Here is a 115,343-nt window from a genome sequence, read left to right on the forward strand (position 1 = left end):
GGCGGTGCAGAGCGGCAGCAGCACACCGGCGAGCATCGCGCCCGCGACCGGCTTCGGGATGGCCGCCACCGCCCGGCCGAGCGGCGCGACCAGCCCGGCCGCCACGACGAGCAGACCCGAGACGAGAAACGCCCCGACCGCCACCGGCCAGCCGCCGGGCAGCGGCCCGGTGGCGACCAGCAGCGCCGCGCCCGGGGTGGACCAGGCGACGCTCATCGGCAGCCGGTGGCGCAGGCCCAGCCAGGCGGCGGCGAGCCCGGACGCCACGCAGAGCGCCAACAGCCCGGAGGCGGCCTGCCCCGCATCGGCCCCGGCGGCCCGGAGCCCGGCCAGGACGACGGTGAACGAACTCGCGAAGCCGACCAGCGCGGTCACCACGCCGGCCAGCACCGGTTGGATCCGCCCGGTCACGTCCACCTCCATCTGTTCCGTTTACGGAACGCAGACGTGTAGCACCATAGCGAGGTGCCCCAGTCACCACCAGACCGTCGTGCGCTCGACGCCGATCCGACCGTGATCGGTGGGCGCGTACGCGGCCTGCGCGAGGAGCGGGGCATCTCGCTCTCGGCCCTGGCCCGACGGGCCGGCATCGGGAAGGCGACCCTCTCCGGCCTGGAGAACGGCACCCGCAACCCGACGCTCGAGACGCTCTACGCCGTCACGGCCCAACTCGGCGTGCCGCTCGCCGCGGTGCTCGCCGAGCCGGCCGCCACCCCGTCCGTGCACGGCGCGGCGGTGCACGCCACCCTGCTCGAGGTGTTCGCCGACGCCGACGCGACCTACGAGCTGTACCGGATGCGGGTCGCTCCGGGCGCCGGGCAGCTCTCTCCGGCGCACCAGCCCGGCGTCACCGAGCACGTCACGGTGTTCTCCGGGGTGCTGCGGGCGGGGCCGGTCGACGCCCCGTCGACGGCCGCGGCCGGTGGGTACCTGCGCTGGACCTCGGATGTGCCGCACAGCTACGCGGCGATCGGTGACGAGGAGGTTGCCGCCAGCCTGCTGCTGCGCTACCCGCGCCGCTGACGTCCGGCTCAGCCCTCGACGGGCGCGGGCGCCGGGAGTCGGTGCTGCACGGCCCAGAGCGCGACCTCGGTGCGGGACGCCGACCCGGTCTTGCGCAGGAGGTTCGACACGTGCACGGTGACCGTCCGCACCGAGATGCCGAGCGCCTTCGCGGCCTGCTTGTTCGACATGCCGGCGACCAGGCAGCCGAGCACCTCGATCTCCCGGCCGGTCAGCTCGGCCTCCTCCGGCCCGGTCGGCCGGACGACCGCCGCCGGACCGGAGGAGCCCGCCGGGCCGGAGGAACCCGCCGGGCCGGAGGAACCCGCCGGGCCGGAGGAACCCGGGGACGATGCCGGCCGGGGCACCGACGGCGGCCGGAGCAGGGCCTCGGGTTCCTGACCGGCGTGCGCCGCGAGAAGCTCGGTCAACGCGAACGGGTTCCCGCCGGTACGCCGCCAGACAGCGCTCACCACCCGGGCGGGCGGGGGCGGGCCGGCGTACACCTGGGCCAGCACCTCGGCGACGTCGGCCGGACGCAGCGGCCCGAGGTGCTGGCGCACCGCGCCGCGTACGCCGCAGAGTCGCGACAGCGCGCGGACCGCGAGGTCCGGAGCCAGCGCCTCCGCGGCGGGCCGGGTGGCCACCACCAGCAGCACGGGCAGCTCGGCCGCGGTGGCCAGTTCGCCGATCAGGTTCAGGCTCGCCGGGTCGAGCGCGTGCAGGTCCTCGACCACCAGCACGGCCGGGCCGACGCCGACCAGCAGGCGGACGGTCCGTACGGCGAGACGCAGCAGGGCGCCCGGCGCGTACCGTTCACGGGGCGAGGTCGGATGCTGGGCCAACCACGCGAGCGCGTCCGGCGGCAGGTCGAGCCGGGCGGTGTCCCGCCCGCTGAGCACGGCCGCGAGCCAGTCGTAGGGGGCGGGGCTGTGCACCCGGGCCGCGCCGGAGAGCACCACGGCCGGGCGCGGGGCGAAGGCGTCCAGGGCGGCGGCCACCAGCAGACTCTTGCCCACGCCGGCAGCGCCGGTAATCACCGCGACGCTCGGCGCCGACCGGCGGCCGGCCACCACCGTGGACCACGCCCGGTCGAGCTCAGCCAGCTCACGGGCGCGCCCGACCATGGACACCGGCATCATTCCCCAACCCTACGTAGTAGTGCGTAGAGACGCGGGTGGGGTGTTCTTGGCAAGCTAGGCGCATGACGTTGATCCTCCGCTCGGCAATCCTCAACGACATCGGTCTGGTGCGGACCAACAACGAGGACTCCGCCCTCGCCGGCGACCGGCTGGTCGCCGTCGCCGACGGCATGGGCGGCCTGCCCGCGGGAGAGGTGGCCAGCGAGATCGCCATCCGGATCCTCGACGAGCTGACCCCGCCCACCGACCCGGAGGCCGCCGCCGACGCGCTGCGCGCCGTCGTGAGCGCCGCCAACCAGCGCATCCACGCCGCCATCGCCGTCGACCCGGCCCGCGAAGGCATGGGTACGACGCTGACGGCCGCCCTGCTCGCTGGCGAGACGCTGGTGCTCGCCCAGGTGGGCGACTCGCGCTGCTACCTGCTGCGGGACACCAAGCTGACCCAGCTGACCCGGGACGACACGTTCGTGCAGGCGCTCGTCGACCAGGGCGCGCTCACCCCCGAGCAGGCGCGCCACCATCCGCAGCGCTCTCTCGTGACCCGCGCCGTGCAGGGGTCGGACAGCCCGCCCACGATCGGCACGCTCACCGTCCAGGCCGGTGACCGGCTGCTCCTGTGCAGCGACGGTCTCTCCGACTACGTGGAGAACGAGGCGATCGCCGTGACGCTCGGCGCGTACGGCGACCGGCAGCTCTGCGGCGAACAGCTCGTCAAGCTCGCCCACCAGGCCGGCGCGCCGGACAACGTGACCGTGGTGGTCTCCGACGTCACGCTGGTGGCGTGACGGTGGCCGTCCGCCGGATCAGCTCGGAGGAACGCCTCACCACGAGCTTCGTGCTCGGGGCGTACGCCTTCGAGCCGTCGCCGCGCAGCGCCCGCCGCGCGGAGGAGTTCCGGGCGTACCTGCCCTACAACGAGGGCAACCGGACGCTCATCGTCGAGGAGGACGGCGCCACGCTGGCCGCGGCGTCGGCGATCCCGATGCGGCAGAACCTGCGCGGCGCCGTGCTGCCCATGGCCGGTGTGGCCGGTGTGGCCAGTCATCCGCTGGCCCGCCGGCGGGGGCACGTCCGGACGGTGCTGCACCAGCTCCTCGACGAGATGCGCGACGAGGGGCACTCGCTCACCGCGCTCTACCCGTTCCGGCCCAGCTTCTACGCCCGGTTCGGTTACGTCGGGCTGCCCAAGCCGCGTACGGTGACCTTCTCCCCGGCCGACCTGCATCCGCTGCTCGGCGCCGACCTTCCCGGCGAGGTGGGCTGGGAGCGGATCGGCGGCGGCTACCCCGCCTGGCGCGAGTTCACCGAGCGCTGCCTGCGCGACCGGCACGGCTTCGCGCTCTTCCCCGACTATCGGGACGTCCAGCTACGCGACCTGGACGAACGCTGGCTGCTCACGGCGCGCGTCGACGGTGTGGTGACCGGCGCGCTCACGTACCGGATCGACGACCACGGCGGCGAGCTGGTCGGCGACGATCTGCTCGCCGTCGATCCGTACGCCCGGTCGCTGCTCTTGCAGTTCCTCGCCCGGCACGTCGACCAGGTGGAGCGGATCAGCGTCCGGGTGGCCGCCGACGAACTGCCCGAGCTGTGGCTCACCGACCTGGCCGTGCACGTCGAGGCGCGGGTGGCCCGGCCCGGCTCGTCGGCGCCCATGGCGCGGCTGCTCGCGCTGGACGCGTTGACCGGGCTGCCCGCCGGCCCCGGCCGGGTACGCGTCGAGCTGACCGGCGACCGCTGGCTGGCCGGCGCGCACCTGCTGGACGGCACCACCGGCTCGCTGGAGCTGCGTGCCGCGACGGCGGGCACCGCCACGCCGGGCGCAACGCTCACGGCCGCCGGGCTGTCCGCCCTGGCGTACGGGGTGCTCGACCCGGTCGAGGTGCACCTGCGTGGGCTCGGTGACGTGCCGGCGGACGCCGCCGCCGAGCTGCGCCGGATCTTCCCGCGCCGGGTCCCGTACCTCTTCGCCGATTTCTGAGGCCGGCGCCACTGCCGGTTTGCGGTGGAGCGAGGGAGGGGTAGGTCGTCGGGGTGCCGGAATGGTTGCAGGCGGGGGGCTGGGGGCTGCTGGCCGGGTCGGCCCTGCTGCTCGGGGCGGTGGTCGGGTGGTACGCCCGGGTGCCGCAGCAGATTAACGCGTCCATCATGGCGTTCGGGGCCGGCGTGCTGCTCTCCGCCGTCTCGTTCGAGTTGATCGCCGAGGCGCACGAGCGGGGCGGGATCCTGCCGACGGCCCTCGGGGCGGCCGGCGGCGCGATCGCGTACACGCTCGCCAACCTGGCTCTGGCCCGGCGCGGCGCGCGGCACCGGAAGCGCTCCGGCGCGCGGCAGCCGTCCGAGAAGGAGCTGCCGGGGTCGGGGTCGGCCATCGCGGTGGGCGCGGTGCTCGACGGCGTACCCGAGTCGGTGGTCATCGGCGCGAGCCTGCTGACCGGCGGCGGCGTCAGCCTGGTGACGGTGGTCGCCGTCTTCCTCAGCAACGTGCCGGAGGGGCTGTCCAGCGCGGCGGGCATGCGGAAGGCGGGCCGCAGCGGGCAGTTCGTCTTCCTGCTCTGGACCGGGATCGCGCTGGTCAGCGCCGTGTCGGCGCTGGTCGGCCGGGCCGCGCTCGGCGACGCGCCACCCGCGGTGCTGGCCGCGATCACCGCGCTCGCCGCCGGCGCGATCCTCGCGATGATCACCGACACGATGGTTCCCGAGGCGTTCGAGGACGCCCACCTGCTCGTCGGTCTCATCACGGTGGCCGGGTTCCTGCTGGCGTACGGCCTCTCGCACGCCTGAGCCCGTCATCCGTTCGGCATCGATCCGGCCGCATTCGGCTTAGTTGCGGGTTAAGCCGGCCCGGCGTGCCGCTCCGGCGGCGGGTCCGCTCCTAGCATCGGGGCGTGCGTGCGAAGCCCGTCCTCGTCCTGCTGGCCCTCGGCGTCGTCGCCGCCACCCTGCCCGCCTGCGGCTCGGGCGACGAAGGCGGCGGCGGTCCCGCCCCGGCCCCGTCCGGTGCGCCCTCGGCCACCGCCGGTCTGCCCACGGGCGACCAACCGGCGGCCCCGGCCGCCCGTGCCGGTCTCGGCGGCCCGGGCGCGAGCCCGTCGCCGTCGCGCCGACCGTCGACCACGTTCCGGGTGGGCAATCCGGCGGGGCGCGCGTCGGTGCCGGCCGACGCGCGGGCGGTGGACACCTCCCGGCCGACGCGGACCGTCGGCACGGGCACCCCGGCGAGCTGCACCTCGGCGGCCGTGGTGAAGGCGGTGGCGGCCGGCGGCGTCATCACGTTCGACTGCGGGCCGGACCCGGTGACGATCCGGATGACGGCCACGGCCAAGGTACGCAACGCGAACGGACCGAAGGTCGTGCTGGACGGCGGCGGCAAGGTCACCCTGAGCGGGCAGGGGAAGCGCCGGATCCTCTACATGAACACGTGCGACGAGGCGCAGGGCTGGACCACCTCGCACTGCCAAAACCAGGACCACCCGCTGCTCACCGTCCAGAACATCACGTTCGCCGACGGCAACTCGACGGGTGACGAGGCGGAGGGTGGCGGCGGTGGGGCGATCTTCGTCCGGGGCGGCCGGGTCAAGGTGGTCAACACCCGCTTCGTCCGCAACCGCTGCGACCGGACGGGGCCGGACCTGGGCGGCGCGGCGCTGCGGGTGCTGAGCCAGTACGAGAACAAGCCGGTGTACGTCGTGAACAGCACCTTCGAGACGGGCTCCTGCTCCAACGGCGGGGCGCTGAGCAGCATCGGCGTGTCGTGGATCGTGCTGAACAGCCTGTTCACCGGCAACGAGGCGATCGGCAGCGGCGCCAACCCGGCGAAGGCCGGCACGCCGGGCGGCGGCAGCGGCGGCGCGATCTACTGCGACGGCAACCTGTTCACCGTCAAGATTGCGGGCACGGTGATCGAGAACAACCGGGCCAACGAGGGCGGCGGTGCGATCTTCTTCGTGAGCAACGACCGCACCGGCACCATGACGATCGAGAACTCCACGCTGCGGCGCAACCGCAGCGGCCAGTTCGAGACGCGCGGCTACCCCGGAATCTTCTTCCTCGGCGCCCGCAACCCCTCGACACCGGGCTCCCGCCTGAGCTGACCGCGGTCCGTGCGGCCTGCGCGGGGGTGGGCGGCCCGGTTGATCATGAAGTTATTGCCCGCCGCCTCGGCGTGTCGCGGCAATAACTTCATGATCACCGGTCGCGGGCCGGGGTGAGTGGGGGTCCGGCGGTGGGGTTCGGGGCGTGGGTGGTCAGTAGGGGTTCTTGTGGCCGGCGGGGTGGCCTTTCAGGAGGGCACCGGGGCGGCCGGGCAGGGTGGGCGCGCCGGACATGGGCGGGCTCGGTGTGTGCGCACGGTCGGCCATGCCCGCGAAGAGTTCCTTCAGGGCGCTGAGGGCATCGACGCGCGGCCGCCAGCCCAGCTCGGTCTCGGCCCGCTCGCTGGACAGCAGCGGCACGTTCAACGCCAGCTCCACCCAGCCCCCGTCGACCGGCTGCAACCGGGCGCGCCAGGTGAGCGCCGCCGCGGCGCGCAGCAGCGGCGCGGCGACCGGCACGGTCCAGCCGTGGAAGTGCCGGGCCACCAGCTCCGGGGTCAGCACCGGGTCCGCGGCCAGGTTGAACGCGCCGCGCGCGTCCCCGAGAACCGCCCGGGCGTACGCCTCCGCCACGTCGTCGGTGTGCACGGCCTGCATCCGCAGCCGGCGGTGGGTGGGCACCAGCGGAATCCGGCCGTACCGGAGCAGGCGGACCGGTGCGAACGGCCCCAGGAAGTAGCGGCTGATCTCGGTGGCGGCGTCGCGCTGGAAGTTGAGGCCGGGCCGCATCCGCACCACACGAAGCTCGGGGTGCTCCCGCTCCGCCCGGTCGAGCAGCGTCTCCACCTCGGCCTTGTCCCGGCTGTACGACGACGCGGACACCCCGGTCGCCGGCCAGCGCTCGCTGACCGGGTGGTCCTTGGGGCCGGCCGCGTAGGTGCCGACCGACGAGGCGTACACCAGGGCCGGGACCTTGGCCCGGACCACCGCGTCGATCACCGCGTGGCTGCCCCCGACGTTGGTCCGGTGCAGCACGCGCTGGTCGTGGCTGGGCTGGATCTGCCAGGCCAGGTGCACCACGGCTTCGGCACCCGCGAAGACCTCGGCCAACTGGTCGGCCGCGCCCGGCAGGCCGACGTCGCACGAGTGCCACTCCACCTGGTCGTACGGCTCACCGGCCTCCACGCCGGGAATCCGGCGGACCACCCCGGCCAGCTCGACGCCCCGCTCCCGCCGCAGCCGGCGCAGCAGGGCCGTACCGGCGTTGCCGCTCGCCCCGACCACCACGATCCGCATGCTCGCCCCGTACCCACCCAGAACGCCCCTATACGTGCGCGGGCCGCGTCACGCGCACCAGCGCTCGTGCGCTGGTCAGGGGCGCGGCGCGTGGCGCACCCAGCGGTGCTTCTCGTCCCGGCGGCGACCCTCGGTGGCCGCGAGGCAGCGCGGGCAGATCCAGCCCACCGCGTCGGCCGAGGTGAGCACGTCGGTCGAGGAGTAGTCGAACCGTACGTGCGGGAAACGCCGCAGCCGGGTACGGCTCAGCGGCAGGCCGCAGACGGTCTGGTTCTGACCCGGCAGCCAGGCGTGCACCTCGCCGCCGGGCGCCCGCGACCCGTCGGGGCCGGTCTCCTCACTCGACGCCGCCACAGCCGGAGTGCTGGTCAACCGCATGCCGAACCAGTTCCCCGCCCCGCCGGGGTCCATGCCTGGCCGTACCGGGGACGGTGGCCGGTGTCGCCTACCCGCGCGGGCGGGCCCACCCGGTGAACCGCTCGGCCAGGTCGGGCACACTGCCGGGCGCCTCGGCGAGCTGCTGCCGGCCTCGGCCGCGAAGACGCCGGCCGGGGCTTGAAGACCGGCGGCCTGTTCGAACGACTCGTTGCCACGGGGGGAGCGCCGTCGCGGTTCCTGCCCTGGCTCGACGCGGAATGCTCAGCGAGCCAACTCCGGTACTTCGAACCGGTTCTGGTTCCGGGCCTGCTTTAGATCGAGAACTACGTCCGCGCCGTCCTGCGCACGATCGACACGCTCACCGACGACGAGGTGGAGAAACGGGTCGCCGCACGGATGGAGCGGCAGAAGATCCTCGGCGGAGACCAGGCGCCCCTGTTCGTGCCGTGCTCGACGAGGCAGCTCTCCGGAGGAGCGGCGACGACTTCGGCGGGCTCATGAAGGAGCAGGTGGCCGCCTGATCGCCTCCGCGGAGTCGCCACCGCTTCAGGCCAGGTGGGAGAGCGAGCGTAACGAGGCCCTGCCTCGTCGGCAGTCCATCGATCTGTTGAAGGAAGTGGAGAGCCGTACCTCAGTATCGCCCGGTGGCGGAAGTCCACCCGAAGCGGCGCGAGTGGCGGCAACTGCGTCGAGGTTGCTGACAACCCGCCCGGCATCGTGGCCGTACGCGACTCGAAGGACCCGTCCAGGCCGGCCCTCACGTTCGTGCCCGCAGCCTGACGCGCGTTCCTCGCCCAGGTCGCCGACGATGATTGTGGGCCGCCTGGGACTCGAACCCAGAACCTAAGGATTAAAAGTCCTCAGCTCTGCCATTGAGCTAACGGCCCTCTGCGCTGTCAGGCTACCCGACCACCTAGGTCCCGGTTGATGTCCGCCCCCGGTCTACATGAGCGATGCTGATCTACCCCCGGCAGGCAACTAACGGCCCGCCAGGGCAGGGCTCCCGGCTCGGCGCACAGGTGGGGCTGGTTGCCTTACCGCTGAGAATTCAGTCAGCGCCGGGTTGCGAGAGGTAGGCGACTTCTGGCCCAGTCTGGTCTGCTGCACCCGTAGCGGCCGGCTGGTATGACCAATGGAGCCGCAGGGCGTTCGCCTGTACGGCCTGGTAGGTGGGTGTGCGGACGGATACCCACCGGTCCAGACCCTTGACATGTGGAAGCATCGCGCTCGGCACGTGCTGAACTGGAGCTGGACCTGCCGGCTACGGCCGAAGAGGGCTTGATCTAGCCGGCTTCGCCCTCGAGCTCCCTGCGGCGCTTCTCTGCCCAGACGCGGATGTCGGCCGTCGCCCACACCCGTCCCACGGTCAGGTGCGCGATCGGCTCAGGAAAGTCGGGTCGGTCAGCGAGCGTGTTCGCTCGCTGCCTGGACACACCGAGGAAGGCCGCTATCTCGGCCATGGCCATAACGTCCCCGGTCATCGGTGCCGACCATCCGACCGGGGGCATTTACGACACGTCACCCTACCCCCTTGACGAGTCGTCAACACATCGGCGAGAGTCGGCGCATGCCCATGCGCCGAGCACCTAAACCAGTACCGCTCGCACCCATCCATCGGCCCGTGCGGCGGCGCTGGTTCCGCCGAGATTGCTCCTGCGGACTGAGGTGGAAGACATGCCCCGACAAGCGGCTGGCCGTACCCGTTGAGCCTCGGCGGGTCGAGCCGCCCAGGCGGACCGAGCCACCCCACTGGAACCAGCAGACCGAAATCGTGTGGGTCGGAAACCTACTCACGAGAGGCCAGGCGTACCGCGCGAACGGCGGCAGGCATGCGTGAGCACCTACCCATCCGCCCCATATGGTTGTGTCGAGTCTGCGGGCAACCCTGGCCGTGCGGGGAGGCTCGGCTGAGACTTTCTCGGGAGTACGTGAACGATCAAGTAGCGCTGAGCGTGTACTTGGCGTCAATGCTCGGCGAGGCGGCCGACGACCTACGCAAGCTCAATCCCGAGCCTGGGCCAGATCACGTTCTCCTGTTCGGAAGGTTCCTTCGCTGGACGAGGCAGGGCAAGAATCGGGGCCAGGCGGGCGAATAGGAGTCCGTCATCGGCTACACGCCCCTTCGAACCGTCCTGCGCCTCGCGCACCCTGCCTCCCGTCACCAATGGCGCTGCATCTGCTTCGCCGACTGGACCGGCGCCTACGTGAACCTGTCCACGTTGCGGTCGAGCCGCAAGACCTTCACCCGCTTCTGGTTCAGCGAGGCCACCATCGAGGCGATGAGGCGCAGCTGTGTCATCCAAACCACCTTCAGAGTCACCAGTGGGAATTGGACCGTAACGATTCGGTCGAGGGCAGCATCACAATGCGGCTCCCGCCGACCGGGTGTGGTTCGGCGATCGGAAGGGTGCCTCGGCGCGTACGAGTTCTAGGACGGACACGGTGCCGGGCGTCGGCACATAAGGAGGTCGCAGTCGAGCGGGTACGAGCTGTGCTGTTCGTCCGAGGAAATGCGCGATAAGTTCCGTGCGCCAGGCTGGCCAGCAGTAGGTGAGCCGCTATACGCCTGGCGACTGCGGGTGTTCGTCGTTGCGCTGGTTGTCTCCACCAGGCACGGTTATCTGATGCAGCGCTGGGACCGGCTCAACGGTCGCCAAATGGACTTCTTGCGTCGGATCGCCGACGGCGATGACCTCAGTACGCCAGAGGGCGTCGCTCACCGAACCTCCGCCCGTGCGCTGCAGACCCGCCGTTTGCTGCACATCACCCGCATGGACGGGACGTGGCGGGCGACTGTCACGGAGGCGGGCCGCTTCTACCTTCAGCACGGGTTCCACCCCGAGGACCCTGCCCACGTGGCCAACCCACCGACGACCCGGCCGAAAAGCGAGCCGGCAAGCGTCCCCGGACAGCGATCGGCGGCGGCGAGCACCGGTGGCACAGCGTCGGCGACCATTGCCCTGGCGCAGCAACTGCTCGACCAGCTGGCACAAGGCGACGGGGTCGTACGTATTGAGGAGCCGGATGAGCAGACGCGGGCGCGTTACCGGCGGGCCATCCATGCGGCGAAGCAGCACAAGCTGATTCCGGACGGACACGAGCTTCGGCGGCAGCTCGTAACCGCGGGCACCGCCTGGTCGTCAACACCAAGGGCGCGCGGCCCACACTGTCGCTGCGGTTGGAGAAGTCCCAGCGCGCGGTGAGGATCAGCGAGGAGCACGACAAGGTGCCACACGTCCTCACCGATGACGAGGAGCGGCGCAGGAAGCGGAAACCGTGGGCCCCGGTGCCTGAGTTCGACCGTGTACCCAGCGGCCGTCTTGTCCTTGAGGGGGTGGCTGGCGGAGCCGCGCGGCGTACCGCCGACGTGGTTGAGACCTGCGGGGTGGGCCCCCAACCGCTGGCTGGCGGCCTCGACGCTTGGGCGCAGCTAATCGGTCTCAGCGGCGAGCACGGACCTGCCCCGCCTCTGTGGGGCGGTAGTAGCGGCGCAGTCGTCCCTCGACAATCTCCTCGTGGTCTGGCTCGACCAGTCCCTCGTCGGTGAGCCGGTCGAGTGCGCGCCGTAGAGGGTGCCGGGACGCCATGCTCGCCGCCCGCCGGACAGCGCGGCGACGTCGCTGATGCCGCCGTAGCCATGCGTGGCGTGGGCACTCGGCCGTTGATCGTCTTGTCATCTCGGTCTATGCGGCCGCAGCCTTCAGAGAGGCGGGCCGGGGTGACCGCCGCCAGAGTGGGGATGCCGGGGGCCGCGCGGGTGAGGTGGTGAACCAGCCGCGAAACGCCGACGACCGGGGTGCGACCACAGCGGCGTGTCCATGCGCTTGCCGGGTCGTGGCTGGGGTGACGGCTGGCCGCGCCCGCCTGGCTAGGTCCATGGCTCGGTGGGCGGTGCGGGCGGCGTCGCACATGCCGCGTTGGCCGGCGCACTGTAGGTTGCGGCAGTTGCCGCGGTTGTCGGGCTGGTGCGCGCCGATGACGTCGAGGGCGAGCCGCCACAGGAGTGGGTCGGTCACATCGTCGGGGATCACGGCGAGCTTGCTGAGGCGTTCACCAGGCATGGCGGGAGCCCTTCGTCGATGGGTCATGTCCTCCGCCGAGGAGGGTGGATGGACAACGGACACGATCGACGCTCACCTTTGGCGGAAGGTCAAGTCGTCTCGCCTGGCGGCTGTCCGGGGCTGGCGGCGTGGAGACACGCGTGGCCGAGAATCCGCTGTTCGTTGGTGTGCGGAGGGGCGTGGCGGCGGTTCGAGCAGTCCCTCGATCGCCGACGGCAAGATTCGGTGACGCTGGTCGACGAGACGCTGCGCGGGCTGATACGGCGCGGAGCTTGTCAGGCTGGCGGCGCCCACCACGACGCGGTCGCTCCCGCCGTTGGTGACGCCTGTGAGTGCCGCAGCGTGATCTCGCTTCGGCCTGTCGTTGGCGCCGCCGATCATGGCCCCTCAAGGGCACGCTGATGAAATGTCCGCCGACCAATCAGGCCCGACCGGCGAGGGCACGGCCGAGGCCAGCGCGCCGGTGACGTTTCGTAGTGTTCAGGCGGTGGTGGCGACGGTTCTCGGTGGGAGGGTGAGCGGTGACGCGTACCTGGCTGTCCGTACGGGTCGAGTTGGTCTCCGGTCGCGGCGTCGACCTGTGGCCTCGGCCGGGCAGGGTCTTCGCGGCGAGCCGGTCGCATACGTTCGCCCAGCTCGCTGACGCGATCGACTTGGCGTTCGCCCGTTGGGACCTGGCCCACATGCACATGTTCACGCTGGCCGACCAGACCCAGATCACGCCGCTTGAGCTGTGGGACGGCGAGGCCCCCGAGGGCAGCGTCGACAGCGACCGGACCAAGCTGAGTCGCCTGGGTGGCGGTGAGCAGTTCGCGTACGTGTTCGACTTCGGCGACGACTGGGCGCACCTGTGCAGGGTCGCCGAGTCCCGCATCGACCCGCTGGAGACGCTCGGCGGTCTGCCCGCCGAGCCGATGCCGTACTTCGGGTGGGGTGACCTGCCCGATCAGTACGGACGGCGTTGGGACGGCGACGACGGCGAGACGCTCCCGCCGAAACCGCCGCGGCGACCGCTTGCCGAGCTTCCGCCGCTGCTGCCGTGGTGGGGACCTCGCCAACGCGGACAGTAGCGGTCCCGGACGGCGCCGGACGGCGCGCGCTCTGGCGTGCTGACCTGCCTCTGGATGAGCGAGGTCGTGCTACGGGCTTGTGATCGACGAGATGACCGGCCGGAAGAGGGAAAGGGCAGCCTGTTCGCCGGCAGGCTCTGATCGTGTGCCCCGGCCTGGGGCGCTCGGCGACAAGCTACCTCTCGCTGGGCCGGGTGAGGACCGCGATGCTGCCTTCCCGTGCCTCAGCTGGGCTCGGGCGCACGGGGCCGGCGGCAGGGCAGGACCGCCAATGGCGGGGCGGGGCCGTTCGACGTGCGCTGGACAACCGCAGGCCGGCAGGGTGACGGGAACCCTCGCTCAGGGGCGTGAAGCGGTGCCACAGCGTGCCGGTAGGTCGAGGCTGACCGCCGTTCCGGCGGCGGCACCACTTCGCCCGGCGCGGCGCTGCGGCCGTCAGTGTTGGGCAGTTGGCGGGTTCCAGTCGTGTTCCGTGACGTTGCTGCCCGCGCCCCAGGCCAGGCGGGTACGTCGCTTCTTGGGCATCGTCTACGTCACGGGGCACGGGCCTGGGCCGCATCCGACGGCGGCGTTCGACATCCGGCGGGCCGTCGCACCGGCAGAGGTTGATGTGCTCATCATTTCGTCGTGGCCGGCTAGGATCACCAGGTCCACGTTCGGGGCTCCAGGGCCGGCCGAGCAGCGTGGTGGCGAGGGGCGGCAACCGGCCGACCGGCCGCGAGGGCGGGTGGGCGTGGTGACGCGGGCGACGCCGAGCTGCCGGCGGGCGGGGAGTTGTTGCTGATCACCTGAGAGTGGGTGGTTTTCGACGATCGCTCTGGTCCGACGGAAAGTCAACGGCTTGCGCCGGTCACCTTCACGGTGGTGTCTGGCGAACGTCGTTGTCGTCCTGGCGGCCACGCCCGTTGCGGCTGACCAGATCCGGCCCGGTCCACGGGGCGGCAGCCTGATCATTGGTCACCACGTGGGACCTTCTCGACCCTGCCGTGGCGGGATGTCAGCGGCCTCCTGGGGAGGAAGCGGAAGGAGACTCCCTCCTTTGGGAGGGAGTCTGGAACTGCCACCGCCGGCGACGAGGGCCGGTCACCGGCGGTGTGCTGCGCTGACAGCCGCATCCGGCCGTTGCGCGGGGTGCGGTGGTCGTATGCGGGTGGTGAAAGCACGGTGAAGCCCCAGACGAAGGGGTCACCGAAGCCCCAGAACGAGTCGCGAAATGGCCGCTCGTTGACGATCTCTCCGCACCCCTCACCTGCCCCAGCCGTAGAGCGCTGCCGTTGTGTAGACGGTCATCGCCCAGCCCGACGCCGACCTCCCGGGCTCAGTCGACCCGCGTGGGTCCGATTCCGGCGTTGCGGACACCGCGTGGAAACTCCTACGCCCTCAAACCGGCTCCTGTCAGCTCTAGCGAACGCCCTGGGCGTCTAACAACGATCTGACACGGCTCGACAAGGCAGCGCCGGGTCTGACAGAGCAGCTCAGCCGCCATACGAACGTCAAGCAGCTTGGGCGAGGCGGCACCGGCGTTCAGGCGTTTCCGTCACGCTCGGTGTCCGGCGGTGGCGTCAGGGGCCAACCGCGATGCCCTGACATCCGGCGCGCCCCGCCCACCGAACCGGTGAAACCGGCGCGCGAGGCGACGGCCTCCTACCAGGGCTGTCAGGTCAGCCCCTCCGCTGTTAGGGGTCTGTCAGATCAGGGGAGCGTTCGCCAGAGCTGACAGAGCCCGTTTTGGAGGGTGTCAGGGCATAAACGGCGCGGAGCAGCACATCCGGCAGAGCCGGGGTTGGGTGAACTCCAGTGGCGGGAACAGGGCGTGGGCGATCTACGGCGCGGTCAGCATGCCGTGGTCGGCAGCCAGCCGAGCGACGTGGTCGCGGACGGCCAGTGTGGATTGGGTGCGAAGCAGATGGTTGGACCTGGTCTGGGTCTCCCGCTTGGGTAAGGGAGAGACCGGAGAGTCTTTGTCGGTTGGGACGGATTCGATCACCGGCGGCGTGTACTGCGATGACAGCGGCACACAGGGGTCCGTTCCGGGGGCAGTTGCAAGGGCGACCCAGACATGGGGGCCGACATCGACGCCAACACGGACCCCGGGCACAGGTCGCCGGGCCGCTCGACCTCACTCCAGGCAAGCGAGGAACGCCTCATGGGACGGCGTGACGGCCAAGCGCAGTGAGGTAGGCGGACACCGGGTGTCAGCCGACGCGCTGGCGCGACGCCGCTGCCCAGGCGGCGACGGCGCCAAGGGCGATCCTCACGGGCGGTCAAACGCCATCAGGCACCCCTACCGGGCTCCCATTCATGAACCGTCGTTTGTGTGCTCTGGCGAACGCCTGCCGAACTCACAGCCACTCACAGCGGCCTGCCGCGCCGCGCCAGCGGCGGCCAGTGGGATCTCCCGTCGCCGCCCTGAGCAGGGCTATGAGTGCGAGCGGACGCGGAACCCCGTCACCCAGGGAGGCATCCCCGACGCAAGCATGGCCTCAATGACACGGGCCCCTCGCGGCGCTCACAGCCGCCCACAGCGGCTCACAGGAACTCACAGCGGCTCACACGCCCACCAGCCTGGTCGGCGGCAGCGACAACGACATGCGCAGTGGCGCCGCCGGTAAGGTGCTGGATGTCGCCACGCTCGCCAACGCACCCGCGGCACGAGCCGTGGCGCCTACGTCTGCCTCCGGCTGCTGTGGCACGGCGGCGGACGTGCCGTCGTCAGCGCCTTCCCGTGCAGTGGAGCACCGAGCGCCACCGCCGCGGGCGTGACCGGACACGTGGTACCGCCGCACAGATGCCCATCGATTTGACGCGGGCGTGATGACACGACAACGCCGGCCATGCCGCCGCCGTCCCAGCTCGCCGGCCGCATGTCCGGACACGCACCCCCAATGTCAACGAAGAACGCCGACTGACACCGTGGCCGTGACACGGCAACGGCGGTCGCGCGAAGGTGTCCGCGGCACGGGTTGCCAGCGATCGTGACACGCGCCGGCGCGCCCTGACCTCGTGTCCGAAACACCAGCCACGTCATCGACGCCGGTCGTTGACATTTTGCCCGGCAGGACCGTTGAACAGGGCGGTGACATGCTCGCGGACACCTGCCACGAGTGCCGGACGCAGTGCCAGTGCCACGCTGGACACGTCCTTCGCCGACGCGGCCATCGCGGTCGTGACACTCGACTTGGCCATGCGGCGCGGACACCCTGCGCCATTGACACCGGCGGCCACGGTGCCGTGGTCACGGCACCGTGGCCGCATCCGGCGTTACTGGCATTTTGTCCATCCACCGGGGTGAGTCTCACGCACGGGGCTGCCGCCGACGCGAGCGGAGTGCCAATGTCCGTCGATGACATGTTCGGTGTCCACCGCTGGCCATGTCATCGACGGATACCTCTGTCACTGCGTGCCGGCGACGGTGCCCCGTCGGCGGGAACGGTCGTGGGCTGGCACGGGAGGGACCCAGCGCGAGACCCGAATCATGTCGGTGCAGGAACGCAAGAGCGCGAACGGGCGGACCGCGAACGCCTCATCTTGGCGACGGCCCGCGAACTCGCCGAGCAGCAGGGCTGGGACGCGGTCACCACGCGCCGGCTCGCCGAGCGCATTGAATACAGCCGACCCGTCCTCTACAGCCACTTCCGCGGTAAGCGCGAGATTATCGGCGCCGTCGCCCTCGAAGGTGCCGCCGAGATGGCCGCGGCGGTGCGGGCCGCGGCCTCCGCCGCAGACGGCCCGCGCGCCCGGGTCACTGCCCTCGCCCGCGCCTACCTCGACTTCGCCGCACGCAACCCGGCGGTCTACGACGCCATGTTCCAGCTCGACGGTGGCCTGGCGTTCGCGAAGGCGGACACCCCAGAACCTCTGAAGGACGCCTTCGCCGCCCTGCTGGAGAGCCTCGGAGAGGTCACCGGCGACGGCGTCCACCCGGGGCTGTTCACCGAGGTGTTCTGGGCGGCCCTGCACGGTCTGGCGACGCTGACCCGGGCGGGACGGCTGCCGCCGGAGGACACCGAGCGGAGGACGGAGCTGCTGGTGGACCGGCTCGCCGTGCTCTGACGCATCGTCGCGGTGGGCACACAACCGACCCGATACGCGCCTAAAGGGCGGCAGGCTGGGCGCCGACGAGACGTCCTGTCATGCGACGTCCGGGGGCCGGCATCCCGGCCGGACACAGGGTCGAGCAGGATCTGATCATGACCTCCGGCGTTCACCGGTTCCAGCGCGCCTTCGACGAGGCCGAGTTGCGCGCCGACGTCGACGCCTTGAACGCGTTGCTGACGGAGGACTCAGGTCCATGGGCGAGCAGGGCTACGTGCTCGACAAAGCACAATGGCTCGGCAAGTTTGCCGAGTTCTCTTACCTGAGCTTGGAAAGCAACGACGTCAAAATATGCTGCTACCGTCACGCGGCCATCGTGCGGTGCGTCCAGCGTAGCCACTCGACCTGGCGCGGTCAGGAGATGGCGCTGACAGTGCGGGTCAGCCAGACCTGGGTTGAGCTGCCTGAGGGCTGGCGACTGGCCGGGATCCAGTTCCAGCTCTCTCGGCGATGCCTGAAGAGTTGTCCGGTCGGGCGACCACGCCGACCGCCTTGACGACCGGCCGACGCCGCGCCCCCGAGGCGGACGTTGCCGGACGGCTTTCGCAGCTCGTGCGACTCATCCTGACAGGACTTCGAGCTCGTGGGTTCCTCCACCGAAGCGGTCAACGGTCCGGTTGCACCGTTTCCTGAGGTCTGCCCGTTGCCAGCACTTGTCTGCTCCGGCGAAACCACTCGTAGCCGACCAGGGCGACGAGAAATGCGGTGAGGAGCCCGAGCGCGGCCAGAGCGGGCAGGATCCGGGCGACGGGTAGCAGCAGCAGCGCCACGCCGAGGGCGACGATCTGCACTCGTGGAATGGACCGGACGGTGAGTCGGAGGAACATCGCTCGGCCGGCGAGGAAGAGGATGATCCCGCCGTACAGCGCAACGATGGAGGCCCAGTTCAACGGTGGCGTGACGTGCGGGGGTCGGCCGTTGGCGAGGCGAGCGAGGACTTGTTCGTTACCCAGCGCGGTGTAGATGACGCCGGCGATCAGGGGAAAGTGCGTGAAGCTGTACGCGTTGCTGGCCACTCGCCCGCGCTTTGCGACAGGCACCGTTCCGAGTGCCTGGGCGGCGGCCATCGCGGTGTTCTTGAAGTAGAGCCACCACAGGCAGATCGCCGTGGTGAACACGAGCAGTGCCGCCACCAGCACCGGCCCGCGCGCCGCCCCCAGTCCGGCCCCGGATCCGACCGAGATCAGCGACTCGCCGATCGCAATGATCAACACCAGGCCGTGCCGTTCGGTGAAGTGGGTGGGGCTGCGCAATCGCCACCCGCTGAGAGCCGAGGCGATGAAGCCGCCGCTGAAGTCGATGACGAACGCGCCCGACCAGAGCAGGGTCTGCGCGGTGCCATGAACGATGGCACCGATGACGAGCGGTATCGAGGCGAGGATCGTCGTTGTCGTGAAGAGGCGCAGCGTGGTGTGCATCTGCCGGTCACCGGCCGCGACGTGGAAGTAGAGAGCAAGGTCGACTCCCCGAAGCACGAGGTAGGCCATGACCAGGATCAGTGGTGCGTCCAGGATCTCGTTGCCGTGCTGCCAGGCATTCGGTATCACGAGGGCGGTCACGACGATGGCCGCCATCGCCACGATCTGGCCGGCGGGGATCAGGCCGCTGTCGGCACGGACCTGGTTGCTCAGCCAGGTGTACGTCGTCCAGGCCATCCAGAGCAGCAGCAGAAGGATGAGCCCCTGCGCCATGGTGAGGGGCGTGGGCGGCTGCCCCATGAACGAGATGATCCGGGTGAGGGCGAGGATGAACACGAGGTCGAAGAAGATCTCGAACGCGGTCGCCCGGTGGGTCTCGTCGGTCACCGTGGGCCGGGACCTGAAGATCCGTCTCATGACCTAATCTTCTTCGCCGAGCACGCGGCCTGGAGCGGGATCGATGTTCCTCGGCGACAGAGCGGTGGTGAGCCGCAGATGACAGGTGGGTGGGCGACCAGCCGGCAGGCCCGGACGATCACCGTGCGGTTCCTGGATCGTGTGCGGTGACCACCCACGGCCCCGTCATGCCGATCTGGAGCTGCGGAGGCTGCGACCTGCCCTGGCCCTGCCCCACTCGAAAGCGGACGGAGTATGCCGACGCCCCGGTCTTCCTCGCCCTCTACCTCGGCTCCTACCTCGTCCAAGCCACCGAGGACATGCCGTGGACGCCGGCCGGCGTGTTGCACCGCCGGTTCCTCGGCGGGGCCAGGGAGGCCGCTCGGCCGACGCCACCAGTACAGCAGCGAAGTACAGCAGCCGTGCCACCCGAACCGAGCCGGCAACGACAAAGACAAGCTGGTGACCTCGCACCCCCACCCGATCCGGCTGGCTCGTCGGCAATCATCAGTTCAGGGTTCGAGTCCCTCGCGGCCCACTCACTCGCCCCAATCCAGTTGGCGCTCCGGGACACCCACCGTCCTGCCGTATTTGTTCGCCTCGGCTCGTCCGGCTCGATCGCCGTGCCGGTAGCGGAACACCCGGTGAGCGAAGACCACGACGCGGTCATCGCCGACGGTGAAGTCGGCGTACCAGCCACCGTCGGGAGCCACTGCCTCGGCGAGCGCATGTCCGATCTCGTCGGCTGCCTCGTCCGCCGCCTCGAAGTCGAGGAGGGCCCACACCTTCGGCTGGTCATCCGCGGCCGAGTCCGACACGTCCTGCCGCCGGAGCCGGACGATGCTGAACCCCACAACCCGCAGGTCAGTGGACGGACGAAGGCTTTCGGCAATCAACGTCCCTCGAATCATGTGCTCAGCCTGCCAGCCACCTACGACGCGTTCGGGCGCAGCAGCGCCCAACGGGCGAGGCGCGTGTCAGGCTGTGGGGGCCGGCTCGGTGGGCCGCGGCGTGAAGAAGCGGACGAGGTCGTCGGCCGCGGTGGGGGACAGCATCATCGCCTGGACCCGTGCGGACATCTCGGCGATCGCGCGGGTCCTGGTGAACATCTCCTCCTCGTACGCCCGGATCGCCGCGTCGGATTCGGCGGGGTTGGCGGCGAGCGCGGCGGCGAGTTCGGCGCCGTCGAGCATGGCCTGGTTGGCGCCCTCGCCGACCGGCGGCATGAGGTGCGCGGCGTCACCGATGAGGGTGATGCCGGGCTGGTGGGCCCAGCGTGTGCCGGTCGGCATCGTCTCGATCCTTCGTACGGTCGGCGGGCTGTCCCCGGCTTCGATGAGTGCGGTGAGGCGGGGGTTCCAGCCGTCGAAGATGTCCAGCAGAGCGCGCTTGGTGTCCAGGGGGCGATCGCCCGGGGGCAGGGAGATCCCGACTCGGATGCTGCCGTCGCCGAGGCGTTGTGCCGCCAGGATCTGGCTCGCGCCGACGCACCAGAGGTTTCCGGGGCCGACCAGCTCGGCGAGATCGGGGTGGCGCCGGTCCGCGTCGCCGATGCTGAGTTCGACCAGGGTGGCCACGGAGGTCAGTGTCGCGTCGGTCAGCAGCGGCCGGACGACCGAGCGTGCGCCGTCCGCGCCGATGAGGACGTCGCAGTCGGCGCGGTGGCCGCCGTCGAACGTCAGCTCGAAGCTTCCGTCGGGTCGTGGCGTCGCCGCGACGAGCCGGTGCCCCCACCGGACAGTGTCGGCGGGAAGGGAGTCGAGCAGAAGATTGCGCAGTACGCGGCGGTCGATCTCGGGGCGTCCGGAGAACGAGCTCGGTTGTGGCGTGTGGTGCACGAGGGTGCGTCCGGCCGGGTCGAGGATGCGATGTTCCTCGCCCTCCGGCCGCGCCTCGGACCGGAACCGGCCGGCCAGGCCCGCCGCGGCCAGGGCTCGCTGCCCCGACTCCGGGTGCAGGTCGAGCGACCCGCCCTGCGATCGCGCGGATCGGCTCGCCTCGCGCTCATACACCACCGCGCCGATGCCGTGCCGGTGCAGGATTCGGGCCAGCGTCAGGCCGCCGAGGCCACCGCCGGCGATCGCGATTCGCATCGTCATCCCCCGTTACCGTACGATGTATCTTGTGGATACGCCGTACGGTAGCGCACCGCTGCCCGTCTGGGAACGGCCCGAGCCTAAGCCGCGGGCGGCGCCAGTGCCGCTGAGCCGCGCGAAGATCGCCGCCACGGCGATCCGGATCGCCGACACGCACGGCCTCGATGGGCTGTCGGTACGCAAGATCGCCAAAGAGCTCGGCGTCGGCCCGATGCGGCTCTACGACTACGTGACCAACAGATCCGAACTGCTCGATCTGATGGTCGACGCCGTGTACGCCCAGATCGCCGAGGCCGCCCAGGTCGCCGACGCCGCTCAGGTTGCCGAGGCCGGGCAGCACCCCGAGTGGCGCGCCACGGTGCTGGCCATCTTCCGCCGGACTCGCGAGGCCGCTCTCGAGCACGAATGGTTCGCCGACCTGCTCGGCGCAAGACCACACCTGGGGCCCCACGCGCTCGCCGTGGGCGAATCGACCGCGGCTGCGCTCAGCCAGGCCCCGGGCGTACGCGACATCGACGATCTCCAGCGGGCCCTGGGCGCGCTCAACGCGTTCATCGTCGGAGCGCTCCGCAGGGAGATCACCGAGCGACGCACCGCCCGTTCGACGGGCACCGACGAGTCCGCCTGGCAGGCCGCCCTCGGGCCCTACCTGACGCGCATGCTCGACACGGGCCGCTACCCCACCGTGGCCCGGCTCGTCGTCGACGGCGCCCACCTCGACGCCGAGGAGGCCTTCCACCACAACCTGGTCACCATCCTGGACGGCATCACCAACCACGATTCGCAGGCATGACGACCGTCATGGGTCACGCCACGGCGATCGACACTTACCCTTCGGCCGCACGGCCCCTAGCGTTACGGACATGACGAACACGCACTCCTCCTCCCGGGCCACCCACGCGGCCGGTGCGGCGGTGACCGTACGCGCGGCGACGGCAGAGGACGCTCCGGCGTTGGGTGGCCTGCGGTGGCGGCGGCTGACCGAGGAACGCGGCTACACGGGCACGGACCGCGACGACTTCATCGCGCTGTTCACCACCTGGACCGCCGACCACCTGTCGACGCACCTGCCCTTCCTCGCCGAGGTCGACGGGGAGGTGGTCGGGATGGCCTGGCTGATGGTCGCCGACCGGGTGCCGAGCCCCACGGGGCGACGCCGGCGGTTCGGCGACGTCCAGTCGGTGTACGTGGTGCCCGAGCTGCGCGGCGGCGGGATCGGCGCCGTCCTGCTGGAGGCCGTGCTGGCCACGGCACGCCAGCTCGACCTGGAACACGTGACCGTCCACTCCACCGAGGAGGCGGTGCGCTTCTACGAGCGGCGGGGCTTTGCGCACGACGAGCGTTGGCTCCGCTGGCGGCCGGAGGCGTGAAAAGAGTCTCGCCGAGCGGTGTAACGCGGGATTGCGGCTCGCCGCCAATACGTCCGGAGCATCGGTGATCTTCGGTCGCTCGGGCTCCCCGTGCCCGACCGGGTACGGCCCTTTCGGACAGGAGTTGCATGCGCATCTCGTCACCACGGTCCGGCGCGGTCCTCGCGCTGGCCGTCCTCGGCACCACCCTCGGCACCGCCTCCCCCGCGCTGGCCGCACCGGCCCGCGCCGACCTCACGGCCGACGTCACCGTCGACCGGTCGCGGATCCCCGTAGCGGGAGAACTGGTCGAGACCCGGGTCTCCGTCGCGAACGCGGGGGTCGCGACCGCAGACGGATTCACCGTCACCGTCACACTGCCCGCCAGCGCCTACATCGGCGGTGAGGGCCCCGTGGCGGACTCCTGGCAGTGCACGGCGGTGAGCCCGGCGCTCGTCTGCAACCACCCGGCACTGGCCGCCGGGCAGAGCGCCGCGCCGTTGGAGTTCGGCATCCAGTTCCGCGAGGGTACGGACGGCCAGAGCGGTGCCATCACCGCGTCCGTCAGCTCCACCAGCCGGGAAGCCTCCACCAGGAACAACTCGGCGACCCAGACGGTGACCTACGACGCGAGCGTCACCTACCCGAACCTGCGCATCACCGACGTCGGCTACATTCCCGGCTCCGAGGTCATCGAGGGCGACTGGGTCAAGCAGCCCCTGCACGTGACGAACCTCGGCACGGCTGCCGCCGAGGACGTCCGGGTCCATGTCGTGGCCCCGACCGGGATCTTCGGCGGCGTCGGCGACCAGTCGGACCCGTCCTGGCAGTGCACCACGGTCGTGGCCGGCCAGGAGTGGGAGTGTGTGAACGGGCCGCTGGCGCCCGGCGCGCAGACGCCCGTGCTCTCCTTCAGCGGGTCGGTTCCGGCCGGTGGGCAGCCGGGCGACCGCATCCCGGTGACCTACACCGTCTCGACCAGCACCCCCGACGAGGACCCGCGCGGCAACGTCTTCGAGGGCGGCTTCCTCTATGGCACGCCGGCGTACGTCAGCGGACGCGTGTGGCTCGACGCGGACGCGGACGGGCAGCGCGACGCGGACGAGGGCGCGGCGCCGACCGGGGAGCTCAGCCTCGCGCTCCAGCCGCTCGGCAGCTTTCAGCGCAACGTCACGGTGAACGCCGACGGCACCTTCCGGGCGGCGGTGCACGACGGCGACTACCAACTGCTCGCCGGCCTCTACTCGACCACGCACCGGTTCACGTCGGCGAACGCGGGTGACGACGCCACCGACTCCGACGTGACTGTCACGTACGACTCGCCCGACTTCCAGGAGTCCCAGAGCGAGCCGTTCTTCCTCGCCCAGGGCGACGAGGTCGTCCTCGACATCGGGCTCGTCGCCGTCGGCTGACCCGCACCCCGTCGCCCTTGAGCGACCGCGGCCGAAACGGAGGGGCCCCGACCGGACGCCGGTCGGGGCCCCTTCCTCATGGCGGGGAACGCGAGTACGCCCGAGGTATATACGCGAGGTATACCCTCGGGGTATGGTTCCGGCATGAGCGTTCCCATGACCCTCCTCGGCCTGCTCGAACGCGAGCCCAGCCACGGCTACGACCTCAAGCGCGACTACGACACCTTCTTCAGCAGGGGCAAGCCGCTGCCGTTCGGCCAGGTCTACGCGACCCTCGGCCGCCTCGTCCGCGACGGGAAGATCGTGGTCGGCGAGGTGGAGCCGGGTGAGGGCCCCGAGCGCAAGCGTTACGTCATCACCGACCAGGGCGCCACCGAGTTCGAGTCGTGGCTTGCCGAGCCGGTCGATGCGGAACCGCACCTCCAGACGGTGCTGTTCAGCAAGGTCGTGCTGGCACTGATGCTCGGCCGCCCCGCGGAGGAGTACCTCGACGCGCAGCGCGCCGCGCACCTGCGGCGGATGACCCAACTCACCGAGGTCAAGCGCGGCGGCAACCTCGTCGACACCATGCTCGCCGACCACGGCCTGTTCCACCTGGAGGCCGATCTCCACTGGATCGACACCACCGTGGCTCGGTTGGGCGCCCTCCGGAAGGAGGTGGCGGGGAGATGAAGGCGATCGAGGCTCGCGAGGTCGCACTGAACTTCGGCGAGACGCCGGCGCTGCGGGGGGCCAGCGTCGCGGTGGCCCCGGGCGAGATCGTCGCCATCATGGGTCCGAGCGGCTCGGGCAAGTCCACGCTGCTGCACTGCCTCGCGGGCATCCTGGTACCGGACTCCGGCGAGATCCACTTCGACGGCCACCGGATCGACACGCTGAGCGAGAGCCAGCGCAGCGCCCTGCGGCGGGACCAGTTCGGGTTCGTGTTCCAGTTCGGCCAGCTCGTGCCCGAGTTGACGGCGGAGGAGAACGTGGCGCTGCCGCTGCTGCTCAACGGGGTCAAGCGGGCCGCCGCGCTCAAGGAGGCGCGGCCCTGGTTCGAGCGGCTCGGCCTGGCCGGCCTGGAAGGCCGCCGCTCCGGTGAGCTGTCGGGCGGGCAGGCGCAGCGGGTCGCGCTGGCCCGTGGGCTGGTGGCCCGCCCCGGCGCGCTGTTCGCCGACGAGCCGACCGGGGCGCTCGACTCGCTGACCGGCGAGCAGGTCATGGACCTCCTGGTCTCGTGGGCGCGCGAGCAGGGCACGACCGTCGTTCTCGTGACCCACGAGGCCCGCGTCGCGGCGTACGCGGACCGGCAGGTCATCGTGCGCGACGGCAAGGTCAACGCGCTGGTGCACTCATGATCCGCTTCGCGTTGCGCCTGTCCCTGGCGGGCAGCCGGGAGGCCGCCACCCGGCTCGTCATCATCGCCACGGCGGTGGCGCTGGGTGTCGGCATGCTCCTGGCGACGCTCGCCGGCATGAACGCGGTCGGCGAGCAGAACCAGCGGTACGCCTGGCTCAACACCGCCGTCGCACCCGCCTCGACCGACCCGTCCGTCGACCCGATGTGGTGGCTGATCCGCGAGGACTACTACCGCGGCTCGTCCATCGGCCGGGTCGAGGTCGCGGCGAGCGGCCCGGACGCGCCCGTCCCGCCGGGCATCCCGAAGCTGCCCGCACCGGGCGAGTTCTACGTCTCGCCGGCCCTCGGCGAGCTGCTGCGCACCACCCCGGCCGCGGAACTCGGTGACCGCTTCCCCGGCCACGAGGTGGGCACGATCGGGGAGGTGGCGCTCCCCTCGCCCGACTCTCTGCTGATCGTCATCGGCCGCACGCCCGCGGAGCTGGAGCCCCTGGGCGCCCGGCAGGTCACCCAGATCATGGCCACCTCACCGGACGGCTGCCCCCGCGGCTGCTACGTCGGCATCAACCACGACGGCATGGCGCTCGTGCTGTCGGTGGTCGCGACGGCGCTGCTCTTCCCGGTGCTCATGTTCATCGGCACCGCGACCCGGCTGGCGGCCGCCCGCCGGGAGCAGCGGTTCGCCGCGATGCGACTGGTCGGCGCCACGCCGCAGCAGGTCTCACTGATCTCCGCGGTCGAGTCCACGCTCGCCGCCGTCGCCGGGACCGCCGTCGGGTTCGGCCTGTTCCTCGCGGTCCGGCCCGGCCTCGCGGCGATCCCGTTCACCGGGGAACCGTTCTTCACGGCCGACCTGTCGCTCACCCTGGTCAACGTCCTGCTGGTCGCGGTCGGCATCCCGGTCGGGGCCGTCGTGGCGTCCTGGCTGGCCCTGCGACGCGTGCAGATCTCACCGCTGGGCGTGAGCCGGCGGGTGACGCCGAAACCGCCACGCGCCTGGCGGGTCATTCCCCTGGTGGCCGGTCTGGTCGAGCTGGCGTACTTCATCGGCCGGCGTCCACCTACGACGAACGGCCAGATCAGCGCGTACCTCTCGGGGTTCCTGCTGATCCTGGTCGGGCTCGTGCTGGCCGGGCCCTGGCTCACGATGATCGCCGCCCGGCTGCTCGCCGGGCGGGCGAGCCGCCCCGCGACGCTGATCGCCGCGCGGAGGTTGTCAGACAACCCGCAGGCGGGGTTCCGGTCGGTGAGCGGCCTGATCGTGGCGCTGTTCATCACGAGCGTGGCGACCGGCATCATCACCACCTACGTGGCCAACCGCGGCGAGCCACGCACCGACTCGGTGGCCGCCACCTCCCTGTCGACGTGGTTCCCGAAGGAGGAGGGACCGGCCCCCACCGCGGACCAGATTCCGGCCGGGCTCGCGACGATCCCCGGGGTACGCAGCGTGACCCTGGTCCGCGCCAACCCGGTCGAGGAGCCACCTCCGATTCGGGTGGGGTCGGAGCCGACACCGTCCGCGGCGTACCAGCAGTGGTGGCCCGGCGTCATCACCTGCGCCGAGCTGGACCGTCTGGCCGTGTACGGAAGCTGCCCGGCCGGGGCGCAGGTCGCGGCCGTGGCCGACGACCTCATCGGCGAGCGCGCGTGGGACCTGACCAACGACAGCTACGTCTGGCCCGCCGCCGACATGGACCCCGCGCAGGTCGACCGGCGGCCGATCCGGTCGGTGGTGGTCGACACCACCAGCCGCTCGGCGTTCGAGCAGGCCCGCACGATGCTGATCAACGCGTTTCCGGCGGAGCGGTTTCCGGCCAGCACCGCCGAGTGGGAGTCGGACTCGGCACGGCTCATGAACCAGTTCCAGCAACTGGCCAACGTGGTCATGCTGGCCAGCCTGCCGATCGCGGGGTGCAGCCTGGCGGTGAGCGTGGCCGGGGGGCTGAGTGACCGGAAGCGGCCGTTCAGCATGCTGCGGCTCACCGGGGTGCGGCTACGCACCCTGCGCCGGGTGGTCGCGCTGGAGACCGTCGTGCCACTGCTGCTCGTCGCGGCGGTGGCGACCGGCATGGGGTTCCTGGCGGCGCACCTGTTCCTGCGGGCACAGCTCGACTACACGTTGCTGGCGCCGCACACGTCGTTCTACCTCATGGTCGCCGGCGGGCTCGCGGTGTCGCTGGGGATCATCGCCTCGACTCTGCCGCTGCTGCGCCGGATCACCGGCCCCGAAATGGCCCGCAACGAGTGAACCGGCCGGCGGGCCCGGCGCCTCGGCATCCACCGACAGCGCCGGGCCCGCCGGTTCACGCGCGCCGCACCGCGCCCTTACCGGCTTCCGGGGCGGGTGCTCGACACCGATCCCGGCGCGGTCCTCGCCGGCTGGCGGGGGCGGCTCACCGGCGTCCTCTGACCGGCGGCGCGATCCGGTCGCCGATCGCCCACCTGGCCGCCACCAGCGTCATGTGGAGTGACCACATTGACGTCTGTCTCCATCTGTTCTTGGCTGGTCCCGAACGGTGGATCGCCGCCGGACAGGAGGGGTGAGCAGTGACCAGTGGATGGAAGCGCGCGGCCCGACGGGCGACCGCGGCGGCAGCGAGCGGTGTCCTGGCCGCTGCGGGGCTCACGCTCGCCGCCGCCGGCCCGGCCCAGGCGGCGGGCGTACGCGCGCAGGTCGTGAGCGCCGCGAAGGCGTACCTCGGCACGCCCTACCGGCTGGCCTACGGCTGGACGTGCGGTACGGCGGCGGTCGACTGCGAGTGCCTCAACCGGCACGCCATCTGGGACGGCACCTACGCGGCCACCGGTCGGGGCCTCCAGCTCAACTACTGGTTGCAGGGGCAGATCAACCAGGGCCGTCGGACCACCACTCCCCGCCCCGGGGACCTCATCTTCTGGGACACCGACCCCAACGACGGCATCCGCTACGGCGGCGACCTCGACCACACCGGCGTCTACATCGGCAACAACCAGGTGATCGACGCCAACGCCTACTACGGCTACGTCAAGTACGACTCGATCACCCTCGGCGGCACGGAACCGGACCCGATCTTCGTCGACGTGCTGACGCCGAACGGATACTGACGCGACCGCCGGCCTCTCGGGTCCCGGAGGCCGCTAGTGCTGGTCGAGCCAGATCACGATGCCGGTCAGGTCGGAGAGCACGGCCGCGACCCCCGCCCGGACGGCCGCCGCGCAGCGCTCGGCCGTGAACGAGGCGGCGTCGTACGTCGAGGACATGCCGAGCCCTTCGCCGCGGAACGACGCGCCCGACCAGTCCGCCGCCGTGACGTTGTGCGTGGGCTCGGCCAGTTCGGCGCCCACCACGAGGAACTGCTGCGACAGGTGGTTCGGGGTGACCATCGCGAGCGGGTCGATCAGGTCGTTGCCCGCGCTGACGATCAGGTCGGGGCGCATCCGGATGGCCCGGTCGATGCTCGGCACGAAGTCCTGCGGGTCCTTCGGCACCATCGTGCGGAGGTCGACGTCCTCGGCCTCGGCCCAGTCCTTCACCGCCGCCACGAGCGCCCGCGTCGGGGCGTCGTCGCCCGTGGTGAGCAACAGCACCCGGTAGTCCTCCGGCGGGTGGACCGGGTCCCAGGAGCCGGGTCGCGGGGTGATCGTCGCCTCCGGCGCGGGAGGGCGCGCGGGGTCGACGAACCCCTGCCCGAGGGCGCCGACGGGGACGGGCTTGGGATGCGGCCGCGACCAGTCGTCGCCGGAGCTGCATCCGGTGACCAGCGCGGCGACCGTGGCCAGCGTGGCAACGGCCCGAAGCGGGGGGCGCACGGTGATGGTCCTCTCAGGGTGTGTCGGGTAGTGCTGCTCCTTCCTATCCCAGTCCGCGGCGCATCCGGGTCGCTCGGCCCTGACCTGGCGTTTTGTTCGTCAGCGGTTCGCCGGCCGACCGGTTCCCGTTCACCAGCGCCATGCACGGTGCACTGGCCAACGGGAGGAACCTGCATGTCGCACCACCGCGTCCGCACCACCATCGCCGCCGCCGTCGTCGCCGTCGCCGCGGCGGTGCTGGCCGCGCTGACCGCCACGCCCGCGTTCGCCCACGGGTTCACCTCGACCGTGTACGCCGACGTCAGCGCCGGCGACGCCGGGCACGTGCGGACGAAACTGGAACTCGAGTACGACCTGTTCGTCGTGTCCGCCGCCGACAACGAGGACGACGACCCCCTCTTCCAGCAGGGCCAGCCCGCCTTCGAGGACCGTGACACCGAGGGCATGGCCGCGGCCCTGAACGCCCACCGGACGTCGACGGTCGGGTACGTGGCGAAGCGCCTCTCCGTCACCTCCGACGGTGCGAGCTGTACGCCGACGCAGGTCGGCGCGTACACGATGGGCGAGCGCGAGGGCGTGCCGTACGCCAATCTGCTGCTGGACTGGGCGTGCCCCGAGCGAGGGGCCGCGCACGCGGTGCGGGGGGACCTCTTCCCGGACGCCGAGGGTTACGTGAAGGGCACCAAGACGATCGTGACGTACGAGCTCGACGGCCGCTCGGGCAGCGCCGCGCTCGACGCCGCGCGCCCCTCGTTCTCGACGGCGCAGTCGTGGTACGAGCGGTTCTGGGAGTTCTTCCGCCTGGGCGCCGAGCACCTGCTGAGCGGCATCGACCACATCCTGTTCCTGCTGGCGCTCATCGCCGGGTCCCGGCGTCTGCGGGAGATCGTGCTCGCGGCCACCAGCTTCACCCTGGCGCACTCGGTGACGTTCATGCTGGCCGCGCTGGGTGTGGTCGACGTGCCCGCGGCCGTCGTGGAGCCGGTCATCGCCCTGTCGATCGCCGTGGTCGCCGGCTGGCACCTGTGGCGGCTCTGGCGGCGCGGCGACCACGCCGGCGACCTCGAGACGGCGGGGCATGGTCACTTCAGTCTGGACCGTGCCGGCTGGATCCGACTCGGGGTCGTGTTCTGCTTCGGTCTCGTGCACGGCCTGGGCTTCGCGGGAGCGCTGGGGATCGACGAGGCGTGGTCGTGGACGCTGCTGTGGTCCCTGCTGGTGTTCAACGTCGGCATCGAGGTCGTCCAGCTGGCGATCATCGCCCTCGTCTTCCCGCTGCTCATGCTGCTGCGGCACCGCGCGCCGACGGTCGGCCGCTGGGCGACCGGCCTCATTTCGGCAGCCGTATCCGTTATGGGTCTCATCTGGTTCGTCCAGCGCGTGTCCGGATCCTGAGGTTGGCTCAGGTCTTCCGGCACAAGCAACGAACCTGCCTGGTCAGCTTCATGATCGGTTCACCCGGTGGCGACACGTTGAGGTCGCTCTCGCACCACCTCTCATCCGAAAAGGACGGACATTGATGAGATTGAGCACCTCAGCGCGGGCCACCGGGCTTGCGCGCCGCCGCGCGGCCGCTGGGGCCACCGCGGCGCTCCTGGGCCTCGGCCTGGCGCTCGGCAGCGGTCTGGGGACCGCCGCCAGCGCCGCCGACGCCTCCACCTACAACGGCATCATCCTCGGGGTGGGTGCCAACGAGACCCAGCGGATCGTCACCTGGTACTCCTCCGCCGACACGGCGCAGAAGGTCCAGGTCGCCCGGACCGCCGCGATCGTCAACGGCGAGTTCCCCGCCGACGCCGTCACCTTCGACGCGGTCGGTGGCGCGAACATCGCGACCAGCGGCGGCTTCAACCGCCACGCCACGATCACCAACCTGAAGGAGAACACGGGGTACTCGTACCGCGTCGGCTCCGAGGGCAACTGGTCCCCGGCGTACGCGTTCAAGACGCAGGACTTCGAGGGCGACTACGACTTCCTGTTCTTCGGCGACCCGCAGATCGGCTCCTCCGGCGACACGCTGAAGGACCAGGCCGGCTGGGAGGAGACCCTCAAGGTCGCCACCGGGGCCAACCCGAACGCCGAGCTGCTGGTGTCGGGCGGTGACCACGTCGAGAGCGCCAACAACGAGTCGATGTGGACGTCGTTCCTGGCGCCCGACCAGCTGCGCCAGTACCCGATCGTGGCCACCATCGGCAACCACGACGTCGGCGGCAAGGCGTACGAGCAGCACCACTTCACCCCGAACACGGACCGTACGGCCCCGTACTACGACAACGGGAACCCGGCGGGCAGCAAGTCCGGCGGTGACTACTGGTTCATCCACAAGGACACGCTGTTCATCGACATCAACAGCAACAGCTACTCGACCGCGCAGGGTGGCGGCGGCGACGAGGCGCACATCGCGTACGTCACCGACGTCATCAACAAGCACGGCGCCGAGGCCAAGTGGAAGGTGCTGGTCTACCACCACGCCATCTACTCGCCGGCCAGCCACGCCAAGGACGGCGACAACAAGATCCGCCGCGTCGACTTCTCGAACGCGTTCTCGAAGCTCGGCGTCGACCTGGTGCTCCAGGGCCACGATCACAGCTACTCCCGTAGCTACGCCATCAAGAACGGCGCGAAGGCCAACCCGGACGAGAAGCCGGGTGCCGCCGACGTGTACCCCGGTCCGGGCGGCGTCATCTACGTGACGGCGAACTCGGCCTCCGGCTCGAAGTACTACGACATCACCAAGCCGGACAGCAGCGGCACGAGCGGCGCCGGCAACGGTGCCGACCCGCTGAACCCGAACAGCTACTGGTACAACTCGGTGCAGAACCAGGAGCACGTCCGCACCTACGTCAAGGTGCAGGTGAAGGCCGACAAGCTCGTCGTCGAGAACGTCCGCAGCGGCACCTGCGCCGCCCCGAACGCGGCGGTCGAGAAGGGCCTGTCCTGCACCAACACGGCCGACGGGCAGCCGATCGGCTCGCTCGTCGACAACGTGACGGTGCACCCGTACCACGGCGACGGCCAGGACATCCAGGTCAACGTGCCGAGCGCCGGCCCGGGTGAGTTCGGCTGGACCATCGACGGCTACAACGGCCTCGTGGACCTGGGCACCGCCCAGGAGCACAACGGCCAGTACTTCGAGGCCACCGGCAAGATCAACCCGATCCTCGTGTCGGACAGCCGCCGGACGCTCGCCCCGTGGTCGATCTCGGCCAACGTGAGCGACTTCAAGGACGGCGACAAGACCATCGCCGGCTCGTACCTCGGCTGGACGCCGCAGGTCGTCCAGGCGGGTGCCGGCGCCAAGGCCGGCTCGCCGGTCCTCTCCGCGTACGACGACCAGGGCCAGGGCCTTGCCGTCTCGCGCGGCCTCGGTGCGGCCGACCAGGGCCACCCGAAGGGCACGGCCAAGCTCGGCGCCGACCTCGATCTCAAGTTCCCCAACGAGATCGAGAAGGGCAGCTACCGCGCCACCCTCACGATCACTGCTCTGAGCAGCTGACCGGAGCCGTTCCAGGCGGGGTAGGCACCTTCGGGCGCCTACCCCGCCACTGCTTCCGACCCGACCAAGATCACCACCAAGGATCCGAGATGCACGCGCCCGCACCGCGCTGGAAGACCAGAACCGCCACCCTCCTCCGTACCGCCGCCGCCTCCCTGCTCGCCGCCGTCGTGGCCGCCGGCGTCGGCGCCGGCCCCGCCCTGGCCGCCGGCGGCGACGTCGCCTGGACGGTCCGGACGGCCTCGAACAGCTACGGCGCCGCGCGGTCCAGCTACAGCTACTCCGTGAACGCCGGCGGCACCGTGGCCGACGCCATGGTCGTGGCCAACCGCGGCCCGGTCCCGCTCACCCTCTCCGTGTACGCAGCCGACGGCTTCACGACCGACGCCGGCCAGCTCGACCTGCTCACCAGGGACGGCAAGTCCGTGGGCATCGGCGCCTGGGTCCACGCCGACCGCGCCACCGTGGCGATCCAGCCGGGCAAGACCGCCCAGGTCCCCTTCCGCGTGAACGTCCCCGACAACGCCACGCCCGGCGACTACGTCGGCGGCATCCTCACCTCGCTCACGCAACCCGACCAGGCGCAGGGCATCAACGTGGACCGCCGCCTCGGTATCCGGATCAAGCTGCGCGTGGGCGGCGAGCTGAAGCCCACCCTCGCCATCGAGGACCTGCACGTGGCGTACGACGGCACCGCCAACCCGTTCGGCAAGGGCGACGCCACCGTCACGTACACGATCCACAACACCGGCAACGCCGCCCTGTCGGCCAACCAGAAGCTGTCGGTCTCCGGCCCGTTCGGGTCGCTGCGGACCTCGGCGCGCGGGATCCCCGCGTCACCGGAGCTGCTTCCCGGCGAGAGCTGGAAGGTGACGGTGCCCGTGCAGCACGTGGCCCCCACGTTCCGGCTGGCCGCCACCGCGACGCTCACGCCCCTGCTCACCGACGCGTCGGGCTCCGTCACGCCGCTCGACCGGGTCGAGACCACGGCGCACGGCTGGGCCGTCCCGTGGACGCTGACGGTGCTGGTCCTCGTGCTCGTCGCGGTCGTCGTCGGGGCGGTCCTCCTCTCCCGCCGCAACCGCGCACGACGCACGCAGCGCGAGGAGGCCCGGGTGCAGGAGGCCGTCGAGCAGGCGCTGCGCGGCCAGCGGGCGTAGGCGCCGACGGTCAGCCCGGGGCGAAGGTTCGGGTCCGGTCCAGCGTGGCCACCACGAGGAGGATCCCGGTGCTGGCGGCGGTGACCACGATCAGCGGGCGGTTCATGGTGGCCAGCCCCATGACGACCACCGCCGACAGCCCGGCCAACCGGACCCAGGAGAACCTGCGGTTGATGGCGGTGGAGAGCAGCAGCCGCCCCACCAGAAACACCACCGGCCCGGCCGCGATGACGAACGCGGCACCCGCCTCGTCCGGATGGGCGATGACCAGCTCCGCTCCCGCGGCCGTCGTCATCACCCCGCCGATCATCACGAGGTGCAGGTACGCCGAGTCCGCGCCCAGCCTCGTCGGGTCGGCCTGGTCGAGCGCGGGCGCCAGGGCGCGGCCCGCCGGCGTCACGTAGAGCAGACCGAGCAGCACCGCCGTCGCGAAGACGAGCAGGAAGGCGGCGGTGTGCGCCGCGCCGGTCCCGCTGTCGGTGAAGGCGAGACCGGCGGTCAGGACCAGCTCGCCGAGCGAGATGATGAAGACCTGCTGCAGTCGCTCGGACAGGTGCCCACCGGTGAGCCGCAGCTCCTCCGGCCGGGCCCGGCCGAGCCCCGGCACCGTCCATCCCACGGTCGGCGCGGTGTACTCCACGACGAGGGCGAGCACCCAGAGCGGCACGCGGGCCGCCGGCACGAACAGCCCGGCCAGCCACAGCGGGGCGCTCACCGCGTACCAGGTGATGATCCGCGTGCTGCGTTGCCGACGCGGATGGCCGCGCAGCAGGATCATGCTGAACAGGCTCCGACCGAGGTTGATCGCGAGGTACGGGCCCACGAAGAGCCCGGCGCGCTCACCCAGCGCCGCCGGCACGGCGACCCCCATGAGCAGACCGCCCAGGGTCGAGGCGACCAGCAGCCCCCGTACGACGGGCGCCTCGGGGGCGTACCAGTCGGTCGTCCAGGTCGTCGTGACCCACAACCACCAGATCGGGGCGAGCAGCAGCGCGGTCCGCAGCGCCCCCGCGACGGTGAGGTCCGCCAGCAGGACGGTGGCCAACTGGTTGAGCGCGAGCACGAACGCCAGGTCGAAGAAGAGTTCCAGGAAGCTGGCGCTCACCGGGTCCTCGCGGCGCCGCAGCAGCCGTTCCGGCCTGCTCGCCATGCACCGCTCCTCCGCCGCCTCTCTGACGTCGTACCACGCGACGACCGGCGGCAGCGGCGAAAGACGGCGGATGGATGCGCCGGGGACAGGACGACCCGGCGGGCGGCCCTGTCGTTGATCCGGCTGCACCCCGCGCCCCGCCCGGCCCACGGTGGGGGCCACCGACCGTCGAGGAGGACGCCGAATGACCCGTCAGCGGGAGACCGTGCCGGTCGAACCGGAGCTGTTCCGCGCCGTCTACGACTCTCCGGCGGCGCTGCCGGGCCGGCACCGGTGGACCACACCGGAGTCCGACGTGCGGCGGTTGGAGAAGCTGCTCGGCATCCCGCCGCGCAGCATCGGCGCCCCGCTCTGGGTGTCCGGCGACGATCCCGACTGCCCGAAGTGCGGCCGGCGGCTGACCTGGTACGACATCGTCTCCTCCGCGCTCGACGGGGTGCACGACCGCACGATGATCGCCATGGTGATCCTCGGCGACCGCAAGTACGTCAACACCGAGGTGCCCGACGCGATCCCCGGCGTCCGCTGCGCCGACTGCCACACCGCCATCGACGGGCTGCGTAGCTTCAAGTGCCACAACTGGGCGTACGCCTTCGAGGACCTGGAAAAGGTCCGCGAACGGATGTCCGGCGGGCTCGTCGCGGAGTGACCGCCAGCCGGCGGACCGGCGGAGTGACCGTCAGCCGGCGGACCGGCGGAGTGACCGTCAGCCGGCGGACCGGCGGGGTGGCCGGCGGCCGGGCGGGCAGGGCGGCTCGGGGCCCGGGTCGGGCACCGGAGGCATCGGCCGGCGGACCGCTGTCGTGCCCACGGAGAGCCGCTCGCCGTGGTGCCACAGCTCGACGACGTCCTCCGGCCCGGCGTCGGGCAGCTCGTAGCACGCCTCGTCGCGGGTGAGCGTGACCCGCAGCCGGTGGCCGTGCCAGCGCAGGTGGAACGCGAGCCGGTCGAGCCGGCGCGGCAGCCGCGGGTCGAACGAGAGCACACCCCGGTCGTCGCGCATCCCGCCGAAGCCCTGCACCAGCGCCAGCCACGCGCCCGCGAGCGAGGCGAGGTGCAGCCCGTCGGCGGTCTTGTCACCGAGGTCGGCCAGATCCTGGAGAGCCGACTCGGCGAACAGGTCGTACGCCAGATCGAGGTGGCCGACCTCGGCGGCCAGCACCGCCTGCGGCGCGGCCGACAGGGACGAGTCGCGGACCGTGCGGGGCTGGTAGTAGGCGACGTTGCGCGCCTTCTCGTCCGCCGTGAACTCGCCCGGGCAGCGCAGCATCGCCAGCACGAGGTCGGCCTGCTTCACCACCTGGCGGCGGTACAGCTCGAGATACGGGTGGTGCAGCAGCAGGGGGTAGTCGTCCTCGTCGGTGTCCGCGAAGTCCCACTCGGGCCGCGTCGTGAACCCGGCCGACTGCTGGTGCACGCCGCGCTCGTCGTCGTACGGGACGGCCATCGCGTCGGCCGCGGCCCGCCAGGCGGCCACCTCGGCGGGCCGTACGCCGAGCCGCTCGGCACGATCCGGGTGGCGTTCCGCGGCGTCCGCCGCTCCGCGCAGGTTGCGCCGGGCCATGAGGTTGGTGAAGACGTTGTCGTCGACCAGGGCGCTGTACTCGTCCGGGCCGGTCACCCCGTACAGGTGGAAGCCGCCGTCCGCCGTGCGGTGGCCGAAGCCGTGCCAGAGCCGCGCGGTCTCCACCAGCAGCTCGACTCCCGCCTCGGCGAGGAACTCGTCGTCGCCGGTGGCCGCCACGTACCGCAGCACGGCGTCCGCGATGTCGGCGTTCACGTGCAACCCGGCGGTGCCGGCGGGCCAGTAGCCGGAGCACTCCCGGCCGCCGATCGTCCGCCAGGGGAAGGTCGCACCGGAAAGCCCCAGCTCCGCCGCGCGCTCCCGCGCCTCGGGCAGGTGGGCGGAGCGCCAGCGCAGCGCGGACCGCGCGATCTCCGGGGCCAGGTACGTGAGCACCGGCAGCACGTAGCCCTCGGTGTCCCAGAGCACGTGGCCGTCGTAGCCGTTGCCGGTCAGCCCCTTCGCCGGGATGGTGTGGTCGCGGTCGGGCCGGCCGGCCTGGAGCAGGTGGAAGAGCGCGAACCGGACGGCCTGCTGGAGTTCGGGGTCGCCGTCCAGTTCCAGGTCGGCGGCCCGCCAGGCGGCGTCCAGGGCCGCCCGCTGGTCGGCCAGCAGGGCGTCGAAGCCGTCCGCGCGGGCGCCCGCCGCCTCGGCGACGGCCAGGTCGGCCAGCTCGTCCGGAGGGGTGCCGTCGACCGGGGCGCACTCGTACGCCGCGAACTTGGTGAGCCGCAGCCGCTCGCCCGGCGCAAGCCGGCCGGTGAGGGTGAGCCGCAGCCGGTCCGGTGTGCAGTCACCGGCGGTGGCGACCGTCGGTGGCGCGTCGACCAGGTGGGCGACGGCCACCGCGACGCGCTGCGCGCTGCGGTCGGTGCGGTGCACGAGCACCCCGTCGAGCCCCGACGAGCGGCGGGTCTCGGCGGTCAGCGGATCCTGGACCACCGACGCGGCGCGCGGGTCGTCGGAGCGTTCGGGGACGTGCTCGTTGGCCAGCAGGTCCGAGCAGATCCGCAGCTCGACGGCCGCGTCCAGCGGCTCCACCTCGTACCGCACGGCCGCCACCGGGCGCCGGGGCAGCGACACGAGCCGCGTGCTGCGGATCCGTACGCCGTGCGCGCCCGGCGAGATCCACTCGGTCTCGCGGCGCAGCACGCCGGCCCGCAGGTCGAGCACCCGGTCATGGACGCGCAGCGTGCCGGTGCGGATGTCCAGGGGTTCACCGTCGACCCAGAGCCGGATCAGCGCGGCGTTCGGCGCGCTCACCACGCTGTCGCTCTGCTGCGGGAACCCGTACCCGTCCTCGGGGTAGGCGACGTCGCGCCGCTCGTGGAAGCCGTTGAGGTAGGTGCCCGGCATCCCGTACGGCTCCCCCTCGTCGAGGGTGCCCCGCCAGCCGACCCAGCCGTTGCCCAACGCGAAGATCGATTCCGTCTCGGCGAGGCGGTCCCGGTCCCCCGCCGTACGCCGGATCCGCCAGGTCTCGTCGCGGTCCGACTCCGTCGCGGCCGGCTCGTCGGCCGTGGCGGTGCTCTGCACGCAGCCTCCCATGGTCGCGATGTCCGGTCCCGTCCCACCAGGAGTGCCGTCGGCCGGGACGAAAGTCAGGGAAATCTCCTGGCTTTCGTCCACCGTGTTGATTCCCGGCGAACCGTACCTTTACCCCGGATGAACGGAGTATGAACGAGAGGCGAGGTGAGCCATGGTGGGGATCGGCACGACCGGCGTTCCCGGGATCAGCGCGGACTGGTACGAGGACATCGTCGAGGTCGCCGGCGACACCCCGCAACCGGTGCAGTGGTTCGCCGCGCACTTCACCGAGGGGGCGATCCTGCTGCTCGGTGCGCTCCTGCTGGTCGCGGCCGTCACCCGCCTCGGCGGTGGCCCCCGGGACCGGGCGCTCGCGCTGGTCTCGCCGGTCCCGGTGGTTCTCGCGTACGGGTGCAGCGAGTGGCTCAAGACGGTGGTGGACGAGGACCGGCCGTGCCGGGCCGCCACCCGGGCGATCATCGCGGGCACCTGCCCGCCGCCGGGCGACTGGTCCTTCCCGAGCAACCACGCCACGATCGCCGGGGCGCTCGCGGTCGCCACCCTGCTGCTGTCCCGACGGGTCGGCCTCGTCGCGCTTCCGCTGGCCGCGCTCGCCGCGTTCTCCCGCACGTTCGTCGGGGTGCACTATCCGCACGACGTGGCCGCCGGAGCGCTGCTCGGGGCGCTCGTGGTCCTGCTGCTGCTTCCGCTGCTCACGCGACCGGCCGCGGAGCTGCTGCGGCGGCGGTCGCAGACCGACCAGCCCGAGCCGGACGCGCTGGCCGGCCCCACCCGCCGCTGAGACGAGCGCCGCCCCTACCTCCCGGTGAGCAGCAGGGCGGCGACCGTGCCGAGCACCAGGAACGGGCCGAACGGGACGTGGCTCGACCACCGCGCCCGGCGGGCGAGCAGCAGCCCGAGCCCCGCCACCGCCGAGAGCGCGAGGGCGAGCAGCAGCCCGGCCACGAGGACCGCCCAGCCGTGCCAGGCGAGCAGGGCACCGACGCCGAGCGCCAGCTTGGCATCGCCCAGGCCGAAGCCCCGCGCGCCGAGCAGCAGGGTGGTGGCCGCGAAGAACAGCGCCAACCCGAGCGCACCGAGCCCGGCCCGCAACCACGGACCCGTACCGGCCCCGGCCAGCGCGGCCAGCCCGAGCAGTGCCCCGACCCCGGCTGCCGCCGGCCAGGTGAGCCGGTCCGGCAGGCGGTGCACGGCCACGTCGACGAAGCAGAGCGGCACCGCCCAGCCCAGCCACCAGGCCGTCGCGCCCAGCTCGGCCAGGGGTGCCCCGGTCAGCACGAGCACGGCCAGCGCCGCGAGCACGGCCAGCTCGATCGTGGCCGGCGGTGGGCCGACCCGGCTCCCGCACCCGCCGCACCGGGCCATCGGCCCGAGCGCCGGCCAGGGCCGCCGCAGCCCGAGGGCGGCGCCGCAGGTGGGGCATGCGGTCCGCGGCGACGCCCCCACCGGTACGGCGTGCCGCAGCACCGCCGCCCGGAGCAGCGGAGTGATCGTGAGCACCGCAGCCAGCCGCGCCGCACGACCCGCGTCCCGTCGAGAGCCTCGGGCGAACGGGCCCGGGGCGGCGCCGGGCGGGGTGGAGTCCCGCGCCGTCAACGCCATGGCCGCCGTCCCGCACCGCCGGAAGCGAACACACTGCGTAATTTGACGATCGCTCGGGTGTAGCGGATGGTGCGGAAAGGAATGGGGCACACTGGCGCCTCGGCGCCGATCCCACAGCACACGGCCGCCGCACCCGGCGCTGCCGCACGGCGACCCCGACCGGGGGACGGATCGGGCCACATGCCGCGAGCGGGTCGAGTCGCCTCGGTCGTCCGGCCAGCACGGCGTCCGCTCCGCCCCGACCGGGACCGTCCACACGGACCCGCCGTCGTCCCGCGGCACCGCCCCGGCCCGGATCTCGTCGCGGCCACCCGCCACCACCACCCGTCATCGCACAGAGTATTCACATGAATTGCCTCTGTTGCATCGGCGGACGTCAGCCTATGCTCGCCCCTTGGGTGTGACGCAAGCCTCACCGAGAAGATGGGACGACAGCGAACTTCGCTTTTGTACGCGCGCGACGTCGACGCGCCCGGGGCGCGGGACGCCGACCCGCCGGCGGACGGCGAGGGGCCGCCGGTTTCGGTCGGTGCGGCCCGGGTCACCGAGCCGGACGGGGTGAACCGGCCGCTCGCGGTCTCCGCCGTACTCGCCGTGGCCAGCATCGTCGGCGCGCAGATCGGCGCGGTGCTCGGACTGCGCCGCCGCACGGCCCCGGCAGGCACGCGCAGGGCTGGGCAGTGGCCCCGATCGTGCCCGCGAGCCGCCGGGCATGATCCACACCAGATCAGCGATATCGCGGTATCCGCACGGTGGGGATACCGCGATATCGGCGAAACGGAGTCGATCAAGGCCCGGCCACAGCGCGACCACAGCGCCGCCACGGCGCCGCCACGGCGGAGCCACGGGCCCCGCCCGTCAGGGGAGGCGGGCCTCCAGGACACCGTTGCGGATCCGCGTGAGCAGCACCTGCTGGTCGTTGCCGGACGGCCCGTGCACGACCTCGCCGCCGTTGAGGCGGAACGTGCTGCCGTGCCACGGACACACCACGCAGTCGTGCCCGTCGATCTCCTGCACCTCGCCCTGGCCCAGCGGGCCGCTCTGGTGCGGGCAGCGCTCCAGCATCACGGTGACGTCGTCGCCGTGCCGGTAGAGGATGACCGACACGTCGTCGATCTCCTTGGTGATGAGCTGGCGTTGCGGAAGGGTCGACATCGCGCCCAGCTCGTGCCATCCCCCGCTGATGAGGTGCATCTCGGAGATGCTCTGGTTGACCTGCGCGCCCTGCTTGTACGCGAGGTGCCCGCCGATGTAGGCGCCCATGCTGGCGGCGCTGAGCCCCGCCATGCCGAGCGTCCGGCCGAGGCTGTGCCGCCCGCTGAAGCGCGCGGCCAGCGAACCGACGTAGAGGCTCAGAGCCAAGCTGTTGGCGGCGGCGTGCACCAGGCCGACCCGTCGCTGGTCGGGCGCCAACGCCGCCCAGTCGTTGAGCCCCGCCACAGCGGCCGGCACGGCGCTCACCGTGCCGACCGCGGTGAGCGTGGTCGCGGCGCGGCGCTGCCCGGGCATCAGGTCGAGGACCGCCGCGCTGATCCAGGACCCCACCGGAACCTGCACCATCGCGGGGTGCAGCGGGTGGCCCAGCGGGACGCCGTGCAGCAGGTCCCGGAGCCACTGCGGTCGCAAAGTCGCCTGGACGGCGCGCTGCAACCGGTCACCCACCCGGTCCAGCCGGGAGGTCTGCTCGATCTTCGTCAACAGTGCTCGCACGGGTACCGACTTCCCGTCAGGAGCGACGGCAAACCGGGCGGACGGTGGATAACCCGCTCGGGTGACCCACACCGGCCGGCGAGGGGCGAAGCGACAGCCGGGCCCCGACCGGGCGGCACGCGCCAGGCCTGGCATCCGGCCGGCACGGCGGGCATGCTGTGCCGATGGGCGTACGGGTCGAGCGTGACGGACCGGTGACCACCGTGATCCTGGACCGGCCGGCGGCCCGCAACGCCGTCGACGGGCCGACGGCCCGGGCGCTGGCCGACGCGTTCCGCGCCTTCGAGGCCGATCCCGACGCGGCGGTGGCCGTGCTCTGGGGCGCCGGGGGCACGTTCTGCGCGGGCGCGGACCTGAAGGCCATCGGCACGCCGAGCGGCAACCGGGTCGAGCCGGACGGGGACGGCCCCATGGGTCCCACCCGGATGGCGCTGTCCAAGCCGGTGATCGCGGCGGTCTCCGGGTACGCGGTGGCCGGCGGTCTGGAGCTGGCGCTCTGGTGCGACCTGCGGGTCGCCGAGTCCGACGCCGTGTTCGGGGTGTTCTGCCGGCGCTGGGGTGTGCCCCTGATCGACGGGGGCACCGTACGGCTGCCCCGGTTGATCGGCGAGAGCCGGGCCATGGACCTGATCCTCACGGGCCGGCCGGTGCCGGCCGAGGAGGCGTACGCCATGGGGCTGGCCAACCGGTTGGTCCCGCCGGGCACGGCCCGGACGGCGGCCGAGGAGCTGGCCGCGGAGATCGCCCGGCACCCGCGGACCTGCCTGCGCAACGACCGGGCGGCGGTGCTGGCCGGCGCCGGGCTGCCCGAGGCGGAGGCGATGGCCACCGAACTGGCGTACGGGATGGAGTCGCTGGCGGCGGACGCGGCGGCCGGCGCGGCGCGGTTCGCCGCGGGCGCGGGCCGGCACGGCGCACCGGTGCGCTGACCGCGACCGGCCGACGGGCTTCCGTCACCGCGTCGGTGACCTGGCTGACCAGCAATCGGAATCGAGCCGGGACCGACGGGTTTTCCGCAGCCGCGGGCGGGGACGCGAGAGTTTCCCACGCGAGTACAGGGAGGCGACATGAGCTTCGAAAGGGCGAGCGAGAACGCCGAGAAGCTGGCCGGCCCGGCCCGGGCCCGGATGGGCGACATGACCCGTGCCGAGCGGGCACAGGCGGAACAGGTTGCACAGCGGGACGAGATCCGGGGCAAACGGCCCGGGGAGCACGTCCAGGAGGACGCGCGGGACGCGAAGGACACCTTCACGAGCTGACCCGCCCGTGCGGCGATGCCCCGGTCCCGAGGCCGGGGCGCCGCCGTAGGAGCACGACGCGGCGGACGCCGCCGGGAGGGTGGGACCTCCCGACGGCGTCCGGGTGCGGAACGGTCAGTTGCGGACGATGGTGAAGGTCGAGGTCGTGTTCCGGATGTCCTGGTCGTTGTTGCTGAGCCGCAGGTTGGTGAACGTGGCCGACCCCACGGCCGGGCCCTGACCGGGCTCCGGCATCTCGTTGACCCAGATGCCGATGCCGGACTTGGCGTCGAAGGCGTCACCGCTGCGCCGCGCCCCGGAGATCGAGACGTTGGTGAAGACGGTGTCGGTCACCGGGTTCTCCGGCTGACCCCCGGTGTACTTGGTCTGGAACATGATCCCGGAGTACGTGGGGTCCACGATGTCCACGTCCGAGACGCGGATGCCGCGGAACTCCTTCGACGCCGAGAAGAGCCAGATCGCCGGGAACGTCTGCGCGCCCCAGAAGTGGCCGCCGGACCGGATCAGTGAGATGTTCTCGAACCGGGTCGGCGGGCTGGCCCCGAACCCGATGAACGGGTAGCCGAAGTCCAGCGAGCTGATCGTGATGCCGGAGTACGTCAACTGGTCCGCGATGTAGAGGTTGCGGAACACGTTGTCGTAGCCGCCGTACACCGCGATGCCCGCCGCCCGCCAGGTGAGCGTGGCGGTGAGGTTCTCGAACACGTTGCCGTGGTTGCCGGTCGCGGCGCCCTGGTCGGTCGCGGAGAACAACGCGAACGCGTCGTCACCGTTGGACCGGCCCTCGGAGTTGGCGACCCGGTTGTTCGTGCTGCCGTTGGTCATGTTCACGGCGTCGGCGAACGTGTTCCGGAACCGGCTGTTCGTGATGGTGAGCCCGCTGACGCTGACCCCCCAGTACGCGCAGACGGTGTGCTCGACCCAGACGTTGTCGAGGGTCATGTTGTCGACGTCCTTCAGCTCGCCCCACACCTTCCCCGGCCCGTCGATGCGGTTGGTGTAGTTGCCGAAGAAGGCGAGGTGCTCGAAGGACGAGCCGCTGGCCGAGGACTCGACCCGGAAGCCGGCGTCGGTGTTCTGCTGCGACGGCGGCGTCTGGAAGCGGGTGTACCACATGCCCGCGCCCACCACCTTGACCGCCTTGCCGTAGACCTGGAACTTCTGGGCGGTCTCGTACGTGCCGGCCGGCAGGTACACCCCGACGAGGGTGCCCGTGGTGTCCATCCGGACGGCGTCCAGGGCGTTCTGCACGTCCTGGTGACTGAATCCGTTCGGCACCCGGTACCGGGCCGGGTCCGGGTTGGCCCGCGGCGCTACCTGCTCCAGGTTGACGAAGTCGATGGCGTAGGTGGTGCTGTTGGCCGGGTCCTTCTGGAGCCGGATGCGGCTGCCCGCCGGGATGGTGCTGTCCAGCAGGACGTTCGCCTCGTCGTAGATGTGCCGCGGCGGGCCGGCGCTCGGCGAGTCGCTCGGGCCGGCCTCCGCGCCGTACAGCCAGATGTGCTTCGAGGTGAGGCTGATCGGCTTGTGCAGCACCCCGTTGACGTAGATGTTCAGCGTCGAGGTGATCCCGCCGCCGCCCGGCGCGTCGGGGATGGAGAAGCGGGTCACGAGGGCGTTGGCCGGCGCCCGGGTGGTCCACTCGACGTACGCCCCGGTGGTGTTGAGGGTGACCGCCCGCCGGCCGGACGCCTCACCGGCCAGGTCACCGATGGTCCGGTTGGCAGCGAGCACCTGCGCGCCGCCGCCGACCGCGCCGTCCTCGGCCTCGTACATGTCGTACGGCAGGTTCGCGCCGCGGCCCACGAAGAGCGCGCGGTCGCTGGTGTTGTTCTGCCGCTTCACGGGCAGCTCGTTGGCGTCGTCGGCGAGCACCACCCGGACGGTGTACCGGCCGTTGGCCGCCGTCCAGGTGCCCAGGTTGACCGGGCCGGCGCTCGCCCCGGCGGCGATCGTGCCGGTGTAGGAGCCGTTCAGCGTACGGACCACGCCACCCGTGTCGTTGAGCACGGTGAGCGTGATGCCGTGCGCCCCGCTCGCCGAGGCGACCGTGCCCTGGTTGCGGATGGTCACCGCGAAGCTGACCGTGGCGCCCGCGCTCGGCGTCCCGGGCGACCACGTGACGGCCGAGGCGACCAGGTCGGAGCTGGCCACCGGGCTCACGGTGAGCGCCGTCGGGCTCGTGTAGGTGTTGTTCGCCTCGTTCTGCTCGATCACCGTGTTGGCCTCGTCGACCTTGGCGACGAGCTGGTAGCTGCCCGCGTTACGCGGCCCGATGTTCGCCGAGACGGTGGCCTGCGCGCCGGCGGCCAGGGCGCCGACGTTGGCCGTGCCGACCTTGGTCGTACCCAGGTAGAGGCCGACGGCGGTGGCCGCGGAGGCCGCCGTGCCCGCGTTGCGCACGGTCGCCGACAGGGTGATGGCGTCGGTCTCCACGGGCGCGGCGGGCGAGGCCGTGATGCCGGTGACCGTGAGGTCCGGGTTCGGCGCCGGCACGCCGATCACCTGGAACTCGGCGACCTGCCCGTTGGACGAGCCGGAGTTAGCGGTGAACTGGAGCCGGACGTCGGCGGCGGTCGCCGAGACCGGGATGGTCACGGTGTTGCCGCCGGCCGGGCTGAACGAGTACGTGGCCGAGCCGACCAGCGTCGTGAACCCGGACGCGGACTGCTCGCGGCCGAGCACCTGGAACGTCTGGGTACGCGGGCCCCACGCCGGGTCGGGGTTGAGCTTGACCACCAGCGAGCTGATGCTCGCGTTCGCGCCCAGGGCGACGGTCAGCGTGCTCGGGTAGGCGCCGGGCGCGCCCTCCCAGTAGGTCGTCACGTCGTCGTCGTTGGCGTTGACCGCGTTGAAGACGTGCACCACCGACGAGGCCGTGATCGGCTTGCCGACCGCGAGGTTGGTGCCCCCGGTCGTGCTGCCGGGGCGGGTGACCGTGTTGCTGTTGGCCGACACGTTGCCCGCCGCGTCCCGCGCCCGCACCACGTACGAGACGGTGGCCGACGCCGGCTGCGTGTCGGTGTACGCCAGCGTCGAGCCGCCGACGCTGGTGCGGAGCACGCCGTTGGCGTACACGTCGTAGCCGGCCACCCCGACGTTGTCGGTGGACGCGTTCCAGGTCAGCCGGATCTGGTCGGGCGCCGGCTGGGTGAGGGCCAGGTTCCCCGGCGCCGAGGGCGGCGCGGTGTCACCGGTGGCCGGGCCGTACACCTCGAGTTCGGAGAGCTGCCCGGCGGGCCAACCGGTGTTCGCGGTGACCAGCAGCCGGACGTACCGGGTGGCCGTCGTGGGCACGGTGACGGTCACCGTGTTGCCGGTGCCCGGGTTGAAGGCGTACGACGCCGAGGCGACCAGGGTCGAGAACGTCGACCCGTTCGTGCCGCCCTGCACGGTGATCGTCTGGCTGCGCGCGCCCCAGCCGGAGGGCAGCTTGAGCACGAGCCGGTCGACGTTCACCGTGGCGGCCAGGTCGACCTGGACCCACTGCGGGAACGCGTTGTTCGCGCTCTCCCAGTAGGTGGCCGCGTTGCCGTCGTTGGCGTTGCCCGCCCCGTAGACGTCGGAGTGGCTGCTCTCCGCCATGGTCTTGCCGAGCGCCAGGTTGGTCGACGAGGTGGCGGCGCCGTACACCTCCAGCTCGGCGAGCTGCGCGGCGGACCAGCCGGTGTTCGCGGTGATGGCGACCCGGACGAACCGGGTGCTGGTGGCCGGGAAGGTGATGGTCACGGTGTTGCCGCTGGCCGGGCTGAACGAGCGGCCGGCCGAGGAGACGATCGTGCTGAAGCCGCTGCCGTCGGCGCTGCCCTGCACCGAGAGCGTCTGGGTGCGGGCCTCCCAGGCGCCGGGCAGCTTGAGCGTCACCTGGTCGACGGACCGGCTGGCGCCGAGGTCGACCTGGGCCCACTGCGGGAGGGCGCCGCCGCTCTCCCAGTAGCTGCCCTGGTTGCCGTCGGTCAGGTTGGCGGCGGCGAACGCCCCGTTGGTGCTGCTGGCCGAGGCGCTGCGCCCGGCGGCCAGGTTGGGGCCGCCCGCGGCGGGGGCGAGGTTCGCGGCGGCGGCCGGCGGCGCCGGGGCCGCGGTGACGGCCAGGCCGATCGCGGCGAGCACCGCGACGGCTCGGGTACGGAGTCTGGACATGGTGGAGGACACCTTCTTTCCCGGGGGAGGTGGAAAGGCGTGTGCGGGGATGGTGGTCGGGTACGCCGGTGGGGCCCCGATCGGCGTGCGGAGCCCCACCGGCGCACGTCAGGTGGCGTAGACCTCGAACTCGGCGAGCTGGCCGGCGGGCCAGCCGGTGTTGGCGGTGACGGTCAGCCGGACGAACCTGCGGTCGCCGGCCGGAACGGGGATCGTCACGGTGTTGCCGGACGCCGGGTTGAAGGTGTAGCCGGTGGCGCCCTTCAGCGTGCTGAACGAGGCGCCGTCGGTCGAGCCGAGGACGGCCACCGTCTGCGTACGCGTCTGCCAGGCCGAGGCGGGCGGCAGCTTCAGCACGAGCCGGGACACCGGGCGGGGGCTGCCCAGGTCGACGGTCACCGACTGGGGGAAGGCGTTGTTGGCGCTCTCCCAGTAGGTGTTCGCGTTGCCGTCGACCGCGTTGCCGGCCACGTAGACGTCCGAGTGGCTGGTCTCGGCGATCGGCCGGCCGGCCGCCAGGTTCCCGCTCGGCGGCGGGTCGGTGGGGGGCGGGGTCGTACCGCCGTACACCTCGAGCTCGGCGATCTGCGCCGCCGGCCAGCCGGTGTTGCCGGTGACCGTCACCCGGACGAACCGGCGGTCACCCGCCGGCAGCCCGATCGACACCGTGTTGCCGCTGGCCGGGTCGAACACCCGGCCCGCGGACCCGGCGAGCGTGGCCCAGGACGAGCCGTCGGTCGAGCCGAGCACCGACAGCGTCTCGGTACGCCGCTCCCAGCCGGCCGGCAGCTTGAGCACGACCCGGTCGACGGCGCGCGCGGCGCCGAGGTCGACGGTGACCGACTGGGGGAAGGCGTTGTTCGCGCTCTCCCAGTAGCTGGCCGCGTTGCCGTCCACCGTGTTGGCGGCCGTGTAGGTCTGGTTGGCGCTGGTCGCGGTGACCGGCCGGCCGCGGGCCAGGTTGCCACCGGTGGGCGGCGGGTCCGTGGGCGGCGGGTCGGTCGGGGGCGGGTCCGTGGGCGGCGGGTCGGTCGGGCCGCCGCCCCACTGCGGCTCGGGCCAGGGACCGCAGTACGGCGTGGGCGTGTACCAACCGGAGTTGCCGGAGCCCTGGGTGATCTGGAAGCCGCTGCCCACGCAGTTGTGGATGGGGACCGGCTGGGCGATGCCGGTGGCCCGCACGTTGGTGAACGAGACCTGGCTGGGCGCCTGCACCTGGAGGGCGTACGTGCCGGCGCCGTCGATGCGGACGTTGGTGAAGTGGATGCCGCTGGTGGCGCCCTCGATCCAGTGCAACGCCGCGTACGAGCTGTCGAGGATGTCGGTGTCGGTGACGTTGATCGTGGCGCCCTGGATCGGTTCGTTGAGGGCCGAGAACCAGATGGCGCCGACCCCGAACCGCCAGTTGTAGTCGGAGTTGCCGTTGCGTATCAGCGTGTTGCGGGCCACGGTGATCGTGCCGGCGACGGCGGTCGGGCCGTTCACGCCGGGATAGCGGTTGGCGACGTGGATGCCACCGCCGTTGGTGACCGAGTCGGCGGTCACGTTGTCGGTGATCCGGATGTCCCGCCCGCCGTACGTGACGAGGTGGTTGGCGAGGATGGTCACGCCGATCGTGTTGAACGTGAACGAGTTGTTGACGTTCGGCACGTTCTGCGCCCACATGGCCAGGGCGTCGTCGCCCGTGTTGCGGACGAACGTGTTGGTCACCGTCGAGTTGGTGACGCCCCAGTGGAAGTTCACCCCGTCCGCGGTCTGGTCCAGGATCCGGCTGTTGCGGATCGTGAAGTTGTCCATCGGGCCGTCCATCCAGGCGCCGACCTTGGTGTGCTGCATCCAGACGTTGTCCACCACCGAGTTCGACATCGCGCCGCCGATGGCGTTGACCTGGTCCTCGTCGACCCGCTCGCGGATGTCGCCGATGATCGCGAAGTCGCGCAGGGTGACGTTGCGGCTGGGGCCGCCGGCCTCGTGCGGCCGGACCCCGCCGCTGTAGCCGCCGCCCGGGACGTACTTGCCGTAGATGCCGGCCGCGCGCTTGCGGTCGGTGGGGTGCCGGCCGCCGAGCACCGAGTACCACGGCCCGGCGCCGCGCAGCGTCACCCCGTCCACCACCACGTGGTCCCAGAGGGTGAAGGTGCCGGTCGGGATCCAGACCGCCCGGCCCTGGGCCTTCCCGGCGTCGACCGCGGCCTGGAACTTCGCCGTGGAGTCCGTGGCGCCCGTCGGGTCGGCGCCGAAGTCGGTGACCACGTCGAGCACGTTGGCGGGCTTCGCGATGGGGTTGCCGACCAGCTCGAAGTCGGCCAGGTCGATGGTGAAGGTGGGCGACTGGGCGGTCGAGGAGACCTGGAGCCGGATCTTCGTGCCGGCCGGGTAGGTGGTCCCGAACATCGCCCGGGTCTCGTCGTAGAAGTGGTGCGGGTTGGTGTCGCCCGGGTTGTTGTTGAACGGGTAGCCGCCGTAGTACCAGCCGTACCGGGACGTCACGGGCACCGCCTTCACGAGGGCGCCGTTGGCCCGCAGGTCGATGCTGGCGTCCCGGCCGGTGCCGGCGGAGTTGTCCGGAAGGCTGTAGCGGAAGGTGACGGCGTTGGCGGGCGCGGTCAGCGTGAACTCGACGTACTCGCCGACGGCGTCGAGGGTGACCGCCTCCCGGCCGGACGCCTCGGACGGCAGCGTGCCGTAGTGCCGGTCCGGGCCGATCTTCGTGCCGGTGTGCGCGACCTCCTCCGCCTCGTGCTCCACGAACGGGACGGTGGCGCCCCGGCCCGGGATGTCGAACGGGGAGAGCCCGGCCGCCTGGGCCGGTGTGGCCGTGCCGGCCAGTGCGACGACGGTGAGCGAGGTGGCGGTCAGGGCGGCACCGGCGAGGGCGGCGATGCCCGCGCGGGTCCTTCGGGGTGGGTGCGGGGTTGCGGTGGTGTGGTCGGGCATGAGCGGAGCTCTCCCTTTCGATCGGTAGTCCAGGTCCCCCCGTGCGTTGCGGCGTGGCGCTGGGGTGACGCACCTCCTTCTCTGGTTTTCGGCCAGCGGGGGCCGGCGGGGCGGGCGCGGTGCCGGCGGCCGGGACGGGGGCGCCGGCACCGCGCGTCGGACTCAGGCCGTCTCGGGTCCGGCCGGTCCGGCGGTACGCAGCCAGACGGCGGTGTCCGGCGGCAGCAGGTCGTCCTCCAGCGGCCCGCTGGCGAGCAGCCGCTCGGCGTGCGGCGGCAGCGGCACCGGGCCGGTCGAGAGGTTCACGAGGCAGGTGAACGCGGGCGAGCGACGGTAGGCGAGCACCCCGTTCGGGGCGGGCAGCCAGGTCATCGTCCCGTCGCCGAGCCCCGGCTCGGCCCGGCGGATCCGGATCGCCTCCCGGTACAGCTCGAGCATCGAGCGCTCGTCACCGGTCTGGGCGCGGACCGTCCGGTCCTTCCAGTCCGCGGGCTGGGGCAGCCAGGGCGCGGACGTCGCGCCGTCCGGGCTGAAGCCGAACGGCGGCGTCTCGCCCGACCACGGGATCGGGACGCGGCAGCCGTCCCGGCCCGGGTCCACCCCGCCGGAGCGGTGGTACATCGGGTCCTGGCGCAGCTCGTGCGGGATGTCCTCGACCTCCCACAGGCCCAGCTCCTCGCCCTGGTAGACGTACGCGGCGCCGGGCAGGGAGAGGGAGAGCAGGGCCGCCGCGCGGGCGCGCCGCGTGCCCAGCTCCAGGTCGCTCGGGACCCCCTCCCGCTTGGCCGCGAAGCTGAACGTGGTGTCCTCGCGGCCGTACCGGGTGACGTGGCGGGTCACGTCGTGGTTGGAGAGCACCCAGGTCGCCGGCGCTCCGATCGGGGCGTGGGCGGCCAGCGTGGCGTCGATGCAGGCGCGCAGCGCGGCAGGGTCCCAGGCACAGCCGAGGAAGTCGAAGTTGAACGCGGCGTGCAGCTCGTCCGGGCGCAGGTAGTTGGCGAACCGCTGCTGGTCGGGCAGCCACACCTCGCCGATGAGCGCCCGCTCGCCCGGGTAGCTGTCGGTGATCCGCCGCCAGCTCCGGTAGATGTCGTGCACCGCGTCGAGGTCGACGAACGGGTTCGGCCCGTCCGGTGACATCTCCGGGAGCGTCGGGTCCTTGGCGAGCATCGCCGCCGAGTCGATCCGGATGCCGTCCACGCCCCGGTCGAGCCAGAAGCGCAGGATGTCCTCGAACTCGGCGCGCACCCGCGGGTGGTCCCAGTTGAAGTCCGGCTGCTGCGGGGCGAAGAGGTGCAGGTACCACTCGCCCGGCGTGCCGTCCGGGTTGGTGGTGCGCGTCCAGGTGTCGCCGTTGAGCGGAGAGACCCAGTCGGTCGGCTTGCCGGCCCCGTCCGGGCCGCGACCCGGACGGAACCAGAACAGCTCCCGCTCGGGGGCGTCCGGGCTCGCGAGCGCTGCCTGGAACCACGGGTGCGCGTCCGAACAGTGGTTCGGCACCAGGTCGATGATGACCCGCAGCCCCTTCGCGTGGGCTTCGCCGATCAGCTCCTCGGCCTCCCGGAGGGTGCCGAAGACGGGGTCGATGTCGCGGTAGTCGGAGACGTCGTATCCGGCGTCGGCCATCGGTGACGGGTACCAGGGGCTGAACCAGATCGCGTCGACGCCGAGCGCGGACAGGTGGTCCAGCCGGGACCGGATGCCGGCGATGTCGCCGACGCCGTCACCGTTGTCGTCGGCGAAGCTACGCGGGTAGACCTGGTAGATCACCGCTCCACGCCACCACGGACTACTGTCTGTTGTGGACACCAGCACCTGCTTTCTGCGTCGGTACGTCTGGCGGGTTCGCCGGACCTGGGTGTGTATCGGGCGGAGCCCGTCGTTCGCCGCGGGCGGTCATCCCTTGAGGCTGCCGGTGGTCAGGCCCGACATGATGTTCCGCTGGAAGATCAGGAAGACGATGACGGTCGGGATCGCGGCGATGACCGACGCGGCGACCACCACGTTCTCGGGTGTGCCGCCCGAGAAGGCGTAGATGCCGACGCTGACCGTCCGGGTCTCGGGCGACGGCATGACGAGCTTCGGCCAGAGGAAGTCCTTCCACACCGCCGTCACCGCGAAGATCGACACCACCCCGAGGATGGGGCGCGACATCGGCAGGATGATCGACCAGAGCGTACGCAGCGGTGTCGCCCCGTCGATCCGGGCCGCCGCCATCAGGTCCTCCGGGATCGAGTCGAAGAACCGTTTCAGGAGGAAGATGTTGAACGCGTTCGCGACCAGGGGCAGCCAGATCGCGAACGGCGAGTCGAGCAGGTTGATGTGCAGGATCGGCAGGTCGATCACGGTCACGTACTGCGGGACGATGAGGACCATCGCCGGGATCATCAGCGTCGACAGCATCAGGGCGAGGATCACGTTGCCGAACACCGGCCGGAGCTTCGACAGCGAGTACGCGGCCGCCGTGTCGAGGACGAGCTGGAACACCACCGCGCCGGCCGCGTAGTAGAACGTGTTGAACAGCAGCTTCGCGAGGTCCAGGTTGTGCCACGCGTCGACGTAGTTCTGCGGCTGGGGATCCTTGGGAAACAGTGACGGCGGGGTCTGCGCGATCTCCTGGCCCGACTTGAGGGCGCCGGTGACCATCCAGTAGAGCGGGCCGAGGAAGACGAGCGTGAACACCACCACGACGACGGCGAGCAGCGTCCAGTAGAGCGCCCGGCCGCGCCCCCGCCGGAGCTGGGCGTGCGAGATGAGGGTCCGGGTCCCGGAGTCCTGTGCCATGGGTCGTCCGTCCTAGTCCTGTTTCGCCGTGAGCCGTACGTAGACGGCGGAGAAGCCGGCCAGCACCACGAGCATGATCACGCCGAGCGCCGCGGCGCCGTTGAGGTCGTTCTGGAAGAACCCGTGCTGGTAGATGAGGTACGCGACAGAGGTCGCCGAGTCCTCGGCGCCCGCGCCGTTGGCCAGGATCAGCGGCTCGATGAAGAGCTGCATGGTGGCGACGATCTGCATCATGGCGAGCAGCGCGAGGATGAGCCGGGTCTGCGGGATGGTCACGTTCAGGATCCGGCGCCAGATCCCGGCGCCGTCCAGCTCGGCGGCCTCGTAGAGCTCACCGGGGATGTTCTGCAGCGCCGCCAGGTAGATGAGCACGGCGCTACCCATGTTCATCCACGTCGACGCGATGACCATGGCCGGCATGGTCATCTCGGGCGACTGCATCCACTGCGACGTCGGCAGGTGCAGCGCCTTCAGCACCGCGTTGAACAGACCCGCGTCGCTGGGGTCGTACGCGTAGAACTTGAAGAGGAACAGCGCCGAGGCCGGCGGCAGCATCACCGGCAGGTAGACCAGGATCCGCAGGTACCCCTTGGCGTGGCGCAGCTCGTTCAGCAGGATCGCCACGAAGAACGGCACCGCGTACCCGACGACGAGCGCCAGGACCGTGAAGTAGAGCGTGTTCTTCCAGGCGGTCCAGAAGCTGGGGTCGTCGAGGATGCGGGTGTAGTTGTCCCAGCCCACCCAGGTGGTCTCGCCGCGCCGCGTGCGCTGGAAGCTCATCACGATGCCGCGGATCATCGGGTACCAGGAGAAGACCGCGAAGCAGAGCACCGCGCCGATCAGGAACGCGTGCCCGGTGAGGTTGTCCCGGACCCAGCGGCCGAGACTCGTACGCTGCGGCCCTGCGGGGGCCGGCCGCGCGGGGCGACGTGTTTCGCTGACGGTCCCCGGGGCGGAGGTGATCGCCAAGGCAACTCCTGGTGGTCAGTGACCGGACGGTGCGGCGCGGGTGGTGTGGGGGCCGGTGCCGCGGCCCCCACACCGTTCGGGTCAGCTGTCGGCGGCGAGGAGCTGGTTGACCTTGTCCTCGGCCGTCTTGAGGAGCGCGTCGATGTTCGCGTTCGGGTTGGTGAGCACCCCGGACATCGCGGCGTCGAGCACCGCGTAGATCGCCTGCGCGTTGCGCGGCTCGCCCTTGATCGTGATCGGGTTGGCCTCGAAGAGCGCGAAGTTCGCGACGTCGACGTTCGCGTTCGCCTTGCGCAGCTCGAACTCCTGCTTCTGCGCCTCGCTGCCGTTCGCGAACAGCAGCGGCTGGGGCAGACCGACCGGGTAGTTCTGCGGCTTGGCCCGGACGTAGTCGAACTGGCCCTTGCCCGGGGTCAGCTTCTGGTACGCGACCCACTTCAGGCCGGCCTTGACCTGCTCGGGGCTCAGGCCCTTCTTGAAGAAGTACCCCTCACCACCGCCGAGCGTCGCCTTCGCCGGGCCGTCCTGGCCGGGCAGCGGGGCCAGCGCCCAGTCCTGGAACTTGCCCTGGAACTGGCTGACGATGGCCTGGGTGGTGTCCGGCGCGCCGATGAACATGCCCACCTTGCCGGCGGCGGCGTTGGTGAGCAGGTCGCCCCACTGCAACAGCTGGCGGCTGCCCATGCTGTTGTCCCCGTACCGCATGTCCTTGAGGTTCTGGAGGACCTGCCTGCCCATCGGGTTGTTGAAGTCGGCCTTCTTGCCGTCCGGGGTCAGCACCTGCCCGCCCTGGGAGTAGAGCAGGGAGGTGAAGTGCCAGCCTCCGGTGCCGCCGGCGCTGTACTCCGAGTAGCCGGAGATGCCGCCGCCGAGCGCCGAGATCTTCTTGGCCGCCTCCCGGACCTCGGGCCACGTCTTGGGCGGGTTGTTCACGTCGAGACCCGCCCGCTGGAACAGGACCTTGTTGTAGACGAGGCCCATCGAGTAGTTCTTCGCGGGAACGGCGTAGAGCTTGCCGTCGTCGGTGAAGACCTCCTTGAGCGCCGGGTCGATGCTGTCCCAGGTCGGGATCGTGTCCTTGTTGGCGTACTCGGTGATGTCCATGGCCTGACCGGAGTCGAGCACCTGCTGGAGATCGGTCATGTACCCGTAGAACACGTCGGTCATGGTGCCGCCGGCGAGGCGGGCGGTGAAGTCCGGCGGGTTGTTGCACTGCTGGCCGACGCTCACGCTCTTGATGGTGATGTTCGGGTTCTGCCGCTGGAACTCGACGACATCGTCGTTCCAGTTCTGCAACAGCTCCTTCTGGGCGCCGACCGGCTGGCAGTCGACCGTGATGGTGACCTTGCCGCTTGCATCGTCCGTCGCGTCGTCGCTCTTCGTGGAGCACGCCGTGAGGCTGAGCCCCAGGCCGGCCACGAGCGCTAACGCCGCAGCCTTCCGGTACTGCGGTACCGACATCTGTCCATCCCTTCGGGAACGGGTGTCTCCATGACCTTCGCTGACCTGCGGTGACCCACCGCAGTGCTGCCGTGCTGATCCGTGTCCGTCATGCCACCTGACCCCCGGTAGTCGGATGGAGGCCCGGTGTGAGTGGAGTCACTGTAACGAGGCGTACTCATGACGGCAAGGTATCGATCTAGTTTTGAAAAATTGCGACTTGGATACGAGAGATTCCGACAGGCGGCCCGGTTTACGGCCTTAGCCCGGATTTGGTGAGGCCGGAACGCGTCGCGTCAGCGCACGAAACGAGGCCGCCGACCGCGTGCGGCGGTCGACGGCCTCGTGTCAGGTCCGGTGCCGAAGGACGGTGGTCCCCGGCTGGTTGGTGCGGTGGTCGCGGGCCGCTCGGCCGGCCGGCGGGGCCGGCCGTGCCCGGCCGGTTCAGCGACCCGGGGCGGGCCCCGTGGAGCCGCGGACGACCAGCTCGGGTTCGAACAGCAGCTCGTCGTTGAGGACGCCGGCCCCCTCGATCTGCGTGACCAGCAGGTCCACGGCGGCCTGCCCCATCGTCTCGATCGGCTGGCGCACGGTGGTCAGCGGCGGGTCGGTGCACGTCATGAACGCGGAGTCGTCGAAGCCGACCACCGACACGTCGGTCGGCACCGCACGCCCGAGCCGCCGGGCGGCCCGGATGGTGCCCAGGGCCAGCACGTCGCTCGCGCAGATGATGCCGGTGACGCCGCGCTCGACCAGTCTGGTGGCGGCGACCCGCGCCCCCTCCATCGAGAAGCTGGAGCGCTCGACGAACTCGGCGCCGTCCGTCCAGCCCGCGACCTGGATCATCGCGCCCAGCTTGCGGCGCGACGGCACGTGCCCCTCCGGGCCGAGCACCATCCCGATGCGCTCGTGCCCGAGCGAGCGCAGGTGCCCGTACGCCTGCTCGACCGCCACGGCGTCGTCCGTGGACACCCGCGGGAAGCCCAGCTCGTCCACACCCGCGTTGACCAGCACCACCGGCAGACCCCGGTCGGTCAACCGGCGGTAGTGGTCGTGCTTGGCGTCGGCGAGCGCGTACGACCCGCCCGCGAAGATCACCCCAGAGACCTGGTGGTCGAGCAGCATCTCCACGTAGTCCATCTCGGAGACGCCCCCGATGGTGCGGGCGCAGAGCGCCGGGGTGAACCCGCGCTGGGCGAGGGACCCCGTCACCACCTCGGCGAGCGCCGGGAAGATCGGGTTCTGCAACTCCGGGAGCACGAGCCCGACCAGCCGGGCACGCTCACCGCGCAGCTTGGTGGGCCGCTCGTAGCCGAGCACGTCGAGCGCGGTCAGCACGGCCGTCCGGGTCGCCTCGGAGACCCCGTCCCGGCCGTTGAGCACCCGGCTCACGGTGGCCTCGCTGACGCCGGCCTTTCTGGCAACCTCGGTCAACCGCTTCGTCACGGCCGCAATCGTACGTCATCTCCCTGAAAGAAATGAGCAACCGTCTGTCGGGGTAGTGCATCCTCCTGTCGGTCCCCGGCACGCCCGCGACCGGAGGGCACCCGTCAGGAGAGGTCGCGCAGCGCGTCCTCGATGGCGCGGTGGAACGTCGGGTACGCGTAGATCATGTGCCGGAGCTGACTGAGCGGCACGGCCGCGTGCACCGCGACGACCAGGCCGGACAGCACCTCGCCGCCGGCCGGTCCGACCGACGTCGCGCCGATGAGCACGCCCTGGTCGGCGTCCGCGATCAGCTTGATGAAGCCCTCGTCGCCGACGCGGTGGATCCACCCCCGCGTCGACGTGCCCAGCTTCGTGAAGCCGACCTGGACGTTGATGCCCCGCTCCCGCGCCTGCCGCTCGGTCAGCCCCACCGCGCCCACCTCCGGGTCGGTGAACGTGACCCGGGGCAGCGCCCGGTAGTCGGCGCGCGGCACGGTGCCGGCCGACCCGCTCGACCCGCTCGTGCTGAGGGCGCTCGCCGCGCCCATGGCGCCGCCGACCACGCTCGCCGTGCCGCTGGGATCCGCCCCGGCCCGGCCGTGCCGGGCGCGGTCGAGCACGTCGGCGATGACGATGGCCGCCTGGTACATGGCCATGTGGGTGAACGCGCCCTCGCCGGTCACGTCGCCGACCGCCCAGATGTCGTCGGTCACGTGCATCCGGTCGTCCACCGTCAGGAAGCGCTGCCCGGAATCGATCCCGACCGTGTCGAGGCCCAACTCGTCGAGGTGCGCACGGCGGCCGGTCACCACGAGCAGTCGCTCCGCGTCGAACTCCGCGCCCCCGGCGCGCACGGTGAACCGCTGCCCGTCGTGGTCGACCCGCTCGGCGCGTACGCCGGTGTGGATCTCCACCCCGTCCGCGCGCAACGCGGCGGCGGCCACCTCGGACGCCTCCGGCTCCTCGACGGCCAGCACCCGGTCCAGTGCCTCGACCACCGTGACCCGGACACCGAACCGGGCGAACACCTGCGACAGCTCCAGCCCGATGGCCCCACCGCCCAGCACCAGCAGCGACTCCGGCAGTTCCTCGACCTCGATCGCCTGGTGGTTGGTCCAGTACGGAGTGTCGGCCAGCCCCTCGATCGGCGGCACCGCGGGGCGGGTGCCGGTGCCCAACACGATGCCGTACCGCGCCTCGAACACCTGGTCGCCCACCCGGACCCGGCCCGGCCCGTCGAGCCGCCCGCTGCCCCGGACGAACCGGCCGCCGCGGCCGACGAACCGGTCGACCGCCACCCGGTCGTCCCAGGTGTCGGTGGCCTCCTCGCGGATGCGCTTGGCCACCGGCGCCCAGTCCGGCTGGACCTGCGCGGTGCCGGCGAGCCCGTCGACACGCCGCGCCTCGGCGAGGGCGTTCGCCGCCCTGATCATCATCTTGCTCGGGATGCAGCCCCAGTACGGGCACTCCCCGCCGACCAGATCCCGCTCGATGCCGACCACGCTGAGGCCGGCCTCGGCGAGTCGCCCGGCCACCTCCTCGCCCCCGACGCCGAGCCCGACCACGACCACGTCCACCTGCTGCGGATCCACCACCCGCACAGCATCCCCCAGCCCGCCCCAGCCCGACTCACCGCCCCAGCCCTCTCCCCCCGCCCTCCCCGGCGTGATCATGAAGTTGTTGCCCGATGACACGGCGTGTCGCGGCAATAACTTCATGATCAACCGGGGACCGCGGGGGTGCGCCTACCGTGGGCGGATGCATGAGGCGCGGTTCGGGGTCGTTCGGGACTGCTTCCGGGAGCTGTTCGCGCAGGGGCGGGAGAGCGGCGCCGGCCTGGCGATCTGGTACGACGGCCGGCCCGTCGTGGACCTAATCGGCGGTGAACGGTCGCCGGGTTCGCCCTGGCGGCCCGACACGTTGGTGAACGTCTACTCGACCGGCAAGCCGGTGGCCGCGCTCTGCCTGCTCGCGCTCGTCGACCGTGGCCGGCTCGACCTGGACGACCCGGTGGCCCGCCGCTGGCCCGGCTTCCGCGCGCCGGCGACCGTCCGTCAGGTGTTGGCGCACACGGCGGGCCTCCCGGCGTTCCCCGTGCCCCGGCCGGCCGGCGCCGTCGCCGACTGGGACCTGCTCTGCGCCGATCTCGCGGCCGCCGCGCCCGAATGGCCGCCGGGATCCGCCGCGGGCGAGCACGCCTGGACGTACGGGCACCTGGTCGGCGAGCTGGTCCGTCGGGTGGACGGCCGGTCGGTGGGCCGGTTCCTGGCCGAGGAGATCGCCGGACTATGGGGGCTCGACCTGGGCTTCGGCCTCGACGCGGCGGACCAGCGGCGCTGCGCCGACCTGTCGTACGGCGACCCGGGCTGGCCGGCACGGACGGCCGGTGAGCCGGGATCGCTGCGGCACCGGGCGGTGACCAATCCCGCGGGCGGACTGGACCTCGCCGTGCTGAACAGCCCGCTCTGGCGCGGCGCCGAGATACCCGCCGTCAACCTGCACGCCACCGCGACCGGGCTGGCCCGGCTCTACGCCGGGCTGCTCGCCGGCGGGGTCCTCGACGGCGTCCGGCTGTTCGGTTCCGAGCTGGTCGCCGAGGCGACCCGGATCCAGTACGACGGCGACGACCTGCTCCTGGGCCGACGGATCCGCTGGACGCTGGGCATGCAGTGGGAGGAGGACGGGAGCTGGGGCATGGGCGGGCTCGGTGGAAGCTGCGCCTGGGCGGACCCGGAGCGCGGTTACGTCTTCGCCTACGTGACGGCCCGGCTGGCCGACTTCGACCGGGTGGAGGACCTGGTGGCCGCCCTGCACTCCTGCCTTTGAGGAACGCCCGCGGGGCCGGGGACGACCACCGGCGTGCCGGTGCGGGCGAGCAGGGCGCGGGCCGCCACGGCGACCCGCCGCCGCTGGGGCACCACGGCCCGGCGGGCGAAGACGTCGTAGTCCTGGGCGGCGACCTCGTCGAGGATCCCGCCGTAGAGCGAGTACGCGGTCCGCATGCACGCCTGTGACGCGGGCGCGAGCAGGGTGATCCCGGGCGCCGCCGCCGCGTAGTGGGCCTGGGCGCGGGTCACCTCGTACGCGATCAGCGCCCGGATCGCAGTCGTGGCGCGGCCCCGCGCGCGGGCCTCGGTCAGGTCGTCGCGGGTGACCCCGAACCGGGCCAGGTCCTCGTCGGGCAGGTAGGTGCGGCCCCGGTCCAGGTCCTCGGCCACGTCGCGGATGAAGTTGGTGAGCTGGAAGGCGAAGCCGAGCTGGCGGGCCGGTTCCCGGGCCGCGACGGGGTCGGAGCTCTCGAGGACCGGCAGCATCATGGTGCCGATGACCGCCGCCGACCCCTCCATGTAGTCGAGCAGGTGTCCGTAGGTCGGGTACGAGGTGACGGTCAGGTCCATCGCCATGCTCTTGAGGAACGCGGCGAAGTCGTCCCGGTCGAGGTCGAAGACCGCGATGGTGTGCAGCACCGCGGGGAGCAGCGGGTCGTCCACCCGCTCGCCGTGCAGGCCGGCGAGGAAACGGCCGGCCCAGTCGTCGAGCCGGACGGCGCGTTCGGCCGGTGGCAGGTCGTCGGTGCTGTCGACGATCTCGTCGGCGTACCGGGTGAATCCGTAGAGGGCGTGAACATGTCGCCGTTTCCACGCGGGGAGCAGCCGGGTGGCGAGATAGTAGGTGCGGCCGTGGCGTCTGTGCAGCTCACGGCACCGGTCATAGGCGACGGCGAGTTCCGTGTCCACCGGCCCCTCCTCGGTTAATCGACGCACCAATCGACGCAACTCGTAACTCTAGGGTACGCTCGGCCGCATGGCCAACGACGCGGTTGCGGCGGACGCTCTCCCGGTGGTTCCGGCGCAACCGGCCCGCGACAGCGATCCGGTCGGCGCCGTCCTGGCCGCCCACGCACGTGACCTGGTCACCGCTCTGGACGACACGCTCGCCGCCTTCCTGGCCGCCGAGGTCGCCACCCTCACCGAGATCGACGCCGCGATCGGCGACTTCGCGACCACCACCCGCGACGCCGTGCTCTGCGGCGGCAAACGGATCCGGCCGACGTTCGCCCACTGGGGCTGGCGAGGGCTCGTCGGCGTGGCGGAGCCACTGCCGCCGGTCCTCCCCGCGCTGGCCGCGCTGGAGCTGCTGCACACCTTCGCGCTCGTGCACGACGACGTCATGGACGAGGCCGCCACCCGGCGGGGCCGGCCCACGCTGCACGTGGCGCTAGCCGCGCGGCACGCGGCCGCCGGTCGTCGCGGCGACCCGCGCCGGTTCGGCGAGTCCGTCGCGGTGCTCGCCGGCGACCTGTGCCTCGTCTGGGCCGACCGGCTCATGGCGCACGCGTCCGTCCCCGCCACACGACTGTTCGAGGTGCGCCGCTGCTACGACCAGATGCGTGTGGAGACGGTGGCCGGGCAGTTCCTCGACGTGCTCGGCGAGAGCGAGGCCACCGGCTGGTCGGTCGACCGGGCGTTGCGCGTGGCCCGCTACAAGACCGCGAGCTACACGGTGCAGCGACCGTTGCTCTTCGGCGCGGCCCTCGCGGGCGTGACGGCCGACGCCCCGCAGATCGCGGCGTACACCCGCTACGGCCTCGCGGTCGGCGAGGCGTTCCAGCTCTGCGACGACCTGCTCGGCGTCCGCGGCGACCCCGCGACCACGGGGAAACCGGCCGGCGACGACCTGCGCTCGGGAAAGCCGACCGTGCTGCTGCTGCTCGCCCGGCAGCTGGCCACGCCGGCCCAGCGCCGCGCCCTCGACCGGGCGGGCGCCGTCGCCGGCGACCGCGAGATCGCGGCGTTGGCCGAGGTCGTCGAGCTCACGGGCGCCGTCGCCCGCGTACGCCGGATGATCGACGACCGGGTGGCCGAGGCGCTGGCCGCGCTCGACGGCGCGGAGCTCGATCCCACCACCCGCGCGGCGCTGGCCGGCCTGGCCACCGCGGCGACGGATCGGCGGGCATGATGGGCGCTCTTCCCCGAGGAGGTGGTGGCGTGCGGACGGTCGACGGACGGACGGACCGGGTGGTGGTCGTGGGTGCCGGCCTCGGCGGCCTCGCCTGCGCGCTGCACCTCGCCGGAAGCGGCCGGCAGGTGACCGTGCTCGAACGCGAGGCGGTGCCGGGCGGCCGGGCCGGCCGGCTCGGTGTGGACGGCTACGAGTTCGACACCGGGCCGACCGTGCTCACCATGCCGGAGCTGATCGCCGAGGCGCTCGGCGCGGTCGGCGAGGAGCTCGACGACTGGCTGGACCTGACGCCACTCGACCCGGCCTACCGGGCCCACTACCCGGACGGCTCGACGCTGGACGTCATCACCGACACCACCCGCATGGCCGCCGAGATCTCCCGGGTCTGCGGCCCGCGCGAGGCCGACGGCTACCTGCGCTTCGTCGACTACGCCCGACGGCTGTGGCAGCTCGAACGTGCCGACTTCATCGAGCGCAACCTGGACACGCCGCTCGACCTGATGACCGGCAACCTGCTGCGTCTGCTGGCCGGCGGCGCCTTCCGCCGCCTGCACACCAAGATCGGCCAGTTCTTCCGCGACCCGCGTACCCAACGGATCTTCTCGTTCCAGGCCATGTACGCCGGGCTCGCCCCGCACGACGCGCTGGCGATCTACGCGGTCATCGCGTACCTCGACTCGGTGGCCGGGGTCTGGTTCCCCCGCGGCGGCGTCCACGCCGTGTCCCGGGCCATGGCCGGCGCGGCCGAGAAGCACGGGGTCCAGATCCGCTACGGCAGCACGGTGAGCCGGGTGGAGACGGCGAACGGGCGGGCCACCGGGGTGCTCACCGAGGACGGCGAGCGCGTCCCGGCCGACGTGGTGGTGCTCAATCCGGACCTGCCGGTCGCGTACCGGGACCTGCTGCCGCCCGCCCGCCGGCGCCGGCTCACCTACTCGCCCTCGTGCGTCGTGCTGCACGTCGGTTCGACGCAGGAGTATGGGAGGATCGCCCACCACAACATCCATTTCGGACGGTCGTGGAAGGGCACGTTCGACGAGGTCATCCGGCGGGGTGAGCTGATGTCCGATCCGTCACTTCTGGTCACGAACCCGAGCCGGACGGACCCGTCGGTGGCGCCACCGGGACGGCACACCTACTACGTGCTCGCCCCCGTGCCCAACCTCGACCGGGCACCGTTCGACTGGCGGGGCGACCTCGCCCACCGCTACGCCGACCGGCTCCTCGGCACCCTCGAGGAGCGCGGCTACGTCGGCTTCGGCGCGGGCGTGGAGGTGCTGCGCACCGTGACACCGGCGGACTGGGCCGCGCAGGGCATGGCTGCCGGCACCCCGTTCGCGGCCGCGCACAGCTTCCTCCAGACCGGGCCCTTCCGTCCGGGCAACCTGCACCGGACCCTTTCCAACGTGGTCTTCGTCGGCTCCGGCACGCAGCCGGGAGTCGGGGTGCCGATGGTGTTGATCTCCGGCAAGCTGGCCGCCGGCCGTGTGACGGGAGTCGGACGATGAGCGAACGCAGTGAGCGAATCATCGGCACAGCGCGGTCGGGCCTCATGCCGGCGCCGACCGGAGGGAGGTGCCGGCATGAGCGAGCGTGAGGCGCATCTGGTGGAACTGGTCGACGACGCGGGGCGGCCCTGCGGCGAGACCACCGTCGCGGCCGCCCACCAGCCGCCGGGCCGGCTGCACCGGGCCTTCTCCGTCATGCTGGTCGACCCGGACGGCCAGGTGCTCCTCCAGCGCCGGGCCGCCGTGAAGACCCGCTTCCCGCTGCGCTGGGCCAACTCCTGCTGCGGCCACCCGCTGCCCGGCGAGTCGCTCGACGAGGCGGCCAACCGCCGGCTGCGCGAGGAGCTCGGCGCCGGTCCGGTCGAGCTGACCGAGGTCGGTGTGTACGTCTACTACGCCGAGGACCCGGCGACCGGCCGCGTGGAGTTCGAGTACGACCACGTCCTGCGGGGCGAGTTCCGGCCCGGCGCGCCACTCCTGCCCGACCCCACCGAGGTGGCCGAGCTGCGCTGGGCCGATCCGGCCGCCCTCGAAACCGACCTCGACGCCGACCCGCGGGCGTACGCGCCCTGGCTCGGGGGCGTGGTGAACCGCCTGCTGCACCCCACCGGTCCGGCCCGCTCCGCCGCGGTCCCGTCGGGCGCACCGACCGACGACGCGCCGGAGCGGTCGGGTGGCCGATGAGGCGCTGAGCGCGGGCGCGGTGGCCCGCCGGCTCGGGGTCGCGGTCACCACGCTGCGCACCTGGCACCAGCGCTACGGGCTCGGGCCCAGCCAGCACGAACCGGGCCAGCACCGCCGCTACACGCCGGCCGACCTGGCCCGGCTGGAAATCATGCGCCGGCTCACCGCCGAGGGAGTCAGCCCCGCCGAAGCGGCTCGCTGGGCCCGCCAGGCCCCCAATTCGGTACGCGCCGAGGAGATCCGCGCCACGCGCCTGGCCCGCCTCCGGGACGGAGGCGGCACGACCATCCCGGTCGGCCGGGCCGGACCGGCCGCCCGGGGGCTGGCCCGCGCCGCCATGCGGCTGGACTCCGGGGCGATCAGCGAAACCATCGCCCGTACCCTCGCCCGCGACGGGGTCGTCGCCACCTGGGACGCGCTGATCCGGCCGGTGCTGGCCGGCATCGGCGAACGGCACGCCGCCACGGCCGGCCTCGTCGAGGTGGAGCACCTCGTGTCCCGCTGCGTCTCCGAGGCGCTGTCGGCCGTCAGCCGCGCCGCCGCACCGGACGGGCCCCAGCGGATCCTGCTGTCCTGCGCGGACGAGGAGCAGCACACCCTGCCGCTGGAGGCGCTCGCCGCCGCACTCGCCGAGGCGGGAATCGGCTACCGGATGCTCGGTGCCCGGGTACCCCTTCCGGCACTGCTGGAGGCGGTCAACCGCACCGGCCCCGCCGCCGTGGTCCTGTGGTCGCACACCCCGGCCACCGCCGACCCGGCCCACCTGGACGCGCTGCTCGCCGCGCCCCGCCGACCGCTGCTGGTGCTCGCCGCCGGCCCGGGCTGGGCGGGGCGGACCCTGCCACCCGGAGTGGTCCGCCCCGCACAGCTCGCCGAGACGGTCGCCCTGGTGACGGCCGTACGCGACTCCCTGGAGGCGGCCCCCGAGCGGTGACCCGGGGGTGTCGAACCGGGCGACGGTCCACTAGCGTCTGATGGTCCGCGTACCCCGACCCCCTTCGGGAGCGAACAGATGAAAGCGCGCGTCGCGCTGGCGTACGCCCTGGGCCTGGTCCTCACCCTCGCCGGTTGCGCCCACCCGGTCCGGGCCGTCGTCGCCGCTGGCCATCCGACCCCGGCCACCTCCGCGCCGTCGCCCAGCCCCAAACCGCCGGCCGCGCCGAAACCGAGCCGGACCACGCCGACGAAGCCCCCGCTGCGCCCCAAGCCGACCACGTTGCCCGCCGGCCTGCGCCGCACCACCGGCGTACGCCCGGTGGCACTGACCTTCGACGACGGTCCCAGCCCGGCCTGGACGCCGAAGATCCTCGACCGGCTGCGGGCGGCCCACGTGACCGCCACGTTCTGCCTCGTGGGGTCCGAGGTCCGGCGCCACCCGGAGCTGGTCCGGCGGATCGTCCGCGAGGGGCACCAGCTCTGCAACCACAGCTGGCGGCACGACCTCGACCTGGGCCGGCGGCCCGTCAACGAGATCCGCGCCGACCTGGCCCGCACGAACAAGGCCATCCAGGCGGCCGCCCCCGGCGCGGCGATCGCCTTCTACCGGCAACCGGGCGGGCAGTGGACGCCCGAGGTGGTGGCGGTCGCCAAGGACCTCGGCATGCGTCCGCTGCACTGGAGCGTCGACCCGCAGGACTGGGACAAGCCGCCCGCGGGCACGATCACGAAGCGGGTGCTGAAGGCCGTCCGGCCCGGCGCCATCGTGCTGCTGCACGACGGAGGCGGTGACCGGGCTGCGACCTTCGCCGCCTGCCCCGGCGTGATCGCCGACCTGAAGCGGCGCTTCGGCATCGTGCGCCTCCGCTAGCCCCGCCGTGAGCTGCGGTTTCGCGGCTCGGCACCGATCGAGGCATACCGGTTTGGTCGACCGCCGGGGCATCACGTATGCTTTCCAAGCCTCCGGCGGGGCCGGATGGGAGCAAGTCCGCTTGACGTTGCAGATGTGCAATGATGGCGGGGCCGCCCTCATCGTCTAGCGGCCCAGGACGCCGCCCTTTCAAGGCGGTAGCACGGGTTCGAATCCCGTTGGGGGCACGACCGGCGCAAGCCGGAGCAACACCAGCTAGGTCCTGTGGAGCAGTCGGAGTGCTCGCCGCCCTGTCAAGGCGGAGGTCGCGGGTTCAAGTCCCGTCAGGACCGCAGCGCTGACGCCGCGCGATTTCTGCGCGGCGTTCTGCGTATCGGACCGGCGCCCTGCCGACGGATCATCCGCCGGGCGGGTAGCATGGTCCGAGCGACCAGGCCAGGTAGCTCAGTTGGTACGAGCGTCCGACTGAAAATCGGAAGGTCGGCGGTTCGACCCCGCCCCTGGCCACATAGCCTTTCGCCGGGCTACAGAGATCCCCACCAGCGGAAACGCCGGTGGGGATCTTGCTTTTGGCGCCTCTGCCGCAGCGGTCGCCCGTGCCGTGGTCGACCACTCCCGGCCGCCGGACCGCGCAGTCGCGGCTCTTCCGGTACGACGCCGGCGGGAGCAGCCCGCCTCATCTCTCCTGTCGCCAGACCTCGGTGACTCCTTCGGGACTGCCCATGGGCCGGACGGTACCGCCGGGCTGACCGGACGGGCTGACGTCACCCGTCGCCCCGGGCCCGGCAGGCCCGGCGCTCTTGCGGCGCCGCATCACCGCGGCGCCGGCCACGCCCGCCCCGAGCAGCGCCGCCATCAGCGGCCATCGGAGGCCACGCCGGCTCTTGACCGGTTGCTTCTTCGGAGTACGACGACGGGCCGCGGCCTCTTGCGTCTTCTGGAGGATCGTCTGCGCTCTCATTTCCTCATTGTCGGCACCCGCACCCGGCCCGGACCGCGAAATCGAAGCCTGGACATGACCTCCCGCTCCCGAGCCGCCGGCACTATTCCGCCAGGTATCCGGTCGCCGGGTCGATCTGGGCGAGGAAACCGCGGATCGCCTCCTCCATCTCGGCGCGGCTCAGCGGGGCGTCGCCAGACCTGCTCAGCCCGAAGCCGTAGTCGTGCGGCCCGGTGAGCCAGTCGAAGTCGTACGTGCCCGGGTGCCCGGCGCGCGCCCGGACCCGGAAGTCCTGCCCGTCGAGCGTCAGCAGGACCGGATCACCCTCGTAGCGAATCCGCAGGTGCTCGGGCACGCGGCCCGGCCGCGGCTCGGACGACATGGCCGCCCCCTCTCCCGCGCCTAGATCTGCCGGAGCCAGGCTACGACGAAGAGCCCCATGGCGGCGCAGATCACCAGTGCGGACGGAACGGCCCACCGCGGCAAACGCTCGCCGTCGAGGGCGGCCGTGAACCGCTGGTGCAGAGCGGCGACGGCGATCAGCAGGGCCAGCCCGGCCGCAGCGATGGGCACGCCCACGAGGAAGTGCACCACCCAGGCGCCGACACGGGTCGGCCCGCCCCAGGCGGTGTCGTACGGGCCGGGGACCACCAGGCCGTAGAGGGCCCCGCGCAGCACCAGCAGCAGTTGGACGCCGAGCGGTGGCAGCGCCGCCACGCCGAGCAGCACGCTCAGCACGCCGTGACCGGCGACCGCGAGAAGGCCCGCCCGGCGCGGGGCCTCGACGGGTGGCAGGCCCAGGACCCGGGTGCGCAGCGCACGCCACATCGCGACGGCGGTGTGCGACCGGCCCACCAGCACGGCCGCCAGCGCCGCGAGGGCGACGGGCAGCAGCAGGGCGCCGTAGGCCAGGCTGCGGCCGGTCAGCGACGCGAGGCGGCGGACCCGGCCCCGGGCCGGGGTCTCGCGTACGGCTGCGGAGCGGGACTTCGATACGACGGACACGGCTCTCTCCCTGACGGTCGACTCGGGTTACGCCGTGACCGTACGAAGACGTCGATCGACCGGTCGTCACGCTGGAGAGCCACCTTTTCCGTACCCCACCGGTACGACGCCGCGGGCGCCTCTCCGCTCGGCCTACCCCTTCGACTGCGGACCGTGCTGGGCCATCCCGGCCCGGATCGCGTCCCACACGCTCCGGCCCGCCTGCCGCAGCGCCTCCCCGGCCTGCCCGGCGAGGTCCACCGGGCTGGGCGTCGGCCCACCACCACCCGGCTGCTGGCCGGGCTGGGGCTGACCGGGTTGGCCCTGGCCCGACGGCTGGCCCTGACCCGGCTGGCCCTGACCCGAGCGCTGGCCCTGCCCCGACGGTTGCCCCGGGCCGGCCTGGCCCGGGCCCTGCTGACCCTGGCCACCGCCGCCCGGCCCCTGACCCGGCTGGCCCGGACCGGGCTGAGCCTGGCCCGACGGTTGCCCCTGGCCCGACGGTTGCCCCTGGCCGGCCTGGCCCTGCCCCTGGCCGGGCTGCCCCGCACCGCCCCGTCCGCCCGGATGCCCGCCCTGCTGTGCCGCCTCCTGCCGGCCACCGCTCTTGGCGATCGGCCCCTCTCCGGTCCACTCGGCCCGCGCGCTGATCGAGCCGATCTCGCGCCCGAGCCGGTCCACCATGTTGCCGAGCCGTTCGCTGCTGCCGGTCACCTGCTGGGCGGCCCGGCCGGCGTCACCCACCGCGCCCTGAACGTTCCGGGCCACGGATTCGATGATCTGCGGGTTCTGGTCGAGGGTGTCCAGCGCCCGGTCGAGGATCTCTACGAGCCGTTCCAGCCGCACCTTGAGCAGCACCTCGGCCCGTACGCCCGTGATGTCCAGTTCGACGGCGTCGAGACGTACGCGCACGCCCGCGTCCAACTGAAGCAGGTTCGCCAGTCGCGCCCGGAGGGAGAGGTCGGCGTCCAGCCCGTCGACGGCCAGCCGGAGGGACTCGACACGCAGCTCGGGCACGTCGAGCATGACGTCCGGCTCACCCGGCCGGTCTCCCTCGGCCGGCCACCGGCCCCCGCGCACGTGCCGCTCCGGCGCGTTGTCCCGGCCGCGCGGCGGCCCACCCTGCGGAGGCCCACCGTGCGGAGGCCCGCCCTGCGGAGGCCCGCCGTGTGAACCCCCACCGTTCGGCGCCTGGCCGTGTTGAGCCCCGCCCTCCCGGTCCTGACCGGGCTGTTCCAGGCCCTGGCCCGGCCGATCGTGCTGGTTCGACGCGCTTCCGCTGCTCATGTCCCCGCTCCCGGCTCGGCTGCCCGGCTTCGCACCGGCCCACGACCGGGCGCGCTTACCCGATTCCCCCCGCCCCATCCCTTGATCGATGTCCGGCTCGTCGACACCGGGAACAGGCGACCCGAGCTCCGACGCCGGACCCCGCGCTCGGGCGGGTCGGACGGCTGTCCGGAACCGGGCACCTCGCCCGGCTGCACATCGAGGCATCAGCCGGTATGGTCCGGGCCTATGGGACAGGAGATGGCGGATCCGGCCGACATCCGGCAGGACGTCGAGAAGTTCTCCCTGCGGTGCAGCCTCCTCGTCTCCGCCCCCACCGACCGGGCCTTCGCGGTCTTCACCGGGGCACTGACCGACTGGTGGGTGCCGGAGTACACATGGTCCGGGCCGGAGGCGCTCGCCGAGTTGGGCATGGAGCCGCGGGCGGGCGGGATGCTCTACGAGATCGGCCCGTACGGCTTCCGTGCCGACTGGGGCCGCGTGCTCACCTGGGACCCACCCCGCCGGCTGGTCTTCACCTGGCAGATCGGCCCCGACCGGGTGCCCGTGCCGAACCCGGCCCGGGCGAGCGAGGTCGAGGTCGTCTTCCTTCCCGAGGCTTCCGAGCAGACCCGGGTCGACCTGGAACACCGCCACTTCGACCGGCACGGCGACGCCGCCGAGGGCTATCGGCAGGCCCTCACCGCCGGCTGGCACGAACTCCTCTCCCGCTACGTGGCGACGCTCGACGGCTACCACCCGCCGCTGAGCTGACCGCAAACCAGAGCCCCGGGCCGGAGGCCACGCACCCGCCGAAGCCGGAGCCTCAGCGCCCGATGCCGCGCTCCGGGCCCGACCTCGTGTCGACCACCCGACCGCCCAGGTCCGCTCGCCGTCCCGCGTCGGCGCCGGAAGCGAACCCGGTGCCGGCGAGTCGCCGCCGGGGTGCCGTCCGCAGGCGCGGATAGACCTCGGCGAGCCGCCGCTGCACCCGGTCGGAACGATCCGCCAGCACGAGGCCGACGCCAGGCTTCCCCGAGCCGCTCACCGCCTCCGCCTCGGCGGTGCGCAGTCGCGCCCCGATGACCTGCGCGAAACCGGCCAGCCAGGAGCGACGGAAGGCGCCCGGCTGCTCGCCGGGCGGGACCGGCGTACCGGCCAGCCCGTGCGCCGCCTGCACGAGCAGGGAGGTGAAGAGCACGTCGACCCGTTCGAGGTCGCTCGCGAAGCCGAACAGGTGCATCGCGAAGCCGCTGCCGTGCTGGCGGCGTACGCAGCGGCAGCGCATCGGGTCGGCCACCGCGGCGAGCAGACCCGCCTTGTCCCGGGCGTACGGGGCGACCACCTCGACCACCCGGTCGCCGACCGGGTCGGTGGCCGGGTCGCGGGCGGCGAGCAGCGCCCGGTCCACGCCGTAACGGGCGATCAGCTCGGTGGCCTTGGCCGTGAACGCCGCCGACTCGGCGGGGGTGCAGGCCGGGTCCTCCGCCTGGGCCAGCAGCTTGCGGACCTTGCTGAGCATGGCCTGGGACATGCCACCAGAGCTATCACACGCGACCGGCGCGCGGCTGGGGCGTCACCCGCGGCGGCTGCGCAGCGTGGCGATCGTCGAGCCGGCCAGGGTGAGCAGGCAGTCGGGGAGCTGGCCGTCGGCCGCCGCCGCGCCGAACAGCGCCTGCCCGGTGTCGGCGTCGCGGTTGGCGTACGCGCTGACGAACCGCGCCACCCACCGGGCGTCGTAGCCCGCCTCCTCGATGCCGGGAAAGTCGAGGGCGCACGAGCCCGGGGCCGGGTCCCCCACCATGGTGGCGGCGAGACACCAGGCCACCCCGTACGCGCCGGCGAGGCCCGACCGGTCGACCACCTCGTCGAACCTGCCGACCACGGCGTCACCGTCCCCGGCCAGGGCCGAGCGGAGCACGGCGGTCGCGTCGTCGAATGTCTGCTGTGGCAGGTCCGTCACGCACCGCACAGTAGGCGGACCGGTCAAGCGTCGATTTCCGACGGGCACGGCCACCACGCAGCGTGACGGATGCGGGCGACCTGCGGAGTGAGCAGGCTCCACGGTCCCGCGCCCGGCGGCGGCACGCTATCGTGCGCAGCGGACCTTCGCCGATGGAAGGACGACCATGCTCGAATCACGCGGCTCGCGGATGGCCACACTGGCCGCCTGCGCCACGTTCCTGCTCGCCACCAGCGCCTGCGGGACTGACAAGCCCGAGGAGGCGACCGCCCAACAGGCGCGCCTCTACGGGACCGACGGCAACATGCTCAACTCCTTCCCCGCGGAGTTGAAGGATCGCGCCGACCTCGTCGACGGCATGAAGGGCACGACGCCGCTGACGCCGCTGCCCGAGGACTTCAAGAATCGGCTACGGTCCGTCGATGCGAAGCTGACCGACTACCTGTACGCGGCGGAGACGTACGACGCCGTCGCCATCAGCGCGCTCGCCGCGCAACTGGCGGGCAACACCCAGCCCGCGGCGATCGCCAAGCAGATCGTCGGCGTGACCAACGGCGGGCAGCGCTGCGAGGACATCGCCACCTGCCTCACCCTGGCGCGGAACGGGCAGGACATCGAGTACCGCAGTGTCTCGCTGACCCGCGCCGGCTTCACCGACGCCGGCGAGCCGGCCACCGCGAGCTACGCGACCCTGCATTTCGACGGCCAGCAGCTCAACGACGGCAAGACCGAGTTCGTGGGCGCCGGCGACGAGTCCGCCGCGAGCACGAAGACCCCGCCGAAGGGGCGGAAGCAGCCCACCGGCGCCGCCGACCGCGAGGACGGCTCGCCGCTGATCATCGGCGGCCTGCTGCCCAAGACCGGTGACCTGGCCCTCGCGTACCCGCCGATGGCGGCCGGCGCCGCGCTCGCCATCAAGGAGATCAACGCGGCCGGCGGCGTCCTCGGCGACCCGGTGACCTGGGTCGACGGCGACGACGGCACCAGCCCCGCGGTGGCGAAGGCAACCGTCGCGCGGCAGGTCGACGGCGGGGTGGACGTCATCATCGGCGCCGCCAGCTCGGGCATCTCCCTCGCGGTGCTGCCCGACGTCGTGAAGGCGGGCCGGATCCTCTTCTCCCCGTCGAACACCGACGACGGCCTCACCACGGCCGACGACAAGGGCCTCTACTTCCGCACCGCCCCGCCGGACAGCCTCCAGGGCCGGGCGCTGGCCGACGTGATCCTCCGCGACGGCTCGCAGCGGATCGCGATCGTGGCGCGCAAGGACTCCTACGGCGAGGGCCTCCAGGCCGTGGTGAAGGGCGAGCTGGAGAAGGCCGGCATCACGGCCGACCGGCTCAAGCTGCTGACCTACGACCCGCCGGAGGGTCCGTCGGACCCGCCTGTCGACTTCGGCGACGGCGCCAAGGAGATCAAGGACTTCGGCGCGGACGCCGTCCTGGTGATCGGCTTCGCCGAGTCGGCCCAGGTGATCCGGGCGCTCGCGGAGGCCGGCGTGGAGATCCGCCACTGACCCAGCGCCGCTGCCAGCGACGGAAACGGCCGCACCGGGACACCGGTGCGGCCGTTTCCGTCCGCGGCGCCGCCCGGGTCAGCGGTTGCGCCGCCGGTCGAGGAACTCGGTCATCCGGCGGCGCTTCTCCTCGTCCTCGAAGAGCACCGCCTGGCTGACCAGGTCGAGGTGAGGGTGGGCGGCCGCCGGGGCGTCCACGGCGAGCTTGGTCAGCCGCAGAGCGAGGGCCGAGCCCTTGGCCATCTCGTCGAGCAGGCCGTGCGCGGTCGGCAGTAGGTCGCCCGGCTCGGCCACCACCCGGTTGACGAGCCCGATCCGCAGCGCCTCGGCGGCGTCCACCCGCCGGCCCGTGAACAGCAGCTCCTTGGCGCGGGCCTCGCCGACGAGCGCGGGAAGCCGGTGGGTCGCGCCGGCGCCGGCCAGGATGCCCAGCCGCACCTCGGGCTGGCCGAACACCGCGCGCTCCGTGCAGACCCGCAGGTCGCAGGCGTACGCCAGCTCGGCGCCACCGCCGAGCGCCGGGCCGTCGACGGCGGCGACGCTGGGCATGGGGAGCGCCCGGATCCGCGCGAACGCGGCCGAGTTGATGGCGGCGAGGGCGTCCAGGCGACCCCGCTCGCGGAGCTGACCGATGTCGGCGCCACCCGCGAAGATGCCGTCCGCCCCGCCGGTGAGCAGCAGCAGGCGGGGCCGGGCCTCCAGCTCCGCGCAGACCGCGTGCAGCTCGGCGACCAGGTCGGCGTCGATGGCGTTGCGCTTCTCCGGCCGGTCCAGCGTGACCACGAGCCGGTCCGGGTGCTCCTCGACCCGCAGTCCGCTCACGACCGCACCCCGTCCGTCCAGGTGTAGAAGCCCTGCCCGGACTTCTTGCCGAGCCGGCCGGCGGCCACCATCTCCTCGAGCAGCGGCGGCGGCGCGAAACGCTCGCCGTACGCGGCCTGGAGGGTACGGGCGATGTCGAGCCGGACGTCCAGTCCCACGAGGTCGGTCAGCTCCAGCGGCCCCACCGGGTGCCGGTAGCCCAGCACCATGGCCTTGTCGATGTCGGCGGGGCTGGCCACCCCGTCGGCGACCATCCGGATCGCCTCCAGTCCGAGCGTGACGCCGAGCCGGGAGGTGGCGAAGCCCGGCATGTCGCGTACGACGACGGGGTCCTTGCCGAGACGGGCCGCGAGCGCGACGGCCGCCGTGGTGGTCTCCTCGGCGGTGGCCGGGCCCACCACGATCTCGAGCAGCGCCATCGCCCACACGGGGTTGAAGAAGTGCAGCCCGAGGAAGCGCTCGGGCCGCGCCAGGCCGGCCGCCAGCTCGCCGATCGGGATGCTGGACGTGTTGCTGCCCAGCATCGTCGGGCCCAGCGCCTCGGCCTCGCGCAGCACCGCGCGCTTGAGGTCGAGCCGCTCCGGCACCGCCTCCACCACGACGTCGGGCCCCGCGGCGACGTCGGTCAGCGCAGCGCGGAGCGTCACCCGCTCCCGGCTGGCCGCGGCCTCGTCGGCGGTCAGTTTGCCGCGGCCCACCGCCCGGTCCCACAGCTCGCCCAGCCGCGTCAGCGCCGCGGCGCCCCGCTCCGGGTCGACCTCCACCAGTTCGACGGCGTGCCCGCTGCCCGCCGCCACGTACGCGATGCCGAGCCCCATCGTGCCGGCCCCGACCACGACGAACCGATCGCTCACCACGCCTCCCCGCTGCGCCCGGCCGCGACGCGGGGGTCACCCGCGCCCGACGGTCCGCTCCACTCGCTCATGGTGCGACCCTAAGAGCCGCCACGGCGGCACCACGCGTGGGGGCGCGGCGGATCGGGTACAGACGGCGGTCAACCGAGGGAAGGACCAGTCGACATGAGCCAGGCACCGGAGAGCGTCTCGGAGGCGGAGACGGTGGAGACCCGCGGCGACGAGCGGATCGACCTGCTGCGCGCGGACACCAACAACGACGGCCGGACCGACGTGTGGGTGGTGGACACCGACGGCGACGGCAAGGCCGACCTGTTCCAGTTCGACACCGACCACGACGGCAAGGTGGACGTCACGATGGTCGACCTCGACGAGGACGGGACGCCCGACGAGGTGGTCGACGGCGACGGCGGTATGCCCCCCGAGCAGCTTCCGCCGACCGTTCAGGTCTGAGAGCGGCGCTCCCACGGGAACGGGAGTGTTCGACCCGGCGCGGGGCCTCCACATCGACCCCGCGCCGCGGCGCTGCGCCGCCGCGAAACGTTGCCGCAGGTCAACCGCCGGAGACGCCGTCCGCGCCACGCCGGTGCGGGGTTTGCGCTACTGGCCGGTCAGTCAGCCCCGCGGCCGTATCCTGGCGGCGTGGCCGCGCTGGACCGCCTGTCGGCGGAGAAGTACATCCTGCTGACGACCTTCCGTAGGGACGGTCGGGCGGTTTCGACGCCCGTGTGGGCGGTCCGCGACGGTGACGGGCTGGCGGTCTGGACGGCTGCCGACTCGGGCAAGGTGAAGCGGATCCGCAACAACGGCGAGGTGACCGTCGCGCCCTGCGACGTCCGCGGCCGCCCGCACGGTGCGGCGCTGCCCGCCCGCGCGTCGCTGTACGACCTGGCGGGCAGCCGCCGGATCCGGGGGCTCATCAAACACAAGTACCGGGTGTTCGGTCGTCTCACCCTGCTGGGGAGCCGGTTGCGGCGGGGCGAGGGCGGCACGGTCGGCATCCGGATCACGCTGACGGAGGGGCGGACATGAAATCAGGGCGGCGGGCCGAAGCCCACCGCCCTGATTTCCGGAAAAACGTGGTGCCGGCTTTCAGTCCCCCTGGCGCTGCTGGGGGATCTGCCCCTGCAGCAGGGCCCTGACCTCCGACTCGCGGTACCGGCGGTGACCACCGAGGGTGCGGATGGCGGACAGCTTGCCCGCCTTGGCCCACCGGGTCACCGTCTTCGGGTCGACACGGAACATCGACGCCACCTCGGCCGGCGTGAGTAGCGGCTCTGGTTCGTGCGTTCGCGATGCCATCGGTCACTCCTCCACATGTATAGACATCGGCCGGGGTCCCGCCGGCCGACGCGTCTCCCATGGTCCGGCTAGTCCCCGATGTCCGACATGGGCCGAACGGCCGAACGTCCCTAGACGGACGGATGAACCATGCCCGATTTATGCGACTTTTACACGGCAGAAAGTACCTTATTCGGACTCATGATCACGGTTCGTGAAGCGTCGACTACGAGCACTCCTCGGCTTGGGAGCGCTCGATCGGGCGGAATGTCCTAGTTGCAGCGTTCCAGCAACTGCACGGCCCGCCACCGCGCCACGAGCTTGTCGTACGCGGCCGACGCCTCCTCGGCCTCCCCGTTGGACAGCCCCGCCAGGCCCGTCGCCACCAGCTCGGGCGAGTCGTCCGCGGCGAGCGTCTCGTCAGGCAGCAGCTCCACCAGGCCCCCGTAGTCGAGTTCGACCACCGACCGCGGGTGGAACTCCTCGAGCCAGCGCGCGGCCTCCTCGACGGCCTCCGTGATCGGCGCCTCGCCGACCGACTTGCGCAGCACCGCGAGCGCCCGGGAGGAGCGCCGCCGGGCCTTCGAGATCTCCGTTCGGTAGCGCAACGCCCGCCGCCCCGGCCGGGTGACCAGATCCCGCTCCTCCGGGTCGAAGAGGACGAACCAGCGCAGCGGGACGCCCCACGTGGCGATCTGCTCGTGCAGCCGGGGAACGCCGTGCTCCAGGACCCGGGCGCCGCTGCGCCAGTCGTCGACGACCGCCTTGGCCTGGCCGGCGAGCACCGGGGGCACGAAGGCGTCGGCGAGCACCGAGGGCACGCCGTCCCGGGCGCTCAACGCCGCCTCGGCCACCCGGATCCGCAGGTTCCACGGGCAGACCAGCAGCGTGTCGTCCGTCTCCAGGACGTACGCCTCCTCCGGCAGGTCCGGCAGGCGCGTCCAGCCGGCGCCGAGCGCCTCGATCACCGCCGTCCGCTGCCGGCCCGGCCCCTCCATCGGAGCGACCGCCCGCCCCTCCGACACGTAGCGCCGCCAGTACGACTGGCGCTCCCGGTCGAAGGCGGTCAGCGGCTCGTACACGCGCAGGTATGAAGCGAAGAGCGACGGCACGGCGCGATCCTCCCACGAAACGCCGGCCCGTCGCCGCCAGCGCCCGCCACCACGCGTGCCGGGGTCGGCGGCCTCCCGGCGGCCGATACTAGGCTCGACGTCACCGGCAGCATCCCCGCCGGCGTCCGTCAGGCCTCGTCCCACAAGGACACACCGACACCAGGAGCCAGCCATGGGCGTATTCGCCAGCACCGACGACCCCGGATCGACCGGCCACGAACAGGTCGTCTTCTGCCAGGACAAGCAGACCGGTCTGAAGGCGATCATCGGGATCTACTCCACCGCGCTGGGCCCGGCGCTCGGCGGCACCCGCTTCTACCCGTACGACAGCGAGGAGGCGGCGCTCGCCGACGTGCTCGACCTGTCCCGGGGCATGGCGTACAAGAACGCTCTCGCGGGGCTGGACCTGGGCGGCGGCAAGGCGGTCATCTGGGGCGACCCGGAGCAGATCAAGACCGAGGCGCTGCTGCGCGCGTACGGCCGCTTCGTGGAGTCGCTGTCGGGCCGCTACTACACGGCCTGCGACGTCGGCACCTACGTGGCGGACATGGACGTGATCGCCCGGGAGACCAGCTACGTCACCGGCCGCAGCGTGGAGCACGGCGGCGCGGGCGACTCCTCGATCCTGACCGCCTGGGGTGTGTTTCAGGGCATGCGGGCCGCCGCCGAGCACGTCTGGGGCGTGCCGACGCTGCACGGCCGGCGGGTCGGTGTGGCCGGGCTGGGCAAGGTCGGCAAGTACCTGGTGGCGCACCTGCTCGACGACGGCGCCGAGGTCGTGGCCACGGACGTCGACCCGCGGGCGCTGGAGTGGGCGCGTACGACCCACCCGCAGGTCTCCCTGGTCGACGACGTCGCCCTGCTGGTCGGCTCGGACATCGACGTGTACGCCCCCTGCGCCCTCGGTGGCGCCCTGAACGACGACAGCGTGCCCGCGCTGCGGGCGAAGGTGGTGGCCGGCGCGGCCAACAACCAGCTCGCGCACCCCGGCATCGAGAAGCTGCTGGCCGACCGGGGCATCCTCTACGCGCCCGACTACGTGGTGAACGCCGGTGGCGTGATCCAGGTCGCGGACGAGATCGAGGGCTTCAACTTCGAGCGGGCGAAGCTGCGCGCCACCAAGATCTACGACACGACCCGCGAGATCCTCCAGCTCGCCGACGCCGAGGGCGTCCCGCCGGCGGTGGCCGCCGACCGGCTGGCCGAGCGGCGGATGGCCGACGTCGGCCGCCTGCGCACCATCCACCTGCGCTGATCCGGCACCCCGGGAGCGGTCCGCGCGGATCCGCTCCCGGGCCCGCCCGCCGGGTCGACGGGCCGTTAAGCTGGAGATGGGATCAGTTCGTGCCGTTTCGCCCGGTGTCACGGGTGCTCACGGTTCCGCTCCTTACCCGGTACACTGGGTGACGGCCAGACCACCGCGACGCGCGGTGGCGGCCGACGGTAACCCGAGGTGCCGAACGATGGCATCCCCATGTACCGTAAGAGCCACGAGAGATGCCTGACGTCATCGGGGCCCGCCTTCGGGCTGCCCCGCATTCTGTGCGAGGGGGTCGAGCCATGGGGCGCGGCCGTGCTAAGGCCAAGCAGACAAAGGTGGCCCGGGAGTTGAAGTACCACTCCCCGAACACCGACCTCGCCGCCTTGCAGCGAGAACTCGGCGGAGGCGGCAAGTCGAGCCACGACTTCGACGACGACTACAAAGAGTATGTCGACGACGATGACGAGGACCACGCGGACGACGACCCGGACACCTGGGTCCGTCCCACCCGCTGACCCCGGTCACATCTGAGCACGCGGTGAGTCCCGCGTGCTCACGCATGTGCCCGCCGGGAGTGGCCTACCGACCGACGGTCAGGGGCCCTGCCGGGCGCCACGCGCCGCAGGACCCCTGACCCCGGTGCCGCACCGTCAGCGCGGCCGATTGTTCCAGTTGTAGAACGTCGGAATGTTCTCGAAGTGGTTCCAGGCGCACACCGCGCCCTCGCCATTTCCGCCCGCGACCTCCGCCCGGCGCTGGCGCGCGGCCTCGGCCTCGCGCAGCAGAGCGAGAAGCCCCGGGGCGGCGTCCCGCACCCGCTCGGCGACCGCGGCCGGCGCGATGCCTTCCGTGCGCTCAGGCTGCCGGTGACTCGTGGTCTCGGGCATGCTCCAACACTCCCTCCAATAGGCGGATCTTGCTGTTGCGGCAGTGCTCGGTTTCCGTACCGTCGAAACGCCCCAACTCGAAGTAGCGGTTGGCGGCGTGACCACCCCCGCAGAAGCCGAAGTACGGGCAGGTCGCCCGGCACGCCTCGACCCCGGCCAGGAACTCGCCCACCCAGCCCGTCCGCGCCGCCCCGGCCAGGATCTCGGCCAGCGGCGACTCCAGCACGTTGCCGCTGCTGAAGTCGCCGTACCGGGGATCGGTGAAGCCGGCCAGCTCCGGCGAGAGCACGGTGACCGAGCCGTCGTGCCCGATCGTGGGGATCGGGTCGAGCTGCCGGGGCAGCACGTCGTCCGCCACGTCGTCGAGGACCGCCGCGGCGTACCGCAACGACCACTCGACCTCCCGCAGATGGATCCGGGGATCCCGCCGCCACGCCGCCACGAGCTCGGCCCAGAAGGCCGTCACGTCGGCCGGAGCGTGGGCGTTGTCGCGGGTGTTGACCCCCTCGGTCTCCTCGATGTTGACCCCGAGCACGTCGCACCCCAGGTCGAGGAAGTAGTCGTACAGCTCGGCCGCGAGCCCGGGCCGCGGCCGGGACACCACGGCGAGAGCGGAGAACGGCAACTCGCGCCGGCGCAGCGCGGCGACGCCGCGGACGATCCGGTCGTACGCCGGACGCCCAGCCCGCGTGACCCGGTCACCGTTGCGGTCCCGCGGCCCGTCCACGCTCACGCTCACCCGCATCCGGTGCTCGGCGAAGAAGTCGCACCACGCGTCGTCGATGAGCGTCGCGTTGGTCTGCACGTGGTGCTCGACCTCGGGCGCGAACGGCGCCATCAGGGCGGCCAGGTGCTCCCGGCCGGCCGCGAGCGGCTCACCGCCGTGCCACACCACCGAGAACCGCCCCGACGCCGCCCAGGTGTTCACCGAGGCGGCCACCGCCTCCGCCACCGCCACCGGCATCCGCCGGTCCGCGGCCCGCAACGGCAGATAGCAGTACGCACAGTCGAGGTTGCAGAGGGTGGTGGGCTGCATCACGACGTACGACGGAACCGCGGCCACGCCACGCATCCCGCTGAACGACTGTCCCCGAGCAGCCATTGCCCTCCCTTGCCGCGCCTGAGGGTGCCCTTCAGGCTAGGCGGCTTCGGCTACTCGGGTGAACCCCCGATCAGGTGCTCGTACGATCAGCGCAGCGTGATCAGCCGCGGGTGTGCTGGCCGATCATCTGAACGTTCCCCGAACCCTCGATGATCTCGCCGGCCTGCCACGCCTCGACACCCCGGCCGGTGAGCGTGGCCAGCGCGCGGTCCGCGTCCTCCGCCGAGACGATGGCGAACATGCCGACGCCCATGTTGAACGTCGCCTCCATCTCCGGGTCCTCGATCCGGCCCTTGGACTGGATGAGGTCGAAGACCGGCTGCGGCCGCCAGGTGGACCGGTTGACCACGGCGTCGACGTGCTCGGGCAGGACCCGCACGAGGTTGCCGGGAATGCCGCCGCCGGTGACGTGGGCCAGCGCCCGCACCTCGGCCTCGGCGATCAGCTTGAGGCAGTCCTGCGCGTAGATCTTCGTCGGCGTGAGCAGCTCCTCACCGAGGGTGCGCTGCCGGCCGAAGTCGTCGATCACCACGTCGAGCCGCATGCGCCCCGCGCCGAGCAGCACGTGCCGGACCAGCGAGTAGCCGTTGGAGTGCAGGCCCGAGGAGCGCATGGCGATCACCACGTCGCCGATCTCGACCCGCTCCGGGCTGAGGATCTCGCTCTCCTCGACCACGCCGACGCCGGTCGCCGAGATGTCGTACTCGTCGGGGCGCAGCACACCCGGGTGCTCGGCCGTCTCGCCACCGAGCAGCGCGCAGCCGGCGTACCGGCAGCCGTCCGCGATGCCCGCGCCGATCTCGGCCACCTTGTCCGGCACGACCTCGCCCGTGGCGATGTAGTCGAGCAGGAACAGCGGCTCCGCGCCACACGCCACCAGGTCGTCGACGACCATGGCGACCAGGTCGATGCCGACCGTGTCGTGGATGTCCATCTGCTGCGCGATCACCAGCTTGGTGCCGACGCCGTCGGTCGAGGACGCGAGGATCGGGTTCTTGTACTTCTGCGTGTCCAGCCGGAACAGGCCGGCGAAGCCGCCCAGGTCGCCGAGCACCTCCGGGCGCCGGGTCTGCCGCACCTTCGACTTGAGCAGCTCGACGGCGCGGTCGCCCGCCTCGATGGACACCCCGGCGTCGGCGTACGAGACCGAGCGTTTGCGCGCCTGGCGACTGGTGCCGGCCGTCCAGGGCTGGCGGTCACCGCCGGCGCCGGTCGGGCTGGATCCTGCGCCGCTGCGCTCGGACACGTGCGTCACGGTACTCCCCTTTGTGGTTCTCGGGTGCGGCGCCGGAGGTGACCGGGCCGCCCCGGGGCGGTGCTACGGGCGGTGGACGGTCGCGCCGCCCGAAGTGGCGACGAGTGGGAGGGTGGGGCGCTCCGGGGCCTCCGGGCCGCTGGTGGCGACCCGCCGGCCCACCCCCTCGAGCACGTGCTTGCCGATCAGGTTGCCCGCCGGCAGCTCGATGGGGTACTCCCCATCGAAGCACGCGCGGCAGAGCCGGGTCTTCGGCTGCTCGGTCGCGGCGATCAGGCCGGACAGCGAGACGTAGCCCAGCGTGTCGGCGCCGATCGAGCGCCGGACGCCCTCGTTGTCGAGCCCGTTGGCCAGCAGTTCCGCCCGGGTGGCGAAGTCGATGCCGTAGAAGCACGGCCACTTGACCGGCGGCGACGAGATCCGGACGTGCACCTCGAGGGCGCCCGCCTCGCGCAGCATCCGCACGATGGCCCGCTGGGTGTTGCCGCGCACGATCGAGTCGTCCACGACGACGAGCCGCTTGCCGCGCACGTTCTCCCGCAGCGGGTTGAGCTTCAGCCGGATGCCGAGCTGGCGCAGCGTCTGCGACGGCTGGATGAAGGTGCGGCCGACGTACGGGTTCTTCATGAGCCCGGCGCCGTAGGTGATCCCGGACTCCTCCGCGTAGCCGATCGCCGCCGGGGTGCCGGACTCGGGCACCGGGATGACCAGGTCGGCCTCGACGGGGTGCTCCTTGGCCAGCTGGCGGCCGATCTGCACGCGGGCCGCGTGGACGTTGCGGCCGGCGATCGTGGCGTCCGGCCGGGCGATGTAGACGTACTCGAAAAGGCAGCCCTTGGGCTCCGGCACGACGAACCGGGTGGAGCGCAGCCCGTCCTCGTCGATGGCGATGAGCTCGCCCGGCTCGACCTCGCGGACCACGCTCGCGCCCACGATGTCGAGGGCGGCGGTCTCGCTCGCGACGACCCACCCGCGCTCGAGCCGGCCGAGCACCAGCGGGCGTACGCCGTGGGCGTCCCGCGCCGCGTAGAGCGTCGACTCGTCCATGAAGACGAAACTGAACGCGCCGCGCAGCTGCGGCAGCACCTCCAGCGCGGCCGCCTCCACGGAGAGATCCGGCCGGCTGGCCAGCAGCATGGTCACGAGCGAGGTGTCGTTGGTCGCCCCGTCGGTCGCCAACCCGCGCTCGGCGACCTCGCGCTGGAGGTCGGCCGTGTTGACGAGATTGCCGTTGTGGGCGAGCGCGATGGTCGTGCCGGCGCTCGTGGACCGGAGGGTCGGCTGGGCGTTCTCCCAGGTCGAGCCGCCGGTCGTCGAGTAGCGCGTGTGCCCGATGGCCACGTGCCCGCGCAGGCTGGCGAGGGTGGGCTCGTCGAAGACCTGGGCGACCAGGCCCAGGTCCTTGTAGACCACCACGCCGGAGCCGTCGCTCACCGCGATCCCGGCGGCCTCCTGGCCCCGGTGTTGAAGTGCGTAGAGACCGAAATAGGTCAGATTGGCAACCTCTTCGCCGGGAGCCCAGACGCCGAAGACGCCGCACGCGTCCTGGGGGCCGGGTCGCTGGGGATCAAGGTCGTGGCTCAGCCGGCCGTCGCCTCGGGGCACCTGCCTGCTCCAATGCTGGGTCTGGACTGGCCGGGCGGGACCACGGGTCGGATCCACACGTCTCGGCCGGGACCACTGTTGTCGCCTCACAGTGTACGCGAATCCCCGTCAATACAGAAAGTCACGATCCGCCTGCCGGTAGTTACCGGCGAGCGGACGTCCGCCCAGCTAGAGCGGAAGATGCGCCGAGAGGTCCGCGCGGATACCACTCACCCGTACGCGACCCTGCGTGACCGCCTCCTCCCAGCCCAGGCGTCCCGAGGCCAGCGCGAGCCACGTCTGCGGGTCCATTTCCACCACATTCGGCGGGGTGCCGCGGGTGTGTCGGGGACCGGGGATGCACTGGATCGCGCCGTATGGTGGGACACGCACCTCCACCGATCGGCCGGGGGCGCGCTCCGCGAGGACGGCCAACAGCGTCCGGACCGCCTCCCGGAGGACCGGACGATCGGGCGTACGCCCCTCGTCGAGCGCCGACAACGCCGCCGCGACGGCGGCGGACTTTACGTGCGGAGAGGACACGACGGGACGATACGACCCGAGCCGGAGCGCTCCGACGCTGGCCCTGGGTCGCGCAGGGACAGCCGGACAAGGCATAGTGGCCGACGGCGTATTCGAACCGTGATTATCCCCGGCCCGGCGCCCGCCGGTGAGGGAAGTCAGCCCGGAAGGCGGTGGACGTGTCAACACACCGACGTGCCTGGAAGCAGCGGGCCGGTGTGGTCGTAGCGCTGGTTGCCGGCGCCCTGCTCGCCCTCCCCGCCACACCAGCACTGGCTGCTCCCAGCATCACCAACGTCTCGGCCTCCCCCGGCACCGTGGAAGCGGGCGGGGAGACGAGGGTCAGCTACACCCTCAAACTGGACGACCCGCCGGTCCCCGTCGACATCGACGTCAGCTCCAGCAACGGGAAGCTGCAGTGCATCGAAGGATGCTCGCAGGGAAACGTGACCGAGGGCACCTACACCGCCAAGTTCAAGGCGGCCGCCGACGCGTCGAACGGGTCCGCCCGCATCACCGTCAAGGCGAGCGGCCCCGGCCTCGGCGGGGACGCGCAGGGCTCGACGACCGTCAACATCACCGCCAAGGCGGCGCCGCCTCCCTCGCCGCAGGTGCAGACGGTGCGGTCGATCTCGGGCAAGGTCGTCGCCCAGGCGAACAGCAAGGCCGTGCCGAACGCGGTCGTGATGCTCCAGGACAGCACCGGCAAGCAGTTCAGCACCACGAGCGACGGCAGCGGCAACTTCCGCTTCACGGGCACCACCGAGAAGCCGATCGCACCCGGACGGCTCGACCTCGGCGCGAGCTACGACAACATCGTGGCCACCAAGTCGATCAACGCCAGCGCCGGGCAGTCGATCACGGGCCAGCGGATCAGCCTCGCGATCAAGGTCGAGGTGACGCCGAGCGCCACCCCGTCGGCCACCGAGGAGGCGCTCCCGAGCGAGGAGCCGACCGAGGACGAGGCCACCGAGGAGACGCCGGAGGCGACCGAGGGCGCCGCGGCGGCCAACGCGGCCAGCGAGGACTCGGGCGGCGGCTTCGGGTCGTACCTCATCATCCTGCTCGGCGGCCTGCTCGTGGCCGCCGGCGTCGGCACCATCGTGCTGCTCTGGATGAAGCGCAAGGAGAGCCCGGACGACGCCGGTGACGACTCTCCGGGTGCTGGGCCGGCCGGCGGGGCCGGCGCGGTGCCGGGGGCTCGCGGCGCGTTCCGGGGCGCCGACGACCAGACCCGCGTGGTCAACCGCGCCGGTGCCGGGCCCGACCCGACGATGGTCGGCGGCGCCGCGCTGAGCGAGGCCCCGACGATGATGCACCGCCCGGTGGTCGACGACGTTCCGCCCGACCCGTACGGCGTGCCCGCGCAGCCGTACGGCGCCGGTGGGCCGGGCGGCTGGTCCGGCGGTGGCGGCTACGGCGACGAGCCGGGCGGCTACGGGGCGGCCGGCGGCTACGGCAACTCCCCGTCCTCGGGCGGCGGCTACGGCGCCGACGGCGGGTACGGGAACGCTCCGGGCTCGGGCGGCGGCTACGGCGCCGGTGACGCCGGTTACGGCGGCGCGCCCTCCTCGGGCGGCGGTTACGGCGGCGCTCCGTCGTCGGGCGGCGGTTACGGCAGCCGCGACTACGGCGCCGGCGCCCCGGCCGGGGCGCCGGACTACCCGCCGGCCCCGGGCGGCGCGGGCTACGGCGAGCAGCGCTACGACGAGCCGACCGGCCGGTACACCGGCGACAGCACGCAGTACCCGGCGCCGGCCGACCCGTACGCCACCGGGCTCTACCAGCAGGACCAGGGTCAGGGCTACGGCCAGCCGGACCCCGGGTCGTACGGCCGGGGCGGGGAGCCGACCGGTGGCTACGGCCAGCCGGGCGGCTACGACCAGGGCGGGTACGGCCAGCCGGGCGGCTACGGCCAGGAGGCGCCCACGCAGCGCGGCGGCTACGACGACCAGGGCTACGACCAGGGCGGCTACGGTCAGCAGGGCGGCTACGGCCAGGAGCAGCCACCCACCCCCCAGCGGGGCGGTTACGGTCAGGAGCAGCCCACCCAGCGCGGCGGCTACGACGACCGTGGCTACGACCAGGGCGGGTACGGCCAGCAGGGCGGCTACGGTGACCAGGGCGGCCGGGGCCGCGACGGCGCCGGGCCGCAGCAGGACCGGGGCGGTCGCCGCCTTGACTGGCTGGACGACTGACTGAGAACCACCGCACGACCACGGAAGGGGCCGCCCGGCAAGCCGGGCGGCCCCTTCCGCATCTCACCATCGCCGGCCCGGCCGCCCCTGCGCGATGATCATGAGCTTGACGGCGGATGTGGAGATCGAAGACGCCGCAAACCATGATCAACGCTGGGAGGTGGACCGGCGGGCGACGAGTGCGGGGTGAGGGGAATCAGGCGGGGGAGAAGACGCCCTGGCGCAGCAGCGGGACCACGTCGGAGACGTCGAGGCGTACCGCGATGTCGACGTCCCCGGCGAAGCCGCCCTCGACGAGTTCCCGGCCGGAGACGCTGCCGCGGACCGCGGCGGGCACGTCGGGCGTGCTGGCCAGCGCGGCGAGCGCCATGGCCGCCTCGACGGACAACCCGCCCGGCACGCCGGCGAGGGCGTCCAGCACGCTCGCCGCGCCGAGCTGGTCCTCGACCGACGGCCGCAGCGAGCCGTCCGGCCACCGCTCGCCGGCCGCCACCACGCCGACCGGGGCGTCCGTCGAGCCGTACCCCTGATCGCGGAGCCAACGACCGACGGCGCCCGCGTTGCGCAGGCAGGCCGCCACCACCGGCAGGCCGGTGGCGCTGGCCGCGGAGCTGATGGCCGAGCCGTTGGGTGAGGGAAGGACCAGGTCGGCGACGACCGGGGCGGTGCTCAACGCCGCCGGCGACAGCGACCACGGCTGCTCCGGGCCGGTCTGCCGGCGGCCCACGGCCACGGTGGCACCGACCCGGCTCGCGTAGTCGGCGGCCTGCTCACCCCAGGGGAACGGGTGCACCCGCATCCCCCGGCTCACGGCGACCTCGACGGCGGTGGTGAACGAAAGCACGTCCACCACCACCAGCGCGGCGCAGACCCGGCCCAGTTCGGCCGCCCCGGCCAGCCCCCAGTCGAACCGGGCGCCGGAGCCGGGTTGGCCGTAGACGGCAGCTGCCAACGCCTCAGCGCTCGTCAGGCGCCGACGGCTGCTCGGTGTCACCGGACCCGGGCTCGGTCGCCCCGTCGCCTCCGGCCTGCGGAGGAGCCGCCACGTCCGGCGCCGGCTCGTCCACCGGCGTCACCGGGCCGGCGGGCGCGACCGGCGCGGCCGAGGCGATGGGCTCCGACTCGACGCTCTCCGGGTCCACGGGCGCCACCTCGGCCGCCGGCTCGTCCACCGGCAGCGGCACCGCCTCCACGGCCCCGGCCACCCCGGTCGCCGGAGCCGGCACCTCGACCAGCTCCGAACCGCCGAAGAGCCGCGGCAGGGTCGCGGTGTGCGCGGCGCGCAGCTCGTCCAGACCGATCCGGAACTGGCCGTGCACCTCGAGCGCGCCGCCGGCCGGGTCGGTGACGCCGATCAGCTCGTACGGCACGCCGTGCTCGGCGCACAGCGCCGTGAACGCCTTCTCGTGCCCCCGCGGCACCGACACCAGCGCGCGGCCGGCCGACTCGCTGAACAGGTAGACGAACGGCATCGAGCCGCCCGCGAACTGCTCCGGCACCGCGATCCGGGCACCGACGCCGCGGCGCAGGCAGGACTCGACAAGGCTCTGTGCCAGGCCACCGTCGGAGAGGTCGTGCGCCGAGCTGAGGTGGCCGACCCGGGCCGCCGCCGCGACCAGGTCGCCCAGCGCCTTCTCCCGCGCGAGGTCGACCTGCGGCGGGATGCCGCCGAGGTGCTCGTGGGTCACCCACGCCCACTCGGAGCCGGACAGCTCGACGTGGGTCTCGCCCAGCAGGAACAGCTGGTCGTGGTCGCCGTTCGGCCGCGGCACGAAGCCCATCGGCACGCGCTCGGCCACGTTGTCCAGCACGCCGAGCACGCCGACCACCGGGGTCGGGTGGATCGCCGCGGCGCCCGTCTGGTTGTAGAAGCTCACGTTGCCGCCGGTCACCGGGATGCCCAGCTCGGCGCAGCCGTCGGCGAGACCGCGTACGGCCTCGGCGAACTGCCACATGACGCCCGGATCCTCCGGCGAGCCGAAGTTGAGGCAGTTGGTGACGGCGATCGGGGTCGCGCCGGTGACGGCCACGTTCCGGTACGCCTCGGCCAGCGCCAGCTTCGTGCCGTGGTACGGGTCGAGCCGGGCGTACCGGCCGTTGCCGTCCACCGAGAGCGCCACGCCGAGCCCGGTGCGCTCGTCGATCCGGATCACGCCGGAGTCCTCCGGCTGGGCGAGCACGGTGTTGCCCAGCACGTACCGGTCGTACTGCTCGGTGACCCAGGTCTTGTCGGCCAGGTTCGGCGAGGCGATCATGCGCAGCACGGTCTCGCGCAGCGCCTCCGGATCGGCGGGACGCGGCAGCGTCTCGGCCCGGTCGGCCTGGAGCAGGATCAGGTCGGCCGGCTCGCGCATCGGGCGGGCGTAGACCGGGCCGTCGTCGACCAGCGAGCCCGGCGGCACGTCGACCACGAGGTGGTCACGCCACGTGATCACGAGCCGCCCCGGCCGGCCGTCCGGCGCGGGCGCGGTGACCTCGCCGATGGCGGTGGCCCAGACGCCCCACTTCTCGGCGGTCTTCAGCACCGCGTCGAGCTTCTCCGGCTCGACGACCAGCAGCATCCGCTCCTGCGACTCGCTGGCCAGGATCTCGTGCGGCTCCATCGAGGGCTCACGCAGCGGGACCCGCTCCAGCCAGACCCGCATGCCGGTGCCGGCCGCCGCGGCCGTCTCGGTGAGCGCGCAGGTCAGACCGGCGCCGCCCAGGTCCTGGATGCCGACGACAAGCTCGGCGTCGTACAGCTCGAGGCACGCCTCGATGAGGAGCTTCTCCATGAACGGGTCGCCGACCTGCACCGACGGGCGGCGCTGCTCGCTGCCCTCGTCGAAGGTGGCGCTCGCCAGCACGGACACGCCGCCGATGCCGTCCCGGCCGGTCTTGGCGCCCATGAGCACGACCACGTTGCCGGGGCCGGCCGCCTCCTTCTTCTGGAGCCGGTCGACCGGGAGCACGCCGAGGCAGAGCGCGTTGACCAGCGGGTTGCCCTGGTAGGTGGGGTCGAACACCACCTCGCCGCCGATGTTGGGCAGGCCGAGGCAGTTGCCGTAGCCGCCGACGCCGGCCACCACGCCGGGCAGCACCCGGGCGGTGTCGGGGTGGTCCGCGGCGCCGAAGCGCAGCGGGTCCATGACGGCGACCGGGCGGGCGCCCATCGCGAGGATGTCGCGGACGATGCCGCCCACGCCGGTGGCCGCACCCTGGTACGGCTCGACGAAGCTGGGGTGGTTGTGCGACTCGACCTTGAAGGTCACGGCGAGCTCGTCGGAGACCCGCACCACACCGGCGTTCTCGCCGATGCCGGCGAGCAGCCGGTCGCTCGGCGGCGCCTTCTCGCCGAACTGGCGCAGGTGCACCTTGCTGGACTTGTAGGAGCAGTGCTCGCTCCACATGATCGAGTACATGGCCAGTTCGGCCTGGGTGGGCCGCCGGCCGAGGATCTGCCGGATCCGGTCGTACTCGTCGTCCTTGAGGCCCAGCTCGGGGTACGGCTGGAGCTCGCCGGGCGTGCCGGCGGCGCGCGGCACGGTGTCCACGCCGTCGATCCAGGTGTCGGAGGCCGGCTCGACGGGCCGGGCCGCCTGCGCGGGAGCCGGCGTCACGGCCGCGGCCGGGCTTGGCTCCGCCGGAGCGGCCGGGAAGGCCTCCGGTGTCTCCCGTACCGGATCCGGATGGGTGGTCATGACCTCTCCTCGCTGCGCTCGCACCCGCCCGCCGGGCGGTCGAGCTGACCGATGATCCTGTCGCCGCCGGTCACCACGCTCACGCCGGCGCCCCCACCAGGTGCTTGAGGACCGAGGTGAAGAAGCCGAGGCCGTCCAGCGAGGGGCCGGTGAGTGCCTCCACCGCGTGCTCGGGGTGCGGCATGATGCCCACCACGTTCCCGGCCTCGTTGGTGATCGCGGCGATGTCGCGCTGCGAACCGTTCGGGTTGCCGCCGATGTAGCGGGCCACGACCCGGCCCTCGGCCTCGAGCTGGTCGAGCGTGGCGGGGTCGGCCACGTAGCAGCCCTCGCCGTTCTTGACCGGAATCAGCACCTCCTGGCCGGGCTGGAACGCGTTGGTCCAGGCGGTGCCGACCGTCTCGATGCGCAGGAACTGGTCCCGGTTGCGGAAGTGCAGGTGCTGGTTGCGGGTGAGCGCGCCAGGCAGCAGGTGGGCCTCGCAGAGGATCTGGAAGCCGTTGCAGATGCCGAGCACCGGCAGCCCGCCGCGGGCCGCGTCGACGATCGACTCCATCACGGGGGCGAACCGGGCGATGGCGCCGCAGCGCAGGTAGTCCCCGTACGAGAAGCCCCCGGGCAGTACGACGGCCTCGACCCCGTGCAGCGACGGGTCACCGTGCCAGAGCCGGACCGGCTCGGCGCCGGCGATCCGGACCGCCCGGGCGGCGTCCCCGTCGTCGAGCGAGCCGGGGAAGGTGACGACTCCGACCCGCGCGGTCACGACCGGGCGCCCGTGGGCTCGTCGGCCTCGACCAGGCGGACGGTGAAGTCCTCGATGACCGGGTTGGCGAGCAGCTTGTCGGCGATCTCCCGGGCGCGGTCCAGGTCCGGTTCACCGGTGAACTCGATCTCGATCCGCCTGCCGATCCGGACGGAGGCGACGTCGCTGACGCCGAGCCGCGGCAGCGCGTTTGCGACGGCCTGGCCCTGCGGATCGAGGATCTCGGGCTTGAGCATGACGTCGACGACGACGCGAGGCACTGGGCACTCCTGACTGTGTACGCAGTTGGGTGCCGACCCACATGGGGCGAGCGCAGCCAGCCTACCTGGCAGATACGGCTTCGCCCGCACCGGCCGGACCGGTTCAGACAGTGATCGACATGGACGGCACGGGGGGCCGGGCGGCCGATGCGGAGTCGTTGTGTTCCCGATGCGCGTTCGTTGCCGGACATGGCGATCCGTCCGGTTTCTCCGGTACCGTCGCCGGAAGATCCACGGTGCGGTCCCGTGCTGCCGATAACATTTACGGGCTTCGATGAAACTCTTGTGAACGACATCTCAGAGCCCCTACCGTACATCGTCGGGCGTCGATGGATGCCCCTGGTCGACGGGTCACCCCTGCCCGACGACCGGCAGCCGACCCGGCGAACCCGGGCCCACCCTCCAGAAGGAGCCCCACATGCGCATCCGTTCCCTGCTCGTGGCGGTCAGCACCGCGCTGGTCGGCGTCGTCGGCGCCGCCTCGGGCGCCACCGCCGCCCCGCAAGGCCCGCAGCCGATCATCGGCGGCAGCACCGTCTCCTCCGCCCCGTGGGCGGCCGCGGTCATGAGCAACGGGTCGTTCACCTGCTCCGGCAGCGTGATCGCCCCGCAGTGGGTGCTCACCGCCCGGCACTGCATCAGCGGCACCATGTCGGTGCGGGTCGGCAGCGTCAACCGCACCTCCGGTGGGGTGACGCGCACCGTCAGCGCCACCTACACCCGCTACGACCTGGCCCTCATGCGCCTCTCCAGCGCCGTGAGCACCTCGGCTGTCACGCTGGCCACCAGCAACCCGCCCGTCGGGTCGACCAACTCGATCTACGGCTGGGGCATGACCTGCTACAGCGGCTGCTCGGCGTCCACCACGCTGAAGACCGCCAACGTCCAGGTGACCAGCACCAACGTCACCGACGCGTACGGCGGGCAGGCCATCCGCAGCACGCGGATCAACGGCAACGCGTGGCGGGGTGACTCGGGTGGCCCGCAGTTCTACAACGGCCGGCAGGTCGGCGTCGCGTCGACCGCCGACGGCCAGAGCATCCAGAACTACGGCAGTGTGGCGTACAACCGCTCCTGGATCACCTCGGTGGCCGGTGTCTGACGGTTAACGCCCTGCAGGCGCGGATGGTCGGCGGAGTGCCGGCCGTCCGCGCCGCGCCGTTTTTCAGCATCCGATCAGGTGAACAATGCACACGTTAGGGGTGCGTCCGCCCTGACAGCATCGGACGTGTGCTGGTCGTGACGACGGACGAACTGCCCGGCTACGAGATCCGCCAGATCCTCGGTGAGGTGGTGTCATCGATGGCCAGGACGCGGAACCCGTACCGCGAGGGCGTCAAGAACCTGCGCGGTGGCGCGTACGACCCGATGGCGCCGGACAACCTCACCCGGTGGCGCACCGACTCGGTGGCGCGCCTCGGGGAGGAGGCCCGGCGGCTCGGCGCGAACGCCGTGATCGGCATGCGCTTCGACAGCCGGGACTGCGGCGAGATGTGGATGGAGATCTGCGCGTACGGCACGGCGGTGATCGTCGTACCCAAGGTGCCCGACGTCATGCCGTCCGACCAGCCGCTGGTCGCCGCGGAGACCGCGCACGACCCGGAGATCGCCAGCGGCCCGAGCGGCATCGCCGAACCCGCGAGCGCCCCGAACCTGCGCACCGCCGCCGAAACCCCGACCCGCGAAGGCTGACCCCACCGCCCGCGCCCTCTGCCCGGCGCCCCGACGCTGGTGATCAAGAGGTTTGTGTCAGGTTGAAGATCGAACCTGACGCAAAGCTCTTGATCAGCGGGACGAAGTCGGCGCGGCGGGGCGGGAGGGCGGTTGGGGATGCGGGGTCAGAGGATCGGGGGCGGGCTGTAGGCCGCCGCCTCGGGGTGGGCGGTCACGATCTCGGTGATACGGCGGGTGACCGCCTGGACCTGGGCGGGCGCGGCGCCGACGAAGGCGGCCCGGTCGGCCACCAACTCGTCGATCTCGGCGCGGCTAAGCCCGAGCCGGCCGTCGGCGGCGAGCCGATCGAACAGGTCGTTCTCGAGCGCCCCCTTCTCCCGCATACCGAGCGCCACAGCCACCGCGTGCTCCTTGATCACCTCGTGGGCGACCTCCCGGCCCACACCCCGGCGGACCGCCGCCACCAGGATCTTCGTGGTGGCCAGGAAGGGCAGGAAGCGCTCCAGCTCCCGGTTGATCACCGCCGGGTACGCGCCGAACTCGTCGAGCACCGTGAGGAACGTCTGGAACAGCCCGTCGGCGGCGAAGAACGCGTCGGGCAGGGCGACCCGGCGGACCACCGAGCAGGAGACGTCTCCCTCGTTCCACTGGTCGCCGGCCAGCTCGCCGACCATCGACAGGTAACCCCGGATGATCACCGCGAAGCCGTTGACCCGCTCGCTGGAGCGGGTGTTCATCTTGTGCGGCATGGCGCTGGAACCCACCTGACCGGGCTTGAAGCCCTCGGTCACCAGCTCCTGGCCCACCATGAGCCGAATCGTGGTGGCCAGCGAGGACGGCCCGGCGGCGACCTGGGCCAGCGCGGAGAGCACGTCGAAGTCGAGCGAGCGCGGGTAGACCTGGCCCACGCTGGCCAGCACCCGCGAGAAGCCCAGGTGACCCGCCACCCGCCGCTCCAGCTCGGCCACCTTCTCCGCGTCGCCGTCGAACAGGTCGAGCTGGTCGGCGGCCGTGCCCACCGGACCCTTGATCCCCCGCAGCGGGTACCGGGCGATCAGGTCCTCCAGCCGCTCGTACGCGATGAGCAGTTCCTCGGCCGCCGACGCGAAGCGCTTGCCCAGCGTGGTGGCCTGCGCCGCCACGTTGTGCGAGCGGCCGGCCATCACGAGGCCGGAGTACTCGTGCGCGTGCCAGGCAAGCCGGGCCAGCGTGGCGACCACCCGGTCACGGATCAGCTCCAGCGAGCGGCGCACCTGGAGCTGCTCGACGTTCTCGGTGAGGTCCCGGGAGGTCATCCCCTTGTGCACGTGCTCGTGGCCGGCCAGGGCGCTGAACTCCTCGATCCGGGCCTTCACATCGTGCCGGGTGACCCGCTCGCGCTCCGCGATCGACCCCAGGTCGACCTGGTCGAGCACCCGCTCGTACGCCTCGACCACCCCGTCGGGCACCGGCACCCCGAGGTCACGCTGCGCCCGCAGCACGGCGAGCCAGAGCCGCCGCTCCAGGCGGATCTTCTCCTCCGGCGACCAGAGGGCGACCAGGTCGGGTGAGGCGTACCGGTGGGCGAGCACGTTGGGGATCGTCGTCACGCGTCCATTGTCCGGCACTCCGGGCCGGTCGATCCCGCCGGCCCGATCCATGCGCGCGAGCGGGCCCGAGCCGTGCGCGCCGACCGCTCCCACCGGCCGGCCCCAGACGTGCGCGCCCGCCGGCCCAGCCGGGCGCCGGCCCGGCTGGCGACGCGACGGGGGCGGGCCGGTCAGCGCTCCAGGATCGCCGTGACCCCCTGGCCGCCCGCCGCGCAGATCGAGATGAGCCCCCGCCCGCCGCCCTTCTCGGCGAGCAGCTTGGCGAGCGTCGCCACGATCCGGCCACCGGTCGCCGCGAACGGGTGCCCGGCCGCCAGCGAGGAGCCGTTGACGTTCAGCTTGTCGCGGTCGATCGCGCCGAGCGGGGCGTCGAGGCCGAGCCGTTCCTTGCAGAACTCCGGCGACTCCCAGGCCGCGAGCGTGGCCAGCACCTGCGAGGCGAACGCCTCGTGGATCTCGTAGAAGTCGAAGTCCTGCAGCGTCAGCCCGGCCCGGGCCAGCATTCGGGGCACGGCGTACGCGGGGGCCATGAGCAGCCCCTCGTCGCCGTGCACGAAGTCCACGGCGGCCGTCTCCGACCAGCTGAACCAGGCCAGCACCGGAAGGCTGTGCTCACGGGCCCACTCCTCGGAGGCGAGCAGCACGGTCGACGCCCCGTCGGTGAGCGGCGAGGAGTTGCCGGCGGTCATGGTGGCCCGCTCGGCGTCCGCACCGCGCGCACCGAAGACCGGCTTCAACGCGCCGAGCTTCTCCAGGCTGGTGTCGGCGCGGAGATTCTGGTCGCGGGTCAGCCCGAGGTACGGGGTCACGAGGTCGTCGAAGAAACCCCGGTCGTACGCGGCGGCCAGCCGCTGGTGCGAGCGGAGGGCCAGCTCGTCCTGGGACCGCCGGTCGACGTTCCACCGCAGGGCCGTGCGGGCGGCGTGCTCACCCATCGACAGGCCGGTACGCGGCTCGGCGTTGCGCGGGATCTCCGGCTTGAACGGCTGGAGCGGGCGCAGCTTGGCGGCGACCCTGAGCCGTTCGCCGAGCGTACGGGCGCTGTTGAGCTTGAGCAGCGTGCGGCGCAGGTCCTCGTTGATGGCGAGCGGGGCGTCGGAGGTGGTGTCGACACCGCCCGCGATGCCGACGTCGATCTGCCCGAGGGCGATCTTGTTGGCGACGAGGATCGCCGCCTCCAGGCCCGTGCCGCAGGCCTGCTGGATGTCGTACGCGGGGGTGTGCGGGTCGAGCCGGGACCCGAGCACCACCTCCCGGGTCAGGTTGAAGTCGCGGGAGTGCTTGAGCACCGCCCCGGCCACGACCTCGCCGACCCGCTGGCCGGCGAGGCCGTAGCGGGCCACCAGGCCGTCCAGCGCCGCCCCGAGCATGTCCGCGTTGGACGCGCTCGCGTAACGCGAGTTGGAGCGGGCGAAGGGGATGCGGTTGCCGCCGATGACCGCCACCCGCCGGATGCTCTGCACGATCCGCCTCCTCGGAAGTGTTGCCCGTACCCTACTCGCCAGTAGGCTACGCCTATGACCGACAGGTACGCGAGCTTCGTCCAATCGGGGGCCGGCCGCGCGCTGGTCAAGCGCCTCGGGCTGCCCGACCCGCCGCGACTGCGCCGGCACCGCCCCGGCGACCCGCTCCTCCCCGGGCCCGTCCTGCTCGGCGCGGCCACCGGCGGCCGCCTCGCCGAGCCGGTCGGCAAGCTGCTGACCGACGCCGGGCTCGAGCTGCGCGATCCCGGCGCCGTCGAGCCCGAGGCCCGTTTCGGCGCCCTGGTGTACGACGCCACCGGGATCACCGACTCGACCGGGCTGCGCCAGCTCTACGACTTCTTCCACCCCTCGGCCCGGTCCGTGGTGCCGAGCGGACGGGTCGTCGTGCTCGGCACCCCGCCCGCCGAGTGCGCCTCGCCGCGCGAGGCCACTGCCCAGCGGGCCCTCGAAGGGCTCACCCGCAGCATCGGCAAGGAGTTCGGCCGGGGCGTCACGGCCCAGCTCGTCTACGTCACCCGCGACGGCGACGCCGGCACGCTCACCAGCCTGGAAGCCACGCTGCGTTTCCTCCTGTCCGGCCGGTCGGCGTACGTCTCCGGGCAGGTGATCCGGATCGGCGCCGGCCAGGCCACCGCGCCGGCCGACTGGGAGCGTCCGCTCGACGGCCAGGTCGCCCTGGTCACCGGGGCGGCCCGGGGCATCGGCGCGGCGCTGGCCCGGGTGCTCGCCCGCGACGGCGCGCGGGTCGTGGCGCTGGACGTGCCGGCCGCGGGCGACGCGCTGGCCGCCGTGGTGAACGAGATCGGCGGCACGGCCGTACAGCTCGACCTGACCGCGCCGGACGCACCGACCCGGCTCGCCGACCACCTGGCGAGCCGGCACGGGCGCGTCGACGTGGTCGTGCACAACGCCGGCATCACCCGGGACAAGACGCTCGGCCGGATGGACGCCGACCGGTGGGACCAGGTCATCGACGTCAACCTGTCCAGCCAGGAGCGGATCGACGACGTCCTGCTGGAACGGGAGCTGATCCCCTCCGGCGGGCGGATCGTCTCGGTCTCCTCGATCGCCGGGATCGCCGGCAACCGCGGTCAGACCAACTACGCCACCAGCAAGGCCGGCGTCATCGGTCTGGTCGACTCGCTGGCCCCGGCCCTGCGCGCACGTGGAATCAGCGTGAACGCCGTGGCCCCGGGGTTCATCGAGACCCGGCTCACCGCCCGGATCCCGCTGGTGATCCGGGAGGCCGGCCGCCGGATGAACAGCATGGCCCAGGGCGGCCTGCCGGTGGACGTCGCCGAGACGATCGGCTGGCTCGCCTGGCCGGCGAGCGGCGCGGTCAGCGGGAACGTGGTCCGGGTCTGCGGCCAGAGCCTGCTGGGGGCGTGAGATGACCGAGCCCTCCACCACCGCACCGGAGTCGGCCACCGACGGCCGCACCACCGTCGAGCTGCCCCGGATGCCGGCGGCCGGCGCGCTCTACCGTCGCGCGCTCGCCGGCGCGCTGCCCGGCGTCGGAGGCCGGCGAGCGGCCGAGCCGCCGCCGGTCCGGCTCACCGTTTCCGGGGTGCCCGTCGACCTCGACCACCTGGCCGACTACGACCGGGTGTGCGGGTTCCGGCTCGCCGACCGGTTGCCGGCCACGTACCCGCACGTCATGGGCTTCCCGCTGGCGCTGCGCCTCATGACCGCGCCGGGGTTCCCGGTCCCGCTGACCGGCGTGGTGCACGTGGCGAACCGGATCACCGTGCGCCGGCCGGTCGCCACGGGCGAGACGCTCGACTTCACCGCGTACGCGGAGAACCTGCGCCCCCACGACCGGGGGCGGCAGCTCGACGTGGTGCTCGTCGGGTCGGTCGGCGGGGAGGAGGTGTGGCGGGGCGTCTCGACGTACCTCAGCCGGGAGCGGCGTGGCGGCGGCGGTGAGCGGCGCGACCGGGGTGCGAGCCCACCGGCGCCGGCCACCTCGGCCACCTGGCGGCTCACGCCGCGCGTCGGCACCGACTACGCGCGGGTCTCCGGCGACCACAACCCGATCCACACCTCGCGGCTCGGGGCGCGGCTGTTCGGGTTCCCGCGCCCCATCGCGCACGGCATGTCGAGCAAGGCCCGCTGCCTGGCCGCGCTGGAGAACCGGCTGCCCGAGGCGTACACCGTGTCGGTGGCGTTCAAGCTGCCGGTGCCGCTGCCCGGCACGGTCGCGTTCGGCGCCACCCCGGCGGACGGGGGCTGGGACTTCGCCCTGCACGACGCCCGCGGCCTGCGTCCCCACCTGACGGGCACGGTGCGCTGACGTCGGGGCCCCGGACGCCGCTATTTGGAGGAAGGGGCCCTTTCCGACATCCTGCCCAGCAGCATGAGGGCATGGACGCCGTGCTCGACCTGCTCCGGGAGACGGTCACCTCGCCGTGGGTGTACGCCGTGCTCTTCGTGGCCACGGCCATCGACGGGTTCTTCCCGGCGATCCCCGGCGAGGCGGCGGTCATCACGGCGGCGGTCCTCTCGGCCGACGGCGGTCACCCCAACCTCATCGGCGTGATCGCGGCAGCCGCCCTCGGCGCGTTGACCGGCGACCACATCTCGTACGCCATCGGCCGCGGCGGCGGGTCCCGCCGGCTGGCCCGCCTACCGCAGCGGAGTCGGCGGCGGGCCGGGACGGAGTGGGCCCGGCGGGCCGTGGACCAGCGTGGCGGGCTCATCCTGACCACCGCGCGGTACATCCCGGGCGGACGGACCGCCGTCACGCTCACCATGGGCGCCGTCCGCTACCCGCGCCGGTCGTTCCTGCTCTTCGACGCGATCGCGACCACCACATGGGGTCTCTACTGCGGCCTGCTCGGCTACTTCGGCGGCCTCGCCTTCGAGCGCGACCCCATCAAGGGCGTGGTGGCCGGCGTGGGCCTGGCCATCGCCATCACCCTGGCCATCGAAGCCGTCCGCGCCCTACGCCGCCGAGCCCGAGCCCGCGCCCACCGGCCCCCCTCCGGACCCCCCTTCGCTGGTTGATCATGAAGTTTTCGGCGCGACACGCCGAGGCGCGTGACGACAACTTCATGATCACCGCAAGGGGCCCGGACCAGTCAGAGCAGGTCGGCGTCGTGTACGAGGATCGCCACCTGTACGCGGTTGGTGAGCTGGAGCTTGGCCATGGCGCGGCTGACGTGCGCCTTCACGGTGGCCTCGCTCATGCTGAGCCGGCGGGCGATCTCGCCGTTGGCGTGCCCGCGCGCCACCTCGCGGACGATCTCCCGCTCGCGGCCGGTGAGCAGGTCGAGCCGGCGGCGGGCCGCCTCGCGCCGGGCCGGGCCGCGTTCAGCGAACGAGGTGATCAGGCGCCGGGTCACCGTCGGGGCGAGCATGGCGTTTCCCCCGGCCACCGTCCGCACCGCGGCGGTCAGCTCCCGGGGCGGGGTGTCCTTCAGCAGGAAGCCCACCGCTCCGGCGCGCAGGGCCTCGTGCACGTACTCGTCGAGGTCGAACGTGGTCAGCATGACGACCTTGGGCCCGGCGGCCACCACATCCGGCGCGGCGGTCAGGCCGTCGGTGCCCGGCATGCGTACGTCGAGCAGCACCACGTCGGGCCGGAGCCGGCGGGTCTCGACCAGCGCCTCGCCGCCGTCGGTCGCCTCGCCCACCACCGTGATGTCCGGCGCCGCCTCGAGGATCAGCCGCAGCCCCGAGCGCACCAGGTGCTCGTCGTCGACGACCAGGACCCGGATCACGGCGCCTCCGGCACGGGTATCAGGGCTCGGACCAGGAATCCGCCATCCGCCGGGCCGGCCTCCAACCGGCCGCCGAGCAGTTCCACCCGCTCGCGCAGACCGAGCAGGCCCAGCCCCGCGCCGGGCAGGCCGAGACCGCCGCCGGGAGACGCCGAGCCCGCGCCGGGCGGCCCCGGCGCCGTGTTGTGGACCGCGACCTCCACCCCGTCCGGCAGGTAGCGCAGGCAGACCGCCGTCTCGGCCCGCGGGGCATGCTTGCGTACGTTGGTCAGGGCCTCCCGGACCACCCGGTGCACCGTGCGGGCCACGGTCGCCGGCAGTGGACGTGGGCTCCCCTCGTCCCGCCGCCGGACCCGCAGGCCGGCGGCCCGGGACTCGCGGATCAGCTCGTCCAACCCGTCGAGCAGGTCGTCCCCGTATTCCGGTGCGCCCGACCCGGCCGGGGTGGGCTGGCGCAGCACGCCGAGCACGTCCCGCAGGTCGGTGAGCGCCTGCCGCCCGGTCGACCGGATCAGCGCGGCCGCCTCGACCGTCGCCGGTTCGGTGGCGGTGACCTCCAACGCGCCCGCGTGCACGACCATGAGCGACACCCGGTGCGCCACCACGTCGTGCATCTCCCGGGCGATCCGGGCCCGCTCCTCGGCGCGCACCCGCTCGGCGCGCTCCTCCTGCTCCCGTTCCAGGCGTTCGGCCCGGTCCCGCAGGGCGGCGAACACGTCCCGTCGGGACCGCACGAGGAGCCCGGCGACCAGCGGGAACGCGACCAGCCACGCGGCGGTGGCCGCCGCGTTGGCCGGGGTGGCCGTGGTGATCCGCCGCAGCCCGCCCGTCGCCAGCCCGACGAGGACCCCGGCGGCCATCACGAGGGCGGCGCCCACGAGGTATGCCGTCAGCCGGCGCCGGTCCCGGAGGCGCAGCCCCGCCTGGTACGAGGCGACCAGCCCGGCCGGCCACGCCGCGAGCACGAGCCAGCCCAGGGCGGCCGCGAGGAACAACGGCCAGCGGCGCGTCCGGACGGTGGCGACCGCCCAGCCCGACGCCACCGCGATCACCAGCAGCAGGCCGGTGGGCAGCGGCGAGCGGACGCCGAACGCCCCCGTGCCGGACGCCAGGACGGCGGCGGCGACGACCACGGCGGCGACCGGCGGCGCGTACCGGTCGACGACCCGCCGGAGCACGACGGCGCTGGAGGCCACGAGCCGAGCCTAGGATCCGACCGTCGCCCGGGGTACCCGCGGAGCAAGGGTCCCGGGTCGGTTGGGGAATGTCCCCGAGTCGCCTCGGGGCCGTCCGCTACGAAAGTCACAGGTCCGGGCTCACCAAGGGCCGATGGCAGGACCGGAGCCCGGTACCAGCATCGGGATCATGGATCTGCTCGACCTGCTGCACCAGACGATGACCTCACCCTGGGTGTACCTGGCCATCTTCGCGATCGCCGTGCTCGACGGGTTCTTCCCCGTCGTGCCGAGCGAGACCGCGGTGATCACCGCCGGGGTGTTCGCCGCCTCCGGCGCCCCGTACCTTCCGGCGGTGATCGTGGTGGCCGCGGCCGGCGCGCTGGTCGGCGACCACGTGTCGTACGCCCTCGGGCGGGCCGGCGGGTCCCGGCTGCTCGGCCGGCTGCCGGCGGGCGGGCGGCGGCGGGCCGGCGTCGAGTGGGCCCGACGGGGCATCGCCCTGCGGGGCGGGCTGATCCTGACCGTCGCCCGCTACGTCCCGGGCGGGCGGACGGCCGTCACGCTCACCATGGGCGCGGTCGCCTACCCGCGCCGCCGCTTTCTCGCGTTCGACGCGCTCGCCGCGAGCTCCTGGGGGCTCTACTCGGCGCTCGTCGGATACCTGGGCGGGCTCGCGTTCGAGCAGGATCCGCTGCGCGGTCTGCTGTTCGGTCTCGGTCTGGCGCTGGCGGTCACCGTCGTGGTGGAGGGCGTACGCAGCCTGCGCCGGCGGCGCCGGAAGCCCGCGCGGCCGGTCCGGACGGCGGCCGAGCGGTCGCCGGGGGTGGCGCGGTGACGTGTCGGGCCGGTCAGCCCGCGGGCGGGCGCCAGGTGACGCCGTGCAGCAGTTGGCCGGCGCCGAGCCAGGCCACGTTCATCATCCGGGTCGCCGTCTTCTCCGGGTCCGCGTCGGGGTGGTCGGCGAGCCAGTCGGCCAGCGACTCACTCGCGCCCACGAGGGCGTACGCGACCACTTCGAGATCGGTGCCGGCGACCTCGCGCCCCTCGGCGCGCAGCGCGTGGTCGAGCATCCCGGCGACCACCTCGACGAGCCGGGCCCGCATGGTGGCCAGCTCACCGGCGAAGGGCTGCTCGCCGCGGGCCTGCCGGTAGAGCACCGCCCAGCCGTCGCGGTGCGCGCCCACGAAGCCGAAGAACGCGCGCAGACCCCGCCAGAGCCGCTCGTCGGCGGGCAGGTCCGGCGCCGCGGCGCCGGCGATCGCCTGCATCATGCGGGTCCCCTCGCGGTGCAGGCACGCGACGAAGAGCTCCTCCTTCGTGCCGAGGTACGCGTAGACCATGGGCTTGGAGATGCCGGCGTCCTCGGCGATCTCGTCCATGCTCGCCGCGTGGAAGCCACGCCGGGAGAAGACCCGGACGGCGGCGTCGAGCATCTGCTGCTCGCGTACGGCCCGGGGCAGGCGCTTGAACGTGGGTGCGCTGGACACCTTGCGAGCATACCTACTCGTGCGTAAGGTTACGCCGGAGTAACCAATACGGCCCGGAAGGTGTTTCCCCATGTCTGACTTCGACCCGGCCAACTTCGCCAACGTGGGCCCGAAGGAGTTCGCCCAGCTGGTCAAGTCCACCCCGGACGACAAGATCGCCGCGGTGATGTCCGGCGACATGCGCGGCAAGGTCCTCGGCGAGGTCTTCAACCGGATGCCTTCGCTGTTCCGGGCCGACCGCGCCGGCTCCACCAACGCGGTCATCCACTGGACCATCACCGGCCGCCCCGACGGCGGCAGTGACACCTACGAGGTCGTCATCGAGAACGGCACCTGCACCGTCTCGGAGACCCCGCAGCGGGACCCGAAGCTCACCCTCACCATGGGCCCGGTCGAGTTCCTCAAGATCGTGTCCGGCGGCGCCAACCCGGTGATGATGTTCATGACCGGCAAGCTCAAGGCCAAGGGTGACCTCGGCCTGGCCGCCAACATCGCCAACCTGTTCGACATCCCCAAGGCCTGACATGGCCGAGTTCTCGCTCGACCTGTCCGAGGAACAGCGGGATCTCCGCGACTGGGTGCACGGTTTCGCGGCCGAGGTCGTGCGCCCGGCCGCGGCCGAGTGGGACGCCCGGGAGGAGACCCCCTGGCCCGTCATCCAGGAGGCGGCGAAGGTCGGCCTCTACGGCTTCGAGTTCCTCGCCACCTGCTGGGCCGATCCCACCGGACTCTCCCTCCCGATCGCCAGCGAGGAACTGTTCTGGGGTGACGCGGGCATCGGCCTGGGCATCTTCGGCACCTCGCTCGCGGTGGCCGCCATCTACGGCGCCGGCACTCCCGACCAGCTCGTCGAATGGGTGCCGCAGTGCTTCGGCGACGTCGACGAACCCGCCGTCGCCGCCTTCTGCACCACCGAACCGGAGGCCGGCTCCGACGTCGGCGCCATGCGCACCCGGGCCGTCTACGACGAGGCCACCGACGAGTGGGTGCTCAACGGGCAGAAGGCGTACGCCACCAACGGCGGCATCGCCGGGGTGCACGTCGTCACCGCCTCCGTCGAGCCGTCACTCGGGTCCCGTGGGCAGGCGGCGTTCGTCGTACCGCCCGGCACGCCGGGGCTCAGCGCGACCCGCAAGCTGCGCAAGCTGGGCCTGCGCGCGTCGCACACCGCCGACGTCTTCCTCGACGGCGTACGGGTGCCGGGGCGCTGCCTGCTCGGCGGCAAGGAGGCCCTCGACGAGCGGTTGGCCCGGGCCCGCGCCGGCCAACGTGCCTCGGGACAGGCCGCGATGCGCACGTTCGAGCTGTCCCGGCCCACCGTCGGCGCGCAGGCGCTCGGCGTGGCCCGCGCCGCCTACGAGTACGCCCTGGACTACGCGAAGGAGCGCGTCCAGTTCGGACGGCCGATCATCGAGAACCAGGCGGTCGCGTTCGCGCTGGCCGACATGAAGACCGAGATCGACGCGGCTCGGCTGCTCGTGTGGCGGGCGTCCTGGATGGGCCGCAACAACCGGCCGTTCACGGCCGGCGAGGGCTCGATGTCCAAGCTGAAGGCCGGCGAGGTGGCCGTCTCCGTCACCGAGAAGGCCGTGCAGCTCCTCGGCGGCGCCGGGTTCCTGCGTGACCACCCGGTCGAGCGCTGGTACCGGGACGCGAAGATCTACACGATCTTCGAGGGCACCTCGGAGATCCAGCGGCTGGTCATCTCACGGGCGATCTCCGGAGCGCAGATCCGCTGACCAGCCCGGCCACCGACGACGCCGGCCCGGGGCGGCTCTCCGGGCCGGCGTCCAGCTCGCGGGCGGCGTCCGGCTCGCCGGCGGCGTCCGGCTCCCGGGCGGCGTCCGGCTCCCGGGCGGCGTCCGGCTCCGGTTTCCGGCCGGCGTGGGCTTGCGGGCGGCGTCCGGCTCCGGTTTCCGGCCGGCGTGCGCTTGCGGTCGGCGTGCGCTTGTGGTCGGCGTGCGTCTGCGGTCGGCGTCCCGGCGGCTCCGGGCGGCGGTGCGGCCCGGATCGCACGATCCGCGCCAAGTTCGTCACGTGGCGCCGCCGCCGGCTGGGCCCCGGAACGCGCCACATGCATGATCAAAGGCAGAGGCCCGACGGACGGCAGCTCCCTCGCTCCGTCCACGCACCACCGGACAGGAGGTCTGCGGCATGGACCTGCCCTTCGTCGTCACCACACTGACCCGCCGCGGGCTGCTCAGCCCGGGCCGGCCCATCCGCGTCGCCTCGCAGCTGAACGCGCTGCGGCGGTGGGGCTGGAGCCTCGCCGGCGAGCTGCGACAGGCCGCCGCCCGCGACCCGGGCCGGACGGCGATCATCGACGAGCACGGCACCGAGCTGACCTACCAGGAGCTGCTCGACCGTGCCGAGCGGATGGCCCGGGCGTTGCGGGCCGGGTTCGGTGTCCAGGCCGGCGACCGCATCGGCGCGCTCTGCCGCAACCACCACGGTCTCATCGAGACGGTGGTGGCCGCCACGCTGCTCGGCGTCGACGCCGTGCTCGTCAACACCGGGCTCTCCGCCGCGCAGCTGGCCACCGTCGCCGAGGAGCAGCGGCTGCGGGTGCTGGTGCACGACGACGAGTTCGCCGAGCGGGTCGTGGGCCTCCCGGCCGACCTGCCACGCCTCGACGAACGCGCCCGGGAGGAGCTGGTGGCCGGGGCGCTCCCCGGAGACCTGCACCCGCCGGAGCGCGACGGGCGGATCATCGTGCTCACCTCGGGCACCACGGGCGCGCCGAAGGGCGCGCGCCGGCCCACACCCAACGGCTTCGGCCCGCTGGTGTCCATCATCGACCGCATCCCGCTGCACACCCGGGACCGGGTGATGATCGCCGCCCCCATCTTCCACACCTGGGGCTTCGCCGCCCTCCAGGTCTGCTTCGCGCTGCGGGCCACCATCGTGCTGCACCGCCGGTTCGACCCGGCCGCCACGCTGGCCGCGCTCGTGACGCACCGGTGCGACGCGCTCTTCGCCGTACCCGTGATGGTGCAGCGGCTCATGGAGGTGCCGCCGCCGGACCCGCGACCACCGCTCAAGGTCGTGGCCGTGAGCGGCTCGGCGCTGCCCGGCGGGCTGGCGCCCCGGTTCATGGACGTCTACGGCGAGGTGCTCTACAACCTGTACGGCTCCACCGAGGTCTCCTGGGCGTCCATCGCGGGCCCGGCCGACCTGCGCGCGGCGCCCACCACCTCCGGCCGTCCCCCGCACGGCACCCGGCTCAGCATCCTCGACGCGGCAGGACAGCCGGTGCCGCACGGCCAGGTCGGCCGGATCTTCGTGGGCAACGAGATGCTCTTCGAGGGCTACACCTCCGGGGCGAGCCGGGAGAGCCTCGACGGTCTCCTCGACACCGGCGACCTCGGCCGGCTCACCGCCGACGGGCTGCTGTTCGTCGACGGCCGGGCCGACGACATGATCGTCTCCGGTGGGGAGAACGTCTTCCCGTCCGAGGTGGAGAACCTGGTCGCGCAGCTGCCGCAGGTGCGCGAGGCGGCCGTCATCGGCGTACCCGACCCGGAGTACGGCCAGCGCCTCGCCGCGTTCCTCGCCCTGCACCCCGGCGAGACGCTCGACCCGGACGCCGTCCGCGAGTACGTCCGGCACTACCTGGCCCGCTTCTCCGTCCCGCGCGACGTGGTGTTCGTCAAGTACCTGCCGCGCAACGCCACCGGCAAGGTGCTCAACCGGGAACTACGCCGCTACTACGGCTGACGCCCGCGAGGTCTCCATGATCCACCGTTGAACGGAGACCGGCGGGGTGGGTTGCCCGGGATCAGCGGGGAATCGAGATGCGTCCCTCGACCGCGGCCGCGGCAATGTCCGTCCGGTGCTGGGCACCGGCCAGCTCGATGCCGCGTACCAGCTCGTAGGCGGCGTCCCGTGCGGCCGCCAGGTCGGGGCCGGTGGCCGTACCGCAGAGGACCCGACCGCCCGCGGACAGCAACGCGCCGTCGTCGGCCCGGCGGGCGGTGCCGGCGTGGATGACGCCCGGGCGGTCGGCGCCGGTGATCACATCCCCCGTGCGTGGTGTGCCCGGGTAGCCGGCCGAGGCGACCACGACGGTCACGGCGGCGCCGTCGCGCCACCGCAGCGGCGGGTGGTCGGCCAGCGTGCCGGTGGCGGCCGCGTGCAGCAACCCGCCCAGCGGCGTCTCCAGCAGGGCGAGCACCACCTGGGTCTCCGGGTCGCCGAAGCGGGCGTTGAACTCGATCACCCGGGGGCCGTCGGCGGTGATCGCGAGCCCGACGTACAGCAGGCCGGCGAACGGAGCGCCCCGGCGGCGAAGCTCAGCCAGGGTCGGGTGGACCACGTCCCGCATGACCTCGTCCACGAGACCGGGCGGCGCCCACGGCAGCGGCGCGTACGCCCCCATGCCGCCCGTGTTCGGGCCCGTGTCGCCGTCGCCGATCCGCTTGAAGTCCTGCGCCGGCAGCAGCGGCACCGCGGCCTCGCCGTCGGTGACCACGAAGAGGGAGACCTCCGGGCCGTCCAGGTACTCCTCGATCACGACCCGGCCGCACTCCCGCGCGTGCTCCACGGCGCGGGCCCGGTCGTCGGTGACGACGACGCCCTTGCCGGCGGCGAGGCCGTCGTTCTTCACCACGTACGGCGGGCCGAACTCGTCGAGCGCGCGGCCCGCGCTCTGCTCGTCCGTGCAGGTGTACGCCCGGGCCGTCGGCACACCGGCGGCGGTCATCACGTCCTTCGCGAACGCCTTCGACCCCTCCAACCGGGCCGCCTCGGCGGACGGGCCGAAGACCGCGATGCCCTTGGCGCGCACCGCGTCGGCGACCCCCGCGACCAGCGGCGCCTCCGGCCCGATCACCACGAGGTCGACGCCGGTCTCCACGGCGAGCGCGGCCACCGCGGCCGGGTCGTTCGCGTCGACCGTACGCAGCTCGGCCACCTCGCCGATGCCCGGATTACCGGGTGCCGCGATCAGCCGCGTGACGGCCGGATCGGCCGCGAGCCCGAGGGCAAGCGCGTGCTCGCGCCCCCCACCACCCACCAGAAGAACCCGCACCCCGCCGATCCTACGCACCCCGCCACACTCTCCCCCGCACCCTCCCGCCCGCCGCCCCCTCCCGGCGGGGACCCGCCCGTTCGTGGGTGATCAAGAGGTTTGCGTCAGAATTCGCGCTGTTCCTGACGCAAACCCCTTGATCAACGGGGTCGTCGGGTGGGGTGGGGGGCGCGGGGTGGGTGGGGGGTGGTCATGTGGGATGGCGGGCTGAGATGGCTTGGCGGACGGTCCAGGGGATGTAGTCGGGGCGGACGGTGTCGGCCCAGGTGAAGCGGAGGACGGTCCATCCGGCGTTGACCAGGCGGTTCTGTCTGCGCCGGTCGGCGAAAACCGCCTCCGGGCTGCCGTGCGCGTCACGACCGTCCGCCTCGGCGATCACCCGTGGGGCTCGCCAACCCAGATCGCCGACGCCGAGCAGGTAGCCGTCGCCGTCGCGTACCTCCAGTTGGAGCGCGTCCGGCGGCACCCCGCCGTCGACGCACCGCAACCGGGCGCGTGTCTCCAGCGGCGACTGCGCCCGGCCGTCGGCCTCCGCGAGGTATCCGCGGGCCGCCACCGCTCCCCGCCGGCCGCGTATGAGCGCGGGCAGCAATGCCAGATCCTCCGAGCCAATCCGGCGCCGATTCAGTGCCGAATCGAGCGCCGCGACCGCCGTGTAGCGGTCGACCCGGAGGATGACGTCCGATATGGTGCGGAGCGGTGACGTGACGCGGATGCCCTGGACCTCAGCCAGGTCGCCCGGTCCGACGGTCAGCTGGTGGACGACCAGCCAGGGTGCCAGCCCGCGCTGAGGTCGGGGGCGATCCACCGGGACAGACACGTGGACCTCTGCGCTCGGGCCGATGCCCGCGATGCCGTGCAACTCCAGGGCCGTGCCGAGGACGGCGAACGCGCCTGACCCGAGGCTCGTGACGGCGGCCCGGATCCGCGCTCGACGCAGCGCCGCGGCCGCCAGCCCTCCGGCCGGAACGAAGCACCCGCGGAGCAACCGTTCCCACCGGCCAGACCGGCACAGCTGTCGAACCTGGTCCCTGCTCAGCCCCGCAAGCAGCGCTTGATCGACGGTGATCATGCCGTCCTGGCGGCTGGCGAGACGACGAAGCACATTGTCGGCTGTCACCGGCCCACGATGGCCGTCGACCCCACGCTCGCGGCACCCCTGTGGATAACCCTGTGGACGAGCGACAATGCCGCCCGGTTGATCAAGAGGTTTCCGTCAGATCCAGGCGAAATCCTGACGCAAATCTCTTGATCAACGGGGTGAGCCGACCGGCGCCCGACCGGGGCCGGGAGGGCCGGGGGTTAGGGCAGTAGGGGGTGTTTGACTACGTTCTCGTCGCGGCCGGGGCCTACGCCGATGACGCTCACGCGGGTGCCGCAGAGTTCCTCGATCCGGGCGATGTACCGGCGGGCGTTCTCGGGCAGCTCGTCGACCGTCCGGGCCTTGGTGATGTCCTCCCACCAGCCGTCCAGCTCCTCGTAGACGGGAGTGGCGTGGTGGAAGTCGGTCTGCGTCATCGGCATGTCGTTGACGCGCTCGCCGTTGATCTCGTACCCGACGCAGATCGGCACCTTGGGCAGGCCGGTGAGCACGTCAAGCTTGGTGATCACCAGGTCGGTGACGCCGTTGAGGCGGCAGGCGTACCGCGCCACGAGCGCGTCGAACCACCCGCAGCGCCGCTCCCGGCCGGTCGTGGTGCCGTACTCGTGGCCGATCTTGCGCAGGTGGGCGCCGTTGTCGTCGAACAGCTCCGTCGGGAACGGCCCGGACCCGACGCGCGTGGTGTACGCCTTGCTCACGGCGATCACCCGCGTGATGGCGGTCGGCGGGATGCCCGCGCCCACGCACGCCCCGCCAGCCGTCGGGTTCGACGAGGTCACGAAGGGGTACGTGCCGTGGTCCATGTCGAGCATGGTGGCCTGGGCGCCCTCCAGGAGGACCGTGTCGCCCTGGTCGAGGGCGTCCCAGAGCAGCCCCCGGGTCTCCGTGATGTACGGCTTCAGCCGCTCGGCGTACCCCAGGTACTCCTCGACCGTCGCCTCGAGGTCGATCGCCTTGCGGTTGTAGACCTTGAACAGGATCTGGTTCTTCTCGCGCAGCGCGAGTTCCAGCTTCTTCCGCAGGATGCCGGGGTCGAGCAGGTCCTGCAGGCGGATGCCCATGCGGGCGACCTTGTCGCCGTACGCGGGGCCGATGCCCCGGCCCGTGGTGCCGATCCGGGACGAGCCGAGGTACCGCTCGACGACCCGGTCCAGTGCCCGGTGGTGCGGCATGATCAGGTGCGCGTCGCCGGAGATCCGCAGCCGGGAGACGTCCACACCGCGCTCGGCGAGACCGTCGATCTCGGCGAGCAGCACCTTCGGGTCGACCACCACACCGTTGCCGATGACGATCTTCGCGTTGGGCGAGAGCGCGCCGGAGGGCATGAGATGCAGCGCGTACTTCTGGCCGTCCGGAGTGATCACCGTGTGGCCGGCGTTGTTGCCGCCCGAGTAGCGCACCACGTAGTCGACCTGCTCGCCGAGCAGGTCGGTAACCTTGCCCTTGCCCTCGTCGCCCCACTGAACGCCGATGAGCACGATCGCTGGCATCTTCTCCGCCTCCAGAAGGCTCGGGTGCCAGGTGGCGACCGGTTGGCGAGCCCGGGGTGTCAGGCTAACAAGAGGTTACGGCGCGTCCGGCGGGGGTCGCGTCGAGAGGCAGGAGGCTCCTTCCGTGTACGACGTGGTGCTGCTCACCCTCGGCTCGGAGCGCGACGCTCCCGGGGGCTGCGGCAGCGGCGGAGCCTGCTGCGGAGGTGCGGCCGGGGTCGCCGGAGACAAGCCCGGCGCGGACCCGGAGCGCTGTGACACGCCTCGCGTGCCGGTGCTGGCCTGCGCCGAGGCGCTGACCGCCCGCGGCGCCCGGGTGGAGACGGTCACGGCCCGTTCCGACGCGGAGATCGACGAGGTGCTGGCCCGCCTCGACGGCCCGCCGCGCCCGGACGGCCTCACCTGGCCGGACCCCGATTCGAAGACCCGGCTCGTGGTCGCCACGGCCAGCGACGCACAGTTGCGCGCCGTGCTGCGCCGGCTGGTCCGCCGGTACGCCCCGCCGCCCAGCCGCCGCCCGGCGGACCTGGCCGGCAACCGTACGGTGCCCGACCTGCCGCCGGTCGGCGTACTGCCGCTCGACCCGGCCCGGAGCACCGGCCACCGCGACCTGGCCGCCCAGCTCGGGCTTCCGCGGGACCCGGCGGGGGTGGCCGCCGCGGTGCTCGACGGCACGCCCCGCCGCCTCGACCTGCTGCGCAACGACGGCGGCTCGGTGACCCTGGACGGCGCGCTGCTCGGCGCCGCCGACGACACCGGCCGGCCGCTGCACTGGCGGGGGCGCGTCGAGGTGGACGACGTCGTCCTCTCCCACGGTGACGAGCCCCTGCTGGCCTGCGCGGTCGGCAACGCCGGCGGGTACGCGGCACTCGACGACGTGACGCTGCTCGCCGGGCCCGACCCGACCGACGGCGTGGTCGAGGTCGCCGTGGCCGTCCCGGTGGTGAGCCGCTCGACGTTCGGCCGCAAGCGGGTACGCCTCGAGGTCCGCCGCGCCCGCGGCCGCGCCGTGTCGGTGCTGCCCCGTGACGAGAAGGTGCCCTTCGTCGACGACGGCGTCGAGGGCGAGCTGAGCCGGAAGCGGTCCTGGTGGACGGAGCCGGGCGCCTGGGCGGTCTGGGCCGTGTGACCTCCGGCCCCGGCTCGCCGGCCGGCCGGCGTCGGCCGCTGGGCCTATCCTCGGCAGGAGGAATGGGGAGGAACCGTGGTGGACGAGAACGCCGACCGGGTGCACGTACCCGGCCAGCAGCCGGTGCCGGAGCGGGACATCGAGCCACTCTGGCCCACCGATCCGGCCGACGGCGGCGCGGCGGCACCGCCCTGGGCCGCCGTCATGCCGGCCGCCGCCGCACCCTCCACCGAGGACGCGTACGCCCCACCGCCCGCCGGCGCGACGCCGACCGCACCGCCTCCCGTCCCTCCGGCGGGCGGCCCGGCCTCCTCGGCCGACTACCCCTCGCTGACCGGTGCGCTGCCGCCACCCGGCGGCTGGGCGCCCCCGCCTCCGCCCCCGCCGCCCGGCGGCGGCTGGGCTCCACTGCCCCAGCCCGGCTGGCAGCCCCCGACGGCGAACCCGCCGACGTCCGGCCCGGGAGCCGGCGGCGCGCCGCCGCACGTCCCGGGGACGACAGGCGTCCCGGCGACCGGCGCGGGAACCGCCCGCGTACCGGCGCCCGGGGCGGCGACCGCCCGCGTACCGGGGTCCGGGGCGGCATCCGGCGGCACCTCGGCGGCCGTCTCCGCGGCGGGCGACACACCGGCGGCCCCGACCGGGACGCACACGGGCCCGGCGGCGGGCAGCGGCACGACCGGCCCGACGGCGGGCAGCGTGCCAGGGCCCGGCGGCCAGCCGGCGGCCGGGCAGGTCGACCTCGACCTGCCGTTCACCCTCGACCAGCCGCCCGCGCCGGTGAGCCGCCGGGCGGGCGTCGACCCGCGTAGCGCGTCCTCTACGAGCGCCGTGCCCCAGCAGGGTGGAAACGGCCTACCGTCCGCGCCCACCGGCACGGGCACCGGCGGCGTGCCCGCGGTGGCCGCCAGCGAGCCGGGTGTCGACTCGAGCGCACCCGAGCAGGTTTTCCCGCCGGCTGGCACCGCGCAGAACAAGCCGGCAACGGCGGCAGCCGGACCCTCAGCGGCCAACGCCGGACCGGCAGCGGCCGATGTGACGCCGGCAGCGGCGGAAACTCGTCCCGTGGCCGCCGAGGCCCGGCCCACGGCGGCGGAGAACGGGCCGGCAGCGGTCAACGAGAAGTCCGCGGAGACGGGAGCCGGCCGGCCAGCCCACCCCCGGGCCGCTGCGCCGGACGCCGGGCCGGCAGTCGCGCAGACCGGGCCCGCAGCCGCGCAGACCGGGTCTGCGGCGAGCGGGTCCGCAGCGCCGGACGCCGGGCCGGGCACACCGGAACCGACGCCCGGCGTCCCCGCGGCCGGCCAGCCTTCGCCCGCCGGGCAACCGGAGCCGGCGCCGGGCGCCCCGGTTCCAGCCGCTGCGCGACCGGGCGAGTCCCCCTGGGCGCTGCCGCCGCAGCGGCCCGCCACCAGCACGGGTCAGGACGAGCAGCCGGGAAGCCCCGGCGGCGCCGGCCCCTCCGAGCCACCCGCGCCACCAACCGCCGCGGCGGGCCAGCCCTGGCCCACCATCCCCGGGCAACAGGTGCCGCCTCCGCCCGGCGCGGCACCGGGCGACGCCGCCCCGGCAGCGGGCGACGCCGGCCCGGGAGCGGGCGACGCCGGCCCGGGAGCGGGCGACGCCGGCCCCACACCGGGCGACGCCGACCCCGCGTTCGGCGACGCCGCGCCACCGGCCGTTCCGGCGCAACCCGCACCGCCGCCCGGTCCCTACCCGCCCTCGCCCGGCTGGTACCCGCCGCCCTGGCAGGGTGGCGCGCCGGTGCCCCCACCGCCCGCGCAGCCCTACCCGCCGGCGGTCGCCGCCGTGCCGCCGGGGTACGCGGACCCCAACGCCGTTCCGGAGCCCGCCGCCCCGCCCACCGCCGAGGACTTCGCCCGGCGGCGGCAGGTACGCCCGGCCGATCCGGTGGCCACCATGGGCGTACGGGCGATGGCGAACAGGATGGGCCTGCGGCTGCCGCCGGGGCGGCACGAGCAGGAGCGGAGGCGGGACATCGAGACGGTCCGCCGCAACTTCGGCGGGCTGCGCCAGGTGACCGTCGTCAACCCGAAGGGCGGCGCCGGCAAGACGGTCGCGATCCTGCTGCTCGCCATGACGTTCGGGCAGAAGCGCGGCGGCTACGTGCTGGCGTGGGACAACAACGAGACCCAGGGCACCCTCGGCATGCGCGCCCAGCAGGACTTCCACTCCCGCACGGTGCGGGACCTGCTGCGCGATCTCGGCCAGTTCCACGGGGCGCACGGGCGGGTGGGTGACCTCTCGCAGTACGTCCGCTCGCAGGGCGAGGGGATGTTCGATGTCCTCGCGTCTGACGAGTCGGCCACCGGCGGCGAGATGCTCACCGCGGCGGCGTTCGCCGAGATCCGCGAGGTGGTGAGCCGCTTCTACAAGCTGATCTTCGTGGACACCGGCAACAACGTGCGGGCGCAGAACTGGCAGGCCGCCATGGACGCCACCGACCAGTTGGTGGTCACCATGTCGGCCCGTAACGACTCGGCCGAGACGGCCGCCCGGATGCTCGACCACCTGGAGCAGAGCGGCCGGCAGCGGCTGGTGCGGCAGGCGGTGAGCGTGGTGTCGATGCCGCCGTCGCGCAAGGAGATCGACCTGCCGGCGATCCAGGAGCACTTCGCCGCCCGCACCCGGGCGGTGCTGCTGGCGCCGTACGAGCGGCTCATCGACAGCGGCGAGCCGTTGCGGTACGGCGGGCTCTCCTCGGCCACCCGGGACGCGTGGCTGAAGATCGCCGCCGCGGTGGCCGAGGGCCTCTAGCGGGCCGAGGCCGCCAGCCCCGGCGGTCGAGGGCCTCCAGCGCTGGTGGCCGGGGACCGTCAGCGGTGGCCGAGGGCCGCCAGCCGTGGCCCCCGGCCGCCGCCGTGCGGGTCAGTTGCTGGCGAGGGCGTCGGCCGCGGCCGGGTCACAGTCGCGCAGGAACTGGGCGCACCGGGCCGCCTCGTCGGCCTCGCCGATCGCGTCGGCCGCACGGGAGAGGACGTAGAGGCAGCGGAGGAAGCCCCGGTTGGGCTCGTGCGACCACGGCACCGGGCCGTGCCCCTTCCAGCCGCTGCGGCGCAGCTGGTCGAGACCCCGGTGGTAGCCGGTGCGCGCGTACGCGTACGCCGGGACGACCTGGTCGGCCCCGAGCGCCCGCGCCCCCAGCGCCGCCCATGCCGCGCTGTACGTCGGATACCGCGCCGCCACGGCGGCGAGCGCGTCCTCGTCCCCGCCCTGTTCGGCGGTCGCCAGGGCGGCGTCGGCCTCGTCGTTCGCGGGAAGGAGGGTGGCCGGTGGCTCCGGCATGAGGTTCTGCATCGCCCCATTCAACCCGCTTCGCGGGGGGACGCGCGAGAGGGTCGGCGGAGGTCGCTGGCTGAACGGCTGAGGAGTTGGTCACGCCTGCGGCCTATGCCGCCGGAAGGTGTTTTCGATTACAACTAATGGTCCGGAGCCTCCCCAGGACCCGGTTACGCAGGAGCCCGGTGGCTGCGGCCGCCGGGCTCCTGTCGCGTCACGGCACCGGTGGGGGCAGGATGGCCGGGTGCCGAGTCCACCACCCGCGGACGTGATCGAGCCGCACCCCACCGACGAGATCGAGACGCGCGCCGAGTTCGACAGGCGGCTGGCCAGTGGCAGCCTCGCCGGGCTGACCGTGCAGGGGCTGCGCCTGGACGAGGCGCCGCCCGACCTGCGCGACGTTCCGGTGACCGGAACCCTCTTCGTGGGCTGCCGCTTCGCCTCCCGGGAGGTCGGCGCCGACCTCGTCCGGCGCGGGGCGAACGTGGTGCCGCCGTTCTCCGGGCTGCCGTACCCGACGCAGCCCGCGCACCTCTACACCCCGGACGACCTGGCCGCCGGCTTCGCCGAGGTGGGGTTCGCCGGAATGTACGACACCCGGGTGTACGCGCACTTCCGCGCGCACGGCGGCGCGCTGCCGGACGTCCGGGAGGCGCTCGGCCAGCGGCTGCACGACCACGGCGTGGACAACGCGCTCGCCGACGCGACCCGCGCCTGGCTGGCCGCGTACGGGCCGCAGTCGGTGGTGGGGATCATGGGCGGGCACGCGGTGCCGCGCGGCAGCGTGCCGTACCGGATGGCCGCTGTGCTGGGTTGGGAGCTGGCCCGGGCCGACCGGCTCGTGGTGACCGGCGGCGGGCCGGGTGTGATGGAGGCCGCGAACCTCGGCGCGTACCTGGCCGGCCGCCCCGCGGAGGAGCTGACGGCGGCGATCGACCTGCTCGCCACGGCCCCCGACTTCACCGACCACGACCGCTACACGGCGGCCGCCCTGCGGGTGCGCGAGCGGTACGCCCCGCCGCCCGTGCCGCAGCAGCGCGGCGCCGACCTGGGGTGGGCGCGGGCCGGCGGGTTGGCCATCCCCACCTGGCTGTACGGGCACGAGCCGGCGAACCTCTTCGCCGGCCGGATCGCCAAGTACTTCTCGAACGCGATCCGCGAGGACACGATCCTGCGTCTCGCCCGGGGCGGGATCGTGTTCGCGCCCGGTCGGGCCGGCACGGTGCAGGAGGTGTTCCAGGCGGCGACCAAGACCTTCTACGGCACCGACGGCGCCAGCGGCGCGTACGTCTTCCTGGACCGCGCCTTCTGGACGACCGAATTGCCGGTCGAGTCGCTACTGCGGCCGCTGCTGGCCGCGTCCCCGTTCGGCGACCTGTCGGCGACGATCCACATCACCGACGACGTGCGCGAGGCCGCGCGGGTGCTGACCGGGGGCTGAGGGGCGCCGGCCCGCGCCGGGGTCGGCGCGGGAACGGCGACGGCCGGCCTCCGGGTGGGGAGCCGGCCGTCGCGGTACGCGTCCTACTTGGTCATCGTGGTGCCGGTCGAGCGCAGCGCCTCGCAGGCCTCGACCACGCGGGCCGCCATGCCGGCCTCGGCGGCCTTGCCCCAGACGCGGGGGTCGTACATCTTCTTGTTGCCGACCTCGCCGTCGACCTTCAGCACGCCGTCGTAGTTGCGGAACATGTGGTCCGCCACCGGACGGGAGAAGGCGTACTGGGTGTCGGTGTCGATGTTCATCTTCACCACGCCGTAGTCGAGCGCCTCGCGGATCTCGGACAGCAGCGAGCCGGAACCGCCGTGGAAGACCAGGCTGAGCGGCTTCTCCTTGTTGTACTTCGCGCCCACCGCCATCTGGATGTGGTTGAGCACCTCGGGGCGCAGCTTGACGTTGCCCGGCTTGTAGACGCCGTGCACGTTGCCGAAGGTCAGCGCCGCCATGTAGCGGCCCTTCTCACCCAGGCCGAGCGCGTCGACCATGGCGAGGCCGTCCTCGACGGTGGTGTAGAGCTTCTCGTTGATGGCGTTCTCGACGCCGTCCTCCTCGCCGCCCACGACGCCCACCTCGATCTCAAGGACGATCTTGCCCTTGGCGGCCTCGGTAAGGAGCTGCTCGGCGATCTCCAGGTTCTCCGGCACCGGCACCGCGGAGCCGTCCCACATGTGCGACTGGAACAGCGGCTCCTGGCCGGCCTTCACCCGCTCCTGGGACATCGCCATCAGCGGCCGGACGAACTTGTCGAGCTTGTCCTTCGGGCAGTGGTCGGTGTGCAGCGCGATGTTGACCGGGTACTTCTTGGCCACCTCGTGGGCGTACGCGGCGAACGCCGCCGCGCCGGTGACCATGTCCTTCACCGAGGGGCCGGAGAGGTACTCCGCGCCACCGGTGGAGACCTGGACGATGCCGTCGCTCTCCGCGTCGGCGAAGCCCTTGAGCGCCGCGTTGAGCGTCTGTGAGGAGGTCACGTTGATCGCGGGGTACGCGTACCGGCCCGCCTTGGCGCGGTCCAGCATCTCCGCGTAGGCCTCGGGGGAAGCGATGGGCATGTCGAACGCTCCTTAATTGCCGCTCTCGGCCGTGCCGGCCGTCGTTGTCCATGGGTGCGCCGGACCGCGCTGTCCTCCGCCGGGCAGTATCCCGCAGCGAGGCCACCCGACCGCAACCGACCCGGTGCACGTCCACCGGACGGCGGCCGGGACGCCGCGGGTCACCGGCCCTCCAGGCGGTCCGGCAGCACCACGCTGATCAGCCAGGTCACCACGGCCATCACGATGGCCCCCCAGAACGCCGCCCAGAACCCGTCCACGCGGAACGGCAGGTCGAGCGCCCGTGCGATCACGTCGGTCAGCAGGAAGAGCAGCGCGTTGACGACGAGCGC

General features: G+C 72.7%; 100 protein-coding genes, 4 tRNA genes and 3 pseudogenes (2 of these 107 only partly in view). 53 read left to right on the forward strand and 54 right to left on the reverse strand.

Going from position 1 to position 115,343, the window contains the following annotated elements; all coding sequences use genetic code 11:
* Positions 1-423, reverse strand: partial view of a benzoate/H(+) symporter BenE family transporter gene (locus ACSNOA_RS01165; protein WP_436655309.1) — the start only. The gene continues 873 nt to the left of window position 1, outside the view; only the first 423 of its 1,296 coding nucleotides appear in the window; the start codon lies at positions 421-423; its stop codon lies off the left edge, out of view.
* Positions 424-465: 42 nt separating this feature from the next.
* On the opposite strand from ACSNOA_RS01165, the gene ACSNOA_RS01170 reads away from it, so the two are divergent.
* A complete protein-coding gene (locus tag ACSNOA_RS01170) occupies positions 466-1,023 on the forward strand; it encodes a helix-turn-helix domain-containing protein (RefSeq protein ID WP_436655311.1) in 558 nt (185 codons plus the stop codon).
* An 8-nt stretch (positions 1,024-1,031) separates the two neighbouring features.
* On the opposite strand, the gene ACSNOA_RS01175 is transcribed toward ACSNOA_RS01170, so the two are convergent.
* The gene (locus tag ACSNOA_RS01175; protein ID WP_436655313.1) at positions 1,032-2,144 is read right to left on the reverse strand and encodes an AAA family ATPase; all 1,113 of its coding nucleotides are present in this window, start codon (positions 2,142-2,144) and stop codon (positions 1,032-1,034) included.
* Between the two features lie 62 nt (positions 2,145-2,206).
* Between ACSNOA_RS01175 and ACSNOA_RS01180 the strand changes: the two genes are divergently transcribed.
* The 4 genes from ACSNOA_RS01180 (at position 2,207) to ACSNOA_RS01195 (ending at position 6,238) form a co-directional block, all read left to right on the forward strand.
* Positions 2,207-2,929 carry a PP2C family protein-serine/threonine phosphatase gene (locus ACSNOA_RS01180; protein WP_436655315.1) on the forward strand — a complete coding sequence of 241 codons (723 nt, stop codon included), beginning with the start codon at positions 2,207-2,209 and terminating at the stop codon, positions 2,927-2,929.
* 2 nt (positions 2,930-2,931) lie between these two features.
* Positions 2,932-4,125 (forward strand): GNAT family N-acetyltransferase, encoded by a 1,194-nt coding sequence (locus ACSNOA_RS01185; RefSeq protein WP_436656172.1) that lies wholly within the window; start codon positions 2,932-2,934, stop codon positions 4,123-4,125.
* Between the two features lie 53 nt (positions 4,126-4,178).
* Entirely contained in the window at positions 4,179-4,928 is a 750-nt protein-coding gene (locus tag ACSNOA_RS01190; protein WP_436655317.1) for a ZIP family metal transporter, read from the forward strand.
* Positions 4,929-5,032: 104 nt separating this feature from the next.
* Positions 5,033-6,238 (forward strand): hypothetical protein, encoded by a 1,206-nt coding sequence (locus tag ACSNOA_RS01195; RefSeq protein ID WP_436655319.1) that lies wholly within the window; start codon positions 5,033-5,035, stop codon positions 6,236-6,238.
* A gap of 153 nt (positions 6,239-6,391) precedes the next feature.
* Here ACSNOA_RS01195 and ACSNOA_RS01200 read toward each other — a convergent pair whose 3' ends face one another.
* On the reverse strand, positions 6,392-7,474 hold the full coding sequence (locus ACSNOA_RS01200; protein WP_436655321.1) for an NAD-dependent epimerase/dehydratase family protein: 1,083 nt from the start codon (positions 7,472-7,474) through the stop codon (positions 6,392-6,394).
* Between the two features lie 75 nt (positions 7,475-7,549).
* Positions 7,550-7,852 (reverse strand): hypothetical protein, encoded by a 303-nt coding sequence (locus ACSNOA_RS01205; RefSeq protein WP_436655323.1) that lies wholly within the window; start codon positions 7,850-7,852, stop codon positions 7,550-7,552.
* 165 nt (positions 7,853-8,017) lie between these two features.
* Here ACSNOA_RS01205 and ACSNOA_RS01210 point away from each other — a divergent pair.
* A pseudogene (locus ACSNOA_RS01210) lies at positions 8,018-8,553 on the forward strand (Scr1 family TA system antitoxin-like transcriptional regulator); the annotation flags it as partial.
* On the forward strand, positions 8,489-8,632 hold the full coding sequence (locus tag ACSNOA_RS01215) for a DUF397 domain-containing protein (protein ID WP_436656174.1): 144 nt from the start codon (positions 8,489-8,491) through the stop codon (positions 8,630-8,632). The pseudogene ACSNOA_RS01210 and the gene ACSNOA_RS01215, both read left to right, overlap by 65 nt.
* 35 nt (positions 8,633-8,667) lie before the next feature.
* Here the strand turns inward: ACSNOA_RS01215 and ACSNOA_RS01220 are convergent.
* A tRNA-Lys gene (locus tag ACSNOA_RS01220) sits at positions 8,668-8,739 on the reverse strand.
* Positions 8,740-10,431: 1,692 nt separating this feature from the next.
* On the opposite strand from ACSNOA_RS01220, the gene ACSNOA_RS01225 reads away from it, so the two are divergent.
* A complete protein-coding gene (locus tag ACSNOA_RS01225) occupies positions 10,432-11,055 on the forward strand; it encodes a hypothetical protein (protein ID WP_436655325.1) in 624 nt (207 codons plus the stop codon).
* A gap of 258 nt (positions 11,056-11,313) precedes the next feature.
* On the opposite strand, the pseudogene ACSNOA_RS01230 reads toward ACSNOA_RS01225, so the two are convergent.
* A pseudogene (locus ACSNOA_RS01230) lies at positions 11,314-11,492 on the reverse strand (PadR family transcriptional regulator); the annotation flags it as partial.
* Between the two features lie 942 nt (positions 11,493-12,434).
* On the opposite strand from ACSNOA_RS01230, the gene ACSNOA_RS01235 reads away from it, so the two are divergent.
* On the forward strand, positions 12,435-12,983 hold the full coding sequence (locus ACSNOA_RS01235; RefSeq protein ID WP_436655326.1) for an IS1096 element passenger TnpR family protein: 549 nt from the start codon (positions 12,435-12,437) through the stop codon (positions 12,981-12,983).
* A 3,024-nt stretch (positions 12,984-16,007) separates the two neighbouring features.
* Here the strand turns inward: ACSNOA_RS01235 and ACSNOA_RS01240 are convergent.
* Entirely contained in the window at positions 16,008-16,169 is a 162-nt protein-coding gene (locus tag ACSNOA_RS01240; protein ID WP_436655328.1) for a hypothetical protein, read from the reverse strand.
* Positions 16,170-16,511: 342 nt separating this feature from the next.
* Here ACSNOA_RS01240 and ACSNOA_RS01245 point away from each other — a divergent pair, with 342 nt between their 5' ends.
* Both ACSNOA_RS01245 and ACSNOA_RS01250 read left to right on the forward strand, forming a co-directional pair.
* Positions 16,512-17,036 (forward strand): TetR/AcrR family transcriptional regulator, encoded by a 525-nt coding sequence (locus tag ACSNOA_RS01245; protein ID WP_436655330.1) that lies wholly within the window; start codon positions 16,512-16,514, stop codon positions 17,034-17,036.
* Between the two features lie 55 nt (positions 17,037-17,091).
* Entirely contained in the window at positions 17,092-17,574 is a 483-nt protein-coding gene (locus tag ACSNOA_RS01250) for a DUF4440 domain-containing protein (protein WP_436656176.1), read from the forward strand.
* Between the two features lie 109 nt (positions 17,575-17,683).
* Here ACSNOA_RS01250 and ACSNOA_RS01255 read toward each other — a convergent pair whose 3' ends face one another.
* From ACSNOA_RS01255 to ACSNOA_RS01265, 3 genes are all read right to left on the reverse strand, one after another.
* Positions 17,684-18,832 carry a low temperature requirement protein A gene (locus ACSNOA_RS01255; protein ID WP_436655332.1) on the reverse strand — a complete coding sequence of 383 codons (1,149 nt, stop codon included), beginning with the start codon at positions 18,830-18,832 and terminating at the stop codon, positions 17,684-17,686.
* Between the two features lie 599 nt (positions 18,833-19,431).
* Positions 19,432-19,803, reverse strand: coding sequence for a hypothetical protein (locus ACSNOA_RS01260; RefSeq protein WP_436655334.1), 372 nt, complete (start codon positions 19,801-19,803; stop codon positions 19,432-19,434).
* Between the two features lie 66 nt (positions 19,804-19,869).
* Positions 19,870-20,991: an FAD-dependent oxidoreductase gene (locus tag ACSNOA_RS01265; protein WP_436655336.1), complete on the reverse strand. Its 1,122-nt coding sequence runs from the start codon at positions 20,989-20,991 to the stop codon at positions 19,870-19,872.
* Between the two features lie 97 nt (positions 20,992-21,088).
* On the opposite strand from ACSNOA_RS01265, the gene ACSNOA_RS01270 reads away from it, so the two are divergent.
* From ACSNOA_RS01270 to ACSNOA_RS01300, 7 genes are all read left to right on the forward strand, one after another.
* Positions 21,089-21,781 carry a TetR/AcrR family transcriptional regulator gene (locus tag ACSNOA_RS01270; RefSeq protein ID WP_436655338.1) on the forward strand — a complete coding sequence of 231 codons (693 nt, stop codon included), beginning with the start codon at positions 21,089-21,091 and terminating at the stop codon, positions 21,779-21,781.
* A gap of 70 nt (positions 21,782-21,851) precedes the next feature.
* Entirely contained in the window at positions 21,852-22,358 is a 507-nt protein-coding gene (locus ACSNOA_RS01275; protein WP_436655340.1) for a GNAT family N-acetyltransferase, read from the forward strand.
* A gap of 128 nt (positions 22,359-22,486) precedes the next feature.
* A complete protein-coding gene (locus tag ACSNOA_RS01280) occupies positions 22,487-23,749 on the forward strand; it encodes a hypothetical protein (protein ID WP_436655342.1) in 1,263 nt (420 codons plus the stop codon).
* 144 nt (positions 23,750-23,893) lie between these two features.
* Entirely contained in the window at positions 23,894-24,421 is a 528-nt protein-coding gene (locus ACSNOA_RS01285) for a PadR family transcriptional regulator (protein ID WP_436655344.1), read from the forward strand.
* Complete coding sequence (locus tag ACSNOA_RS01290) at positions 24,418-25,089, forward strand: ABC transporter ATP-binding protein (RefSeq protein WP_436655346.1); 672 nt, start codon at positions 24,418-24,420, stop codon at positions 25,087-25,089. Before ACSNOA_RS01285 ends, ACSNOA_RS01290 begins: the two co-directional genes overlap by 4 nt.
* Positions 25,086-27,338, forward strand: a complete 2,253-nt coding sequence (locus ACSNOA_RS01295; protein WP_436655348.1) for an FtsX-like permease family protein — start codon at positions 25,086-25,088, stop codon at positions 27,336-27,338. Before ACSNOA_RS01290 ends, ACSNOA_RS01295 begins: the two co-directional genes overlap by 4 nt.
* 299 nt (positions 27,339-27,637) lie before the next feature.
* Positions 27,638-28,174 (forward strand): C40 family peptidase, encoded by a 537-nt coding sequence (locus ACSNOA_RS01300; protein ID WP_436655350.1) that lies wholly within the window; start codon positions 27,638-27,640, stop codon positions 28,172-28,174.
* A 33-nt stretch (positions 28,175-28,207) separates the two neighbouring features.
* Here ACSNOA_RS01300 and ACSNOA_RS01305 read toward each other — a convergent pair whose 3' ends face one another.
* Positions 28,208-28,879 carry a hypothetical protein gene (locus ACSNOA_RS01305; RefSeq protein WP_436655352.1) on the reverse strand — a complete coding sequence of 224 codons (672 nt, stop codon included), beginning with the start codon at positions 28,877-28,879 and terminating at the stop codon, positions 28,208-28,210.
* 174 nt (positions 28,880-29,053) lie between these two features.
* Between ACSNOA_RS01305 and ACSNOA_RS01310 the strand changes: the two genes are divergently transcribed.
* The 3 genes from ACSNOA_RS01310 (at position 29,054) to ACSNOA_RS01320 (ending at position 33,535) form a co-directional block, all read left to right on the forward strand.
* A complete protein-coding gene (locus ACSNOA_RS01310) occupies positions 29,054-30,274 on the forward strand; it encodes a HupE/UreJ family protein (RefSeq protein ID WP_436655354.1) in 1,221 nt (406 codons plus the stop codon).
* A gap of 124 nt (positions 30,275-30,398) precedes the next feature.
* Entirely contained in the window at positions 30,399-32,375 is a 1,977-nt protein-coding gene (locus ACSNOA_RS01315; RefSeq protein WP_436655356.1) for a fibronectin type III domain-containing protein, read from the forward strand.
* Positions 32,376-32,464: 89 nt separating this feature from the next.
* Positions 32,465-33,535, forward strand: a complete 1,071-nt coding sequence (locus ACSNOA_RS01320; protein ID WP_436655358.1) for a COG1470 family protein — start codon at positions 32,465-32,467, stop codon at positions 33,533-33,535.
* A 10-nt stretch (positions 33,536-33,545) separates the two neighbouring features.
* Here ACSNOA_RS01320 and ACSNOA_RS01325 read toward each other — a convergent pair whose 3' ends face one another.
* Entirely contained in the window at positions 33,546-34,685 is a 1,140-nt protein-coding gene (locus ACSNOA_RS01325; RefSeq protein WP_436655360.1) for a low temperature requirement protein A, read from the reverse strand.
* A gap of 184 nt (positions 34,686-34,869) precedes the next feature.
* On the opposite strand from ACSNOA_RS01325, the gene ACSNOA_RS01330 reads away from it, so the two are divergent.
* A complete protein-coding gene (locus ACSNOA_RS01330; RefSeq protein ID WP_436655362.1) occupies positions 34,870-35,334 on the forward strand; it encodes a hypothetical protein in 465 nt (154 codons plus the stop codon).
* Positions 35,335-35,391: 57 nt separating this feature from the next.
* Here ACSNOA_RS01330 and ACSNOA_RS01335 read toward each other — a convergent pair whose 3' ends face one another.
* Entirely contained in the window at positions 35,392-37,785 is a 2,394-nt protein-coding gene (locus ACSNOA_RS01335) for a glycoside hydrolase family 65 protein (RefSeq protein ID WP_436655364.1), read from the reverse strand.
* Positions 37,786-37,948: 163 nt separating this feature from the next.
* Here ACSNOA_RS01335 and ACSNOA_RS01340 point away from each other — a divergent pair, with 163 nt between their 5' ends.
* A complete protein-coding gene (locus ACSNOA_RS01340; protein WP_436655366.1) occupies positions 37,949-38,578 on the forward strand; it encodes a phosphatase PAP2 family protein in 630 nt (209 codons plus the stop codon).
* A 14-nt stretch (positions 38,579-38,592) separates the two neighbouring features.
* Here ACSNOA_RS01340 and ACSNOA_RS01345 read toward each other — a convergent pair whose 3' ends face one another.
* On the reverse strand, positions 38,593-39,399 hold the full coding sequence (locus tag ACSNOA_RS01345) for a prepilin peptidase (protein ID WP_436655368.1): 807 nt from the start codon (positions 39,397-39,399) through the stop codon (positions 38,593-38,595).
* 858 nt (positions 39,400-40,257) lie between these two features.
* Positions 40,258-41,109, reverse strand: a complete 852-nt coding sequence (locus ACSNOA_RS01350; RefSeq protein WP_436655370.1) for a Rieske 2Fe-2S domain-containing protein — start codon at positions 41,107-41,109, stop codon at positions 40,258-40,260.
* 164 nt (positions 41,110-41,273) lie between these two features.
* Between ACSNOA_RS01350 and ACSNOA_RS01355 the strand changes: the two genes are divergently transcribed.
* Together ACSNOA_RS01355 and ACSNOA_RS01360 are read left to right on the forward strand one after the other, a co-directional pair.
* Entirely contained in the window at positions 41,274-42,038 is a 765-nt protein-coding gene (locus ACSNOA_RS01355; protein WP_436655372.1) for a crotonase/enoyl-CoA hydratase family protein, read from the forward strand.
* A 138-nt stretch (positions 42,039-42,176) separates the two neighbouring features.
* Positions 42,177-42,368 (forward strand): general stress protein CsbD, encoded by a 192-nt coding sequence (locus tag ACSNOA_RS01360; RefSeq protein ID WP_436655374.1) that lies wholly within the window; start codon positions 42,177-42,179, stop codon positions 42,366-42,368.
* A 114-nt stretch (positions 42,369-42,482) separates the two neighbouring features.
* On the opposite strand, the gene ACSNOA_RS01365 is transcribed toward ACSNOA_RS01360, so the two are convergent.
* From ACSNOA_RS01365 to ACSNOA_RS01400, 8 genes are all read right to left on the reverse strand, one after another.
* Complete coding sequence (locus tag ACSNOA_RS01365; protein WP_436655376.1) at positions 42,483-46,508, reverse strand: galactose-binding domain-containing protein; 4,026 nt, start codon at positions 46,506-46,508, stop codon at positions 42,483-42,485.
* Between the two features lie 108 nt (positions 46,509-46,616).
* Positions 46,617-49,445 carry a discoidin domain-containing protein gene (locus ACSNOA_RS01370; protein ID WP_436655378.1) on the reverse strand — a complete coding sequence of 943 codons (2,829 nt, stop codon included), beginning with the start codon at positions 49,443-49,445 and terminating at the stop codon, positions 46,617-46,619.
* Positions 49,446-49,607: 162 nt separating this feature from the next.
* Positions 49,608-51,254, reverse strand: a complete 1,647-nt coding sequence (locus ACSNOA_RS01375; RefSeq protein ID WP_436655380.1) for a glycoside hydrolase family 13 protein — start codon at positions 51,252-51,254, stop codon at positions 49,608-49,610.
* Between the two features lie 87 nt (positions 51,255-51,341).
* A complete protein-coding gene (locus tag ACSNOA_RS01380; RefSeq protein ID WP_436655382.1) occupies positions 51,342-52,229 on the reverse strand; it encodes a carbohydrate ABC transporter permease in 888 nt (295 codons plus the stop codon).
* A 12-nt stretch (positions 52,230-52,241) separates the two neighbouring features.
* Positions 52,242-53,198 (reverse strand): carbohydrate ABC transporter permease, encoded by a 957-nt coding sequence (locus ACSNOA_RS01385; RefSeq protein WP_436655384.1) that lies wholly within the window; start codon positions 53,196-53,198, stop codon positions 52,242-52,244.
* A gap of 81 nt (positions 53,199-53,279) precedes the next feature.
* Positions 53,280-54,659 (reverse strand): ABC transporter substrate-binding protein, encoded by a 1,380-nt coding sequence (locus tag ACSNOA_RS01390; RefSeq protein WP_436655386.1) that lies wholly within the window; start codon positions 54,657-54,659, stop codon positions 53,280-53,282.
* Between the two features lie 423 nt (positions 54,660-55,082).
* Entirely contained in the window at positions 55,083-56,084 is a 1,002-nt protein-coding gene (locus ACSNOA_RS01395) for a LacI family DNA-binding transcriptional regulator (RefSeq protein WP_436655388.1), read from the reverse strand.
* Positions 56,085-56,188: 104 nt separating this feature from the next.
* Positions 56,189-57,658 carry a dihydrolipoyl dehydrogenase family protein gene (locus ACSNOA_RS01400; RefSeq protein WP_436656178.1) on the reverse strand — a complete coding sequence of 490 codons (1,470 nt, stop codon included), beginning with the start codon at positions 57,656-57,658 and terminating at the stop codon, positions 56,189-56,191.
* Positions 57,659-57,824: 166 nt separating this feature from the next.
* On the opposite strand from ACSNOA_RS01400, the gene ACSNOA_RS01405 reads away from it, so the two are divergent.
* On the forward strand, positions 57,825-58,892 hold the full coding sequence (locus ACSNOA_RS01405; protein ID WP_436655390.1) for a serine hydrolase domain-containing protein: 1,068 nt from the start codon (positions 57,825-57,827) through the stop codon (positions 58,890-58,892).
* Here ACSNOA_RS01405 and ACSNOA_RS01410 read toward each other — a convergent pair.
* Complete coding sequence (locus tag ACSNOA_RS01410) at positions 58,820-59,803, reverse strand: phytoene/squalene synthase family protein (protein ID WP_436655392.1); 984 nt, start codon at positions 59,801-59,803, stop codon at positions 58,820-58,822. The two genes, ACSNOA_RS01405 and ACSNOA_RS01410, sit on opposite strands and share 73 nt — an antisense overlap.
* A 67-nt stretch (positions 59,804-59,870) precedes the next feature.
* Here ACSNOA_RS01410 and ACSNOA_RS01415 point away from each other — a divergent pair, with 67 nt between their 5' ends.
* The 8 genes from ACSNOA_RS01415 to ACSNOA_RS01450 all read left to right on the forward strand — a co-directional run bounded on the left by ACSNOA_RS01415 (position 59,871) and on the right by ACSNOA_RS01450 (position 65,534).
* Positions 59,871-61,025, forward strand: a complete 1,155-nt coding sequence (locus tag ACSNOA_RS01415; protein WP_436655394.1) for a polyprenyl synthetase family protein — start codon at positions 59,871-59,873, stop codon at positions 61,023-61,025.
* Between the two features lie 29 nt (positions 61,026-61,054).
* On the forward strand, positions 61,055-62,536 hold the full coding sequence (gene crtI, locus ACSNOA_RS01420) for a phytoene desaturase family protein (protein WP_436655396.1): 1,482 nt from the start codon (positions 61,055-61,057) through the stop codon (positions 62,534-62,536).
* A 75-nt stretch (positions 62,537-62,611) separates the two neighbouring features.
* Positions 62,612-63,220: an isopentenyl-diphosphate Delta-isomerase gene (gene idi / locus ACSNOA_RS01425; protein ID WP_436655398.1), complete on the forward strand. Its 609-nt coding sequence runs from the start codon at positions 62,612-62,614 to the stop codon at positions 63,218-63,220.
* Positions 63,210-64,154: a MerR family transcriptional regulator gene (locus ACSNOA_RS01430; RefSeq protein ID WP_436655400.1), complete on the forward strand. Its 945-nt coding sequence runs from the start codon at positions 63,210-63,212 to the stop codon at positions 64,152-64,154. The genes idi and ACSNOA_RS01430 overlap by 11 nt, the downstream gene beginning before the upstream one ends.
* Positions 64,155-64,232: 78 nt before the next feature.
* Positions 64,233-65,027: a polysaccharide deacetylase family protein gene (locus ACSNOA_RS01435; protein WP_436655402.1), complete on the forward strand. Its 795-nt coding sequence runs from the start codon at positions 64,233-64,235 to the stop codon at positions 65,025-65,027.
* Between the two features lie 154 nt (positions 65,028-65,181).
* Positions 65,182-65,254: transfer RNA gene (locus ACSNOA_RS01440), tRNA-Glu, on the forward strand.
* 31 nt (positions 65,255-65,285) lie between these two features.
* Positions 65,286-65,359, forward strand: a tRNA-Asp gene (locus tag ACSNOA_RS01445).
* Positions 65,360-65,460: 101 nt separating this feature from the next.
* A tRNA-Phe gene (locus tag ACSNOA_RS01450) sits at positions 65,461-65,534 on the forward strand.
* 169 nt (positions 65,535-65,703) lie between these two features.
* Here ACSNOA_RS01450 and ACSNOA_RS01455 read toward each other — a convergent pair.
* From ACSNOA_RS01455 to ACSNOA_RS01470, 4 genes are all read right to left on the reverse strand, one after another.
* Entirely contained in the window at positions 65,704-65,988 is a 285-nt protein-coding gene (locus ACSNOA_RS01455; protein WP_436655404.1) for a hypothetical protein, read from the reverse strand.
* Positions 65,989-66,070: 82 nt separating this feature from the next.
* Positions 66,071-66,349, reverse strand: coding sequence for a hypothetical protein (locus ACSNOA_RS01460; protein WP_436655406.1), 279 nt, complete (start codon positions 66,347-66,349; stop codon positions 66,071-66,073).
* A gap of 20 nt (positions 66,350-66,369) precedes the next feature.
* A complete protein-coding gene (locus ACSNOA_RS01465; RefSeq protein ID WP_436655408.1) occupies positions 66,370-66,972 on the reverse strand; it encodes a hypothetical protein in 603 nt (200 codons plus the stop codon).
* 132 nt (positions 66,973-67,104) lie between these two features.
* Complete coding sequence (locus ACSNOA_RS01470; protein ID WP_436655410.1) at positions 67,105-68,031, reverse strand: hypothetical protein; 927 nt, start codon at positions 68,029-68,031, stop codon at positions 67,105-67,107.
* 435 nt (positions 68,032-68,466) lie between these two features.
* Here ACSNOA_RS01470 and ACSNOA_RS01475 point away from each other — a divergent pair, with 435 nt between their 5' ends.
* Positions 68,467-68,991, forward strand: coding sequence for an SRPBCC family protein (locus ACSNOA_RS01475; protein WP_436655412.1), 525 nt, complete (start codon positions 68,467-68,469; stop codon positions 68,989-68,991).
* A gap of 52 nt (positions 68,992-69,043) precedes the next feature.
* Here ACSNOA_RS01475 and ACSNOA_RS01480 read toward each other — a convergent pair whose 3' ends face one another.
* Both ACSNOA_RS01480 and ACSNOA_RS01485 read right to left on the reverse strand, forming a co-directional pair.
* A complete protein-coding gene (locus tag ACSNOA_RS01480) occupies positions 69,044-69,751 on the reverse strand; it encodes a DUF2786 domain-containing protein (protein WP_436655414.1) in 708 nt (235 codons plus the stop codon).
* A 42-nt stretch (positions 69,752-69,793) separates the two neighbouring features.
* On the reverse strand, positions 69,794-70,180 hold the full coding sequence (locus ACSNOA_RS01485; RefSeq protein ID WP_436655416.1) for a hypothetical protein: 387 nt from the start codon (positions 70,178-70,180) through the stop codon (positions 69,794-69,796).
* 166 nt (positions 70,181-70,346) lie between these two features.
* Here ACSNOA_RS01485 and ACSNOA_RS01490 point away from each other — a divergent pair, with 166 nt between their 5' ends.
* Complete coding sequence (locus ACSNOA_RS01490) at positions 70,347-71,696, forward strand: ABC transporter substrate-binding protein (protein WP_436655418.1); 1,350 nt, start codon at positions 70,347-70,349, stop codon at positions 71,694-71,696.
* A gap of 78 nt (positions 71,697-71,774) precedes the next feature.
* On the opposite strand, the gene ACSNOA_RS01495 is transcribed toward ACSNOA_RS01490, so the two are convergent.
* Positions 71,775-72,518, reverse strand: coding sequence for an enoyl-CoA hydratase/isomerase family protein (locus ACSNOA_RS01495; protein ID WP_436655420.1), 744 nt, complete (start codon positions 72,516-72,518; stop codon positions 71,775-71,777).
* Positions 72,515-73,372, reverse strand: a complete 858-nt coding sequence (locus ACSNOA_RS01500) for a 3-hydroxyacyl-CoA dehydrogenase family protein (RefSeq protein ID WP_436655422.1) — start codon at positions 73,370-73,372, stop codon at positions 72,515-72,517. The genes ACSNOA_RS01495 and ACSNOA_RS01500 overlap by 4 nt, the downstream gene beginning before the upstream one ends.
* 165 nt (positions 73,373-73,537) lie before the next feature.
* Between ACSNOA_RS01500 and ACSNOA_RS01505 the strand changes: the two genes are divergently transcribed.
* Positions 73,538-73,825 (forward strand): hypothetical protein, encoded by a 288-nt coding sequence (locus ACSNOA_RS01505; protein WP_436655424.1) that lies wholly within the window; start codon positions 73,538-73,540, stop codon positions 73,823-73,825.
* Between the two features lie 189 nt (positions 73,826-74,014).
* Positions 74,015-74,404, forward strand: a complete 390-nt coding sequence (locus ACSNOA_RS01510; RefSeq protein WP_436655426.1) for a PPOX class F420-dependent oxidoreductase — start codon at positions 74,015-74,017, stop codon at positions 74,402-74,404.
* A 60-nt stretch (positions 74,405-74,464) separates the two neighbouring features.
* Here the strand turns inward: ACSNOA_RS01510 and ACSNOA_RS01515 are convergent, their stop codons facing one another.
* Positions 74,465-74,674 (reverse strand): BldC family transcriptional regulator, encoded by a 210-nt coding sequence (locus ACSNOA_RS01515; protein WP_007073996.1) that lies wholly within the window; start codon positions 74,672-74,674, stop codon positions 74,465-74,467.
* Positions 74,675-74,925: 251 nt separating this feature from the next.
* Positions 74,926-75,765 carry a hypothetical protein gene (locus ACSNOA_RS01520; RefSeq protein ID WP_436655429.1) on the reverse strand — a complete coding sequence of 280 codons (840 nt, stop codon included), beginning with the start codon at positions 75,763-75,765 and terminating at the stop codon, positions 74,926-74,928.
* 172 nt (positions 75,766-75,937) lie between these two features.
* On the opposite strand from ACSNOA_RS01520, the gene ACSNOA_RS01525 reads away from it, so the two are divergent.
* Positions 75,938-77,020: a Glu/Leu/Phe/Val family dehydrogenase gene (locus ACSNOA_RS01525; RefSeq protein ID WP_436655431.1), complete on the forward strand. Its 1,083-nt coding sequence runs from the start codon at positions 75,938-75,940 to the stop codon at positions 77,018-77,020.
* Between the two features lie 305 nt (positions 77,021-77,325).
* Positions 77,326-77,541, forward strand: a complete 216-nt coding sequence (locus ACSNOA_RS01530; RefSeq protein ID WP_120779080.1) for a DUF3073 domain-containing protein — start codon at positions 77,326-77,328, stop codon at positions 77,539-77,541.
* A gap of 135 nt (positions 77,542-77,676) precedes the next feature.
* Here the strand turns inward: ACSNOA_RS01530 and amcA are convergent, their stop codons facing one another.
* The 5 genes from amcA to ACSNOA_RS01555 all read right to left on the reverse strand — a co-directional run bounded on the left by amcA (position 77,677) and on the right by ACSNOA_RS01555 (position 82,397).
* Positions 77,677-77,913 (reverse strand): multiple cyclophane-containing RiPP AmcA, encoded by a 237-nt coding sequence (gene amcA, locus ACSNOA_RS01535; RefSeq protein ID WP_436655433.1) that lies wholly within the window; start codon positions 77,911-77,913, stop codon positions 77,677-77,679.
* On the reverse strand, positions 77,882-78,985 hold the full coding sequence (gene amcB, locus ACSNOA_RS01540) for a cyclophane-forming radical SAM peptide maturase AmcB (RefSeq protein WP_436656180.1): 1,104 nt from the start codon (positions 78,983-78,985) through the stop codon (positions 77,882-77,884). Before amcB ends, amcA begins: the two co-directional genes overlap by 32 nt.
* 130 nt (positions 78,986-79,115) lie before the next feature.
* On the reverse strand, positions 79,116-80,270 hold the full coding sequence (gene purM, locus ACSNOA_RS01545; RefSeq protein ID WP_436655435.1) for a phosphoribosylformylglycinamidine cyclo-ligase: 1,155 nt from the start codon (positions 80,268-80,270) through the stop codon (positions 79,116-79,118).
* Positions 80,271-80,333: 63 nt separating this feature from the next.
* On the reverse strand, positions 80,334-81,875 hold the full coding sequence (gene purF, locus ACSNOA_RS01550) for an amidophosphoribosyltransferase (protein ID WP_436655437.1): 1,542 nt from the start codon (positions 81,873-81,875) through the stop codon (positions 80,334-80,336).
* A gap of 168 nt (positions 81,876-82,043) precedes the next feature.
* Positions 82,044-82,397, reverse strand: a complete 354-nt coding sequence (locus ACSNOA_RS01555) for a sterol carrier family protein (protein ID WP_436655439.1) — start codon at positions 82,395-82,397, stop codon at positions 82,044-82,046.
* A gap of 127 nt (positions 82,398-82,524) precedes the next feature.
* Between ACSNOA_RS01555 and ACSNOA_RS01560 the strand changes: the two are divergent.
* A pseudogene (locus ACSNOA_RS01560) lies at positions 82,525-84,574 on the forward strand (carboxypeptidase-like regulatory domain-containing protein).
* Between the two features lie 196 nt (positions 84,575-84,770).
* On the opposite strand, the gene ACSNOA_RS01565 reads toward ACSNOA_RS01560, so the two are convergent.
* The 4 genes from ACSNOA_RS01565 to purS form a co-directional block, all read right to left on the reverse strand.
* On the reverse strand, positions 84,771-85,526 hold the full coding sequence (locus ACSNOA_RS01565; RefSeq protein ID WP_436655441.1) for a 2-phosphosulfolactate phosphatase: 756 nt from the start codon (positions 85,524-85,526) through the stop codon (positions 84,771-84,773).
* A 4-nt stretch (positions 85,527-85,530) separates the two neighbouring features.
* Positions 85,531-88,254: a phosphoribosylformylglycinamidine synthase subunit PurL gene (gene purL, locus ACSNOA_RS01570; protein WP_436655443.1), complete on the reverse strand. Its 2,724-nt coding sequence runs from the start codon at positions 88,252-88,254 to the stop codon at positions 85,531-85,533.
* A 79-nt stretch (positions 88,255-88,333) separates the two neighbouring features.
* A complete protein-coding gene (gene purQ, locus ACSNOA_RS01575; protein WP_436655445.1) occupies positions 88,334-89,017 on the reverse strand; it encodes a phosphoribosylformylglycinamidine synthase subunit PurQ in 684 nt (227 codons plus the stop codon).
* Positions 89,014-89,277, reverse strand: coding sequence for a phosphoribosylformylglycinamidine synthase subunit PurS (purS, locus tag ACSNOA_RS01580; RefSeq protein ID WP_436655448.1), 264 nt, complete (start codon positions 89,275-89,277; stop codon positions 89,014-89,016). The genes purQ and purS overlap by 4 nt, the downstream gene beginning before the upstream one ends.
* 418 nt (positions 89,278-89,695) lie before the next feature.
* On the opposite strand from purS, the gene ACSNOA_RS01585 reads away from it, so the two are divergent.
* The gene (locus tag ACSNOA_RS01585) at positions 89,696-90,379 is read left to right on the forward strand and encodes a S1 family peptidase (protein WP_436655450.1); all 684 of its coding nucleotides are present in this window, start codon (positions 89,696-89,698) and stop codon (positions 90,377-90,379) included.
* A 128-nt stretch (positions 90,380-90,507) separates the two neighbouring features.
* Positions 90,508-90,969, forward strand: coding sequence for a YbjQ family protein (locus ACSNOA_RS01590; RefSeq protein WP_436655452.1), 462 nt, complete (start codon positions 90,508-90,510; stop codon positions 90,967-90,969).
* 146 nt (positions 90,970-91,115) lie between these two features.
* Here ACSNOA_RS01590 and purB read toward each other — a convergent pair whose 3' ends face one another.
* Positions 91,116-92,540 (reverse strand): adenylosuccinate lyase, encoded by a 1,425-nt coding sequence (gene purB / locus ACSNOA_RS01595; RefSeq protein ID WP_436655454.1) that lies wholly within the window; start codon positions 92,538-92,540, stop codon positions 91,116-91,118.
* Between the two features lie 170 nt (positions 92,541-92,710).
* Positions 92,711-94,003 (reverse strand): acetyl-CoA C-acetyltransferase, encoded by a 1,293-nt coding sequence (locus ACSNOA_RS01600; protein ID WP_436655456.1) that lies wholly within the window; start codon positions 94,001-94,003, stop codon positions 92,711-92,713.
* A 54-nt stretch (positions 94,004-94,057) separates the two neighbouring features.
* Between ACSNOA_RS01600 and ACSNOA_RS01605 the strand changes: the two genes are divergently transcribed.
* The 3 genes from ACSNOA_RS01605 (at position 94,058) to ACSNOA_RS01615 (ending at position 97,030) form a co-directional block, all read left to right on the forward strand.
* The gene (locus tag ACSNOA_RS01605) at positions 94,058-95,413 is read left to right on the forward strand and encodes a 3-oxoacyl-ACP reductase (protein ID WP_436655457.1); all 1,356 of its coding nucleotides are present in this window, start codon (positions 94,058-94,060) and stop codon (positions 95,411-95,413) included.
* 1 nt (position 95,414) lies between these two features.
* Complete coding sequence (locus ACSNOA_RS01610; protein ID WP_436655459.1) at positions 95,415-96,317, forward strand: MaoC/PaaZ C-terminal domain-containing protein; 903 nt, start codon at positions 95,415-95,417, stop codon at positions 96,315-96,317.
* Positions 96,318-96,388: 71 nt separating this feature from the next.
* Positions 96,389-97,030, forward strand: a complete 642-nt coding sequence (locus ACSNOA_RS01615; RefSeq protein WP_436655461.1) for a DedA family protein — start codon at positions 96,389-96,391, stop codon at positions 97,028-97,030.
* A gap of 74 nt (positions 97,031-97,104) precedes the next feature.
* Here ACSNOA_RS01615 and ACSNOA_RS01620 read toward each other — a convergent pair whose 3' ends face one another.
* Positions 97,105-97,746, reverse strand: a complete 642-nt coding sequence (locus tag ACSNOA_RS01620) for a response regulator (protein WP_436655463.1) — start codon at positions 97,744-97,746, stop codon at positions 97,105-97,107.
* Complete coding sequence (locus ACSNOA_RS01625; RefSeq protein ID WP_436655465.1) at positions 97,743-98,942, reverse strand: sensor histidine kinase; 1,200 nt, start codon at positions 98,940-98,942, stop codon at positions 97,743-97,745. The genes ACSNOA_RS01620 and ACSNOA_RS01625 overlap by 4 nt, the downstream gene beginning before the upstream one ends.
* Before the next feature lie 166 nt (positions 98,943-99,108).
* Between ACSNOA_RS01625 and ACSNOA_RS01630 the strand changes: the two genes are divergently transcribed.
* Positions 99,109-99,759 carry a DedA family protein gene (locus ACSNOA_RS01630; protein WP_436656182.1) on the forward strand — a complete coding sequence of 217 codons (651 nt, stop codon included), beginning with the start codon at positions 99,109-99,111 and terminating at the stop codon, positions 99,757-99,759.
* Between the two features lie 13 nt (positions 99,760-99,772).
* Here ACSNOA_RS01630 and ACSNOA_RS01635 read toward each other — a convergent pair whose 3' ends face one another.
* Entirely contained in the window at positions 99,773-100,411 is a 639-nt protein-coding gene (locus ACSNOA_RS01635; protein ID WP_436655467.1) for a TetR/AcrR family transcriptional regulator, read from the reverse strand.
* 70 nt (positions 100,412-100,481) lie between these two features.
* Here ACSNOA_RS01635 and ACSNOA_RS01640 point away from each other — a divergent pair, with 70 nt between their 5' ends.
* The 3 genes from ACSNOA_RS01640 (at position 100,482) to ACSNOA_RS01650 (ending at position 104,128) form a co-directional block, all read left to right on the forward strand.
* On the forward strand, positions 100,482-100,934 hold the full coding sequence (locus tag ACSNOA_RS01640) for an SCP2 sterol-binding domain-containing protein (RefSeq protein ID WP_436655469.1): 453 nt from the start codon (positions 100,482-100,484) through the stop codon (positions 100,932-100,934).
* Position 100,935: 1 nt separating this feature from the next.
* Complete coding sequence (locus ACSNOA_RS01645; protein ID WP_436655471.1) at positions 100,936-102,150, forward strand: acyl-CoA dehydrogenase family protein; 1,215 nt, start codon at positions 100,936-100,938, stop codon at positions 102,148-102,150.
* Between the two features lie 415 nt (positions 102,151-102,565).
* The gene (locus tag ACSNOA_RS01650; protein ID WP_436655473.1) at positions 102,566-104,128 is read left to right on the forward strand and encodes an AMP-binding protein; all 1,563 of its coding nucleotides are present in this window, start codon (positions 102,566-102,568) and stop codon (positions 104,126-104,128) included.
* A 61-nt stretch (positions 104,129-104,189) separates the two neighbouring features.
* On the opposite strand, the gene purD is transcribed toward ACSNOA_RS01650, so the two are convergent.
* The 3 genes from purD to ACSNOA_RS01665 all read right to left on the reverse strand — a co-directional run bounded on the left by purD (position 104,190) and on the right by ACSNOA_RS01665 (position 108,032).
* The gene (gene purD / locus ACSNOA_RS01655; protein WP_436655475.1) at positions 104,190-105,440 is read right to left on the reverse strand and encodes a phosphoribosylamine--glycine ligase; all 1,251 of its coding nucleotides are present in this window, start codon (positions 105,438-105,440) and stop codon (positions 104,190-104,192) included.
* A 190-nt stretch (positions 105,441-105,630) separates the two neighbouring features.
* Complete coding sequence (locus tag ACSNOA_RS01660) at positions 105,631-106,560, reverse strand: type IV toxin-antitoxin system AbiEi family antitoxin domain-containing protein (protein WP_436655477.1); 930 nt, start codon at positions 106,558-106,560, stop codon at positions 105,631-105,633.
* 182 nt (positions 106,561-106,742) lie between these two features.
* Positions 106,743-108,032, reverse strand: coding sequence for an adenylosuccinate synthase (locus ACSNOA_RS01665; RefSeq protein WP_436655479.1), 1,290 nt, complete (start codon positions 108,030-108,032; stop codon positions 106,743-106,745).
* 124 nt (positions 108,033-108,156) lie between these two features.
* On the opposite strand from ACSNOA_RS01665, the gene ACSNOA_RS01670 reads away from it, so the two are divergent.
* Positions 108,157-109,161 carry a hypothetical protein gene (locus ACSNOA_RS01670; RefSeq protein WP_436655481.1) on the forward strand — a complete coding sequence of 335 codons (1,005 nt, stop codon included), beginning with the start codon at positions 108,157-108,159 and terminating at the stop codon, positions 109,159-109,161.
* A gap of 1,035 nt (positions 109,162-110,196) precedes the next feature.
* On the forward strand, positions 110,197-111,939 hold the full coding sequence (locus ACSNOA_RS01675) for a chromosome partitioning protein (protein ID WP_436656184.1): 1,743 nt from the start codon (positions 110,197-110,199) through the stop codon (positions 111,937-111,939).
* 111 nt (positions 111,940-112,050) lie between these two features.
* Here the strand turns inward: ACSNOA_RS01675 and ACSNOA_RS01680 are convergent, their stop codons facing one another.
* Positions 112,051-112,479, reverse strand: a complete 429-nt coding sequence (locus tag ACSNOA_RS01680; RefSeq protein WP_436655483.1) for a DUF3151 domain-containing protein — start codon at positions 112,477-112,479, stop codon at positions 112,051-112,053.
* Positions 112,480-112,705: 226 nt separating this feature from the next.
* Here ACSNOA_RS01680 and ACSNOA_RS01685 point away from each other — a divergent pair, with 226 nt between their 5' ends.
* Positions 112,706-113,902 (forward strand): LOG family protein, encoded by a 1,197-nt coding sequence (locus ACSNOA_RS01685; RefSeq protein ID WP_436655485.1) that lies wholly within the window; start codon positions 112,706-112,708, stop codon positions 113,900-113,902.
* Between the two features lie 83 nt (positions 113,903-113,985).
* Here the strand turns inward: ACSNOA_RS01685 and fbaA are convergent, their stop codons facing one another.
* Both fbaA and ACSNOA_RS01695 read right to left on the reverse strand, forming a co-directional pair.
* Positions 113,986-115,011: a class II fructose-bisphosphate aldolase gene (gene fbaA / locus ACSNOA_RS01690; RefSeq protein WP_436655487.1), complete on the reverse strand. Its 1,026-nt coding sequence runs from the start codon at positions 115,009-115,011 to the stop codon at positions 113,986-113,988.
* Positions 115,012-115,172: 161 nt separating this feature from the next.
* Positions 115,173-115,343, reverse strand: partial view of a phage holin family protein gene (locus ACSNOA_RS01695; RefSeq protein WP_436655489.1) — the end only. The gene runs 213 nt beyond the window's last position; the window shows 171 of its 384 coding nt (coding positions 214-384); its start codon lies off the right edge, out of view; it ends in the stop codon at positions 115,173-115,175.

Origin of the sequence: Micromonospora sp. URMC 103 (assembly GCF_051386435.1) — a bacterium.
Classification (GTDB): Bacteria; Actinomycetota; Actinomycetes; order Mycobacteriales; family Micromonosporaceae; genus Micromonospora.

Excerpts from the sequence above, each read along its gene's own strand:
- ACSNOA_RS01175 (WP_436655313.1), bottom strand. The coding sequence starts at position 2,144 with ATGATGCCGGTGTCCATGGTCGGGCGCGCCCGTGAGCTGGCTGAGCTC.
- ACSNOA_RS01180 (WP_436655315.1), top strand. The coding sequence starts at position 2,207 with ATGACGTTGATCCTCCGCTCGGCAATCCTCAACGACATCGGTCTGGTG.
- ACSNOA_RS01200 (WP_436655321.1), bottom strand. The coding sequence starts at position 7,474 with ATGCGGATCGTGGTGGTCGGGGCGAGCGGCAACGCCGGTACGGCCCTG.
- ACSNOA_RS01205 (WP_436655323.1), bottom strand. The coding sequence starts at position 7,852 with ATGCGGTTGACCAGCACTCCGGCTGTGGCGGCGTCGAGTGAGGAGACC.
- ACSNOA_RS01240 (WP_436655328.1), bottom strand. The coding sequence starts at position 16,169 with ATGGCCAAGTCGAGTGTCACGACCGCGATGGCCGCGTCGGCGAAGGAC.
- ACSNOA_RS01260 (WP_436655334.1), bottom strand. The coding sequence starts at position 19,803 with ATGATTCGAGGGACGTTGATTGCCGAAAGCCTTCGTCCGTCCACTGAC.
- ACSNOA_RS01265 (WP_436655336.1), bottom strand. The coding sequence starts at position 20,991 with ATGACGATGCGAATCGCGATCGCCGGCGGTGGCCTCGGCGGCCTGACG.
- ACSNOA_RS01275 (WP_436655340.1), top strand. The coding sequence starts at position 21,852 with ATGACGAACACGCACTCCTCCTCCCGGGCCACCCACGCGGCCGGTGCG.
- ACSNOA_RS01280 (WP_436655342.1), top strand. The coding sequence starts at position 22,487 with ATGCGCATCTCGTCACCACGGTCCGGCGCGGTCCTCGCGCTGGCCGTC.
- ACSNOA_RS01285 (WP_436655344.1), top strand. The coding sequence starts at position 23,894 with ATGAGCGTTCCCATGACCCTCCTCGGCCTGCTCGAACGCGAGCCCAGC.
- ACSNOA_RS01290 (WP_436655346.1), top strand. The coding sequence starts at position 24,418 with ATGAAGGCGATCGAGGCTCGCGAGGTCGCACTGAACTTCGGCGAGACG.
- ACSNOA_RS01295 (WP_436655348.1), top strand. The coding sequence starts at position 25,086 with ATGATCCGCTTCGCGTTGCGCCTGTCCCTGGCGGGCAGCCGGGAGGCC.
- ACSNOA_RS01310 (WP_436655354.1), top strand. The coding sequence starts at position 29,054 with ATGTCGCACCACCGCGTCCGCACCACCATCGCCGCCGCCGTCGTCGCC.
- ACSNOA_RS01315 (WP_436655356.1), top strand. The coding sequence starts at position 30,399 with ATGAGATTGAGCACCTCAGCGCGGGCCACCGGGCTTGCGCGCCGCCGC.
- ACSNOA_RS01320 (WP_436655358.1), top strand. The coding sequence starts at position 32,465 with ATGCACGCGCCCGCACCGCGCTGGAAGACCAGAACCGCCACCCTCCTC.
- ACSNOA_RS01325 (WP_436655360.1), bottom strand. The coding sequence starts at position 34,685 with ATGGCGAGCAGGCCGGAACGGCTGCTGCGGCGCCGCGAGGACCCGGTG.
- ACSNOA_RS01330 (WP_436655362.1), top strand. The coding sequence starts at position 34,870 with ATGACCCGTCAGCGGGAGACCGTGCCGGTCGAACCGGAGCTGTTCCGC.
- ACSNOA_RS01340 (WP_436655366.1), top strand. The coding sequence starts at position 37,949 with ATGGTGGGGATCGGCACGACCGGCGTTCCCGGGATCAGCGCGGACTGG.
- ACSNOA_RS01345 (WP_436655368.1), bottom strand. The coding sequence starts at position 39,399 with ATGGCGTTGACGGCGCGGGACTCCACCCCGCCCGGCGCCGCCCCGGGC.
- ACSNOA_RS01355 (WP_436655372.1), top strand. The coding sequence starts at position 41,274 with ATGGGCGTACGGGTCGAGCGTGACGGACCGGTGACCACCGTGATCCTG.
- ACSNOA_RS01360 (WP_436655374.1), top strand. The coding sequence starts at position 42,177 with ATGAGCTTCGAAAGGGCGAGCGAGAACGCCGAGAAGCTGGCCGGCCCG.
- ACSNOA_RS01365 (WP_436655376.1), bottom strand. The coding sequence starts at position 46,508 with ATGTCCAGACTCCGTACCCGAGCCGTCGCGGTGCTCGCCGCGATCGGC.
- ACSNOA_RS01370 (WP_436655378.1), bottom strand. The coding sequence starts at position 49,445 with ATGCCCGACCACACCACCGCAACCCCGCACCCACCCCGAAGGACCCGC.
- ACSNOA_RS01380 (WP_436655382.1), bottom strand. The coding sequence starts at position 52,229 with ATGGCACAGGACTCCGGGACCCGGACCCTCATCTCGCACGCCCAGCTC.
- ACSNOA_RS01390 (WP_436655386.1), bottom strand. The coding sequence starts at position 54,659 with ATGTCGGTACCGCAGTACCGGAAGGCTGCGGCGTTAGCGCTCGTGGCC.
- ACSNOA_RS01405 (WP_436655390.1), top strand. The coding sequence starts at position 57,825 with ATGCATGAGGCGCGGTTCGGGGTCGTTCGGGACTGCTTCCGGGAGCTG.
- ACSNOA_RS01415 (WP_436655394.1), top strand. The coding sequence starts at position 59,871 with ATGGCCAACGACGCGGTTGCGGCGGACGCTCTCCCGGTGGTTCCGGCG.
- idi (WP_436655398.1), top strand. The coding sequence starts at position 62,612 with ATGAGCGAGCGTGAGGCGCATCTGGTGGAACTGGTCGACGACGCGGGG.
- ACSNOA_RS01435 (WP_436655402.1), top strand. The coding sequence starts at position 64,233 with ATGAAAGCGCGCGTCGCGCTGGCGTACGCCCTGGGCCTGGTCCTCACC.
- ACSNOA_RS01455 (WP_436655404.1), bottom strand. The coding sequence starts at position 65,988 with ATGAGAGCGCAGACGATCCTCCAGAAGACGCAAGAGGCCGCGGCCCGT.
- ACSNOA_RS01460 (WP_436655406.1), bottom strand. The coding sequence starts at position 66,349 with ATGTCGTCCGAGCCGCGGCCGGGCCGCGTGCCCGAGCACCTGCGGATT.
- ACSNOA_RS01475 (WP_436655412.1), top strand. The coding sequence starts at position 68,467 with ATGGGACAGGAGATGGCGGATCCGGCCGACATCCGGCAGGACGTCGAG.
- ACSNOA_RS01480 (WP_436655414.1), bottom strand. The coding sequence starts at position 69,751 with ATGTCCCAGGCCATGCTCAGCAAGGTCCGCAAGCTGCTGGCCCAGGCG.
- ACSNOA_RS01490 (WP_436655418.1), top strand. The coding sequence starts at position 70,347 with ATGCTCGAATCACGCGGCTCGCGGATGGCCACACTGGCCGCCTGCGCC.
- ACSNOA_RS01505 (WP_436655424.1), top strand. The coding sequence starts at position 73,538 with ATGAGCCAGGCACCGGAGAGCGTCTCGGAGGCGGAGACGGTGGAGACC.
- ACSNOA_RS01515 (WP_007073996.1), bottom strand. The coding sequence starts at position 74,674 with ATGGCATCGCGAACGCACGAACCAGAGCCGCTACTCACGCCGGCCGAG.
- ACSNOA_RS01525 (WP_436655431.1), top strand. The coding sequence starts at position 75,938 with ATGGGCGTATTCGCCAGCACCGACGACCCCGGATCGACCGGCCACGAA.
- ACSNOA_RS01530 (WP_120779080.1), top strand. The coding sequence starts at position 77,326 with ATGGGGCGCGGCCGTGCTAAGGCCAAGCAGACAAAGGTGGCCCGGGAG.
- amcA (WP_436655433.1), bottom strand. The coding sequence starts at position 77,913 with ATGCCCGAGACCACGAGTCACCGGCAGCCTGAGCGCACGGAAGGCATC.
- amcB (WP_436656180.1), bottom strand. The coding sequence starts at position 78,985 with ATGCGTGGCGTGGCCGCGGTTCCGTCGTACGTCGTGATGCAGCCCACC.
- purL (WP_436655443.1), bottom strand. The coding sequence starts at position 88,254 with ATGACCACCCATCCGGATCCGGTACGGGAGACACCGGAGGCCTTCCCG.
- ACSNOA_RS01585 (WP_436655450.1), top strand. The coding sequence starts at position 89,696 with ATGCGCATCCGTTCCCTGCTCGTGGCGGTCAGCACCGCGCTGGTCGGC.
- ACSNOA_RS01605 (WP_436655457.1), top strand. The coding sequence starts at position 94,058 with ATGACCGACAGGTACGCGAGCTTCGTCCAATCGGGGGCCGGCCGCGCG.
- ACSNOA_RS01610 (WP_436655459.1), top strand. The coding sequence starts at position 95,415 with ATGACCGAGCCCTCCACCACCGCACCGGAGTCGGCCACCGACGGCCGC.
- ACSNOA_RS01615 (WP_436655461.1), top strand. The coding sequence starts at position 96,389 with ATGGACGCCGTGCTCGACCTGCTCCGGGAGACGGTCACCTCGCCGTGG.
- ACSNOA_RS01640 (WP_436655469.1), top strand. The coding sequence starts at position 100,482 with ATGTCTGACTTCGACCCGGCCAACTTCGCCAACGTGGGCCCGAAGGAG.
- ACSNOA_RS01645 (WP_436655471.1), top strand. The coding sequence starts at position 100,936 with ATGGCCGAGTTCTCGCTCGACCTGTCCGAGGAACAGCGGGATCTCCGC.
- ACSNOA_RS01650 (WP_436655473.1), top strand. The coding sequence starts at position 102,566 with ATGGACCTGCCCTTCGTCGTCACCACACTGACCCGCCGCGGGCTGCTC.
- ACSNOA_RS01665 (WP_436655479.1), bottom strand. The coding sequence starts at position 108,032 with ATGCCAGCGATCGTGCTCATCGGCGTTCAGTGGGGCGACGAGGGCAAG.
- ACSNOA_RS01680 (WP_436655483.1), bottom strand. The coding sequence starts at position 112,479 with ATGCAGAACCTCATGCCGGAGCCACCGGCCACCCTCCTTCCCGCGAAC.
- fbaA (WP_436655487.1), bottom strand. The coding sequence starts at position 115,011 with ATGCCCATCGCTTCCCCCGAGGCCTACGCGGAGATGCTGGACCGCGCC.